This window comes from Alphaproteobacteria bacterium, assembly GCA_019635875.1.
In the GTDB taxonomy this organism is placed as follows: Bacteria; Pseudomonadota; Alphaproteobacteria; order Reyranellales; family Reyranellaceae; genus JAFAZJ01.
The window spans coordinates 421,079-532,050 of sequence record JAHBYP010000004.1; the positions used below are offsets into that span (position 1 = coordinate 421,079).

Here is a 110,972-nt window from a genome sequence, read left to right on the forward strand (position 1 = left end):
GCCCTATACCATTGAGGAAGCATACGAAGTCGCCGATGCCATCACCCGGCGGGATATGGCCGATCTGCGCGAAGAACTGGGCGATCTGCTGCTGCAGGTGGTCTACCACGCCCGCATGGCCGAGGAGGCAGGCGCCTTCGCCTTCGCCGACGTCGCCGACGCCATCAGCCGCAAGATGATCGACCGTCATCCCCATGTTTTCGGCTCACAATCCGTGGCCGATGCCGCCGCCCAGACGCTCGCCTGGGAAGCCGTCAAGGCGGCCGAGCGCGCCGGCAGGGCCACGCCCGAAGATAGCGTGCTGGACGGCGTGGCGCTCGCCCTGCCCGCGCTGCTGCGGGCCGAGAAGCTGCAGAAGCGCGCGGCGCGGGTCGGCTTCGACTGGGGAGCGCCGGAACCGGTGATCGACAAGATCGAGGAGGAGATCGGCGAGCTGCGCGTCGAGATCGCGGCTGGTGCCGCGGCGGAGCGCCTGAGCGACGAGATCGGCGACGTGCTGTTCGCCGTCGCCAACCTGGCGCGTCATCTGGCGATCGATCCCGAGGCGGCGCTGCGCGCCACCAACGACAAGTTCACCCGCCGCTTCCATCACGTCGAGCGGGCGCTTAGGGCGCAGGGCCGCTCGCCCGAAGGCGCCAGCCTCGAGGAAATGGAAGCCCTGTGGGTGGAGGCGAAACGCGCCGAACGGCGCTAATCGGCCGCCGCTACCGGCGGCGTCGGCCCCAACGTCAGCCTGAGACGGCGGGCATAGGCGGGATCGGCCAGCTTCTTGGAGCTGAAGCGCTCGTCGCCGCGCTCGACCAGGAACTCGATGTAGGGTGCAAGTATCGCCGGCGGCGGCGGCGGGTCCTCCCTGCCCTCCGGCATCTCGACCTCCGCGAGGGCGAAATAGGTCCGCCCGTCATCCTTGAAGAAGTCGATGTCCCAGAGGCAGTCGCCGGCGGGAATGCTGTAGCGAAGCTTCTCCAGTGTCTCCTGTCGCAGCTTCCAGAGCCGCTCGAAGTCGATCGGATCGATCTCGCGCTCGATCTCGACCATCACGCCGTCGACCGGCCGCTTGTAGGAGAAGATGTGGCTGACTGCATCCTCTCGCTCGAAGCGCCGGATGCGCAGGCCTGCGGTATCGAGATAGGCCTGCCGGATCGCCGTGCGCCGGATTGGTGGCTGCGCGGCCGAGAGCGTGTTCTCGAGCGTGCCAATGGGGTCTTGCAGGACGAATTTGCGTTCGTTCTCAACGGGCATGGACCGATCCTAGCCATCCGGTTGATTGACAGGCGAAGCACTTGTTGTCGCAGGATCAGTGGCTAGTTGGCGCGCATCCTGCGCTTGATAACGCGCACCAGGGCCCCCAGAAACGGCGCCCGCTCGTATACCAGCGTGCCGCTGTCCCAGTCGTCCAGATGCTTGGTGACAAGTCCCTGGGGATTGAATCGGACCTCGCTCAGTCCGACGAAGTCGAATGCCCGACGGGCCCACCACGCCAGTGAAGCATCATTTCAGGTAGTCAACATCGCCCGACAGCGCGCGGTCCCATGATGGCGAAGCGCGGCCGATCGACGATCTCGTACATGTGCTCGAAGACACGCCGAGCGCGCGACTGCCGCGTCGAGACCCATCGGCGTCTCCTGTTGCGCAAGCTACGGCCGGCATGGCCTGATGGATCGTCCCCCCACAGCACGGCCCAGCCATGAGCGAGACGCTGGATACCCTTCCGACCCCGGCCCTGATCCTCGATCGCGCGATCCTGCTGCGCAACACCAGGCGCATGAGCCAGCGGCTGGCGGAAGCCGGCGTCGCCCTGCGCCCGCACGTGAAGACGGCCAAGTCGCTGGAGGTCGCGCGGCTCGCCACCGAGGGCCATGACGGACGCATCACCGTCTCGACACTGGCCGAGGCGCGCTACTTCGCCTCGGGTGGCTTCAAGGACATCTTCTACGCCGTAGGCATCGTGCCCTCCAAGCTGCCGGCGATCACCGCCCTGCGCCGCCAAGGCGTGAACCTGCGCGTGGTGACCGACAACCTGACGGTCGCCCAGGCGATCGCCGAAGCTGGCCGTGCCGGCGATTCGTTCTCGGTCTTCATCGAGATCGACAGCGGCGCCGGCCGCGCCGGCCTGCCCTATCCGGACCTGTCGGCGCTGCTCGACATTGCCCGTACGCTGCACGCGGCACCCAATGTCGAGCTCGCCGGCGTCATGACGCATGGCGGCCACTCCTATCATCAGAACACCGTCGACGGCGTTCGCCGCGCCGCCGAGCAGGAGCGGACAGCCGTGACGGCGGCGGCGAAGATGCTGCGTGACGCTGGCCTGCCCTGTCCGATCGTCAGCGCCGGCTCGACGCCCACAGCAATGCACGCCCAGGGCTTCGACGGCATCACCGAGATGCGCCCCGGCGTCTATGTCTTCAACGATCTCGACCAGGTCGGCATCGGCTCCTGCGGCTCGGGCGACATGGCGCTCTCGGTGGTGGCCTCGGTGATTGGCCACTACCCGCATCGCAACCAGCTGCTGATCGACGCCGGCGCGCTGGCGCTGTCGAAGGACATCAGCGCCCAGGAGTTCATGCCCAAGGCGGGCTACGGCACGATCAAGGATTCGCCGGTGCCCGAGCTGGCCGTGGTCGCCTGCTCGCAAGAGCACGGCTTCGTCGGCGCCGAGACCAAGCTGCCCTACGACAAGCTGCCGATCGGCTCGCGCCTGCGCATCATGCCCAATCACGCCTGCATCACGGCGGCGGCCTATGACCGCTACTACGTCGTCGACAGCGAGCAGGGCGATGGCCGTACCGTCGTGGCGACTTACGACCGGGTCAATGGCTGGTAGCCTTGCGCGCCGGCTGCTCACCGGCGTCCTGCTTGCGTTGCTGGCCGGGCCCGCCCTGGCGCAGGCGCGCTACGATGTGGGCACGAAGGTCATGACCGTGCCGCATCCGGGACTCGCCTCGATCCCGGTCACGGTGTGGTTTCCGGCGCCCAGGAGCGGCGCCGTCGCCAAGCAGGACCGCAAGCCAGCACCCGGCAAGCGCCGTCTGGTCGTTCTGTCGCACGGCTCCGGTGGCGGTCTCGACAACCACGGCGACACCATCCACGCCCTGGTCTCGGCGGGGCTTCTGGTCGCCACACCGCTGCACCCCTACGACAATCGCCGCGATATGAGCGGCGCCGGCAGCGACCTGCAGCTGCTGGGCCGGCCGCAGCATGTCGTGCTGGTGCTGGACGCCATCCTCTCCGATAGCCTGCTGGCACGGGCGGTCGATCCGGCCCGCATCGGCTTCATCGGCTACTCCGCCGGAGGCTATACCGGCCTTGTGCTCGCCGGGGCGCGGCCCGATTTCAGGCTCGGGCTGGTCCACTGTGCCCAGGGCGACAGGGATTCCGCGTTCTGCGGCTGGATGGGCCGCGGCGGCGTGCGTCGCGCGCGCAGCGACCTGAAGGTGACGCACGATGCGCGCATCCGCGCCGCCGTGCTGATGGCGCCGGCCTGGAGCATCTTCTTCGACCGTCATGGTCTTGCCGACGTGGGCATCCCGCTGCGCATCTATCGCGCCGCCAACGACACCACCGTGCGCGCCGCCACGGGCGAGGAGCATCTGCTGAAGCTGCTGCCGAAGCCGCCGGAGTACGTTGTGATCCCCGGCGGCGACCACAACGTGTTCGTGGCACCCTGCGGGCCCGGCATGCGCGGCCCCGCCTGCGCCGATCCCAAGGGCGTCGATCGCGTGGCGATCCATCGCGTCATGAACGGCGAGATCCTCGATTTCTTCGACCGCACGCTGGGCAAGGACCCATGAAGCAGGCGCTCTTGATCATCGACATGCAGCAGGGTTCGTTCACGCCGCAGACGCCACGCCACGACGCCGTCGCGCTGGTGGTCCGGCTCAACCGGCTGGCGGAGTCGGTGCGCCGCCGCGGCGGCATCGTCGTCTTCATCCAGCACGACGGGCCGCAGGGCGATCCGCATCACCCTTCCCTGCCCGGCTGGCGCCTGCTGCGCGAGCTCGACGCGCAGATGACGGATACGGTGATCCGCAAGCGATCCTGCGACTCGTTCCTCGAGACCGGCCTCGACGAGTTCCTGCGGCAGCAGGGCGTCGAGCAGCTGATCGTCACCGGCTGCGCGACGGACTATTGCGTCGACACGACGGTGCGCAGCGCCCTGGCGCGACGCTGGTCGACGATCGTGCCGCCGGACGGACACACGACCTCCGATCGCCCGCATCTGCCGGCGGTGAAGATCATCGAGCACCACAACTCGATCTGGGCGGATTTCATCGCCCCGGCCGGACCGGCAGTGATCCGCCGCTGCGCCGAGCTATAGCGAGTTCACCGTGTGGCCGCCGTCGACGGTGATGTCGGCGCCGGTCATGAAGGCGCCGGCGTCCGAGGCCAGCAGCAGCAGCGCGCCGTCGAGGTCCGACGGCTTTCCCAGCCGGCGCTGCGGCACGCGTGCGATCAGCCGCTGCCCCGGCTCGGTGCGCCAGAATGCGGCGTTCATCTCGGTCTCGATGTAGCCCGGCGAGATGGCGTTGACCTGGATCGAATGGCGCGCCCACTCCATCGCCAGCACGCGCGTCAGATGCAGCAAGCCTGCCTTGGCGGCGTTGTAGGGCGCGACCTGGCCGATGGTGCGCAGGCCGAGGATTGAGGCGATATTTATCAGCCGGCCGGGCCGCTTCGCCTTCACCCAGCGCTGTGCTGCGGTCTGCGCCACCAGCCAGGCGCCGCGCAGATTGGTGTTGGTGACCTCGTCCCAATCCTTCTCCGGCATCTCCAGCGCCGGCTTGACGATGCTGATGCCGGCGTTGTTGACGACGATGTCGCATACGCCCAGCGCCGCTTCGGCGTCGTCGAAGGCGGCGCGGATCGATCCGCCCGACAGCACGTCCATCGCCACGGCGTGCGCGCGCTGGCCCTTGCTGCCCAGCTCGGCGACCAGATCGGCGAGGCGACCGGCACGCCGCGCAGTGATCGCCACCGACGCGCCATGCGCAGCGAGCGTGCGCGCGAAATGCAGGCCCAATCCCGACGAGGCGCCGGTGACCATCGCCACCTTGCCGGTGAGGTCGAAAGTCTTGGACATGCCCTCGTCTCCCGCGTTCAGATGCGCGCCGTTATAGGCGAGCGTTACCGAAGGGGAAACTATGGACCTGGCTCTCAAGGGCAAGCGCGTGCTGGTCACCGGCGGAACCAAAAGCATCGGCCGCGCCATCGTCGACACCTTCGTCGCCGAAGGTGCGATCGTCGGCTTCTGCGCCCGCGACGCTGCGCTGGTGACGCAGCGCGAGGGCGAGTGGCGAAACAGCGGCTTCAAGGTGACCGGCAGTGCGCTCGATGTGACGGACTCCCCCAAGCTCAAGGCCTGGATCGATGGCTTCGCCCGCGAGCACGCGGGCATCGACCATTTCGTCGCCAATGTCAGCGCACTGGGCAGCCCCAACACGGCCGAGGGCTGGCGTCACGCCGTCGAGGTCGACCTGCTGGCCACGGTCGACGCGCTCGCCATCGTGCAACCCCATCTGGAAAAGAGCGCGCCGGGCTCGACCGCCTGCATCATCGGCACGGTGGCGCTGGTCGAGGTCTCGAACCCGACCTCACCCTACCGCTCGGTGAAGGCGGCGCTGACGCCGCTGGTGAAGTCGCTCGCGATCGACCTCGCACCCAAGGGCGTGCGCGTCAACATGGTCTCGCCAGGCACCATCATCGAGGACGGAAATACCTGGGGCCGTCAGCGCGACGCCAACACGCCGCGCTACCAGGACTCGATGAAGCGCAACCCGACCGGCCGCATGGGCACGCCGCAGGAGATCGCCAACACGGTCGTGTTCCTCGCCAGCGAACGCTCGAGCTTCACGACCGGCATCAACATGATCGTCGACGGTGGCATCACCCGGCGCATCCAATACTGATCAGCGACGGGCGAAGATGATCTCGCCGCGCCGGTTCTTGAGATCGAGCGAATAACCGGTCAACCTGTTTCCGTCCGCCGACAGCGTCAGGAAGAAGCGGTCCGGGCTCCAGACCGGATCGCTCGGGTTGGAGCATTCGATCGTCACCTGGTTGCCGGCGATCGTGATCCTCGCGTCCTGCGTTACGGTGATGCCCCGCTCGGCGTTGACGGTCACGCGCCCTTCGATCAGGCCAGGGCGCACGACGCGCCGCGCCTCGAGCGTGCCGCCGTGGCTGCCGAACTGGTCGCGCCAGGCCAGGCTCCAGGTGCCGGCGATGCGCGTCGTCTCCGCCAGGACCGCCGCCTCGCGCGCCAACCGCTCGCGCTCCACCGCCGCCGCGTAGGCGCGCGCCTCGGCTTCCGCCTGTCGTCGGGCCACGTCGGCCAGGCGCTGCCGCTCGGCCTCGATGCGCGCGCGTTCCTGGGCAAGCCGGCGCGCCTCGGCCTCGGCCTTGATGCGTTCCTCCTCGATGCGGCGGTTGTCCTGCTCGATGCGCTGGCGCTCGACTTCTGCCCGATTGCGCTCGCGGATCGCCATGACAGCGACGCCGATCGCGATCAGCAACGCCGCGGACAGGGCGACCGTGCGCCATATCGGCGGGCGCGGCGCGGGCGATGGCGGTTGGTGAGCCGGCGCGGTCCTGGTCGAGGGAGTGGTGCCAGCGAACCGCAGGCGCCACTCGGCGATCGATTGCGGCCGATCGACCGGGCGCAGCGCGAGGCCGGCGTCGATCGCCGCCAATAGTGTCGGGGCATAGTGGTCGCGCGCGGCCCGCGACGCGGGCACCAGCTCATCGCTTGTCATGCGCCGCGAGGAGCTGGGCGGCGGGGCGCCGGTCACGCAATGGTACAGCGTCGCCGCGAGGGCATAGATGTCGCTATAGGCACCCTGCCTGTCGGCCGCGACCTGCTCGAACGGCGCGTAGCCCGGCGTGTAGACCGCCGTCATCGAGCGTGTGCGGTCCTGCAACTCGCCGCGCGAGGCGCCGAAGTCGATCAGGGTCGGGCGCCGGTCCCTGTCGAGCAGGATGTTCCCCGGCTTGATGTCGCGATGCAGGAAGCCGGCCTGATGCACGCGCTCCAGACCGGCGAGCAACGGCGGCAGCATCTGCTGGATGGCCGATTGCGGCAGGCGGCCCTCGCGTCGCAGCAGGTTCTCGAGCGTCTCGCCGCGCGCCAGCGCCATCACCGTGTAGGCGGTGCCGTTTGCCTCGATGAAGTCGAAGACATCGACGATGCCCGGCGTGCCGGTGAGCTTCGCCAGGGTGCGTGCCTCCTCGAGGAAGCGGCTACGGCCCCAGCGAAAATCCTCGGCGACATGCGTCGAGCGCGGCAGGACCTGGCTGCCGCTCTGTCGCGTCGCGATATAGACCGGCAGGAACTCCTTGATGGCGACGTCGCGATTGAGGGTCGCGTCGCGGCCGCGATAGGTGATGCCGAATCCGCCCTGGCCCAGCACGCCCAAGATCTCGTACTTGCCGACGCGCGCGCCGGCGTGCAGCGCATCGACGTGGTCGCCCCTGTCCTCGACGACCGTCGGGTCAGGATCGCGCACGTCTCCATTGTGTCCGACCACGCCGTGCTCCCCGGGCAGCGACTGGTCCGGGGAGCCTCGTGCAGAGGCGCGTCGGTGGCAATAGGCTTCAGTGCCCGGGCCGATGGAAATGATCAGCGATGACCTGGGCCATCGCCATGGTGACGCGCTTGCCGGTCGGGATGTGCAGGAACTCGTTGGGGCCGTGCGCATTGGAATGCGGACCCAGCACGCCGGTGATGACGAACTGCACCCCGGGGAACTTCTCGCCCAGCATGGCCATGAAGGGAATCGAGCCACCCTCGCCCATGTAGGCCGGGGGTTTGCCGAAGGCGTCGGTCGAGGCCTTGGCCAGCGACGCCTCGAGCCACGGCGCCAGCTCTGGCGCGTTCCAGCCGGTCGAGCCGTCGCCGAACTTCACCTCGACCTCGGCGTCGTTGGGCGCGGCGTCCTGCAGCGCCTTGGTCACCGCAGCGACCGCCTGCCCGCCGTCGAGCGTCGGCGGCAGGCGCAGACTGAGCTTCAGCGTGGTGTAGGGCAGCAGCACATTGCCCGCCTCCTCCACCGGCGTCAGCCCCTCGCCGCCGATCACCGCGAGCTGCGGCCTCCAGGTGCGATTCAGCACCAGGTCGGCGCGATCACTGCTCATCGGCTTGGTGCTGCCGGCGAACGGGTACATCGCCGAGACCTGCTCGCCGAGGATTTCCGCCGCCTGACGTGCCTGGACGATGCGCGCCGGCGGCACCTGGACGTAGAGGTCGTCGAGCAGGATGCGGCCGGTGTTCTCGTCCTCGATGCGCGACAGCAACTGACGCGCGATACGGAAGCTCGAGGGCACGATGCCTGAGGCGGCGCCGGAATGGACGCCCTCGGTCAACACGCGCACGCTCAGCGTGCCCGCCGCCATTCCGCGCAGCGAGGTCGTGAGCCAGAGCTGGTCGTAGTTGCCGGCGCCGGAATCGAGGCAGATCACCAGCGATGGCTTGCCGATCCGGGGGGCCAGATGGTCGATGTAGAACGGCAGGTCGTAGCTGCCCGATTCCTCGCAGGCCTCGATCAGCACGACGCAGCGCGCAAAGGGCACATTCTGCTCCTTCAGCGCCATCAGGGCGGTGAGCGAGGCGAACATGGCGTAGCCGTCATCGGCGCCGCCGCGGCCATAGAGCTTGTCGTCCTTGATCAGGGGGATCCATGGGCCGAAGCCCTCGAACCAGCCCTTCATCTCCGGCTGCTTGTCGAGATGGCCGTAGAGCATCACGCAATCGCTGCCGGTGCCGGGAATGTCGATGAAGATCAGCGGCGTGCGGCCGGGCAGGCGCTCGACCGTCAGCGTCGCGCCGGGAAACGTCGCGAGGTGACGCCGGGCCCAGGCCTCGAACATCGTCACGGCCTCGTCCATGTAGCCGTGCTTCTCCCAGTCCTTGTCGAAGCTGGGCGACTTGTTGGGAATCTTGATGTAGTCGAAGAGCGTCGGCACGATCTCGTCGTCCCACATGGCGTCGACGAACTTCTTCAGCGATTCGGTATCGGGCATCTCGGCAACCTTGCGACATCAGGCCGGCGCGAGACTCGCGCATGGACGCAGCGGTGGCAATAGGGCCATGGTGCCGGCGTGAATTCGCCCCCGCGCCTCTCCACCGACTGGAAGCTCGCCACCTTGCTGATGATCGCCGGCATCGCCGCGGCGACGCAGATCGGCAAGGTGCCGCCTGCCCTGCCGGCGATCCGCGCCGAGCTCGGCATCGACCTGCGCGCCGCCGGCTGGTTCGTCTCGCTGGTGAATCTCACGACGGCGCTGATCGGCATCCTGATGGCGCTGGCCGCCGATCGCATCGGCCATCGCCGGCTGGTGATCTTCGGCCTGCTGCTGGGCAGCGCCGCCAGCGCGGCCGGCGCGGTGACGCACTCCGCCGCCGCGCTCTTTGCGCTGCGCATCCTCGAGGGCCTGGGCTTTCTCTCGGTCGCCGTGCCGGTGCCCGCGCTGATCCTTCGGATCACGGCGCCAGCCGATACCCGGCGCATGATGGGTTATTGGGGCGCCTACCTGCCGGCCGGCGCAGGGGCGATGGCCTTTGCCTCGGCCGGCCTGCTGCCCTGGATGGGCTGGCACGGCGTGTGGTGGGCGAGCGCGCTGTTGCTCTTGGTTGTCGCGCTGGCCGTGCTGGCCTCGAAGGCCGGCCTCGGCGACAACGCCATTCCCCTGGCGCGCGGACGGTCGCTCTGGCGCGACGTAGCGGCGACCGCCGGCTCGGCCGGCCCGCTCGCCATCGGCATCTGCTTCGGCCTGTACTCGGGCGCCTGGTTCGCGCTGATCGGCTTCCTGCCCACCCTGCAGGTCGAGAGGCTGGGTTTCTCGATCCCGCTGGCCGCCGCGATCGGTGCCGGCGTCATCGCCGTCAATGTCTGCGGCAGCCTGGTCGCGGGGCAGCTGCTGCATCGCGGCGTGCCGCGCCTCGCCGTCTTGAGCGGCACGGCGCTGATCATGGCGGCGACGGCGGTGTTGGTGTTCTTCGACTGGCTGCCGCCGCTGGTGCGCCTGGTCATGGCCTTCGCCTTCTCCGCCTCGGCCAGCGCCATACCAGGCGCGCTGTTCGGCGCCATTCCGGTGCATGCGCCACGCCCCGACCTGATCGGCGCCACCAACGGGGTGCTGATGCAATGCTCCAACATCGGCGCCTTGATCGGCCCGCCCGTGGTCGCGGCACTGGTGACGGCCGGCGGCTGGTCCTGGGCCGCGCTCTACACCACCCCCGCCCTGCTGGCTTCGATCGCCGCCGCCTGGGTGCTGCACCGGCGCGAGGCCGTGACAGCACGACCCTAGGGGCGTAGCCTTGCTTACCCCCTGCGGCGTGGAGTTGCCGTCATGTTGATCGATATCGTCTCCGACACGATCTGCCCGTGGTGCTACATCGGCAAGAAGCGCTTCGAGCGCGCCGTGGCAGAATCGGGCCGCACCGACATCATGGTCGCGTGGCGCCCGTTCCAGCTCAATCCTGACATGCCGGCCGACGGTATGGCGCGTGATGCGTACCTGAAGCTGAAATTCGGCGGCGGCGACCGCTCGCGCCAAATCTACCGGGCGATTGCCGAGAACGGCGCCGAGGAAGGCATCGCCTTCCAGTTCGACCGCATCCAGCGCACGCCCAACACGGTGAACTCGCATCGCCTGATCCACTGGTCCGGCCCCAGGGGTTTCCAGGACGAGGTCGTCGATTCGCTGTTCCAGGCCTATTTCGAGGAGGGCCGCGACATCGGCTCGATCGGCACCCTGATCGAATGCGCCGTGCGCGGCGGTGTCGACGAGAAGGAGGCGCGCGATTTCCTCGAAAGCGACGAGATCCGCCAGGAAGTCGTCGCCGCCGACGTCTATGCCCGCCGCATGGGTGTCAGCGGCGTGCCCTGCTTCATCGTCAACCGCAAATATGCGGTGTCCGGCGCGCAGCCACCCGCGGCGTTTGCCGAGGTGTTCAACCTCGTGGCGCAGGAAGAGCGCACGGCGGCCGAGGGACAGGCGCAGTCGGTCTGACGAGCGCTCTGTCGTCCTGAGCGCTGCGAAGGACCTCGCGCTGGTGCGAACGCCACATTGTTCGTGCGTGGCCGCTATACCGCGAGGTCCTTCGCAGCGCTCAGGACGACGGTGGATCAGGCCGCCATCTTGGCCAGCGCGCCGACGACGCGACTGACGCCGCTCAGCCGCGCGGCGTCCTCCTCCCAGGCGCGGCTCAGCACGACCTTCTGGTCGGGCCGCACCTTCAGCAGGGGCGCATTGCGCTGGATGTAGGCGATCAGCTTCTCCGGTCGCGCGAAGACGTTGTCGCGGAAGGCGAACAGCACGCCCTTGGGGCCGGCGTCGATCTTCTCGACGCCGGCTGCACGGCACAGCGTCTTGAGCGCGATGGTGCGCAGCAGATTGTCGACCTCCGCCGGCATCCTGCCGAAGCGGTCGACCAGCTCGGCGGCAAAGGAGTCGATCTCCTGCTGATCGCGCAGGTCGGCGGCGCGGCGGTACAGCGCCATGCGCACGCCGAGATCGGCGACATAGGTCTCGGGGATCATCACAGGCAGGCCGAGATTGATCTGCGGCGACCAGTCGGTGGCGCGGCGCTGCGCCTCCTGCGCCTGACCGCGCGCCGCCTCGACTGCCTCCTCGAGCAGCTGCTGATACAGCTCGATGCCGACCTCGCGGATGTGGCCGGACTGCTCCTCGCCCAGCAGGTTGCCGGCGCCCCTGATGTCGAGGTCGTGGCTGGCGAGCTGGAAGCCGGCGCCCAACGTGTCGAGCGTCTGCATGACCTCCAGCCGCTTCGACGCCGCCTCGTTGAGCGCGCGGCCCGGCGGCACGGTGAGATAGCAATAGGCGCGGGTCTTGGCGCGCCCGACGCGCCCGCGCAGCTGGTAGAGCTGCGACAGGCCGAACATGTCGGCGCGGTGGATCACCAGGGTGTTGGCGTTGCGGATGTCCAGCCCGCTTTCGACGATGTTGGTCGACAGCAGCAGGTCGAACTTGCCGTCGACGAAATTCTGCATGGTGTCCTCCAGCGCCGTCGGCGCCAGCCGGCCGTGCGCCATGGCAAAGCGGATCTCCGGTACCAGCTCGCGCAGCGAGGCGGCGACGCCATCGAGATCCTCGATGCGCGGGCAGACGTAGAAGCTCTGCCCGCCGCGATACTGCTCACGCAGCAGTGCCTCGCGGATCGCCACCGGATCGACCGGCGTGACGAAGGTGCGCACCGCCAGCCGGTCGACCGGCGGCGTGGCGATCAGGCTCATGTCGCGCACGCCGGTCAGGGCCAGCTGCAGGGTGCGCGGGATCGGCGTCGCGGTCAGCGTCAGCACGTGGACATCGGCCTTGAGCTCCTTCAAGCGCTCCTTGTGGGCGACGCCGAAATGCTGCTCCTCGTCGACGATCAGCAGGCCGAGATTGGGAATCTCGATGCTCTTGCCCAGCAGCGCATGCGTGCCGATGACGATGTCGACCGTGCCCTCCTTCAGCCCCTTGCGCGTCTCGGTCGCTTCCTTGGCCGGCACCAGCCGCGACAGCCGGCCGATGCGCACGGGGAAGCCGGCGAAGCGCTCGAGGAAGACACGATGATGCTGGCGGGCCAGCAGGGTGGTGGGCGCCACGACGGCCACCTGCCTGCCCGACATCGCGGCGACGAAGGCGGCACGCAGCGCGACCTCGGTCTTGCCGAAGCCGACATCGCCGCAGACCAGGCGGTCCATCGGCCTGCCGCCGCCCAGATCCTCGATCGCGTCGGAGATCGCGTTGAGCTGGTCGTCGGTCTCGGCATAGGGAAAGCGGGCACAGAACTCGTCGTAGAGTCCGTCGGGCGGGGCCATCGCGTCGCCGCTCTTCAGCGCGCGCTCGGCGGCGATCTTGATCAGGCGATCGGCCATGTCGGCGATGCGCTGCTTGAGCCGCGCCGAGCGCGACTGCCAGCCGGCGCCGCCCAGCCGATCCAGCGCCACCGGTCCCTCCGAGGCGCCGTAGCGACTCAGCACGTCGATGTTCTCGACCGGCACGAAGAGCTTGTCGCCGCCGTCATAGACCAGCTTCAGGCAGTCGTGCCGCGCGCCTCCGACCTCGACCGCGACAAGGCCCTCGTAGCGGCCAATGCCGTGCTCGCGATGCACGATCAGGTCGCCCTCGGCCAGGGCCGCGGCCTCGGCGATGAAGCGCTCGGACGGCCTGCGCCTGGGCTTGGGCCGCGACAGGCGATCGCCGAGGATGTCCTCCTCGCCGATCACTTCCAGCGCGCCCAGCGTGAAGCCGTTCTCGATCGGCAGCACCGCCATGCCAACGGCGCCGGCCGGCAGGTTGACGGCGGTGGCGTAGTCGGCGACGGGCGTCGGCGCGGCGACGCCGTGATCGCGCAGCAGCGTTCGCAGGCGCTCGACCGAGCCCTCGCTGTAGCCGGCGATCAGCAGGCGCCGGCTGGCCTGATGCGCGCGATCGATATGCTCGGCGACAGCCTCGAACAGGTTGACGTTCTGTGCCTTGCGCGCCTCGGCGAAACCGGCATGGCGCCGGCCGCCGAGATCGATCGTCGTTGCCGCGCCATCGGTGTCCGACGCATCGAAGCTCGACATGGCGACGACGGTGCGATCGGCCAGCTTGTCGCCCCATTCCTTTTCATGCAGGTACAGCCGTTCGGGCGGCACCGGCCGATAGGGCGCCGCGCCGGCGAAGCCGCCCTTCTTGCCGCCACCGCCCAGCGCCGCCTTGCGCGCCTGGTAGTAGTCGCGGATCAGCTCCAGGCGCGAGGCACGCGCCTCCTCCGCCTGCTGGTCGAGCACGACCACCGCGCCGGGCAGGTAGTCGAACAGCGTGTCGAGTCCGTCGTGAAACAGCGCCAGCCAATGTTCCATGCCGGGATAGCGCTGGCCCGCCGACACCGCCTCGTAGAGCGGATCGTCGTCACCGGCGCCCATGGCACCGAACAGCTCGCGGTACCCGGCGCGGAAGCGCTGGATCGAGTCCGGCGTGAGCACGATCTCGCTCACCGGCCGCAGCGTGATCGCCGACACGGTGCCCGTCGTGCGCTGGCTCATCGGGTCGAAGCTGCGGATGCTCTCGAGCGCGTCGCCGAACAAGTCGAGCCGCAGCGGTTCGGCGGTGCCGGGCGGAAAAAGATCGATCAGGCCGCCGCGCACGGCGAACTCGCCCGGCTCCATCACCGTCTCGCCGCGCGTATAGCCGTTGTCGCCGAGGAAACGCTGGAGGGCGGCGACGTCGAGCGGCTTGCCGGCCACGATGTCGAAGCCCAGACCGGCGTACAGCTCCCGCCGGGGCACGCGCTGCAGCATGGCGCTGATCGAGGCCAGCACGATGCGCGCCGGCGTGCCGGGCTTCTTGTCCGAGGCCAGCCGGGTCAGCGTGTCGAGGCGCTCGCCGACGATGTCGGGATGCGGCGACTGGCGGTCATAGGGCAGGCAGTCCCAGGCCGGGAAGCTCAGCACCGCGCGGCCGGGAGCGAAGAAGCGCAGTGCCTCCTCCAGCCGCTCCAGCCGGTTGCCGTCGCGCACGACGTAGAGAATGTCGGTGCCGCCCGAGGCGCGCGCCAGCTCCGACAGCAGCAGCGCATCGGCGCCCTCCGGCGCGCCGAAGAGCCGCCAGTGCGCGGCGCGCGCATGGATGCGGGCGAAGATGTCGGCGATGGCGACCATCAGAAGGTCACCTGGAATGCCAGCAGCAGGCGCAGCACGTCGGAATCCTTCTCCGGCGGGACCTCGGCGCGGCCGGCGACCCAGTCGAAGATGTCGTTGTCGCTCTCCTCGAGAAGTGCCTCGTAGCGGTCGAGTTCCGCGGAACTGAACTTCATGACGTGGGCCTGCGCGAACTGGCCAAGCAGGATGTCGTTCTCCTTGTTGCCGCGATGATCGCTGCGAAAGATCAGCCGCCGGCGGCGTCGCTGCAGCGCCTCATCTTCGGTGATATCCCCGGCCATGCCCCTGTGCTCCGCAGAATCGACAACCTCCCACCGGGCCTCGAGGGTGCCCTCGAAGCCCGGCCGGGATCGGTCGGAGCGCTATATAGGGCGCAATCGCGGCCGAGTCAGCGGCCATCCACATGCGGCGGATGCTAGGCTGGCGCGAGAACCATGCGTCCCGCCCTCCTCAACCCCCTCTTCGCCGGCCCGACCTCGCTGCCCGGCATCGGCGACAAGCTCGGCAGGCTGGTCGAGAAGCTGGTCGGCCCGCGCGTCGCCGACCTGCTGTGGCATCTGCCGCAGGGGCTGATCGACCGTCGGCATTCGCCGACCATCGCCCAGGCGCGGGCAGGCGAGATGGTGACGCTCACCGTCACGGTCTCGGATCATCAAGCGCCGCGCAGCCGGCGACAGCCCTATCGCGTGTGGTGCCACGACGAGGGCGGCACGCTGTCGCTGATCTTCTTCCACGGCCACAGCGAGTACATCCAGAAACTGCTGCCGCCGGGCGAGCAGCGCATCGTCAGCGGCCGCATTGAGATGTACCAGGGCCTGCCGCAGATCACCCATCCCGACCACGTCGTCACCTTGGCCGAGCGCGAGAAGGTGATGCGGGTCGAGCCGGTCTACGGACTGACCGCCGGGCTCACAGCGAAGCCGCTGCAGAAGGCGATCGAGGCGGCGCTGGAGAAGGCCCCCGACATGCCCGAATGGCTCGACCCGGCGTGGAAGCAGCGCAACGGTTGGGCCGACTGGAAGGTCGCGCTGCTGCAGGCGCATCACCCGGAAAGCGAGGAGGATCTGGACCCGACGACGCCGGAAAGGCGACGACTGGCCTATGACGAGCTGCTGGCCAGCCAGCTGGCGATTTCGCTGGTGCGCGAGCAGCAGCGCGAAGTGCCGGGCCGCTCGATCCGCGGCGACGGCAGGCTGCGCGACAAGGTGCTGGCCGCTCTGCCCTACCGCCTGACACCGAGCCAGGTGATGGCCGGCGCCGAGATCGCCGGCGACATGGCCGCGACCTCGCGCATGGTGCGCATGCTCCAGGGCGACGTCGGCAGTGGCAAGACGGTGGTCGCCTTCCTGGCGATGCTCACAGCGGTAGAGACCGGCTGCCAGGCGGCGCTGATGGCGCCGACCGAGATCCTCGCCCGGCAGCACTACGCCACCATGGCGCCGCTGGCCGAGCTGGCCGGCGTCGAGCTCACCTTGCTGACCGGCCGCGACACACCCAAACGCAAGGCGCAGATCTACGAAAGCCTCGCCAACGGCGCGATCCAGCTGATCGTCGGCACCCACGCGCTGGTCCAGGAGGACGTCGCCTTCAACGACCTCGCGCTGGCGGTGGTCGATGAGCAGCACCGCTTCGGCGTGCATCAGCGGCTGACGCTCTCGGCCAAGGGGCAGGCGGTCGACATGCTGGTGATGAGCGCCACGCCGATCCCGCGCACGCTGATGCTGGCGGTCTACGGCGACCTCGACGTGTCGCGGCTGACCGAGAAGCCGGCCGGGCGCAAGCCGATCGACACCCGCACCGTGCCGCTCGATCGCCTCGACGAGGTGGTCGGTGCCGTCGGCCGGCGTCTGGCGACCGGCGGCCGCGTCTACTGGGTTTGTCCGCTGGTCGAGGAATCCGAGGTCGTCGACCTCGCCGCCGCCGAGGATCGCTTCGCCACATTGGTGGCACGCTTCGGCGACAAGGTGGCGATGGTGCACGGGCAGATGAAGGCGGCGGAGCGTGACAAGGCGATGGCGGCATTCGCGTCGGGTGCGGCGCAGTTGCTGGTGGCGACGACGGTGATCGAGGTCGGCGTCGACGTGCCGGCGGCCACGGTCATGGTGATCGAGCACGCCGAGCGCTTCGGCCTGGCGCAGCTGCACCAGCTGCGCGGACGCGTCGGGCGTGGCGAGGAGGCTTCGTCCTGCCTGTTGCTGTACGGCTCGCCGCTGTCGGAGAACGCCCGCGCCCGCCTCGCGATTATGCGCGAGACCGAGGACGGCTTTCGCATCGCCGAAGAAGACCTTCGGCTGCGCGGCGGTGGCGAAATTCTGGGCACCCGCCAGAGCGGCCTGCCGGAGATGCGCCTGGCCAACCTGACACTGCACGGCGACCTGCTGCAGGTGGCGCGCGACGACGCGCGGCTGATCATCGAGCGCGATGCCCAGCTCGCCACGCCGCGCGGCGAGGCGCTGCGTACCCTGCTCTATCTCTTCGAGCGTGACGCCGCCGTGCGCACGCTCAGGTCGGGCTGATGACCGTTGCGCCGCGTCTGGGCGTGCTGCTCAACCGTTTCGGCGGCCGCGACCGGCGTGCGCTGCGTCGCCTGCAGGCGGCGCTGACCGAGGCTGGTGGTCGTGTCGTGGTGCGGCAATCGGAAAGCGCACGACGCTGCGGCGATGCCCTGGAATCGCTGCTCGCGGAAGACGTCGCCGCCCTCGCGGTGGCCGGCGGCGACGGCACCGTTCATCACGCGATCACATATCTGCTGAATCGCCCGCGAGGAGCGCCACTGCCGCCGTTGGCGATCCTGCCTACCGGAACGACCAACGTCGCGGCGCACGACATCGGCGCGTCCATGTCGGCGACGCGCGAGCTGCGCGCCCTGCTCGACCGCATCCTGCATCGTCGCGAGTCCGCCGGCCTCATGAGCCGCCATACCATGGCGGTGCGCATTGGCGACGAGGCTGCGCCGCGCCACAGCCTGATGGGCGGCGCGGCCGGCGTCTACCAAGGCACGGTTCTGATCCGCCGTCGCCTGCGCCGCTTGGGCGCGAGAGGCGCACTTGGCCCTATTGCGGGCATGGCGCGGATGATCGGACCGCTCGTACTGGGTCGCAATCCGATCCAGCCCGTGGCGGTCGCGATCGCCGCCGACGGGTCGAGCCTGCCGGCTGTTCCCTATATCGCCGTCCTGCTATCGACGCTGCACAGCCTTTCGCCTGGCGTCTCGCCCTTCTGGGGGCGCGGCGCCGGCGTCTTGCGCCTGACCCTGGTGCGCGAGTCACCCCGCTGCTTCGCGCGCGCGGTCTGGCCGGCTCTGCAGGGGCGGCAGGGCGCGGCGACGACGCCCGAGAACGGCTATGTCAGCCTCAACGCCGACGCGCTGCAGATCCGCATGAACGGTGGCTTCGTGCTCGACGGCGAAATCCTGGAGCTCAGCGAGGATCGGCCGATGACGATTGCAGCCGGGCCGCAGCTGATGTTCCTGCGCGGCTGAAACCTAGCCGCTGAAGAAGGCGCGCATCGCCTCGAAGGTTTCACGCGGTGCCTCCTCCGCGACGTAGTGGCCGCAGGGCAGCGCCATGCCGACGACGTCGTCGGCCCATTCCTTCCAGACCTTTATCGGATCGTGGGCGCGGCCGACGCTCCTTTCGCCCCAGATCGCCAGCAGCGGACAGGTGATCTTGCGGCCATTGTCCGCCTTGTGATGCTCGAGATCGATATGGGCCGCGGCCCGATAGTCCTCGCAACTGGCGTGGATGCGCTCCTTCTGGACGAAGCAGCGCGTGTACTGCGCGCGCGCTTCCGGCGTAAGCGCGTCGCCGGCCGCGTCGAGCAGCCGGTTCAGGTAGTATTCGGGGTCGCCGCCGATCAGCCGCTCGGGCAGGTCGAAGGGCTGGGCCAGGAAGTACCAGTGCCAGCCGCCCAGCGCCGAGGCCCGGTTGACCGTGGCGAACATGTGCGGCGTCGGCACGATGTCGAGCACGGCGGCCCGCGTGACCTTCTCGGCATGATCGAGACACAGGCGATGCGTCACGCGCCCACCGCGGTCGTGGCCCGCGATCATGAAAGTTCGATGGCCCAGCTTCTCCATGACCTTCACGAGGTCGGCGGCCACGGCGCGCTTGGCGTAGCTGGAATGGTCCGCGGTCGTGGCCGGCACCGAGCTGTCGCCATAGCCGCGCATGTCGCAACACACGACGCTGAACTGCTCGGCGAGGCGTGGCGCGATCTTGTGCCACATCACGTGGGTCTGCGGATAGCCGTGCACCAGCAGCAGCGGCGCGCCCCTGCCCGCGGTCAGCGTGTTGATGCGCGCCTCGCCGACATCGATCATCTGACGCTTGAAGCTCTCGAACATCCCCGCCCCTATCTCACGACCAGATCGAGCGGGTGGCGCGACAGCAGCTCGTTGCCGCTCTCCCCGACCAGCACCGTCGTGCCCGGACACATCGCCGTGGTGCTGCCGCCGTCGATCAGGATCATGTGCAGGAAGAAGACCATACCGGGCTCGGCCGGCACTCGATTGCCGGCATAGAACATCGGCCAGTCCATCCAGTTCGGCGCGAACGTCGTGCCCAGGCTGTAGCCGCAGGCGTTGAGCCGGAACGCGCCCATCCCGCGCCGCGCGCAGGTCGCGGCATAGGCGTCGAACACCGCGCCGATCGGCTCGCCGGGACGCAGCGCATCGAGGCAGGCGTGCAGCGCCTCGATCGCCACCTTGTGGAATTCGACATGAAGCGGACGCGCTCGCCCGACAGGGATCGTGCGCATCAGGCAGGAATGGTAGTGGCGGTCGACCCCGGCGAACTCCAGCGTGATCTGGTCCTCTGCATCGAGATGGCGCCGGCCGCTGAAGTACCGACAGAGTAGCCCGTCGCGGCCGGAGCCGACGATAAACTCATTGCCGGGATAGTCGCCGCCGCCCCTGAATACCGCGCCCTGCATGGCGGCGAGGATGTCGCCCTCGAAGGCCTGCGGCCGGACCGTCTCGTGCGCCGCATCCAGCGCCTCGTCGGCCAGCTCGGCGGCGCGACGGACATAGGCGATCTCGGCCGGGCTCTTGCGCACCCGCAGCCTGGTCACGAGGTCGGAGGCGTCGACCAACTTGACGAAACCGTCCAGCGCCGCGTCGAGCCTGCGGCCGTTGGCGGCGGTCAGGCCATAGGCGTCGTACTCGACGCCGAGCTTGCGACCGCGCACGCCGAACGCACGCAGGATCTCGTGCAGCTCGTTGGCCGGCGCCGCCTCGGGCCCGTCGACCCAGATACGAATATCCTCGATGGTCGAGGTATGCATCGCCTGCAGCCGGTCGGGCGCGCGCGTCAGCAGCATCAGCCGGCCGTCGGCGCCTAGATAGAGGCACTGGAAGAAGACGTAGCCGAAGGTGTCGTAGCCCGTCAGGTAGTACATGCTCTCCTGGCGGAACATCAGCAGGCCGTCGAGCCCGCGGCGCCCCAGCTCGATCAAAGTCGCGGCCTGGCGCTGGCTGAACTCTTCGAGGCTGAAATGCAGCGCCATGATCAGCTCCCCATGGTCAGCTACCCGTGATCTCTTTCAGATAGCCGAAGAAGGCGCGCTTGCGCAGCGAGTTGATGCCCCAGTCGACCGGCAGCGATTGATAGCCGTCGGTGAAGCGCTCGGAAATGCGCCGATAGTCGAAGAAGCCCCAGCTGGCATAGGCGCCGAGCGCGGCTCGGAAATTATTGTCCTTGCCCTCGAAATCGTAGTGGTCGTCCTCGTTGAAGGCGATCGGCTGGCCGCGATAGGCCTTGCTCGCGCGGGTGTCGCCGACGACGCGGCGGATGCCCTCCGGCGACTCGACGTGGTTGCCGTGCACCAGCAGGTAGTCGGCGGCGGCGATCACGTTACTGGAAGGCACGGCGCCGCCGCTGAAGCTGGTGCTGACCTTGAGGCGACCGCCGGAGCGCGCCTTGACCAGTTCAATCAGCTCATGCCCGCGCGGTGCCTGGATGATGTCATGCTCGAACCATGGCAGGTCGACCTCGTTGCCGATCTCGATCAGCGCATTTGTCACGCCGCGTGCCGCCAGCAGGTCGACGACCTCACCGACCGCGCGCTTCACCGCCGCCTCGTCCCTCAGGTGCGGCGTCTGGCGGCCGTAGAAGCAGCCCAGGATCACCGCCATGCCGACGCGGTCGGCCGCCTCCAGCACGCTCGTCAGGCGATTGGCGTAAGCCGGCTTCAGCGCGCCGTCGGCGGCGAATCCCGACATGATCCATGGCTGGTTCCAGCTGTAGCCCTGCGGGCTGCCACCCTGCAGGTTGACGCTGATCGCGAGCAGCCCGTGCGCCCGGTAGGTAGGCAGCTCGGCGATGAACTCGCGCGTGCTGCGTTCGGCGTCCCACGGCCCGTCGGCATAGGCCCAGACGCCGACGGTTGAAGGATTCTCGTCGTCGATGATGGCGTTGGCCATGCGCGAATTCAGCAGCAGGCCCTCGATCTTGTGCGCGCGCCAGCGCTTGCCGGCATAGGTCGGCTGGCCGTTGATGGTGAAGCCGTCGCCCTTGATGCCGATCTCCGTCGCGCCCGCCATCGTCCCCTCGCCTAGATCATCGACGGATCAGTCGGCAGTCCGAGCACGACACGCCCGGCCAGCTCGTAGCTCGGCGGCGCCACCATCATGTGCTGGGTGATCACGTGCGCGTCGCGGAAGCGCCGCTGCAGCGGGCTCTTGCGATAGACCGAGGTGCCGCCGCCCAGGGTGTAGCAGATGTCCACGACCTTGGCCGATTCGTTGGCCGCGTGGGTCGCGGCCAGGCGCACGGCGGCGCGCTTCTCGACGCTGATCGCGCCGCCTTGCGCCTCCTCCCAGGCCTCGAGGATCGCCTCGACCATGAAGGCGCGGGCGGAGCGCAGCATCGCCTCGGCGCGCGCTACGTCGCCCTGCGTCGCGCCACGCTCGGCCAGCGCGCGGTTGGAAAGGGTCGGCTTCTTGGCGCCGGCCAGCTCGACGATGTCGGCGATGGCGCCGCGCGCGATGCCCAGCGAGGTCATGGCGCAGATCATGCCCAACAGACCGAACATCGGGAACACGTAGAGCGGCGTGCCGATGCGTGGCCTGTCGCGCGTCAGCGAGATGGTGTGCGCGGCCGGCACGAAGACGTCGTTGACCTTGATGTCGCACGAGGCCGTGCCACAGAGGCCGGAGGTGTACCAGTTGTCGACGAACTCGATCTTCTCGCGTGGGAAGTAGACCGTGAGCACCTCGGGCACACCGTCGCGGATCATGCGCGGCTTGCCATCCTCCCAGGCGACGCAGCCGCCCTTGATCCAGGCGCAATGCGGGCTGCCGCTGGCCCATTGCCAGTGGCCGGAGACGCGATAGCCGCCGCCCTCGCGCACCGCCTTGCCGCGCGGCGCGAAGATGCCGCCGGTCACCGCGTCGGGCGAGCCGTGGATCAGCTGTGCCACGTCAGGCGCGAGATAGGCCGCGGTGCTGCCCGAGCTGGCGCCGATGGCGACGTTCCAGCCGGCCGAGCCGTCGGCGGCCGCCGTCTCCTCGATCGCCTGCATCAGCACGAGGGGATGCGCCTCCTCGCCGCCCACCGCCTTGGGCACGCAGAGCTTGAAGACCTTGGTGCCGATCAGGGTGCGCGCGAGGTCGGGTGGCAGCTGTCGCGCCTGCTCGATCTCGTCGGCGCGCTGGGCGATTTGCGGCAGCAGCGGCCGTAGGCGATCGAGCACGGGATGCGAAGGCCAGGAGGTCATGCGAGTCGTGCCAAAGGTCGGCCGAAGACCTCGCCGCGCAACTGGGCGCAGAACAGCGCCGGCAGCGCGTCGAGTCCTTCGACGATGTGTTCGCGGAATTTCAGCCGGCCGTCACGGATCCAGCCGACCATCGCATCGGTCGCCTCGTCGTACCGTTGGGCGTAGTCGAACACGACCAGGCCTTCCATGCGCAGGCGCTTGCCGATGAATTCATAAACGCGGCGGGTGCCGTAGCGTGCCGAGGGCTCGGTGTTGTAATCAGCGATCTGGCCGGAGATGACGATGCGTCCCTTCGGCTTCATGCAGGCGATGGCCGCGTCGAGCGTGATGCCGCCGACATTGTCGAAGTACACATCGACACCATCTGGTGCGACCTTGCTGATACGCTCGGCCACGGCGCCGACTGTGTCGGCGCCGGCGCGATCGATCACCGCGTCGAATCTCGCGACCTCGCGCAGCCATTTCAGCTTCTCGGTGCCACTGGCGATGCCGATGGCGCGGCAGCCCATGATGCGCGCGATCTGGCCGGCCGTGGCGCCGACCGGCCCGGCGGCCGACGACACCAGCACCGTCTCGCCCGCTTTCGCCAGGCCCACGTCGCGCAGGCCGAAATAGCCGGTGAGCCCGGGGATGCTGAGGATGCCGGCCCAGGCGCTGATCGAGGGCGTGTCGGCGGGAATGCGCCGCATGCCGCGGCCGCTGATCTGGACATACTCGGCCCAACCGAACGGCCCGCTCAACAGCTCGCCGCTCTTGAACGCGGGATTGCGCGATTCGATCACGCGGCCCACCGCCGGGCCTTCCATGGTTTCGCCCAGCTCCATGCCGCGCGCGTAGCTCGCGCCGCCGCCGCCCAGCCGGTTGCGGCTGCCGGGATTGGCGGTGGCGTAGAGCACCTGCACCAGCACGCGGCCTTCGGCCAGCGGCGGCAACTCGCGCGTTGCGACGCGGAAGTCATCGGGCGCCGGCGCGCCGTTGGGTCGGCGCGCCAGCACGACGTGGCGGCTTCTCACCTATTCGCCGCCGGTGCCGACCACGCCACCATCGGCGACGATCATCTGCGCGGTGACGAAGGCGCCGGCCTTCGAGGCCAGGAACACCGCGACGCCGCCGATGTCGTCGGGATCGCCGATGCGCTTGAGCGCCGCCTTGTTCTCGGCCGAGGCGCGGATCGTCGGATTGTCCCACAGCGCCTTGGCGAAATCGGTCTTGATCAGGCCGGGCGCGATGGCGTTGACGCGAATATTGTGCTTGCCCCACTCCGCCGCCAGCGACTTCACCAGCGACAGATCGGCGGCCTTGGAGATGTTGTAGGCGGCGATGTGCAGCGAGGCGGTCAGTGCGCCGATCGACGAGACGATGATGAAGGCGCCGTCCTTGCGCTCGGCCATCTCGGGACAGACCATATTGGCCAGCCACAGATTGCTGAGCACGTTGTTCTGCATGATCTTGGTGAACACCTCGTCCTTCAGCCCGGTGAGCGGGCCGAAATACGGATTGCTGGCGGCGTTGCAGACCATGATGTCGATCCTGCCGTAGGTCTTGCGCGCCTGCACCACCAGGTTCTCGAGCTGCGCCTTGTCGGAGATGCTGGCGGCGATTGCCGTCGCCTCACCGCCCCTCGCCTTGATGCCGGCGACGACCTCCTCGCAGGCCGGCAGCTTACGGCTCGACACCACGACCTTGGCGCCCTGCTCGGCCATGCGCTCGCAGATCGAGCGGCCGATGCCGCGGCTGCCGCCGGTCACGACAGCGACCTTGCCCGTGAGATCGAACATCGACATCAGCGCTTCTCCCGTATCCGTCCTGGCGCACCCTAGCCGCTTGCGATTCGCCGGAACAGGGCGATGAGCTCAACATGTGTCGACCAGAGAAACTGGTCCACGGGCAACAGCCGCTCGAGCCGGTAGCCGCCATCGACCAGCACGCGCGCATCGGCGGCAAAGCTGCGCGGATCGCACGACGCGTAGATCACCGTCGGGACCGCGCTTTGCGCCAGCTCGCGCGCCTGAGGCGCAGCGCCTGCCGCCGGCGGATCGAGCATCGCAAGGTCAAAGCCATCGAGTTCTTCGGGCGCCAACGGCTCGCGTTTCAGGTCGCGTACCTCCGCCCTCGCCACGCCTGCCAGCGTCGCCTTGCGCAGCGCCGCGTTGACCGCCGCGACCGCGCTCCGGCTGCCTTCGACGATCGTCAGCCTTGCCTCGGGCAGCAGCGGCAACGACAGGGTGCCGAGCCCGCCGTAGAGATCGACGACGCGCTTCGCGCCGCCCGACCACGCCTTCACCGCGGCGCGCAATGTCGCCTCGCCAGCGAAGCTCGCCTGCAGGAACGCGCCAGGTGGCGGCTCGACCTCGACATTGCCGAAACGCAGCTTCGGTGGCCGTCGCGTCAGCACGATGTCCGGCTTGCCGCGCGCGCCCCAGGCGATGCGTGCGACATCGGCCGTTTCGGCGAATGCGGCGATGGCCTCGCGACGCGGGAGGTCGAGTTCCAGTCGCGTCACCAGGAGCAGGTCGGCGCCGCTGTCAGTCCAGTTGATCACCGCTTCGGCCTCGCCGTTCGCCGGCAGGATTGTCTCGGCCAGGCGGCGCAGCGGTGGGACCATTGCAACGAGCGCCGGCAGCAGCACCGGGCATTCGGCAAGATCGACGAGATCGTGCGAGCGCCGTTTGGCGAAGCCCACGATCATCCCCTCGCGCGTGTGGCGCAGCGTCAGGTCGGCGCGCCGCCGGCCGCCCGCCGGCGTGCGCGCCATGGGCATGAGCATCGCCGACGCAACACCCGCCGCGTCGAGCGTCGCGCGCAGCTGGTCGAGCATCCATGCGACGTAGAGATCATCGGGGTAGTGCTGCAGCGCGCAGCCGCCGCAGACTCCGAAATGCCGGCAGGCCGGTTCGCGGATCCGGGGTGGCGCCTCGATGCTCGCTAGGCCGCGGCGCCGAGCCATGACGCGGCCGCGCGGATGTCACCGACGCGCGCGCCGACGACGTTGAGGATCGGCGGGTTGATCGCGTCGCTGTAGCGCGCCGCATCGAGCACGCCGAGATGACGCAGGATGCTCGCCATCGCCACCTCGGCGGCGCGGCCGGTGCCATCCCAGATCTTCAGCGCGACGCCCACGCCAAGGGCCGGCAGCATGGCGCAATAGACGCCCTCGGCGCCGGTCTTGATCTGCGCGACGCCCGGCAGGGCTGCGTTGATGCGCGTGCAGAAGCGGCCCGTGCCGGCCATGAAGAACGGCTCTGCATTCATCGCCGCGCGGATGCGCACGATCGCGGCCACGCGCGATTGCTTGAGCCGCGACGGATCGGCCATCGCCGCCATCGCCGTCGCCATGGCGCGCAGCGGCACGCCCAACGTGGGAATGCCGCAGCCGTCGCTGCCAGCCGGTGCACGTGCGGGATCGAAGCGGCCGAGCTCGCCATAGATCGCGGCGAGGCGCTTCTGAACCGGATGGCCGGCGCCGATATAGCCTTTGGTCGGCTCGCCGAGATGAACCGCCGTTGTGAGGAATCCGGTGTGCTTGCCCGAGCAGTTGTTGAAGGCCGGCGTGAGCGGCACCCCGTCCCTGATGTAGCGCTCGAAGATCGGCAGGCGGCCTGGGGCGTGCGCGCCGCATTCGAGGTCGGCTTCCGACAGCCCGACCCTGGTCAGCCAGTCGCGCACCGCCGTCACGTGCCGCGCCTCGCCGTTGTGCGAGGCGCAGGCGAGCGACAGCTGCATGTCGGTGAGCCCGAAGCGGTCGGCCGCGCCGCTTTCGACCAGCGGGATGGCCTGGATCGGCTTGATCGCCGAGCGGGCCATCACCGGCGCATCGATGTCACCCCAGGACTCCACGACCTTGCCGTCGGAACGCATGATCGCGGCGGCGCCGAGGTGACGGCTTTCCACCATCTGGCCCCGCGTCACCTCGATGACGACGGGCTTCTCATTGGACATGAACGCTACTCTTCGATCAGTGCCAGGTGGCCGGCAGGTTCGTCAGGCCGCGCAGGGTGAAGCTGCGCCGCCACGACGGGTTGGTGAGCTCGGCAATCTGCAGCCTGGGCAGGCGCCGCGCCAGCCCGGCGAAGGCCTCGTGCGCCTCGATGCGCGCCAGCTGCGCTCCCAGGCAATGATGGATGCCGCCGCCGAAGGACAGCGGGCGGATGTTCTGACGCCTCACATCGAGCCTGTCGGGCTCGGCATAGACTGCCGGATCGCGATTGGCAGCGCCGAGGAAGCAGACGATCGAGGCGCCCTTGTCGAGCTTCATGCCACCGACCTCGACCGCCTCCAGCGCGACGCGGCCGGTCATCTGCACCGATGAGTCGAAGCGCAGCAGCTCGTCCATGGCATTGGGGATCAGCGACGGGTCGACCTTCAGCGCCTCCCATTGCTCGGGATTGCGCTGCAGCGCCAGCAGGCCGTTGCCGATCAGGTTGGCCGTGGTCTCGTGGCCGGCGGCGAAGAGCAGTCCGACATTGGCGCGCAGCTCCTCCGTCGTGAGGCGATCGCCCGCCTCCTCCGCCTGCACCAGCTGGGTCGTGAGGTCGTCCTTCGGCTCCTTGCGGCGGCGCTCGAAGAGCGAGTCGAAATACGCGCCGACGACCTTGCCGTTCTCATTGACCGCGTCCATCTCCTCGCGCGTGAGCGGCACCGGATCGATCAGCCGGCCATTGACCTTGTACTGGTCGAAGAACTGGCCACGATCCTCCTCGGGGATGCCCAGCATGTCGCAGATCACGATCACCGGCAGGCGGTGCGCGAAGTCCGCGATCACGTCCATCGTGCCTTTCTCAGAGACGCGGTCGATGAGCTGATCGACGACCGAGGCGATGCGCGGGCGCATCTCCTCGACGCGCCGCGCGGTGAAGGCCTTGGTGACCAGGCCGCGCAGCCGGGTGTGATCCGGGGGATCGAGCACCAGCATGGTACGCGCCAGGCTCGCCACCGCTGGTTCCTCGAGCGCCTTCTCGCCATAGCGGCGCTTCATGTTCTCGGCGTAGTTCTTGCCGAATCGCCTGTCGCGCAGTACCAGGGCGACGTCCTCGTAGCGGGTCATCACCCACTGGCCGAGCGGCGACAGCCAGATCGGCGCCGCTTCGCGCAGCTGATGGTAGACGGGATACGGATCGGCGATGAAGGCAGGATCCAGCGGATTGAAGATCGGCACCTGCGGCGCCAGCGAGTCGGGCATGGGCGTTTCCTAATGTTGATGGTGTCACCATAGAGGAAAGACGCACGCCGCACTACCCGCCGCGCGCCGACTGTCCTACCGTCCGGAAGGGAGTAAACGCACATTGAGGACGCCATGTATCTGACGCAGGGCCTGCGCCGCGCCGTGCAGATCAAGCCGAACGGTGTTTCGACCGTGTTCCGCGACCGCCGCCGCACCTGGCGCGAGACGGCCGAGCGCGTGGCGCGCGTTGCCGGCGGCATGCGCAGCCTCGGTGTGGCGAAGGGCGATCGCGTCGCCATCCTGGCGCTCAACAGCGACCGATATCTCGAGCTGATGTATGCCATTCCCTGGCTGGGAGCGGCGATGGTACCGCTCAACACGCGGCTGGCGACGCCGGAGATCGAGTACATCCTCGAGGACTCGGGCTCGACGACCCTGTTCATCGATGGCGGCATGAAGCATCATGCCGAGGCGCTGGCCGGCAAGCTGCCGGCGCTGAAGCACGTCGTCTATCTCGACGACGATGCGATGCCTGCGGGCATGAGCGGCTACGAGGCGCTCGCCGGGGCCGCACCGATCGACGACGCCGGCGCCGGCGGCGATACGCTGGCCGGCCTGTTCTACACCGGCGGCACGACCGGCCGGTCCAAGGGCGTGATGCTGAGCCACAACAACCTGGTGTGGAACGCGATGAACGCCATCGGCGGCATCGGCTTCGACGGCGACACGACCTACATCCACTCCGGCCCGATGTTCCACCTCGCCGACGGCGCCTCGAGCTTCGGCGTCACCATGGTCGCGGGCATCCACGCCTTCGTGCCGCGCTTCGATGCGCTCGACTGCCTGCAGACCATCGAGCGCGAGAAAGTCACGCACGCGCAGTACGTGCCGACCATGATCAACATGATTTGCAACCACCCGCGCCTGGCCGAGTTCGACATTTCGAGCCTGCAGATGATCCTCTACGGCGCCTCGCCGATGCCCGAGGGCGTGCTGCGCAAGGCGCTGGAGGTGATGCCGCGCTGCAAGTTCATGCACGCCTACGGCATGACCGAGGCGGCGCCGATCCTCACCCTGCTGCCGACACGATACACGACGCTGGATGGTCCGTATGCCGGCCGGATCAAGTCGTGCGGGCTGGCGGCGCACACCGCCGAGCTGAAGATCGTCGGCCCCGACCGCAAGGAGGTGCCGCGCGGCATCTCGGGCGAGATCGCCGCCAAGGGGCCGATGATCATGCTGGGCTACTGGAACAAGCCGAAGGAGACGGCCGCCGTGCTGGAGGACGGCTGGTACTACTCCGGCGACGCCGGCTACATGGACGACGAGGGCTTCGTCTTCATCGTCGATCGGCTGAAGGACATGATCATCAGCGGCGGCGAGAACGTCTATTCGGCCGAGGTCGAGAACGCGATCTCCCTGCTGCCCGGTGTCGCCGAGGTGGCGGTGATCGGCATCCCCGATGCCAAATGGGGCGAAACCATCCACGCCATCATCGTGCCGCGCGCCGGCGCCAACCTCACCGCCGAGGCGGTGATCGAGCACTGCCGCCAGCAGATCGCCGGCTACAAGCTGCCGCGCAGCGTGCAGTTCCGCGACCAGCCCCTGCCGCTTTCGGGCGCCGGCAAGGTGCTCAAGCGCGACCTGCGCGAGCCGTTCTGGAAGGGCTTCGAGAAGCGGGTGAATTGACAGCGCAGCGGTCGTCGCGGCACCACTGTCATTCCAAGCGTAGCGAGGAATCTCTGGACCCCTCGCATTGCTCGGGATGACAGGGCGGGTCAAGCCCGCTTGCGCGCCAGGTAGATGCAGCCGAGACCGGCGATCACAGCGACGACGCCGGCGATGGCGGGGATCGGGATCACGCGCTGCTCCTTGGCGTCGACCTTCAGCGGTCCGAGGTCGACGACGCGGCGCGTCTCGGTGAACGAGATGTAGGGAACCACCAGCGCCAGGATGCCGGCGACGATCAGGACGGCGCCAAGGATGGCGATCGGACGCATGACGCTCCTTGCAAATGGTCGCGTGCGCCCGCAACGCCTGAACTGGCCGAAAGTTCCGGCTGCGTTCCCAATCCTGCCAGGCACCGCGGTCGGGCGCCGACGCGGTGGCCGATCGCATTACCGCGGGGTCCTTCGCTGCGCTCAGGACAACAGCGGGGCACTACCCCCACACCTCCTCTGCCAGCTCGACGATCATGCGCAGCTTGGCCCATTGCTCGTCCTCGGCCAGCGTGTTGCCCTCCTCCGTGCTGGCGAAGCCGCATTGCGGGCTGAGGCAGATCTGCTCCAGCGGCACGAACTTGCTGGCTTCGTCGAGGCGGCGCTTGAGCTCGTCCTTCGATTCCAGCTTGCCGGACTTGCTGGTGACCAGGCCGAGCACGACCTGCTTCTCGGGCGGCACGTAGCGCAGCGGCTCGAAACCGCCGGCGCGCTCGCTGTCGTACTCCATGAAGTAGGCGTTGACGCCGATCTGGTTGAACAGCACGTCGGCGACGCGGTCGTAGCCGCCGCTGGCGATCCAGGTCGAGCGGAAATTGCCCCGGCACAGATGCATGGTGACCACCATGTCGGCGGGACGGCCGGCCACCGCGGTGTCGATCAGCTTGGCGTAGACGCCCAGCAGCTTCTCGGGATCGTCGCCCCTGTTGCGCAGGTAGCCGCGCTGCTCCTCGTCGCACAGATAGGCGATGTAGACCTCGTCCATCTGCAGGTAGCGGCAGCCGATATCGGCGAAGCCGCGCACCGCGCCGCGATAGGCCTGCGCCAGGTCGGCGAAGAAGACGTCCATGTCGGGGTAGAGATCCATGTCGATCATCGGCCGGCCGCCGCGATAGTGCAGCGCGCTGGGCGCGGGGATGGTCATCTTGGCCGAGGCCGAGGTGATCGAGCGCAGGTAGCGATAATGGTCGAGCATCGGATGGTCGCTGAAGCCGAGCTTGCCGGTAACCTTGATGCCCTTGGGCTTCAGCGCCGCGCCCTTGAACTGCACGGCGCTCTCGACGTCGGTCCATTCGACGCCGTCGAGCCCGGCGAGGAAATCGTAGTGCCAGAAGGCGCGGCGGTACTCGCCGTCGGTCACCGATTTCAGCCCGACCGCTTCCTGCTTTGCCACGATCTTCTGGATTTCGATGTCCTCGACCGAGCGCAGGGTCTCGTCGTCGATCTCGTCGCGCTCGTGCTGCGCGCGGGCCTCCTTCAGCGGCACGCTGCGCAACAGGGAGCCGACATGATCGGCGCGGAAGGGCGGGATCGGGCGCTGCATGGGTTCCTCTCGAGGTGAGTCGAGGTTGTCGCTCTTCTCCTACCTTCCCCCGCTCCGCGGGGGAAGGTGCCCGAAGGGCGGATGGGGGTGCCGTCATAGCGGCCAGACGAGGCGCTGCAGTTGTCGCACGAGCCACCCCCATCCGGCGCTTCGCGCCACCTTCCCCCGCCAGCGGGGGAAGGTAAGCTTGTGCCATGGCCGATATCCCCTATTTCGACTGGGTCGCCCACCACGCCGGCCGGCGGCCGGCGAGCCTGGCGATCCACGACCTGCACACTGGGCGCAGGCTGAGCTACGCCCAGCTCGACGAGAGGGCGCGGCGGCTGGCCGCGCACCTGCAGGTCAACGGCGTCGGCCGGGGCGACAGGGTGGCGATCCTCTCGCCCAATTGTCCGGAGTTCTTCGAGCTGCAGTTCGCCGCCGGCAGGGTCGGCGCGATCATGCTGCCGCTGAACTGGCGGCTTACCGTCGCCGAGCTCGAGTACATCCTCAAGGACGCCGGGCCGCGGATGCTGGTGCACGATGCTGGCTTCGCGCCGCAGGCGCGCGAGCTGAAGGGATCGTGCGGCATCGCGCACCTGCTGGAGATCGACGTCGACCGCGCCGACAGCGCCTATGAGCGCGCGCTGATGGCCGCCTCACCCGCGCCGCGCACCGTGGCGCTGACGCACGACGACCATGCGATGGTGATGTACACCTCGGGCACGACCGGTCATCCCAAGGGGGCGATCATCACCCACGGGATGAACTTCTGGAACTGTGTCAACCTCGGCATCCCGGCGCTTATCTCGCCGCGCACCGTGCAGCTCGTGGTGCTGCCGCTGTTCCACACCGGCGGGCTGAACTGCTACGCCAATCCCGTGCTGCACGCCGGTGGCACCATCCTGATCATGCGCACCTTCGATCCCGGTCAGGCGCTCGACCATATCGGCGACCCCGACCTGGGCATTACCCATTTCTTCGCCGTGCCGGCGCCCTACCAGTTCATGATGCAGCACCCGAAGTTCCAGGGATGCGACCTGTCGCGGCTGCAGATCGCCGGCGTCGGCGGCGCGCCCTGTGCGTTGTCCATCCTCGAGGGCTGGGCGGCGCGCGGCATCGCCCTGGTGCAGGGCTGGGGCATGACCGAGACCAGCCCGGCCGGCACCATGCTCGACGCCGCCGATGCGCTCGGCAAGCTGGGCTCGGCCGGCAAGGCGCTGATGCACACGGCGGTGCGCATCGTCGACGATACCGGCAAGGACGTCCCCCGCGGCACCATCGGCGAGCTGTGGACCAAGGGGCCGCACATCACGCCGGGCTATTGGAACAATCCGGAGGCCACCGCCAGAGCCTTCACCGACGGCTGGCTGCACACCGGCGACGCCGCGCGCGAGGACGAGGACGGCTTCATCTTCATCGTCGACCGCTGGAAGGACATGTACATATCCGGCGGCGAGAACGTCTATCCGGCCGAGGTCGAGAACGTGCTTTTCCAGTTGCCGCAGGTCACCGACGCCGCGGTCATCGGCGTGCCCAGCGAGCGCTGGGGCGAGGTCGGCAAGGCGGTGCTGGTGCTGAAACCCGATCAGGCCTTGACGGAGGACGATGTCATCCGTCATTGCCTGCCGCGGCTGGCGAAATTCAAGGTGCCGCAGTCGGTCGAGTTCGTCGAGGCGCTGCCGCGCAACGCCACCGGCAAGGTGTTGAAGCGCGAGCTGCGCACGATGTATGTCGGCGCCGCAACCCCGGCGATCACCTGATCGGCCGACAGGAGAACGAGACAATGGCCGTCCGCAAGATCAAGAGCAGCGCCGACAAGATCAAGGCGCTCGACGAGCGCATCGCCGCCGCCAAGGCCGGCGACACCCCGGCCAAGCAGCGCCAGGCCAAGAAGCTCGCCCGCTCGCGCGCCACGCTGGCTCACAAGACCGGCAAGGCCAAGCCCAAGGCGGCGAAGAAGTAATCGGGACCGCCGGCGGGGAGTTCACACCGCCCGGTGCTGCGTGCCGGCACCGGGGGTGATGAAGACCAGCCGACCGGGCTCGCGCGCCAGCCCGCGATGCCACGGCCCCTTGGGCACCACGCAGGTCGAGCCGGCGCGCATCTCGATGGTGTCGACCGCGCCGTCCGCGCGTTCGATCTGCAGCGCGAAGGCGCCCGACATCAGGATCAGGACCTCGTCGCCGGCCGGGTGCATCTCCCAGTGCGGCCAGTCCCCGATCTGCGCCGTGGCGCCCAGCAGGCGCCCGCCATGCAGTTCGGGCCGGCTGTCCAGCGCCGACCAGAAGGCGTCGCCGCCTTCGGTCACCAGGGCCGAGCCGTCGTCGCGCAATTGCGCGTAGGTGCGCATCAGGTCGAACGCGTCAGCCATGGTGAACCTCCTCACCCGCTGGTCCGTTGCTTGCGGAAGACGTCGACGGTCAGCCAGGGCGTCATCCGCTGGATCGTACGCGGCCCGTCGGGCTGTTCGTCGACCCAGCGCGCCGTGTCGTCGAGGATCTGGCTGAAGGTACTGCTCGGCAGGTACCAGAACTCGGCGAACAACCCCTCCTCGATCTGCGCCAACGCTTCACCATAGGTCACCGGCCCGCTCCAGGTCAGGTCGGACACGTCGATCGCCATCGGCTGGCATCCCCGCTCCTCCAGGTAGGCGCCCAACGCCGACTTCTCGTTCACGCCGGGAAATCGCGATCCGAAGCCCAGCGCATCGGCGCGCGCCGCGAAGTGCTTGCGCACGGCGTTGCCGAAGGCACCACGATCGTTGACCTGGATCAGGCAGCATCCCGGCCGCAGCACACGCAGCAACTCCCGGCAGCCCGTCTGCCAGTCTCCGACGTGCTGGAACAGCTTGGAGACGACGACGGCGTCGACACTCTCGTCGGCGACCGGCAGCGCGCGGACGTCCGCAACGTCATACGAGGCACGCATGTCCGGACGGAGCTTGCGGCGGGCGATGTCAACCATCTCGCGCGAGATGTCGAATCCCCGGACGACGTAGCCCATCGCTGCAAGCACCAGCGAGATCTGGCCGGTACCGCAGCCGGCATCGAGCACGAGACCCTTCCGAGGCAGGGCGCCGCCGTCGACCAGGCGCCCGTAGCAGGCACGCAAGCGATCCTCCGGCACGTCGCGCGTCGCATCGTAGCGCGCGGCGATGGCAGAGAAGTCCGAGGTGGGCGCCAGCGCCGCCATGTCCGCCTCTCAGACCGACATGATCATGCGCTGGGTCGAGGGCGAGAAGCCGAAAGACTCGTAGAAGCGGATCGCCTCGGCGTTGAAGCTGTGCGCCACCAGTTCGACATGAGTCGCCCGGCGCTGGCGCGCCCACTCGATGCAGGCGGCCAGCAGGCGCCGGCCGACCCGGCGGCGGCGATGGCGCTCGCGCACCACGAAGGTGTCGATCTCGACCACGAGTCGCGGCGCGGCGCCGGCGAACTCCGAGGGTGGACGGATCAACAGCACGGCGAGTCCGGCCAGCCCATCGGCCGCTACCGCGACCAGCATGTTCGACGCCGGGCCGCACAGCACCCGCTCGATATGGGCGGGCGTGCGCGCCGGGCCGTCGAATTCCTGGAAGATGTCGGGCCGCGCCTGGCGGTGCAGCGCATCGATCTCGGCGAACAGCGCGTTCATGCCGTCGTAGTCGCGCGGCGAGCCGGCGCGGATGTTGATCGGCAGCGGCGGCAGCGCAGCCGTGTCGGCCTCGTCGATTTTCGCTGCAAGCATTGTGCTCTCCTCCGGTAGCAGGGTCCTGCCGCTGCGGGCCCGGAGGTGAGGTGTCGAAACAACAAAGCCGCCGGACCGCGGCGGCTTTGTCTGGTCGTGACCGAACGCGCCGCCCTATGGGAGCGACGTAAAATACCAGCGCGAGGCGATGGAGCGTCCGTTCATGGGGCGCTTCTATACAGGCCGGCCGGATTGCGGTCAACGTATGAAGACGCAACGACTGGCCAATGATGACGTTCAGCGGGGTGGAACGTGGAGGTAACCCCATGAGCGACATCGTCTATCTGGTCGGCCTGATCGTCATCGTGATGGCCATCCTGTCCTTCGTCGGCCTGCGCTAGGAGGCCGCCATGGCAGCTTCATCGATCGACGTCGTGGTGCCCGTCGCAGCCGACGCCCGCCCGCGCAATGTCGAATGGGCGCCGGTGGTCGGCGGCGCCGTCGCCGCGGCGGCGATCTCCTTCGTCCTGCTGACCTTCGGCGCCGCCATTGGGTTGTCGGCGACGTCGGCCTGGCCGGAACGCGGCATTTCTCTGCCGGTTACCTTCATCCTCTTTGCAATCTGGATGGCGCTGGTGCAGGCCGGCAGCTTCGCCGCCGGCGGCTATGTTGCCGGCCGCATGCGCAGCGCCTGGGAGGGTCCGCCGGTCGAGCGCCAGTTCCGTGACGGCGCGCATGGCTTCCTGGTGTGGGGGCTGGGCGTGCTGATCAGCGCCGTTCTCGCCGCCGGCGCCATCATCGGCACGGCGCGCACGGCGGTCGAAAGCGGCGCAACCGTCGCCGCCGGTGCGGCCTCGCGCCCCGCCGGCCAGCCCGGCGAGGCCGTGGCGATGACGCCGGCCGACTACGCGGCCGACTACCTGTTCCGGCCGGGCGCCGGCCCGGCGCCAGGCGGCGCCGCGCTGGGGCCACCGCCGCGCGCCGAGGCGATCCGCATCATGGCGGCCGCGATCCGCGACAACACCATGAACCCGCGCGATCGCACCTATCTCGCGCAGATCATCAGCCTGCGCACCGGCATGCCGGCGGCCGATGCCGAGCGGCGTGTCGACGAGGCCTATGCCGAGGCCAAGGCGGCTGAGGCCAAGGTGCGCGAGGCCGCCGATCGCGCGCGCAAGGCGGCGGCCATCGCCGGCTTCCTCACCGCTGCCGCGCTGGCGGTCGGCTGCGTCGCGGCCTGCGTCGGAGCGGCGATCGGCGCGCGCCATCGCGAGGAAGGCAAGGCGCCGAAATTGCTCTTCGGCAACCGCTTCTGGTAGCCGTGGCTGAGGACCAGGCCGCGCGCATCCACAGCGTCGTCTCGCAACTCGAGACGACGCTTTCGGCGATCGACCGTCAGTTGCAACTGGGCTTCGACGACGAGGTCGTGACGGACGCCATGCGGACGCTGCGCGAGGTGCTCTGCACCGCCATCCGCGAGGGCGTGTCGGGCCTGCTGATCTCGCACGACCAGGCGAGCGGCGGTCGCATCCCCGTCGCGCTGCCCGTGCTGGTCGGCGAAGCGGTGCGTAGCGGTTGAGGTGGCGAGCGGCTAGAACGGCCGCATGCGCATCGGCATCGACCTCGGCGGCACCAAGATCGAAGGCATCGTGCTCGACGCCTCCGGCGAGGAGATGGCCCGCCGGCGCATCGACACGCCGCAGGGTCCTTACGAGGAGACGATCGAGGCGATCCGCGTGCTGGTCGAGCGGCTCGACCGGGCCGTCGGCCATCGCTGCAGCGTCGGGGTGGCGACGCCCGGTGCGATCTCCCCCGCCACCGGCCTGATCAAGAACGCCAACTCGGTGCGGCTCAACGGCCGGCCGCTCGACGCCGATCTTGCCCGCGTGCTCGATCGGCCGGTGCGTCTGGCCAACGACGCCAATTGCTTCGCCATGTCGGAGGCCTCGGACGGCGCGGCCGCCGGCGCGGCCGTCGTGTTCGGCGTGATCCTCGGCACCGGCGTCGGCGGCGGCGTGGTGATCGGCGGCCGGCCGCTGACCGGCCTGCACGCCATCGCCGGCGAGTGGGGCCACAACCCGCTGCCCGTGCCGCAGGACGACGAGCGTCCCGGCCCCGCCTGCTATTGCGGCCGGAAGGGCTGCATCGAAACCTGGCTCAGCGGCCCTGCCCTGTCGCGCCAGTTCGAGGCGGCGAGCGGCAGGCGCCTGCGCGCCACCGAGATCGCCGAGGCGGCGCAGCGTGGCGACGAGCCAGCCGCCGCCATGATGGAGCGCTACTGCGATCGCCTGGCACGCGCACTGGGTGGCGTGATCAACCTCATCGACCCCGACTCCATCGTCCTGGGCGGCGGGTTGTCGCGCATCGCCCTGCTCTACCGCCGGGTTCCCGAAATATGGCAGCGCAGCATCTTCAGTGAGCCCCACCACATCCGTACCCGCCTGCTTCCGCCACGCCACGGCGATTCGAGTGGTGTGCGCGGTGCAGCATGGCTGTGGCCGCCAAGTTGACACATCAGGATTCGTTGCGGGCGGACACGATACTGCCCTAGGCTCCGGGCCTCCATCCGCGACACCTCGAGGATTCCAGAGTCATGTCCGCCGCGCGTTTGCCTGCCGATCCCGCCACGCTCGATGCCCTGAAGTGGCGCTGCATCGGCCCGCCGCGCGGCGGCCGCGTCGTGGCCGTCGCCGGCGACTACAACAACCGCATGACGTTCTACTTCGGCGCCTGCGCCGGCGGCATCTGGAAGACCACCGATGGCGGCATCTACTGGCGCAACGTCTCCGATGGCTTCCTGGGCAGCGCCGCAGTCGGCGCCATCGCCGTGGCGCGTTCCGATTCCAACGTCGTCTATGCCGGCATGGGCGAGACCACGATCCGTCTCGACGTCTCCTATGGCGACGGCGTCTACAAGTCGACCGATGCCGGGCGCAGCTGGAGCCATGTCGGCCTGCGCAACTCCAAGCATATCGGCCGCGTCTGCATCCACCCCAACAACCCCGACCTCGTCTATGTCGCGGTGCTCGGCGACATCTTCGGGCCGCACGAGGAGCGCGGCGTCTATCGCAGCAAGGATGGCGGCAAGAGCTGGGAGCGGGTTCTCTTCCGCAACGCCGACAGCGGCGCCATCGACCTGTCGATGGATCCGAGCAATCCGCGCATCCTTTTCGCCAGCATCTGGGAGACGCGGCGCAACTTCTGGAACATCTCCAGCGGCGGTCCGGGCAGCGGCCTGTTCCGCTCGATGGATGGCGGCGACACCTGGGAGGAGATCTCGCGCAACCCCGGCCTGCCCGACGGCATGCTGGGCAAGATCGGCGTCGCCGTCTCGCCGGCCCGTTCGGGCCGCGTCTGGGCGCTGATCGAGACCACGGGCGAGAAGACCGGCCTGTACCGCTCCGAGGATTTCGGCGCGAGCTGGAAGGTGGTCTCGACGCATCGCGACCTGATGCACCGGCCCTGGTACTACACCCATGTCTTCGCCGACCCGCGCCACGCCGACACGGTCTATGTGACCAACCTGCAGATGTGGAAGTCGACGGACGGCGGCGTGAGCTACAGCGAGATCACCACGCCGCACGGCGACAACCACGATCTGTGGATCGACCCGGTCGATCCCGAGCGCATGATCGAAGGCAACGACGGCGGCGCCAACGTCTCGTTCAATGGCGGCGCGACCTGGTCGTCGATCTACAACCAGCTCACCGGCCAGTTCTATCGCATCGACGTCGACAACCAATACCCCTACCGCGTCTACGGCACGCAGCAGGACAACACCTCGATCTCCGCCCCCAGCGCCACCGAATGGGGCGCCATCACGATCGGCGACTGCATCTATCCCGGCACCGGCGAGAGCGGCTTCATCGCCGTGAAGCCCGACGATCCCAACATCGTCTATTGCGGCGCCGTGGGCTCCAGCCCGGGCGGCGCCGGCGCGCTGCAGCGCTACGATCTGCGCACGCGCCAGATGCAGCTGGTCAATGTCTGGCCCGAGGAATCGACCGGCATCGCGCCCAAGGACCTCAAGTACCGCTTCGCCTGGACCTTCCCGATCGTCTTCTCGCCGCACGATTCGGGCGTGCTCTATGCTGGCGGCAACTGCGTGTTCCGGACGCGCGACGAGGGCATGAGCTGGCAGACGATCTCGCCCGATCTCAGCCTCAACGACGTCTCGCGCCAGGGCGCCTCGGGCGGCCCGATCACGCGCGAGAGCGCCGGCGCGGAGATCCACGCCACCTGCGCCAGCGTCGTCGAGTCGCCGCACCGCAAGGGCGAGATCTGGGCCTCGACCGACGACGGCCTGGTGCATGTCACGCGCGACGACGGCAAGAGCTGGACCGACGTCACGCCCAAGGACATGCCGGTGCTGGCCTATGTCGGCTGCGTCGAGATCTCGCGGCACGACGCCGATACGATCTATGTGTCGGCGACGCGCTACAAGCTGGCCGACTACCGCCCCTACCTGTTCCGCAGCAAGGATGGCGGCAGGAGCTGGGCCTCGATCACCGGCGATTTCCCGCAGGGCGAGATCACCCGCGTCGTGCGCGCCGATCCGGTGCGGCCCGGCCTGCTGTTCGTCGGCACCGAGACCGGCGTGTTCTACAGCCTCGACGACGGCCAGCACTGGTCGCGCCTGCCCGGCGGTCTGCCGGTGGTTCCGGTCTACGACCTCAAGATCAAGGACTCCGACCTGGTGGCCGGCACCCATGGCCGCTCGTTCTGGATCCTCGACGATCTCACGCCGCTGCGCGAGATCAGCGCCGAGCAGAGCGCAACGCGCGTCTTCACGCCGCGCGCGACGGTGCGCCAGAAGCTGACCTTCAGCGCGCTCGCCGGCCTGCGCACTGGCACGGGCTACCAGCTCTCCTTCGGCGTCGGCGGCGCGATCCTGAGCACCGACAGGCCCGACGGCACCAAGGCGCGCGAGTACCTCGATGTCGGCGAGAATCCGCCCAACGGCGCGATCATCTACTACTGGCTGGCGAACGAATCCGACGCGCCCGTCACGCTGACGATCCGCGACGCGTCGGGCGCCACGGTGGCCGCGTTCCGCAGCGACGATCAGGCCTTGCCCGCGGCGCGCCGCCCGTCGGTCAGGCGCGGTCTCAATCGCTACATCTGGGACCTCAAGCACAGCGGCCCGACCAAGCTCGATCCGACGCTGGCGCCGGCGCGCAGCAAGCCGCTGGCGATCGAGCCGGACAGCGTTGCCGGCCCCGCGGTCGTTCCCGGCAGCTACCTGGTCGAGCTGGTTGCGGGCGAGCAGAACCGCACAGCGCTGTTCACCGTGGTGAAGGACCCGCGTGTTTCCACCACCGACGAGGCCTTCGCCCGGCAGTATGCATTGCATCGCGAGCTGGTCGACTGCCTCGGCCGGCTGCACGAGGGTGTCAACCGCATCCGCCGCATCCGGCGACAGATCGGCGATCTGACCGGCCGCAAGACCGACCTGCCCGACGGATTCGGTCTCAGCGCCAAGTCGCTCTCCGACGGCCTGTCGGCGATCGAGGGCGTGCTGGTCGACGTCAATCGCCAGTCGGTGCGCGATGTGCTGCGCAACCCCGCGGGGCTCAACGACACGCTGGCCGACATGATCAACATGGTGCTCATCGCCGACGCTGCACCGACGTCGCAGACCGAGGCGGTGTCGAACGAGACCATGGCGCGCGTCGATGGCGAGCTGGCGAAGCTCGAGGCGCTGATCGGCAACGAGCTGGCGGCGCTCAACGGGACGATCGGCCAGTCGGCGGCTTACGCCATCGGCTAGGACGGCGCGCATGTGGCGTCAGCCCACAGGCTTTTGGCCCCTGTTCGTCACCGACCTGATCGTCAGGGTGGGCTATCAGATGGCGAAGAGCCCGGTGCTGCCGCTGCTGGCGGCGGCGCTGGGCGCCAACAAGGTCGCCATCGGCGTCATCGTCGGCGTCTCGACGCTGACGGGCACGGTCTTCAAGCCGTTCGTCGGCGCGCTGTCGGATCGCTGGGGGCGCAAGATCTGGTTCTTCACCGCGCTCTTTCTGTTCGCCGCGTTCCCTTTCCTGTATCGCTTCGTGCAGACGCCCGACCAGCTGATGCTGCTGCGCATCCTGCATGGCTCGGCGACGGCGATCTTCGGGCCGGTGACGCTGGCGATCGTCGCCGAGTTCGATCGGCACAACCGCGCCACGCGCCTGGGCATCTTTGAGATGGCCCGCGGCGCGGGCCATCTTATCGCGCCGGCGGTGACGGGGATCCTGCTCGCCGCCACCGATGCGTCGACCGTCTTCACCGTGGTCGGGCTGCTGAGCTGCGCGGCGATGGTGCCGGCGGTGTTCGTGCCCTTCGACTCCGGCCGTATCGAACCGATCAGGCGTCGCGGCGTCCTGCGCCAGCTTGCCGAGGGCTTCCGCCACGCCGGCGGCCGCACCGAGATCTGGGGTGTCGGCGCGCTGGAGTTCGCGGTCTACGGCTCGCTCTATTCGCTAAAGGCCTTCCTGCCGATCTTCGCCCTTCAGGCCGGCTACGGCGTGTGGGCCGCCGGGCTGTTCTTCACCCTGCAGGAAAGCGCGCATCTGCTGGTGCGTCCGTTCGGCGGGCGCACGGCCGATCGCCATGGCGCCTCGCCGACCATTGCCCTCGGCATGATGGCGATCGGCACGGCCCTGATCCTGCTGCCCTACGCGCCCGGCGCCACCGCGCTGCTTGTTCTTGCGGTGCTGGTCGGCGTCGGCCAGGGCTTCACCTTTCCGGCCACCGTGTCGGTCATCAGCAACGCAATCTCCGCCGACCACATTGGCCTGGGGCTGGGCGTCTATGGCGCGCTGCGCAACCTCGGCAAGGTGGCCGGGCCGGTGGTCATCGGCACGCTGCTCGAGTACTTGCCGGCCAACGCGGTGTTCCCCGGCCTTGGCGCGATCGCCCTGGTGATCTGCGTCGCGCTCGCCGTGAGCTACGTCCAGCGCCGCCGCCTGCGGCTGGGGTCCTGAGCGGACCTCAGCATTTCGGCGGCGCCACCTTCTCGATGCGCTCGATGACGTACTCGAAGCGCAGCGATCCGGCCGTCTGGACACCCAGGATCTCGACGCCGTTCTCGAGCATCGCCGCGCCCCAGGTGTGCGACGGCTCCATCGCGTCCTGCTCCTTGCCGTCGAAGAACGACATGTGCATGTAGAACGGCTCCCTGCCGGCGACCAGGTCACCGTCTCCCTGCGGCGGCGGCTGCTCGCGCGCGCGGCGCGGCGCGAGGCCGAGGATGCCGGTCATGCGGTATGGCGGCTCGGGCTTCTCGCCGATGAACACCTTGTAGTCGAAGCCGTCCCGCCCGGCGCGGCGGTCCGCCAGGCCCTTGGCCAGTGCCGCCATCGGAAAAAGGGTATCTGCCGGAAGTGCGACCGTGCGCGTCAGCGGCGAGGTGAACTTGGCCTCGCCCGTGCCGTCGACCCCGATCTCGGCGCTGCCGCGGATCACGGGTCGCGAGGCGCCGTCCGTTTTGCTGCGGGTCTCGAAGCGGTAGCGCTTGCCGTCGAGCGACTCGGAGCCGGTCCAGGTCTGCTCGAGGCGGATGTCCTGGCCGCCGCCCGATGTCGTCAGCGCCAGATGCTGGCGCCACTCCACCCCGTCGCAGGTGCGTATCAGCTCGTAGGCCATCGTGCCCGAGGCGCTGACCGGCAGCGTTCCCGCGGCGGCCGGCGCCGGCCGGATCTTGTACAGCGCGCGGTGCGGCACGAGATCCTGGATCTGCGCCACGGCCGGCAACGACAGCGCGCAGGCAGCGACGAGCGCGCCGAGAAAGCGGCCGATCAACATCGCGGACCCGGCAACGCCTCGATGCGCTGCAGCCTCGCGTTGATGGCGAGGTCGCCGTAGTCCAGGACCATCGAGCGCGCCACGCCGTTGGCTTGCAGATCCATTGCCACCTCGTACTCTGGTTGCCCTTCCTGGTCGTTGGCGGCGTAGAACGCCAGCCTTACCGACCAGGCCTGCTGGTTGCGGAGCAGCGCCAAGTCGCCGCGCGGAGCGGGCGACAGCTGGCGGCGCGGCGACGGAGCGATGACAGCGTTGACCTTGAAGGCGCCGTCGAGCCGCGCGCCATCGAACAGGCTGTAGGATTTCACCGTCTCGCCCGCTCGTGCATCGTCGATGAGCTGCGACAGATGGCGGACGGGAAAGATCGTGCCCTGCGGCAGCGGGAACTCGCGCTCCTCCGGCTGGGTAAACCGCGCCTTGCCGGTGCCGTCCGCCAGCAGATCGGCGACGCCGCGCAGCTCGTCCTCGAGTTCCCCGTTCTGTGCGTTGCGCACACTGAACTGCAGGGTCGAGCCGTCCTTGCTCTCGAGGCTCGCGAAGGTCGAGTCGGTGGTGAACTCGTCACTGTCGGTGCGCAGGAAAGTCAGCTGGATGCGCTGCTTGGTTTCCCACCACTCGCAGGCATCGACCGTCTCCAGGATCATCGTGCCGCGCACGTCGACCACGCCGCTGGAGCGCTTGGACGTGCTAAGCCGCATTTCGTAGACCGCGCGATGCGCCACCAGATCGGCGGCTGCCGCCGGGCCGATCAGGACAAGAACCCCCGCGCCGGCGATCAGGCTACCGCCGAGCGTTCGACAAATTGTGGTAAGGAACGACACTCCGAACGCCGGATGTTGGGGGCTGCGCCGAAATGGCAGCCTAGACCACCACCGCCAAAAGTCGAGTCGCAACACGACGCAGGGGAAAGACGAGGCACTATGATCCACAGGAAACCACGCGTGCTGGCGACCCGCCTGTTCCCACCCGCCGTAGAGGCGCGGCTCGCGGGCGGCTTCGATGCCATCCTCAACCCGGCTGATCAGGTCCATGACGGGCCCACCGTTGTCAGGTTGGCGGAGGATTGCGACGGCGTGATGTGCGCCGCCGGTGATGCCTTCAACGCGGCAACCATCGAGTCGCTGCCGGCATCGGTGAAGATCATCGCCACTTTCTCGGTAGGCTACGAGCATGTCGATGTCGCCGCGGCCTCGCGCCGTGGCATTGTCGTGACCAACACCCCCGACGTGCTCACCGACGCCACCGCCGACATCGCGCTGCTGTGCCTGCTGGGCGCGGCGCGCCGGGCGCAGGAGGCCGAGGCGGTGCTGCGCCGGCGGCAATGGACGGGCTGGGCGCCGACCCAGTTCATGGGCACCCACCTGGGCGGCAAGCGGCTGGGCATCTTCGGCATGGGCCGCATCGGCCAGGCCACCGCCCAGCGGGCCCGCGCTTTCGGCATGGAGATCCACTACAGCAACCGCTCGCGCCTGCCACCCGCGCAGGAATTGGGCGCGACCTTCCACGCCGATGCCGAGGCCATGTTGCCGCTCTGCCATTTCCTGTCGATCAACGCGCCGATGACGCCGCAGACCCGCAAATGGCTCGATGACAGGCGCATCGCGCTGCTGCCCGACGGCGCCATCGTGGTCAACACCGCACGCGGCGGGGTGGTCGACGACGAGGCGCTGATCGCGGCGCTGAACAGCGGCAAGCTGGCGGCGGCCGGGCTCGACGTCTTCGACGGCGAACCGCGCATTCATGAAGGGTACTACGCGGCGCCCAACACCTTCCTGCTGCCGCATCTCGGCTCGGGCACGATCGAGACGCGCAACGCCATGGGCTTCAAGGCGCTCGACAATCTGGAGGCGCTGCTGCTGCGTGGCGAACGCCCGCCCAACCAGGTGAGCGTCTAGCGCCTGCCTCGGACGGGAGAACCCGCCGCCGCGACATCAGCCCCCTCAGGTGTTGGCGCGGCGGCGGGTTGACCGGCCGAACCGAAACGTGCCTCGCCAGGCACGGAAGCGGCGGCGGTCGTCGGAATGGGCGGGGCGTTGAAGTCCGGCCTGTGGTCGGCCAGGGATCGTCTCGCCTCATCGCCAGTCAGCAGCTTGCCGTCATCGCGCCCGGACCGAACGACCTCCAGGCCGCTGTCGGTCTGGGTGCGAAATGGTGCGGCGTAGTCGATGTTGTACGGGTTGGGATCGCCATCCGAGCGGTCTCGGCAGAGCGGCCCCCCCTTGGTCAGCGAGCGCCAGGCGCCGCAATCCCTATTGGTGTTCATTGACACCAGGTGATCGGTGCTCGACTTGCCGGTGGTCACGATCAGGCCGCCATCGGCTGCGTAGCTGCCGATGGCTGCAGCCAGCGGGACGGCGCCGCAACCGGACAGCACACCGCAGGTGCCGATCATGAACGCTACAACGAGAGGGGATTTCACTTTAGATTAAGACTCTGTACTATTTCATTGAAAAATATCTGACTTCTCTCTCATCTTCAATCAAAAAATCAGGATGGCGACGTATCGAACCAGCTGCAGCGGTCCATCGATTGCTGCGGGTGCCACCGTGCCGGGCGCCGCAGGCGAGCGTCGGGGCATCGCTTGCCAGGCTCCGAGGGGGTACGACCATCGGGAACTCCGCGCGACGAGGCGCGGCGCATCGCCGGGCGAGAGTGCACCCGAGCCCTCACCGACATTGCTCATCAGGCATTGAACCGGGCCCGGAGGCCGTGCACAGCTCGACTTGACCGTCCAGCGGCCAAGTCAGGGTGCCTTCCGCAACGTGTGGGCTGCGGGCCGCACCGCAAGGCGGGCGCTTCCGGGCATGGCGTAGAGGCACACCATGACCGGAAGGAGGTGCACCCTACTCCGCCTTCTTGGGAGGCAGCGCCACGCGCAGGCTGAGCTCGCGCAGCCGCTCGGCAGGAACCTCGGCGGGCGCTTCCATCATCAGGTCCATGGCCTGCTGGTTCATCGGGAAGGCGATGACCTCGCGCAGGTTGGGCTCGTCGGCCAGCAGCATGACGATGCGATCAACGCCCGGCGCCGAACCGCCATGCGGTGGCGCGCCGTACCTGAAGGCGTTGAGCATGCCGCCGAAGCGCTGCTCGACCTCCTCGCGGCTGTAGCCGGCGATGCCAAAGGCCTTGTACATGATCTCCGGCCGGTGGTTGCGGATCGCCCCCGAGGACAGCTCCACGCCGTTGCAGACGATGTCGTACTGGTAGGCCTTGATGGTCAGCGGATCCTTTGATTCCAGCGCGTCCAGCCCGCCCTGCGGCATCGAGAACGGGTTGTGGCTGAAATCGATCTTCCTGGCCTTCTCGTCGTACTCGAACATCGGGAAGTCGACGATCCAGCAGAAGCGGAACGCGCCCTTCTCCACGATGTCCATGTCGGCGCCGATGCGCGTGCGTGCCTGGCCGGCGAACTTCCACGCCGCGTCGGGCTTGTCGGCCACGAAGAACACTGCATCGCCGTCGACCGCGCCGGTCAGCTCCTTGAGCTTCGCCAGCCGTTGCTCGTCGACGAACTTGGCGATCGGCCCCTTCCCCGCACCGGCCTCGAGCACGATGTAGCCGAGGCCCGGCTTGCCCTCGCCCTGCGCCCACGAGTTCAGCTTGTCGAAGAAGCTGCGCGGCTGCGAACCGGCACCCGGCGCGCGGATCGCGCGCACCACGCCGCCCGAGGCGACGATCGAGGCGAAGACCTTGAAGGTCGAGCCGGCGAAGACCTCGCCGATATCGCTGATCACCAGCGGGTTGCGCAGGTCGGGCTTGTCCGAGCCGTACTTCAGCAGCGCCTCGTCATAGGCGATGCGCGGGAAGGCTCCGGACGTGACGCTCCACGGCGTGTCCCTGCCGTAGCCCGCGAACTCCTCGAACACGCCGCCCAGCACCGGCTCGATGGCGGCGAAGACGTCTTCCTGGGTGACGTAGCTCATCTCTAAATCGAGCTGGTAGAACTCGCCCGGTGCGCGGTCGGCGCGCGCGTCCTCGTCGCGAAAGCAGGGCGCGATCTGGAAGTAGCGGTCGAAGCCCGAAACCATCAGCAGCTGCTTGAACATCTGCGGCGCCTGCGGCAGGGCGTAGAACTTGCCGGGATGCAGGCGGCTGGGCACCAGGTAGGAGCGTGCGCCCTCGGGGCTGTCGGCGGTGAGGATCGGCGTCTGGAACTCGGTGAAGCCCTGCTCGATCATGCGCCGGCGCAGGGACGCGATGACCTGGCTGCGCAGCATGATGTTGCGATGCAGCTTTTCCTTGCGCAGGTCGAGGAAGCGGTACTTCAGCCGCAGCTCCTCGGGCGTGGTGTCGCTCTCGGCATAGACGGGGATCGGCAAGCCCTCGGCCATCGACTGGACCGCCATCTCGGCGGCCCGCACCTCGACGGCGCCGGTCGGCAGCCGGGAGTTGACCGTCGAAGCCTCGCGCGCCACGACCGGGCCGGTCACCGTGATCACGCTCTCGGTGCGCACCGCCTCGGCGCCGGCGAATGCCTGGGCGGCCGAGGTGTCGAACACCACCTGGGTGATGCCGTAGTGGTCGCGCAGGTCGATGAACAGCAGGCCGCCATGGTCGCGCTTGCGCTGCACCCAGCCGGACAGGCGGACCGTCTGGCCGACATGCTCCGGGCGGAGCTGGCCGCAGGTGTGGGTGCGATAGGCGTGCATGGGGCGAGATCCTGAAAACGCGTTCAGCGGCGCGGGAAAAGGCACCGTTTGACGGCCAAAGTCAACCGAATGACCGGATTTGGACCATCGGTGCTTGGCCCCGGGCCGGCCCCGGGTCTATACAGCCTCCCGAACATGCAAATGATAACGACAACGGCCGAACTGGCCGCGTTCTGTGAGCGTCTGTCGACTGCCGAATTCGTCACCGTCGACACGGAGTTCATGCGGGAGCGTACCTACTGGCCGCAGCTCTGCCTGGTGCAGATCGGCGGGCCGGAGGAAGCAGCCGCGATCGATTCGCTGGCCGAAGGCATCGACCTGTCGCCGCTCTTCGTCCTGTTCGACAACCCGACCGTCCTGAAGGTCTTCCACGCCGCGCGTCAGGACCTGGAAATCTTCCTCAAGCTGATGGGCCACCTGCCCCAGCCGTTGTTCGACACCCAGGTCGCCGCCATGGTCTGCGGCTTCGGCGAGCAGGTCGCCTACGACACGCTTGCCGCGCGCATGGCCAAGGCCAAGATCGACAAGTCCAGCCGCTTCACCGACTGGAGCCGGCGGCCGCTGTCGGAGAAGCAGCTGCACTACGCGCTGGCCGACGTCACCCACCTGCGCGTCGTCTACGAAAAGCTGCGCGACCGCCTGGCGCGGACCGGCCGCGAATCGTGGATCGCCGAGGAGATGGCGATCCTGCGCGATCCGGCGATCTACGTCGTCGAGCCGGAGGACGCCTGGCGCCGCCTGAAGCCGCGCAATCCCAGCCCGCGACAGATCGCGATCCTGCGCGAGCTGGCGGCGTGGCGCGAGCGCGAGGCGCAGCGCGTGAACGTGCCGCGCCAGCGCATCCTGCGCGACGAGCAGGTGCTGGAGATCGCCGCCCACGCGCCCGCCGGTGTCGCCGATCTCGGTACGACGCGCGGCCTGGGCAAGGGTTTCGTCGAGGGCAAGCAGGGCCAGGCGGTGCTCGCCGCCGTCGCCCGTGCGCTGGCGATCCCCGACGGCGAGCTGCCGAGGCGCGAGCGCGGCCCCGAGCCGCTGCAGGTGCCGGGCGCCGTGGTCGACCTGCTGCGCGTGCTGCTGCGCCTGCGCTGCGATGCCACCGGCGTGGCGCATCGCCTGGTCGCGTCGACCGATGAGCTCGATCGCCTCGCCGCCGGCAAGCGCGACGTACCCTGCCTGCATGGCTGGCGCGCCGAGATCTTCGGCAACGACGCGCTGCGGCTGATCGCCGGCGAGCTGGCCCTGGTGCTGAAGAACGAGCAGATCCGCGTCATCGACGTGGTAGCGCCGCAGCCGGCGTAACAGAACTTTGTCATTCCGAGCGAAGCGAGGAATCCAGGCCGACCCTGGATCCCTCACTTCGCTCGGGATGCCAGGCGCGTTCGCGCGACTCAAACGATCCGGATCTCGTGCTTGAGGTCGAAGGCCGAGGCAACGCCGGCCAGGCGGCGCTCCGTGACGTCGCCGAGCTGATTGCGCAGCGCCTCCGGCACCAGCAGCTCGAGCTGCTTCTCGGTGCGCCGCAGGCCGACGCGCGGCAGCAGTCCCGGCGCGCCGCCCGACAGGTTGTAGGACAGGCGCAGCGCGGTGCCGAGCTTGCGCGCGAAGCCCTGGGCCGCGCCGTCGGCCAAGGTCGTGGCCATCTCCGTCCACGGCACGCGCGGAATGCTGTCGTAGCGCCAGGCCATCGCCAGCGCCAAGGTCGCGCGCTCGCGATGGTCCATGCCCGGCGCCGGCATGTGCAGCACGCGCGAATGCGCCTGCTCGGCGCGATAGTCGGGATGATCATCCCAGGCGATGTCGCTGATGTGGCAGGCCGCCAGTCGCAGCGTGCGTTCACCCGGGGTCTCGCCGGCGAAGATCGGCGTGAGCCAGTCGAAGACCTCGACCGGCGACAGGTCGAAGCGGCGCCAGGCGACGCCCTCGTCCTCGGCGAAGGCGACCAGCGGATGACGCGCCCGCTCCGATTCGGGCAGCTGCGTGAAGTAGAAGCCCTCGCGCAGGCCGAAGGCCGAGAAGATGACGCGGCGCGGCCGCAGCGCCGCGAGCACGCGCTCGAAGGCGACGCAGGCGAGCGGCAGCGACTCGGTGCGCCGGCGCGACACGCCGGCCATCTTCTCCAGCGATTTCGGGCTTTGCACCGCGATGAAGCGCGCCCACTCGCGCGCCTCGTCGCCGGCCACCGTGTAGTGGTGGATGATGTGCAGCGGGTACTTCTTGTACTCCATGTGCAGGCGCGCGAAGGCGCGCCAGGCACCGCCCACCGGGTAGAAGGTGCGTCCCGAATACCTCGAGAGCCAGTCGACACCGGCGATCGCGCTTTCGACCGCCTGGCGCGGATCGCGCTTGGCCGTCAGCAGCCGCAGCGGTCCGATCGGCAGGGTCACCCACGGGCCCAGCCCGGATTCCGACAGCGCCACCAGCTCGAGGCTGCCGCCGCCGAGATCGCCCATCACGCCGTCGACGCCGGGCATGCCGCACATCACGCCCAGGCCCGACAGCCGCGCCTCCTCCTCGCCGCTGATCAGCAGCGGCTTCTGGCCGGCGATGCGGCCGATACGGTCGATGAACTGCGCGCCGTCGGCGGCGTCGCGCACCGCGGCGGTGGCCAGCAGGTCGAGCCGCGCCACCTTCATGTTGCGCGCCAGGTTGACGAAGCGCTCGATATTGCCGACCGCCATCTCGACGCCCGGCGGGTAGAGATGGCCGGTGATGTCCAGCTCGCGGGCCAGGCCGCACAGCACCTTCTCGTTGAACACCGGCAGCGGCGAGCGCGTGGCGCGCTCGTACACCACGAGGCGGATCGAGTTCGATCCGATGTCGATGATGGCGACACGGCCGCTGCTTGGCATGCGCGCCCCGTGTAGCCGAAGCGCGCCCGCGATGCAGCCGAAAAAGCGCGCACGTGCCCTGAGCGAAGCGAAGCGTCACGCCGCCGCTTTGGGCGTCGGCCCGATATAGCGCGACAGCGGCCGCACCAGGCGTCCGTGGCGTCCCTGCTCCATGACATGCGCCGACCAGCCGACGGCGCGGCCGACGGCGAAGAGCGGCGTGAAGGCCTGGCGCGGGATGCCCACCGCCTCGAGCATCAGCGCGGTGTAGAACTCGACGTTGGTGTCGAGCCGGCGGCCGGGCTTCAGCCGGCGCAGGGCGGCGATCACCTGGCACTCGACCTCGGCGGCGAAGGCCAGCCTGCCGGCGTGCGAGCCCAGATCGCGCACCACGTTCTTCAGCACGTCGGCGCGCGGGTCGCGCACCTTGTAGACGCGATGGCCGAAGCCCATCAGCCGGTCGCCGGCGAGGATCGCCGCCTCGACCCACGACGCGATACGCGCCTCGCTGCCGATCTCGTCGAGCATGTCGAGCACCGGGCCCGGCGCGCCGCCGTGCAGCGGGCCCTTCAGCGCGCAGAGCCCGGCGATCAGCGAGGAGATCATGCCCGCCTGGGTCGAGGCGACGACGCGCGCGGCGAAGGTCGAGGCGTTGAAGCCGTGATCGGCGATGGTCGTCAGGTAGGTGTCCAGCGCCCGCACATGCTCGGGCGACGCCGGCTGGCCGCGCAGGCAGCGCAGCAGGTCGGCGGCGGTGCCGAGCGACGGATCGGGCGCCACCGCCGCCTTGCCCTCGCCTCGGCGCAGCAGTGCCGGCAGGAAGACCTGGAGCGCACCACAGGCTCTGACATGCGCCGGCAATGCCGCCTCGTCCGGCAGCATGCCCAGCCCGACGCGCAGCGCCTCGATCGGCGTCAGGCCCTGCGTCACCTGCAGCAGGCCGGGCACGAGACCAAAGGCGGCCACCCGCGCCTGACCCAGCAGCCGACGCACCGACTCGGCGTCGCCGCCGCCCTCGCCGAGATCGTCCCACAGCAGCGCCGCGATGCCCTCGAAACCGATGCGGCCGGCGACCTCCTCCAGCAGGTGGCCGCGCAGGATCAGCAGGCCGGCCTCGCCGTCGACATGGCTGAGCACGGTCGCGCCGGCGACGACGCCGTCGAGGCCGCTGCTGGCAATGGTGATGTCTTGCACGAATTCCTCCTTCGCAGATGCGAAGAGGAATCGGCATGATAATCAATCTTGTCAATTTTGATAATGTTGATCAATATAACATCATGATTGATCAACAATTGATTACAGCTCTCGAGGCCTCGGAACGGCTCGGCGTCAGCCGCGAGACGCTGTACGCCTATGTCAGCCGCGGCATGATCCGCTCCGACCCCGAGCCGGGCCCGGGCCGCCGCCGGCGCTACAACGCCGAGGACGTCCAGGCCCTGCTCGACCGCAAGGCGCGTGGCCGCGGCGCCGAGGCGGTCGCCTCGCAGGCGATGAATTTCGGCGCCCCTGTGCTCGAATCGGGCCTGACCCTGATCGACGACGACCGGCTGCTCTACCGCGGCAAGGACGCCTGCGCGCTGGCCGCCGAGGCGAGCCTGGAGGACGTCGCGCAGCTTCTGTGGGCGGTCGACGCCGATCCCTTCGCCGAGGCCGCCCTGCCGGAGATCGACGTCACGCTCAGGCGCGGCTGGATCGCCAGCGCGCGGCTGGCGCCGATGGACCGCTGCCTTGCCATGCTGCCGCTGGCCGCGGCGCAGGACACCCGCGCCTGGAGCCGCGACTCCCGTGCGCTGGCCGTCACCGGCACCCGCGTCGCGCGCCTGCTGGCGGCGATCGTCGCGGCGCGCCCGCCCGCCGCCGCGCCATTGCATCGCCAGATCGCCACCGCGTGGAAGCTCGACGAGCACGGCGCCGATCTTGTGCGCGCCGCCCTGGTGCTGTCGGCCGACCACGAGCTCAACGCCTCGACCTTCGCCGTGCGCATCGCCGCCTCGACCGGCGCCACGCCGTGGGGCGCGACGGTCGCCGGGCTGGCGGTGCTGCAGGGCCCCTATCACGGCGGCATGACGCGCCGCGTCGCCTCGATGATGGAGGCGCTGCGCGATGCGGCGGATCTCGACCGGGCCGTCGCCGAGCGCATCGAAAGCGGCGCGCGCATCCCCGGCTTCGGCCACCGCCTCTATCCCGACGGCGACATCCGCGCGCATTTCCTGCTCGAGCGTCTCAACCACCGCCTCGGCGATCGCGAGGAGGTGCGCTTTGCGCGCCGCCTGATCGCCGCCGCCAGCAAGGTGACCGGGCTGAAGCCGACCATCGACGTCGCCACGGTGGCGATCGAGCGCGCCTGCTTCATGCCCAAAGGCGCCGCCCTCGGGCTATTCCTGCTCGGCCGCTCGATCGGCTGGATCGCCCACTTCATCGAGCAGACCGAGAGCGGCACCCTGATCCGCCCGCGCGCACGCTACGTCGGACCGGAGGCGCCGGCGTTCGGCTGAAGTCTTAGCTTCCCCCAGAGGGGGAAGGTGGCGCGCAGCGACGGATGGGGGATGTCGAAGACGAACGCAGGAGTCCGTCTTCGACATCCCCCTTCCGCCCTTCGGGCACCTTCCCCCTCCGGGGGAAGGTAATGGAAGCTACGCCGAACCAGTGCCCGCCTTCTGCCGCCTGCCCTCGCGGCCCGGCACCAGCTTGGGCATCGCGCCGGGCCGGCGCAGGGCGCTGCCGCGGCCTGACAGCGACGGATTGGTCATGAACCAGGTGTGGGCGCTGAAGGCCTCCGGCCCGGCCCTGCGCCGGGTGTAGACGCCGTCGCCGGCGAGATCCCAGGACTGCGCCTCGTCCTTCAGGTTGGCGACCATGATCTGGTCGAGGATCTGGCGATGCACGGTCGGGTTCTCGATCGGCACCAGGAGCTCGACGCGGCGGTCGAGATTGCGCGGCATCCAGTCGGCCGAGGAGATGAACACCTTGGCCTCGGGCGACGGCAGCGGATGGCCGTTGGCGAAGCACACGATGCGGCAATGCTCGAGGAAGCGGCCGATGATGCTCTTGACGCGAATCGTCTCGCTCAGGCCCTTCACGCCCGGGCGCAGGCAGCAGATGCCGCGCACCACCAGCTCGATCGGCACGCCGGCCTGCGAGGCCTCGTAGAGCTTGTCGATGATGCGCGCGTCGACCAGCGAGTTCATCTTGGCCCAGATGCCGGCCGGCTTGCCGGCGGCGGCGTTGGCGATCTCGCGATCGATGTTGGCGACCAGCGTGGCGCGCAGGGTCGCCGGCGCCACCGACAGCTTCTCCATCGTGTCGGGCTGGGCGTAGCCGGTCATGTAGTTGAACACCCGCGCCGCGTCGCGGCCCATCGCCGGATCGCAGGTGAAGAACGAGGTGTCGGTGTAGATGCGCGCCGTGATCGGGTGGTAGTTGCCGGTGCCGAAATGCACGTAGGTGCGGATCGCCCCGCTCTCGCGCCGCACCACCATCGAGACCTTGGCGTGCGTCTTCAGGTCTAGGAAGCCGTAGACCACCTGCACGCCCGCGCGCTCCATGTCGAGCGCCCAGCGGATGTTGGCTTCTTCGTCAAAACGCGCCTTGAGCTCGACCAGCGCGGTGACCGTCTTGCCGGCCTCGGCCGCCTCGATCAGCGCCTTGACGATCGGCGAGTCCTTGCTGGTGCGATAGAGCGTCTGCTTGATGGCGATCACCGCCGGATCGCGTGCCGCCTGGCGCAGGAACTGCACCACCACGTCGAAGCTCTCGTACGGGTGATGCACGACGATGTCCTTGGCGCGGATCGCCGCGAAGCAGTCGCCGCCATAGTCGCGGATGCGCTCGGGGAAGCGCGGCTCGTAGGGCGGGAATTTCAGGTCGGGCCGCTCGTTGACGATCAGCGCGCTGACGTCGCCGATGCTGAGGATGCGCTCGAGCTCGAAGATGTCGACGTCGCCGGCGACGACCTCGAGCTGGTCGAACAGGAAGGCGCGCAGCTCCTGGTTCATGTCCGAATCGATCGCGATCGACACCAGCTCGCCGCGGCGGCGCCGCTTGAGCGCGCTCTGGAACACCTGCACGAGGTCCTCGGCCTCTTCGGCGATCTCGACGTCGCTGTCGCGGATGACGCGGAACTGGCCGCGCGAATCGACGGCGTAGCCCGGGAACAGCCGGTCGAGGAACAGGCCGATCAGGTTCTCCAGCGGCAGGAAGCGCACCGAGGTCCCGGGCAGGCGCACGAAGCGGTCGATCTGCGGCGGCAGCGGCAGCAGCGCCATCATGGTGCGGTTGCCCGAGACGCTGCGCAGCTTGAGGATCTCGGAGAAGCCGAGGTTCTGCAGGAACGGGAACGGATGCGACGGGTCGATCGCCAAGGGCGTCAGCACCGGGAAGACCTGGCCGATGAAGTACTGCTCCAGCCAGGCGCGCTCGGCCTCGCTCAGCTCGGTATCGCCCAGCACGGCGATGTCGTGCTTGCGCAGTTCCTCGCAGAGCTGCGACCAGACCGTCTGCTGCGTGGTCATCAGCGTGCTGGCCGCCTCGCGGATCGCCGCGAGCTGCTCGGCCGGCGTCAGCCCGTCGTCGCTGAGCTGGCTGGCGCGGGTCGGCAGCATGTCGCGCAGGCCGGCGACGCGCACCATGTAGAACTCGTCGAGATTGTTGGCGCTGATCGACAGGAAGCGCACGCGCTCGAGCACCGGATGGTTCGGATTGCTCGCCTCCTCCAGCACCCGCGTGTTGAAGGCGAGCCAGGAGAGCTCGCGGTTGATCAGGCGGCTGTGGCCCGTGCGCATGTCGGAGGTCCCGGTTGGGGCAGACGGCACGGGCTGCACGCTGGCGTTCATGGTCAAAACGGGCGCCGGCCCGTCCTCCCTGTCTCTCGCGAGGGTAGCCAGAATCGTGCCGGGTCGCCCATTAAATTCTGGTTACGCACTCTCAACATGTTGAAACTACAATCGAATACGGCGAGTGTGAGGCATGCAGCGCGACCTTGTCCTGTATCGTCATGCCAAGGCTGGTCTTGGCCGCCTCGGCAGTTCGGATCACGACCGGGCGCTGACGGGGCGCGGCCGGCGTGCCGCCGTGGCCATTGCGGCCGCCCTCGTCGCCCGCAGCGCGCCGCCCGACCTGATCCTGTGCTCGACCTCCCGGCGCACGCGCGAGACGCTCGAGCCCCTGCTCGCGCGTTTCAAGCCGACGCCGCCGGTGTCGCTCGAGCCCGGCCTCTACCTCGCCGGTGCCGAGGCCCTGCTGGCCCGCCTGCGACAGCTGCCCGACGAGGTGACGCGCGTGATCCTCATCGGCCACAATGACGGCATGGCCGAGCTGGCGCGCGAGCTGGCGACCGATGGCGATCCCGCCGGGCTGGTGGCGATGACCAACAAGTACCCGACCGGCGCCGCCGCCTGCCTGCGCCTCGATCTCGAGGACTGGTCCAACCTCGCGCGCGGGGCGTATCTGGAAGCCTTCCTGCGTCCCCGCGATCTGATGGCCGGCGCGGAACCGGAATGAAGACCTTCCGCTCCATCGTCATCACCGGCGCGTCCTCCGGCATCGGCGAGGGGCTGGCGCTCGACTATGCCAGGGCCGGCGTCCGCCTGGCGCTGGGCGGGCGCGACGAGGCGCGGCTGCGCGCCGTCGCCGATGCCTGCCGGGCACGCGGCGCCGACGTCGCGGCGCAGGCCATCGACGTCGCCGATCGCGAGCGCATGGCGGCCTGGCTGCGCGAGCAGGACGCCGCGAAGCCCGTCGACCTCGTGCTCGCCAATGCCGGCATCTCGATCGAGAAGGGCAAGGGCCAGGGCATCGACGAGGAGCGCACGCGGCGCACCTTCGCCGTCAATGTCGAGGGCACCTTCAACACCGTCTTCCCGCTGCTCGACGCCATGCGCGCGCGCCGCTTCGGCCAGATCGGCATCGTCGCCTCGCTCGCCGGCTTCATCGGCCTGCCGCGCGCCGCGGCCTACAACGCCAGCAAGTCGGCGGTGCGCGTCTGGGGCGAGTCGATCCGCCACCAGCTGCGTCGCGACAATGTCGGCGTCAGCGTGATCTGCCCGGGCTTCGTCGAATCGCGCATCACCGTGGGCAACGACTTCCCGATGCCCTTCATGATGAGCGCCGCGCGCGCCTCGGCGATCATCCGCCACGGCCTCGCCCACGACCGCGCCCGCATCGCGTTTCCCCTGGGCACCAAAGCCGCGATCTGGCTCGGCGCCACCCTGCCCGGCAACGCGACGGATCGGTTGCTGCGGAGGTTCTCGCGTTAATCCTTCTCCCCGCGAAGGCGGGGAGAAGGTGCCGAGCGCCAGCGAGGCGGATGAGGGGCTTCCTCGCGCGACAACACCGGCTGGGCCTCTTCGTTCAATGCCGCCCAGATCGCCTCGTGCGCACTTTCGGGGTCACGCAGGAAATCCGCGTTCCAGATTCGTACGACACGATAGCCGGCGCTCTCGAACCAGGCCGATCGGCGGGTGTCGTATGCCTCCTGCTCGGCATGCTGGCTGCCGTCCAGCTCGACGATCACGGCACGCTCGATGCAGGCGAAATCGGCGACGTAGTCGCCAATCGCATACTGCCGGCGGAACTTGAAGCCGCCGAATCGACGCCCGCGAAGCGCGGACCACAGTCGGCCTTCAGCCTCGGTCGCCGTGCTGCGAAGAGCGCGCGCGTTGGCAGTGTGAACGTCGCGGTAGGGACGTGGCATCGGCAGAGGCTCGCCAGCGAATGCGGCGTCGCTGAGGCGTTTTGAAGCCCCTCATCCGCCCTTCGGGCACCTTCTCCCCGCCTGCGCGGGGAGAAGGAAGATGTTCACACCGCGCCGAAGATGACGCTGGCGTTGGTGCCGCCGAAGCCGAAGGAGTTCGACAGGGCGTAGCGTACGGAGCGCTGCCTGGGCTGCTTGGGCACCAGGTCGATGTCGCAGCCCTCGGACGGGTCGTCGAGGTTGAGCGTCGGCGGCACGACCTGGTCGGTGATCGACTTCACGGCGAAGATCGCCTCGATCGCGCCGGCGGCGCCCAGCAGGTGGCCGGTGGCCGACTTGGTCGAGGACATCGACAGCTTGTAGGCGTCGGCGCCGAACAGGCGCTTGACCGCGCCGAGCTCGATCTCGTCGCCCAGCGGCGTGCTGGTGCCGTGCGCGTTGACGTAGTCGATGCTGTCGGTGCCCAGCCCGGCGCGCTTGAGCGCCGCCTTCATCGAGCGGAAGCCGCCGTCACCATCCTCGGCCGGCGCCGTGATGTGATAGGCGTCGCCCGACAGGCCGTAGCCCAGCACCTCGGCATAGATCTTCGCGCCGCGCTTGCGGGCGTGCTCGTATTCCTCGAGCACGACCGCGCCGGCGCCCTCGCCCATGACGAAGCCGTCGCGGCCCTTGTCCCAGGGACGCGAGGCCTTCTCGGGCGTGTCGTTGTAGCCGGTCGACAGCGCCTTGCAGGCGTTGAAGCCGGCGATGCCGATGCGGCAGACCGCGGCCTCGGCGCCGCCGGCGACCATGACGTCGGCATCATCGAGCGCGATCAGGCGGGCGGCATCGCCGATGGCGTGCGCGCCGGTCGAGCAGGCCGTAACGACGGCGTGGTTGGGACCCTTGAAGCCGAACTTGATCGAGACCTGGCCGGAGACCAGGTTGATCAGCGCCGAGGGGATGAAGAACGGGCTCAGCCGTCGCGGGCCGCGCTCCTTGAGCGTCACCGAGCCCTCGTAGATCGTGTTCAGGCCACCGATGCCCGAGCCGATCATCACGCCGGTGCGCTGCTTCTCTTCCTCGCCGGGATTGTCCCAGCCGGCGTCGGCGACCGCCTGCGCGGCGGCGGCGACGCCGTAGATGATGAACTGGTCGACCTTCCGCTGGTCCTTGGGCAGCATGTAGAGGTCGGCGTTGAAATGGCCGTTGGCCTTGTCGCCCAGCGGCACATTGCCGGCGATCTTGGTCGGCAGGTCCGTCACGTCGAAGCTCTGGATCGGCCGGATGCCCGACTTCGACTCAAGCAGCCCGCGCCACGTCGTGTCGACGCCGTCGCCCAGCGGCGTCACCATGCCCATGCCCGTCACGACCACGCGTCGCATCGGCTCTCCTCAGTCCCTCGATGAATTCCGGCAGACATGCGAACGCCGGCCATCGCCGATGGCCGGCGCCGGCACGAGCCCGCTCAGGAATTGGTCTCGATGAACTTGATGGCGTCGCCGACGGTCTGGATCTTCTCCGCGGCGTCGTCGGGGATCTCCACGCCAAACTCTTCCTCAAAGGCCATGACCAGCTCGACGGTGTCGAGGCTGTCGGCGCCCAAATCGTCGATGAACTTCGCCTCCGGCTTCACCTGGCCGTCCTCTACGCCGAGATGCTCGATGACGATCTTCTTCACGCGGTCGGCGACGTCGCTCATTGTTCTTCCCTCACTCGAGATCTCTCGTCGCCGTTGCGTCGGCGCCGTTCACAAGATGCGGCCGCCGAATGCGACCACGCGTTCCGCCGACGGGGAGCCGGCAGCAATCGTGGCGCTTCGTAACACGTTTCCTTGGGCAAGGCCAGCGGCCAAGACCGGAGCGAAATCAAGGAGATGCGGGGATTCGCCCGGTTCGCGAGAGCGCGATCCGATCGAATGGAATTGCTGAACCACTAGCTTCCCCCGGAGGGGGAAGGTGGCGCGAAGCGCCGGATGGGGGATGTCGAAGACGAACGCATGAGTCCGTCTTCGACATCCCCCTTCCGCCCTGCGGGCACCTTCCCCCTCCGGGGGAAGGTAGTTTGACCTAGCCGAGACCGGCGACGTATTTCGACACCGCGTCGCGCGCGGCCTGGACGGCGGTCTCGGCCTCGCCGCGGCGCTTGGCCAGCGCCTCGAGCTCGGTCTCCTGGCGGTCGAGCGTGGCGAGGTAGCGCCGGTGCAGGTCGGTGCCCGAGGGCACGCGGCCGAGGTTGTCGCGGATGCGCGCCTGCTCCTGCACGATGCGCTGGCGCTGGCCGTCGAGTTCGCCCAGCACCTTCGACGCCGCGACCACCGCGCCCTGCAGCTGGATCAGCCGGCCAAGCGCGTCGCGCGTCTTCTGGTCGAACTCGCGGGCGCGCGCGAAGTAGCGCACCTGCTCGACGTCGGCGCTGACCAGCGCCAGCTGCTGCGACACCGTCTGCTCCTGGACGATCTCGAAGCTGTAGACCTCGCCGCCCTTCAGGTCGAACGGCACGCGATACTTGCCCTCGATCTGGCCGATGTCGGGATTGACCGGCTTGGTCAGCTTCCAGCCGGACAGCTTCGGGTTCTCGATCAGCAGCTGGCGGCCCTCGCGCGCCGGCGCGCGCACGCGATAGGTCGCGGTCTGGCGCTGCAGGGTCTCGTACTTCAGCACGCCGCCTGAGATGCTGCCGCGCACCAGCGTGTCGGTGCGCGCGCTCTCGCGCTCGACGCTGATCTTCTGGTCGAGCGCGTAGGACAGCAGGCGGTTCTCGCCCGGCGGCAGCGCCGCCAGCCGCGCGTCGCCGACATAGGTGATGTCGCCCGAGCCCGGCGCGCCGTGGCGCTCGTAGATCGTGATCACGCCCGGCGGCAGGCCGCTGCCGCCGTCGTTCATCAGCCGCACCGAGGCGAGCGGATTGCGCGGGCTGGTTTCCGGCTGGTAGAGCGCCTGGCGCTTGATCGGCACATCGCCGTTGATGATCGGCACCGACAGGGTGCGGCCGTTGCCGACCGTGACCGGCGTCGGGAAGCGGAACAGCACCTGGGTCAGCGCCTCCTGCGCCGCGACCGACTCGGCGGGCACCGCCAGATTGGTCGGCAGCGTGCGCTCGACGCGGTCGGCAGCGCCGCCCATGCCGACGGCGCGGCCATCGGCGCGCGACTGTGCCGGCGCCCCCGGCGCCATGCGCGGCGCGGGTGCCGACGCCGGCGCCGGCGGTGGCGGTGGATATGGCGTCTGCCCCTGATCGACATTGGGCAGCAGGCGGCCGACGACCTCGACCGGCGCCTCCGGCCGATCGACGTAGTAGGCGCGATACAGCGCCTGGCGGAACATCACCGGCTGGCCCGAGACCAGGGTGAGCTCGACGTTCTTCCAGTCCTGGCCGCTGAGATTCTCGACCACCGCCCAGCCCTGCAGCTGCGCCTTGGTCGCGGCGTCGTCGGACGGCATGGTCAGGCGGTACGACGCCTTCCACAGCGGCGCGCTGACGATATAGGCGACGCGCACCGTGCGCCGGTCCTTGCCCTTCGAGGTCAGCTCGATGGTGCGCGCGTCCTTGGCGCGGTTGTTGGCGACGGCGGCCAGCGCGCGCTGCACCTGCTCGCGCAGCGCCGGGTCGGCGAACTGCAGGTTCTCCGCCTCCTCCAGCACGAATTGCTGCAGGCCCTTGTCGGTCATCATGGTGACGCGGTTGCGCGTCTGCAGCGCGCGGCGATCGGGCGTCATGACGGTCTCGGGCGTCACCGCCACGACGCGGCCGGTCATGGCGCGCGCGCCGCCGACGCTGATCTCCGCGCCGCGCAGCGCGTTGAGCAGCGCCGCCGGCGAGCCCAGCGCGCCCTGGTCGAACGGCAGGTCCTTGAAGGTCTGCGACAGCGGCTCGCGGCCGGCGAGGTTCAGGCCGCCCACCCCGCCCTTGTCGTCGTAGACGACGAGGCTCTTGAGCACGTCGTCGACCTGGTCGAGGCCGACGGTGAGCTTCAGCGAGGCGTCGCCCTCGACCGAGACCTCGTACTCGAAATAGCCGACGCCGCCGGAGGACAGCATCACCCGCTTGAGCGCCAGCTCCTGGGCCAAGGTCGAGGCCGACATCAAAAGGGCGGCTCCCAGGGCCGCCAGTCCAAGCACGCGAGGGACGCGGATGATGGATGCGGCAACCATGGGATCTCCCCGATCAGTCAATGGCAGCGGATGATGGCGCGGCGATATTGTCACCTTTGCGGCGTCGCGGCGATAAGGCCGTGCAGCGCTTGACCCTGTCGCGGGGCGCACCTATACCGCGTGGCGCCAGCGATGCCGGCCCGATGGCAGAATGGCTATGCAGAGGACTGCAAATCCTTTTATGTCGGTTCGATTCCGGCTCGGGCCTCCAGCGCGCGGCCACCAGCGCGCGGACAGGGGAGAATCCGCTTGCAAGCGCCTGCGGCGTCTGCAAGAAACCGCCCCGCGCCGGGCGGACGCTGACGTCGTCCGCGCTGCCGTGATCCGGAGTAGCTCAGTGGTAGAGCAGGCGGCTGTTAACCGCCGGGTCGGGGGTTCGAATCCCTCCTCCGGAGCCAACCTTGGGTTTTGGCACGACCTTCAATCGGACAGCTCCAACACTTGGCAGCCTTGCTAGTGAGCCTCAGCCTTGAGGGTTTCGTCGATTGCCGACAGGACGGACTGGACTTCACTCGGTGTCGGCTCTGCACCCAGGTCGCCATGCACGATCCGGTTCCTAAGGTCCACGAGACCTCGCAGCCGACGCTCGGTCTCGGGTTCGATTAGCCCGTTCATCGCAAGCGATTGGATCACCGTACCTGCTGCCCTGGGTCGACCAGCTTCCTCCTTGCTTTGGGAGTTCAGCACCGCTTCCAAAAGCGACCATGCCAGCACGAACGCGGCTTGGCGGTCCGCAAGCGCCTTCAGTTCGTTCATTCGCCTCCGGATCTCGGCCGGCTGCATTGGAGGGATGGCGCCAGAAAGCAGCGCCTCGTTTCCCATGAACATCACATTGAATCGCCAATCGTCGTGTCCGTCGAACAGGCGCCGAATCTTTCGCAGTGACATATCGGCCGCCGGCGTCTGATTGCGCTTCACTTCGATAGCGATGCTGATGCCGCCCTTGCGCGCGATGGCATCCGGTACGTAAGTGCCAAGGAAGTCTGGCAGATCTGACCGCTGGGGTGAGATCGTGAACGTGAATCCGTCAGCCTCATACCGAGGTCGCACACTCTCCAGGAACGCGACTTCGGCTTCTTGTGGCGACTTTTGAGTGGATGAACTCATTAGAGCCTCCTCCAGCTCAGATCGTCATCAACTCGAATATAGACAATAGGTGCCACCGCATCCAATGCCGCGGCAAGTTGGTCGCTGGGGTCGGAAAAGTCCCAATCGACGTTCGGTTCGAACTTCTGAACAACCACCCGCTCGATGACATTGTCGTTGAGGTAGGCCACACCAATCAGGCCATCCATGATGGGCTTCACAATGTTGTCGACGTCACCATCCATGGGAGCGCTTGGGAAGTAGTAAATCGTGAGGGAAAGCGCGCGATAGTCCAGGAAGCCCACATCATAGATCGCCTGCCGCCGCTCCAGACCCACGCGATAAACCTCCCCCTTCCAGCGGGCCCGCGAGCCCGGACTGGCTTGGAGGGATATCGGCACGCCTTCCAATACTAGCTCGAAAGGATAGGGAAACTCGTCGTCCGGCATCTTGCTCTTTTTCTAGACCGCGCCTCCGAAAGTCCATCAGAACTCGGGCAATTTCAATACGGCGGCATAAGCGGTCCACTAGCACGGTTGGGTCGATGACCTTGCGACGGTGATGGCTGGGTTCGAACCCCTCCTCCGGAGCTATTTCGGCTCAGACCTACGCGCACCGATTCAAGAGCCTTTGCCCCCGAGCACTTCCGCCTGTCGACGTGCTCAGAGTAAATCGGCAAGGCGCACGGCTTCTCAGAGCGTCGGCGGTCCTTTTGAGGCATTGCTCTGCCGCTGAAGGAGGACATACCCTGCTGCGTTCGCAGTTCATATGGCCTGGGACGCAGCAAACTAATGATCCCCACCCAATCCCTTCCCGCAGGCTGGCCGAACGACAAGCCGCTGGCGATTTCGGTGAGCGTCATGCTCGAAGGTTGGACCGACGATTCCGCGCCGGGCATCGGACCGATGGGCAATCCGCTGCGGGCGGGCGTGCTCGACCGGCAAGGCCGCTCGTGGGCGGAGTACGGTCCGAAGGTCGGCGCATGGCGGCTGCTCGACGTTCTCGCGAGCCAGAAGCAGCGCGCCGTCTTCTATGTGAGCGGCATTGTCGCCGAGCGCTATCCCGAGCTGATGCGCGCCATCGTCGGCGCCGGCCATGTCGTGGCCGCCCATGGCTGGGGCCAGAACATCATCCCCTCCTATCAGACGGCGGAGGAGGAAGCGCACGACCTCAAGCGCTGCGTCGAGGCCATCGCGCAATCCACCGGCAGCCCGCCGCCGGGCTGGCTCAGTCCGCGCTGCACGCCGAGCGAGCGCACGTCGGCGTTGCTGGCGAAGGCAGGCTTCCTCTGGCATGCCGACTTCTTCGACACCGACCTGCCGCGCCGCCACACGACGGCGTCAGGCGCGATTGCGGCCGTGCCGTTCACCATGGAAGTGAACGACATGCCGCTCTACATCCGCTACGGCGCCGAACCCGAGGCGTTCACGCGCATCCTCGAACGCATCGTCGCCAATTGGCCGCTTCTCGGCCGGCCAGCGGGCTGCCTCGACATTACGGTGCATGCGCATGTGTTCGGCCGGCCGATGGGCGCGATCGAGTTCCTGAATTCGCTGGAACTGGTGAAACGCTACAGCGAGTGGGCGTGGCTCACCGACCATCGCGCGCTCGCCGAGCTCGTCGCGATATCGTAACGTCGCCATAAAGGGAGATACCTCATGGCCATTTCACTCTACGACCTCAGCGTCACGTCGTTCCTGCAGGTTCTCGGCGGCGTCGAGGGCTTTCTCGCCAAGGGACTCGCGCATTGCCAGGAGAAGGGACTCGATCCCGACGAGATCGTGGAGACGAGGCTGTTTCCCGACATGGCGCCGTTCCGCTTCCAGGTCGTCTCGGCTGCGCACCACTCCGCCGGCGGCGTCAGGGGCGCGATAGAAGGCGCCTTCTCGCCGCCCAAGCCCGTAGGCGAGGACTATGCCGATCTTCAGAAGCTGGTGAGCGACGCTCGCGCCTCGCTCGAGGCGATCAAGCCCGACGAGGTGAACGGCATCGAGGGCAAGGACGTGATCTTCACGGTCGGCGACCGCAAGATCCCGTTCAAGGCAGAGGGCTTCCTGATGTCGTTCTCGCTGCCGAACTTCTATTTCCATGCCACGACGGCGTACGACATCCTGCGCCAGAAGGGCGTGCCGCTCGGCAAGCGCGACTTCCTCGGCAAGCTGCGGATCGCGGGCGCCTAGCTGCCGGTCAGTGCCTGGCAGGCGAGGTCGCGCATCAGGTAGCGGTACGGCAGTCGCGCGGCCTGCGGCTGCATGGCGATCGGCGAATCGTTCCTGGCGCGCGCGACGCGGCACCGCACCAACCAGGTTGTGTGCCGGTGAATCGGGCCCGCTTGGATCGATGGCGCCGAGCTCTGCATTGCCCCACATGGCTGCGTAAGAGCGGACAGCGCTGGACGCCCGAGTCTGGCGAGGAACAGACATCCGATTATTTGCCTAGGCGCATCAATCCAAGCAGCTAAGATGTCCTTGCGGCGCTCTCGACCGGGGGGAGCCAATGAAGCGGCGCGAAATCATTTCGCTGCTCGGCGGCGCAGGTATGTGGCCGCTGAGCGCGGGCGCACAGCAGAAGGACTTGCCGCTGATCGGCATCCTCATGCTGGCCACGCCCCAGGACAACGGGGCCCAGGAAGCCCTGGTGGCCTTTTTCAAGGGCCTCGATGTCCTTGGGTGGAAAACTGGCAGGACAATTCGCATCGAGGTTCGCTGGGGAGCTGGCCAGGTGGCGAACCTGGAGCGTTATGCCGCCGAGCTCGTGGCTCTCAGGCCCGACGTGATACTTGCCAACGGAACACCGGCTGTTGTCGCGTTCAAGAAGGCAACCGAATCCATCCCGATCGTCTTCGCGATGTCGCGAAATCCGGTCGAGCTGGGCCACGTCAGGAGTCTGGCGCGACCTGGCGGCAACATCACCGGCTTCACCTACGTCACCACTGAGTTGATCGGCAAATGGTGGAGCCTCCTCACGTTGGCCGCACCCTCGACCAAAAAAGCCGGGCTATTCTACCATCCAACGATCAACCCACAGTACCTTCAGGACTTGCGAAATCTGCGCTCCATATTGCCGAGCGCGATCGACATTGTGGCGTCTCCGGTAGAGAGCATCGATGCGCTTCATGCCGCAATGGCCGACCTCGGCCGCACGAAAGGCGGAGCCGGCATTGTGGCGGCAGATGCCTTCATGTTTGCTCATGGCAAGGAGACCGCGGCCCTGGCGTTGCAGTACCGCCTGCCGACGATCTCGGTCTTCCTGACATATGTCGGCGAGGGCGGTCTCATGGCCTATGGGCCCGATACCAATGAGATCTTTCGGCGCTCGGCGTCTTACGTCGATCGCATACTCAAAGGCGAGAAGGCCGCCGACCTGCCGGTACAGCAGCCAGAGAAGTTCGGTTTCGGTATCAACTTGAGAGCTGCCAAGGCGCTTGGCCTTACTGTTTCGCCGTCTCTGTTCGCCCTTGCCGACGAAGTAGTCGAGTAAAGCGGCGAACGCCGCGGTCGCGAATCCGAGTTGTGTCGATCGCGGGCGCCGTCGAACGATCAATCAGCGTACAATCTGGAGCGCTTGGGTGACGAAGGCGCGACGAGAGCAATTGAAGGGCAATTTGACCGTTGGCATCGCCGATTTGCCGATCGTCGAGCCAACAATGCGCTAAAGGCGCAGTGCATTCCCTCCTCCGGAGCCAACCTCCCCGTCGCGCATCGAACTCAACCGATACTGCCGGCAAAGCGTTCGGCCAGGCGCTGACGTCGGAACGCTTCGACGATGAAGTCGACGAAGGCGCGCGTCTTGGCTGGCATCAATGTACGGGTCGCGTAGTAGAGCGAGATCGCGCCGGCATCCGCGTACCAGCGCGGCATGAGCCGGATCAGCGTGCCATTCTCCAGATCGTGCAGCACATCGGGCACGGCGATCATCGCCACGCCGAGTCCCAGCTGCGCGGCCTCGCGCATCGCCGCCGGATCGTTCACCACGATGGATTCGTCGAGCCGCTCCACCATCTCGACACCGGAGGCGTCGCGCATGGTCCAGTGGCGGACGCGTCCCGTGCGCTGCGAGCGCATCACGATGCCGTCCAACGCAGCAAGCAGCGATGGATCGGTCGGTGATACGCGACCCGCCATGTACCCGGGCGACGCGACGGCCACGATGTGCGCCGGCGCAATCGCCCGCGCCACAACACCCGACGCCAGTTCGAAGCCACCGCCGATCGCGGCGTCATAGGATTCGCCGATCAGGTCGACAGTGCGATTCTCGAAGTGCCAATCCGGCCGGATCCGGGGATAGCGCGATCGAAACGCCGGCAACAGCGGCAGGACGTGCGCGATACCGAAGGTCGGTGCCATGCTGACCTTCAGGACACCGGCGGGTTCCGCCGAGTCGGTCGCGACGTTGGCGATCGCCGTCTGCAACGCTTCAAGGCTGCCGCCGATAGACAGCAGGAACCGTTCGCCGGCCTCGGTCAGGGTCAGCCGTCGCGTCGAGCGCTGGAAGAGGCGCACGCCGAGATTACGCTCCAGCATCGCGACGTTGCGGCTGACCGCCGCCGGCGTCAGCGAGAGGCGCCGCGAGGCCTCGGAGAAGCTGCCGCCTTCAGCGCTGCGGACGAAGGATTCGAGATTGGCGAGCGTTTCCATGGACTCATTTTCAATGATTCATTGAAATATTTGCAAGAGATTACCGCCTAATCTAATTGCAATGAACCATGCAGGTTGGGCCCAGCACAATCGGAGGTCCCGACCATGATCGACATCGCTGCTTCACCTCAGGCGTCCCTCGCCACCCTCGCCGGCAAGGTCGCCCTTGTCACCGGCGGCTCGCGATCCATTGGTGCCGCCATCGCACGGCGCCTGGCGGCCGACGGCGCGGCCGTTGCCCTGACCTACAGCGCCTCACCAGACAAAGCGGCCGCCGTCGTCGCCGAGATCGAGGCGACCGGCGGTCGGGCGTTCGCCATCCGCGCCGACGCCGGCGATCCCGCCGCCGTGCGCGCGGCGGTCGCCAGGACGGTCGAGGCTTTCGGCGGCATCGACATCCTGGTCAACAACGCCGGGCTGGCTCTGGGCGGACCGATCGATCAGATCGCGATGGCCGACTACGATCGCATGATCGCGGTCAACGTCACCGGAGTCTTCGTCGCCACCCAGGAGGCCGCGCGCCACATGCGGCCCGGCGGACGCATCATCCATATCGGCTCGTCGACCGTCCGCTACGTCGCCTTCGGCGGCGCGTCGCTTTACACCCTGACCAAGGGTGCGATCACCGGCTTCAACCGCAGCCTGGTGCGCGATCTCGGTCCGCGCGGCATCACCGTCAACACGGTGCATCCCGGTCCGACCGACACCGACATGAACCCGGCCGACGGCCCGGTGTCGCAGATCGTCGGCCCGGGCATCGCGCTGGGCCGCTACGGCAAGCCGGCCGAGATCGCCGGCGTCGTCGCCTACCTCGCCAGCCCGCAGGCGAGCTTCGTCACCGGCGCCGACATCGTCGCCGATGGCGGCCTGACCGCCTGATCCCATCGCATCCACTCCAAGGAGACACAGCCATGAGCAGCATCGGCATCATCGGCGCCGGCAATATCGGCCGGGCCTTCGCCAGCGCGCTGGCGCGCCACGGCATCCCCGCGACCCTGTCCAACAGCCGCGGCCCGGATTCGCTGCGCGACGTCGTGCGTACCATCGGCTCGACGATCACCGCCGGCACGCGCGAGGACGCCGCGGCGAAGGACATCGTCCTCGTCGCGGTGAACTGGTCCAGACTGCCCGCGGCCCTGGGCGGCCTGCCGGACTTCGCCGGCCGCGTCGTGATCGACGCCAACAATCCGATCGAGGCGCCCCTCTTCAAGCCGGCGGACCTTGACGGCCGCACATCGACGGCGGTGTTCGCCGAGCTCGTACCCGGCGCGCGCGTGGTCAAGGCGTTCAATCACCTGCCGCCGGATCTCCTCTCCGACGATCCGGCGGCTGAAGGCGGACGCCGCGTGCTGTTCTATTCGGGCGACGATGCGCGCGCGCGGGCCGAGGTCGGCAGCCTGATCGAACGGCTCGGCTTCTTCGGCCTCGATCTCGGGCCACTCTCGATCGGCGCGCCGCTGGCGCAGTTCCCCGGCGGCCCGCTGCCCGCGCTCAATCTCGTGAAGTTCGATCGCCCCGCGCCCGTGCCGCTTCCCTGACCGGAACAGCGCTTCGAGACCAGCCGGGGGTGAAGGATGGTGAACCTTTGTCGGGTTATCGGCGTCACGTGCGCGGACGGTCGATAACGGAAAATCCTTCACCATCCTTCACCCCTCGCCGGATCAGCCGCCGTAACGGGGATCGTCGGTGTAGCCCGGGCGGATCAGGTGGACGCCGTCGAAGCCGGTCTTTCCGGTCCGCGCTTGCCGTCTGCCTTCAAACCCCCGATCGCTCATCGTCTGGCTGAAGCGCTTGAGGCTGCCGGGATGTTCGCCGGCGCGTTCGGCCCAGGCCTTCCACGAGGCGAAGAGGTCGGCGGTGGTCTCGTAGGCGGTCTCGCGGCGCTGCACGCATTCGCCGAGCCACTGGCCGAAGGCGTCCTCGGCCTCGATGTACTGCGCCGTGGCGGCGCGCACGGCGTGCGGGACCATCAGCCCGTGGCGCTGCCACTCGATGCAGCCCTCGATCATCCAGGCGAGGATGGCGGGCCACTCCGCCCGCAGCCTGGCGGCAAGCGACGGGTCGCGTTCGGCGGGCGGAATGGTGACGGCGAACGGGATCAGATGCAGGCGCCGGCGGATCGCCTCGTCGACGCTGCGCAGGCTGGGCTTGTGGTTGCCGGCGATCAGCAGCTTGAACTGCGGCACGTACTCGAAGAAATCCTGGCGCATGAAGCGCGCCGCTATCCTGTCGCCGCCGGTCAGCGCCTTGATGCGCGACTCGGCCCAGCGGCGGCCCTGCTCGGTCTCGACGGCGCTCACCAGGCGCGCGCCGCGCAGCATGGCGAGCTCGGTCGGGTGGCGCTCGAGCGCGCTGTCGGTGAAGGTCTCGATCGGCGCCGTCCGCGCGTAGTCGCCGAGGATGCCGGCGATGGTGTTGATGAACACGCTCTTGCCGTTGGCGCCGGTGCCGTGGGCGAAGGCGAGGATCTGCTCGTCGGTGCGGCCGGTGAGTATGTAGCCGCTGAGCCGCTTGAGGTAGCCGATCAGCTCTGCGTCGTCGCCGGTGACGCGCCGCAGGAAGGCGGCCCAGTTCGGCGCGCTCGCCGTCCGGTCGGGCGCGACCGCCGTGATCCGGGTCAGGCAGTCGGCGGGATCGTGCGGCCGGCAGAAGCCGGTCTTCAGATGGACCACGCCGGCCGGCGTGTTGAGCAGCATCGGGTCGACGTCCCACTGCTCGACGGTGGCCGCCATGCGGCGATCGGCCTGCGCCATGCGCTCGACCGCGGCCACGGTCCTGGCCGAGGTCAGCCCGATGGCGACGCGGCTGTCGGTCGCCGAGGCGGCGCGCCAGCGGCAGACGCGGCGCGCCTGGTTGAAGGCGAACAGCGTACTTTCCTGCCGCCAGCGCCCGTCGGCGTAATGCATCCAGGCGCCCCAGCCGGCGACGTAGCGCAGCAGGTCGGCGTGGATCGTCGCGAAGTCCAGGGCCAGCGCGTCGTCGGAGAACACCGGCGCGTCGCTCTCCAGGTCGAGCTCCGCCCGCTCGGCGGTCTCGGCGCTCATCTTGCGGCCGCCTGCACCCGCTCGACGATGGCCTCGAGCCAGACGCGCTGCTTGTCGGTGAGCGCGAAGCGCGCGCGGGCGATGTCGTGGAGGAACTTGCGCTCGCGCGACTTGAGGATCGCGGCGCCGACGCGCAGGCACCAGGCGGCCCTGCCCTGCGGCGATGTCGCGTCCCTGGGCGGATCGGGCGGCGCATCGGCGGCGGCCGCGCGCCGGACGATCTCCGCCAGGGCATGCAGGTCGAGCCCGGCGGCCCCCAGGGTGCGCGTGATCGCGCCACAGGCGGCGACCTTCTCGCCGTCGTGCGGCGAGCTCAGCAGCAGGATCAGCTGGCCGAGCCGCTCGAGGATCTGCGGCGTCAGCGGGGCGGTGCCAGGCATCGGCTCAGCCCGGGCACGAGGCCCCGCTCCTTCGGATCGGCGTAGTTCAGGATTGTCGTCATCTCATCACCTTCGGCACCTGTCATCCCGAGCGCAGCGAGGGATCCAGGCAACCCGCGTAGATCCCTCGCTGCGCTCGGGATGACAGTCCGCTGTCATGTCGAGCGCAGCGAGACATCCAGGACCCGCCTGGATTCCTCGCAGCGCTCGGGATGACAAACCGTTGTCATGTCGAGCGCAGCGAGACATCCAGGGCAGGCCTGGAGTCCGCGCTTGACCCGAGGTGATTAAGCTTGGTCGGGCTTGCCCGAGGAAGGGACCGCGGCGTTACCGAAAGCCCCCCGCAGCAAACGGTACGTCGATTCCGGCAGGTAGAGGTCGAGCTCGCCGCCCACCGCCTTGCGCGCCGCCGACACCTTCTGGCGCAGCGCGTCCGGCTTCTTGATCGACTGGAAGCGCCGGGGCAGCTCGCGCCGCGCCACCTCCGGCCGGGTCAGCGTCTTGGTCGGCAGCCTGCCCTTGTAGCGATCGACGGCGCGCAGCAGCCAAGCCTGCGCGATCTTGTCGGGCCACAGCAGGACGGGCAGCAGGCCGGCGCCGCTCTGCAGCCCGGCGCGGAACACCTCGGTCATCTCCGCATCGGTCAGCCATTGCTCGCGCCTGCGGCCGCCGCGGCGGAACTCGGGCGCGTATTCGTGCAGCAGCATGATCGCCAGGTCGCTCCACGCGGCCAGCTTGCGCTCGGTCGATCCGTGCCGGCCGTGCGCCTCGGCGAACCGGTCCGCCAGGTCGAAGCGCGCAAGCACCGCCAGCAATCGCGGATCCGGCCTGCTCACGGTGCCCTCAGCATCGCTGTCATCTCCACTACTTCAGTCCTGTTGCAGTCAGCACAATCCCGCGATCACCGCTTCCCGCCATCCAAGCAGAGTGATAGCTTTCGCACCATCTCACGGTTGTACTGGGAATGGGCGACTCAGGCGGGGAGAACGTCATGGTGATCGTGTTCGAGAACTCGCACGGGCAGTACGACTTCGTGATCCAGACCAGCGTGGCCTTTGCCTTGTCCAAGCTGAATTACAGCCAGAGCGTGCCCGACACCCGGGTAGTGCCGTTTTCATCCACGCTCAACCTGTCGGCAGTGACCGGGCTGGCGCTGGTCGGGCATGGCAAGCCCGGCGCCATCGAGCGCTGGTCCGCCGACGAGATCGGGAACGCGCTGGCCCACCCGACGCTGGGCGTGACCGGCGCGCTGAAGAAGCTGGTCGTGACCTCCTGCTATGCCGGCGCGCAGGTGGGAGGCAAGGCCGGCACCTCCACGGTGGAGGTGCTGGCCAGCAAGCTGCGCGGTCGCGGCGTGGGCGGGCTGGAGATCGTCGGCTACAACGGTCCGAGCATCAAGAATGGCGAACTGGGCTTCTTTGCCAAGGTGGTGAACGACCCGACACCGGGCGCCGTCACCGCTTCCGCCGAGTTGGTCAATGCCCGCAGCCTGCAGGCTACCGCCAAGTCAAGTTCGGGCGTCACGTTTCCCTCGACGGTCGGCACCACCACCAACCTCGGCATCCTGGGCCCGATCGCCGCCACGGCGACCAAGGACTTCTACACGCAATTCATCGGCGCGCTCGACAATGCCACCCTGTTGCTGAAGGGCGACGACGTGGCGCGTGTGTGCGTGGTGATCGACTAGCCGACGTCGTCGGAGCCCGGCGCCCGCCCGTCTGGGGTCGTTGCGCCGCGCGGCCCGTCACAACGCGAGCCACTTTGTGTATCATGGCCTCAAAGGGGAGGCCGTCATGAGGTGGTGGTCTGTCGTCCTGATCGGCCTCGCACTGGCGTGGTCGACGACCGCGTGGTCCCAGGGTGAATCGCGCGTCGCCCTGGTCGTCGGCAACGGCGCCTATCAGAACGCCGAGGCGCTGAGGAATCCGGTGAATGACGCACGTGCGATGGCCGAGGTGCTGCGCGACGCCGGCTTCGATGTGATCCTGCGCGAGAATGCCACAAGGCGCGGCCTGCTCGAGGGGTTGCGCGAGTTCTCCGCCAAGTTGACGCCCGGCGGCGTCGGGCTGTTCTACTACGCCGGCCACGGCATGCAGGTGCGCGGCCTCAACTACCTGATCCCGGTCGACGCCGCGCTCAGCAACGAGGACGAGGTCAAGTATGAGACGCTTGACGTCAACGACGTGCTCAGCCGGCTCGACGAGGCGCGCGCCCGGCTCAGCCTGGTGATCCTCGACGCCTGCCGCGACAATCCCTTCGCGCGCCGCTTCCGCTCGACGAGCCGCGGCCTGGCGCAGACCGATGCGCCGCGCGGCACCGTCATCGCCTACGCCACGGCGCCGGGCGAGACCGCGGCCGATGGCGACGGCGCCAACGGGCTGTACACGACCGAGCTGCTCAAGGCGATCGTGATGCCCGGGCTGAAGCTCGAGGAAGTATTCAAGCGCACCATCGATGGCGTGGCCCGCGCATCGGGCAACAAGCAGACACCATGGGTCAGCTCGTCCTTCCGCGGCGAGTTCTATTTCCACGCCGCCGCAGCGGCGCAGCCGCCGGGATCCCCGGCCGCCACCCCGGCACCGCCGGGCGCCCCCGCCTTCGACGATCGCCAGCTCGAGCTCGCGATGTGGCAGTCAGCCGACAAGAGCGGCCAGGCCGGCGACTACAACGAGTATCTCAAGAAGTATCCCAACGGCCAGTTCGCCGGCATGGCGCGCAACCGGCTCGCCGCGCTGAAGAACAAGCCGGCACCCGGTGGTCAGGGTACGCCGGTCGCAACCCCCGTCGCCCCTGGTCCATCGACAGCGTTGCGCCGGGATGTGCCCGTTGCCACGCGCTGGGTCGACAACTGGGGCGCCGTGTACTCGATGACCCAGTCCGGCGATCGCTATCACTTCACCGCTTCGGGGCAGGGATGTCGCGGCTCCTATACGTCGCAGGGTACCAGCGTGGTAACCGGCCAACGGGTGGAGGTCAGCTACCGCACCGCCTACGCGGTCGGAATCTCCACGGTCGGAACCTGCACCGGGACGATCTCTGCCGACGGCAATCGCATCACGTCGAATTGTAGGGACTCGGTCTGCGGCTCCTTCCGGACGGTCATCGACCGGCGCTAGGCGCAAGCACGGCCAGCGATCACGGATCCGGCCTGCTCACGACGCCCGCGCCTTCCTCCTCGGTGTGCGGCGTCAGGATAGCGAACGAGTCGGGTTCATCAGCGTAGGTCGGGTCTTCCTTCTCCCCGCGAAGGCGGGGAGAAGGTGCCCGAAGGGCGGATGAGGGGCTTCGCGGAGTCTCGACAACGACGGTGATCGTCGTTGCGCGAGGAAGCCCCTCATCCGCCTCGCTGACGCTCGGCACCTTCTCCCCGCCTGCGCGGGGAGAAGGAAAGAGGATACCGCACTTCCCTTCCCCCTCCGGGGGAAGGCAAGACCATGCACCGGCATGATCTGGGTCAATGCGCGCCGCGCGCCGCCGTGCCTATTGGGCCGGCTGGCAGGGGAGCGCGGGCGCATGGCACAGGGCACACGCAGGATCGTCATCGTCGGCGGCGGCATCGCCGGCCTGTGCGCCGCTGTCTACGCCCGCAAGTGCGGCTACGACGTCGAGCTGGTCGAGCAGCACAACAGCGTCGGCGGCCTGGCGGCGAGCTGGCGGCGCGGCGACTACACCTTCGAGACCTGCATGCACTGGCTGGTGGGCTCCAATCCCAACGGCACGCTGCACGCGCAGTGGCGCGAGGTCTGCGATTTCGAGCGGCTGCGCTTCGTCGATCACGAGGAGTTCGTGCGGCTCGAGGACGAGCACGGCGCCAGCCTGCGCATCTACACCGACGTCGATCGCCTGGAAGCCGAGCTGCTGCGGGTCGCGCCGCAGGACGAAGGCGAGATCCGCCGCTTCGTCGACGCCGTGCGTCACCTCGTCAACGTGCCGATGCCGCCGATCGGCGAGCCGTGGCCGGCGATGCTGGTGGGCTTCATGAAGGTGCTGCCCGAGCTGCCCCTGCTGTGGCGCCTGGCGCATCTCAGCACCGAGACCTATGCCCGGCGCTACAAGCACTCCCTGCTGCGGCGCTTCTTTGAGGGCGGCGCGACCGGCCGGCTGTCGCTGCTCGCCTTGGTCATCTCGCTGGCCTGGATGAGCGCGCGCAACGCCGGCTACGCCATCGGCGGCTCGCAGGCGCTGATCCGCGAGATCCTCGACGAGCTGCTCGTGCTCGGCGGGCGGGTGCGCTGCGGCACCCGGGTCGCCAAGGTGCTGGTCGAGAACGACCGCGCCATCGGCGTGCAGCTCGAGGACGGCGAGATGATCCCGGCCGACTGGGTGATCTCCGCCGCCGACGCGCACGCCACGCTGCACCAGCTGCTCGGCGGCAGGTACAACGATCCCGCCTTCGAGAAGGCCTTCGCCGGCTACGAGACCTTCCCGTCCTATGTCCAGGTCTCGCTCGGCGTGGCGCGCGAGCTGTCGCGCGAGCCGGGCTACCTCACCCTGGTGCTCGACCAGGCGCTGGAGGTCGATCCCCAGACCCGGCTGCAGAGCCTGTCGTTCCGCCTGTTCCACTTCGACCCGACCTTCGCGCCGCCGGGCAAGACCGCCGTCACCTGCTTCCTGCCGACGCGCAATCACGCCTGGTGGGCCGAGCTGCGCCGCGACCAGCCGCGGCGCTACGAGGCGCAAAAGCAGCGCGTCGCCGACGCCGTCATCGCCGTCCTGGCCCGCCGCCTGCCCGGCGTCGCCCGGGACATCGAGGTGCTCGACGTCGCCACGCCGGCGACGGTCATGGCCTATACCGGCAACTGGCAGGGCAGCATGGAGGGCTGGCTGATGACGCCGCGGACCGGCTTCGGCGGCCTGCCGCAGACGCTGCGCGGCCTGTACCACTTCGCCATGGTCGGGCACTGGGTGCAGCCCGGCGGCGGCCTGCCCAGCGGCCTGCTGACCGCGCGCTCGGCGATCAGGGCGATCTGCCGCCACGACGGCGTGCCGTTCTCGGTGCAGGAGTATCCGACGACCGGCGCGGTGCGCCCGGCGGCCGGGGAGGATGGCCGCACCGGCGCCACGCTTTCTTGACTTCGCCGGCGCTAGGCGTATATTTAACCCATTAGTTAATTTGAGGGATCTGCCCGCACCGCCATGGCCTCCGACCATCTCAGCGCCACCTTCGCCGCCCTTGCCGACCCGACGCGGCGCGCCATCCTCGCCCGCCTGGTGAAGGGCGAAGCGTCGGTCACCGAGCTGGCCGAGCCCTTCGACATGAGCCTGCCGGCGGTCTCCAAGCACCTGAAGGTGCTGGAGGGCGCCGGGCTGATCACGCGCGGCCGCGAGGCGCAGTGGCGCCCGTGCAAGCTGGAGGCCGCCCCCTTGAAAGACGCCACCGACTGGCTTGACCAGTACCGTCGCTTCTGGGAACAGAGCTTCGATCGTCTCGAAGCGCATCTGCGCGCCCTGCAAGCGAAAGGGAAGAAGGGTGGCCGCCGAAAATAGGATTCCTGCCCAGCCGGGCGAGCGCGAGCTTGTCCTCACCCGCACCTTCGATGCCCCGCGTCCCATGGTCTATCGCGCCTGGGTCGAGATCGGCCATGTCCAGGAATGGTGGGGCCCGCAGGGCTTCACCATGGTGTCGTGCCAGATGGACGTGCGGCCCGGCGGCAAGTGGCGCAAGGAGATCCGCTCGCCCGAGGGCAAGGTCTTCCTGCGCTACGGCATCTATCGCGAGGTGGTCGAGCCGGAGCGGCTGGTCTTCACCTACGTCACCGACGATGTCGGCGGCGCGCCCGATCACGAGACGACGGTGACCGTGCTGTTCGCCGAGGCCGGCAAGGACAGGACGCGGCTGACGCTGTGGCAGACCGGCTTCGACACCGTCGCCTCGGCCCAATCGCACAAGGGCGGCTGGACCAGCACGATGGAGCGCTTCATGGATTATCTGAAGACGCTCTGACGTCGTCGAGCCCATCTGTCATCCATCGCTGCGATTGGGATGACAGGCAGGGCGATCGCATATGGTGTTTCCACTCCTACCTTCCCCCGCCAGCGGGGGAAGGCATTCCACCAGCGGGATGGACTCATGCGCCCTCCTCTTGGTCGGCTGTGCGATGTCTGCTACCGCTGGCGCCGACGTGAACGCCGGAGTCCAGCGATGAAAGAGGAACGGGTCGTCTCGGTCGAGAGGCGCACCGCCTTCAAGGGCTATTTCGAGATCGGCGAGTACCGCTTCCGCCACACGCTGTTCGCCGGCGGCGTCGGCCCCGAGGTCAGGCGCGAGATTTTCGAGCGCGGCCATGCCGCCACCGTGCTGCCCTACGATCCGGTACGCGACGCGGTGGTGCTGATCCGCCAGTTCAGGCCCGGCGCGCATGTCGCGGGTCGCCAGGCCTGGATCTGGGAGATCGTCGCCGGCATCATCGATGCAGGCGAGACGACCGAGGATGTCGCGCGGCGCGAGGCACGCGAGGAGGCCGACCTCGACATCCTCGAGCTGCTGCCGATGCAGACCTATCTCTCGAGCCCCGGCGGCACGTCGGAGACGGTGACCCAGTTCCTGGGGCGCGTCGATGCCAGCAAGGCCGGCGGCATCCACGGCCTCGCGACCGAGGGCGAGGACATCCTGGTGCGCGTCTTTGCGCTGGCCGAGGCGCGCGCCATGCTCGAGCGCGGCGAGATCGCCAGCGCCAGCGGCCTGGCCTCGATGCTGTGGCTGCTGCTGCACCGCGAGACGGTGCGCGAGAGGTGGCGGTGAGCGGCCGGGTCATCGTCGCCGGCAGCCTCAACATGGATCTCGTCGCCGAGGCGCCATCCCTGCCGCTGCCCGGCGAGACCGTCATGGGCTCGGCCTTCCACACCCTGCCCGGCGGCAAGGGCCTGAACCAGGCGGTGGCGGCGGCGCGGCTGGGTGCCAGCGTTGCGATGATCGGATGCGTCGGGCATGACGCGTTCGGCGCTCGACTGCTCGAGGTGATCGAGGCGGACGGCGTCGATGCATCCGGCGTGCGCCGGACCGGCGAGGCGCCCACCGGTATCGCGCAGATCGTCGTCAGCCGCGGCGAGAACAGCATCGTCGTCGTGCCCGGCGCCAACATGAGCATGACCGACGCCGACATCTCGTCGGTCGACATCGCCGATGGCGACGTCGTGGTCGCCCAGCTCGAAACCCCGGTCGCGGTGAGCGAACGGCTGTTCGCCCGCGCCCGCAATGCCACGACCATTCTCAACGCCGCGCCGGCCGCGACCGTCCCCAACTCTCTGCTGGCGCTCACCGACGTGCTGGTGGTCAACGAGACCGAGCTCGCGACCTTGTCGAACGCGCGGCTGAGCGAGGACAGCGCCGTGGCCGAGATCGTGGCCGCCGCGCAATCGCTGCGGCGCGCCAACATGGCGGTGATCGTTACGCTGGGCCGCCGCGGCGCGCTGCTGTTGCGAGGCGACGCGCCGCCGCAGACCGTCGGCGGTCGCGCGGTCAATGCCGTCGACAGCACCGGCGCCGGCGATTGCTTCGTCGGCGCCTATGCCGCGGCGCTGGCGACCGCGCGGCCCGGCTCGGCGCTCGCCTTCGCCAATGCCGCCGCCGCGCTGGCGGTGACCAGGCGCGGCGCGGCGCCGGCGATGCCGCGTCTCGCCGAGGTCGTGGCGCTCATGCGCGCATGAGGCGGTTCGGGTTGCCCGGCCGTGGCGCATGGCGCTAGGTTCCGGCCACCTTCCCCTCCTCTTGGGCACAACGACCATGGACGTCCGTTCCGGCTTCCTCGACAGCATCGGCAACACGCCGCTGATCCGCCTCAAGGCCGCCTCCGAGGCGACCGGCTGCGAGATCTACGGCAAGGCCGAGTTCCTCAACCCCGGCGGCTCGGTGAAGGACCGCGCCGCACTGGCGATCGTCGAGGACGCGGAGAAGCGCGGCCAGCTGCGGCCCGGCGGCGTGATCGTCGAGGGCACCGCGGGCAACACCGGCATCGGCCTGGCGCTGGTCGGCAACGCCAAGGGCTATCGCACCGTGATCGTGATGCCCGAGACGCAGAGCCAGGAGAAGAAGGACATGCTCAGGCTCTGCGGCGCCGACCTGCGCCTCGTGCCCGCCCTGCCCTACGCCAATCCCGGCAACTACGTGCGCTACTCCGGCACGCTGGCAGCGGAGATGGCCAAGAGCGAACCCAATGGCGCGATCTGGGCCAACCAGTTCGACAACGTCGCCAACCGCGACGGCCACTACAGGACGACCGGCCCGGAGATCTGGGCGCAGACCGACGGCAAGGTCGACGGCTTCACCTGCGCCGTGGGCAGCGGCGGCACCTTGGGCGGCGTGTCGCTGGCGCTGAAGGAGCGCAATCCCAACGTCAAGATCGCGCTCGCCGATCCGATGGGCGCGGCGCTCTACGCCTGGTATACGCGCGGCGAGCTGAAGGCCGAAGGCAACTCGATCACCGAAGGCATCGGCCAGGGCCGCGTCACCGCCAACCTCGAGGGCGTCGCCGTCGACATGGCTTTCCAGATCAAGGACGAGGACGCGCTGCCGCTGATCTTCGACTTGTTGCAGCACGAAGGCCTGTGCCTGGGCAGCTCCTCGGCGATCAACATCGCCGGCGCGATCCAGCTGGCCAAGGCGATGGGCCCAGGCAAGACCATCGTCACCATCCTCGCCGATGGCGGCCAGCGCTATCAGAGCAAGCTGTTCAATCCCACGTGGCTGCGCGAAAAGAACCTGCCCGTGCCGAGTTGGCTGGCCTGATTTCTTTCCTTCTCCCCGCGAAGGCGGGGAGAAGGAGGACTGAACTGCGACATCAGCATGACAATGAAGCCATTTCGCATCCCCTGAGGGTGCGCTATGCGTTGGCCATGACAGAAGAACTCTTCCGCCAGGATTCGTATCTCAAGAGCTGCGAGGCGACCGTCGTCGGCGTCGACGACAAGGGCGTGCGCCTGGATCGCACCGTGTTCTATCCCACCGGCGGCGGCCAGCCGGGCGACAGCGGCACGCTGGCCTTCGCCGATGGTCGCGTCGCGAAAGTCGTCGACTCGATCAAGGGCGACGGCGTCGTGCATGTGCTGGCGCCGGATGCGCTGCGTCCGGCCGTGGGCGACAAGGTCACGGCCACGGTCGATTGGGATAGGCGCTACCGCCACATGCGCATGCACACGGCACTGCACGTGATGTCGGCGGTGATCAAGGGCAACGTCACCGGCGGCCAGGTCAACGCCGACAGGAGCCGGCTCGACTTCAACCTCGAGGGCGAGGTGCCGACCAAGGAATTCGTCACCGACGAGATGGCCAGGCTGATCGGGCTGGACCGCCCGGTCGCGGCGCAATGGATCACCGACGAGGAGCTCGAGGCGCGGCCCGAGCTGGTCAAGACCATGAGCGTGCGGCCGCCCTCGGGCGCCGGCAAGGTGCGCCTGCTGTCGATCGAAGGCGTCGACCTGCAGGCCTGCGGCGGCACGCACGTGGCGCGCACGTCGGAGATCGGCCGGGTCGAGTGCGTGAAGGTCGAGAACAAGGGCAAGATGAACCGCCGCTTCATCGTCCAGCTCGTCGATTAGTCCCCTCTCCCCGCATGCGGGGAGAGGGTTAGGGTGAGGGGTTGCCGCAAGTGGCGCACCGCCGTCCGTGCGCAACTTGATACAGCCCCTCACCCCGACCCTCTCCCCGCATGCGGGGAGAGGGAGAAAAACCGCAAGAGGAAACGTTCATGCCCTATTCGCGACCCGACGCCCTCGTCAGCACCGAGTGGCTGGCCGCCCATCTCGACGCGCCCGACGTGCGGGTGGTCGACGGCTCGTTCTACCTGCCGGCGCAGAAGCGCGATGCGAAGGCCGAGTACGCGGCGCGCCACATCGCCGGCGCGGTGTTCTTCGACATCGACGAGATCTGCGACAGCGACAACCCGCTGCCGCACATGATGCCCGCGCCGGAGAAGTTCAGCGCGCGCGTGCGCAAGCTGGGGCTGGGCGACGGCAACCGCATCGTCGTCTACGACGGCAGCCCGATGATGGGCGCCACGCGCGTGTGGTGGATGTTCCGCGCCTTCGGTCACAAGGACATCGCCGTGCTCGACGGCGGCCTGCCCAAATGGATCGCCGAGGGCCGGCCGGTCACCGACGAGCCGCCGCAGCCGCGCGAGCGGCACTTCACCGCCCGCCTCGACTCGACCCTGATCCGCGATGTCGGCCAGGTGACGCGGCTGATCGACAGCAGGGCCGAGCAGATCGTCGATGCGCGCGCCGCGCCGCGCTTCCGCGGCGAGGCGCCGGAGCCGCGGCCCAACCTGCGGCTGGGCCACATGCCGGGCGCGCTCAACATGCCCTACACCGAGCTGATCGACGCCAAGACCGGCACGATGCTGCCCGACACGCAGCTCAAGGCGAAGCTCGCCGCCGCCGGCATCGATCCGGCGAAGAAGGTCACGGCGAGCTGTGGCTCCGGCGTCAGCGCCTGTGTCGTCGCGCTGGCGCTGTACCTCACCGGCGCCAAGGAAGCGGCGATCTATGACGGCTCCTGGGCCGAATGGGGCTCGCGGCAGGACACGCCGATCGTCACCGGCGCGTGAGATGGGCCACCATCCGCCGCCGCGCGCCGACGGCAAACTGCCGACGACGCTGACCTTCCTCGAGATGCTGGCGCCGCCGCCGCGGGCCGCCGTCGCCGAGCGCCCGGCAGCGAATGTCGAGCTGCGCCTGGTGCAGCCGCCCAACCTCGCACTCAATCGCTATCTCTACGACGCCGTCGGCCGGACCTGGTTGTGGTACGAGCGCAAGCTGAAGTCCGACGAGGAGGTCCTCGCCTATCTCAGCGATCCCGGCGTCGAGATGTACGTGCTGTACGAGGGCGAGACGCCCGCCGGCTATGCCGAGCTCGATTCGCGGCAATGGCCCGACGTCGAGCTGGCGTATTTCGGGGTGCTGCCGGTGAGCATCGGCAAGGGCTATGGCCCGTGGATGCTCGATCGCCTGGCCGACATGGTGTGGGCGCGCGGTCCCAGTCGGTATTGGGTCTACACCAACGTGCTGGATCACCCCAAGGCGCTGGACCGCTACGTGCGCTCGGGCTTCACGATCTACAAGCGCATGGACACGACCTACGACGACCCGCGCGTGCTGTGGCCGGACGAGTATCCGCCCGACGCGCAGCCGCGCATCGAATAGCTCTTACCTTCCCCCGGAGGGGGAAGGTGCCCGAAGGGCGGAAGGGGGATGTCGAAGACGGACACCGAGTTCGTTGCAACATCCCCCATCCGGCGCTGCGCGCCACCTTCCCCCTCCGGGGGAAGGTAGGGGTCTCAGCCGTTGTAGAACGCGCGTCCCTCGTTGCGCAGCCACAGGCGCACCAGCAGGCGCTTGCGCTCGGCCTCGGGCCAGTCCTCGAAGCCGGTGCGGCGGTGGCCGATGCGGCGGTTGTCGATGAACTGCATCTCGCCGGGGCTGAAGTGGAAATCCACGCCCATGCCCGGCGCGTTCATCACCTCCTCCAGCGCGGCAATCGCGGCGGCGCCGTCGGAGTCGAGCTCGGCGCCGGCCAGCCGGTAGCCGTTGACCACCTGGAAGCGCGACAGGCGCGCGCGCAAGCGGCCGGCGTGATCCTCGAACATCGCATGCCACGTCGTCATGACGTCGTCGGGTGCATGCTCGCGCTGGCGGTCGAAATGGAACGGCTGGTAGAGGCGCGGCAGCAGGTTGCCGTGGCGCCGGCGCAGCTCGTTGTGCGCGGCGGCGAAGCTGACGATGTGGCTGACGCCGCCCGACTTCGCGGTACGCACGCACAGCAGGCCGACATAGGCCGGCGAGCAGTGGTTATAGCTGTTGTCGGTATGGAAGTTCTGCTCGGCGTTGGTCTTGTCCGGACGCACGCCGTTGCCCGGCGGCCGGCCGGCATCGGCCACGTCGTAGATCATCGTGCCGTCCCACTTCTGGGCGACCGGCCGGGCGATCATCGAGCCCAGCAGCCAGTAGATCCTGCGCGCGGTCTCGCCCGACAGGCGCTCGATCGGCAGGCGGTCGACGATGACGAATCCATGGCCGTCCTCCAGCTCGCGGGAAACCCGCGCCATCACTGCGGAAAGCCGCGGCAGGTCGAAATCGCCCGGACGCAGCGCCTCCAGCGGCAGCGGATTGGCCTCCAGCTCGGCGGCCAGCCGGTCGATCTCGTCCAGCGCGTCGGCCCCCAAGAGCAATCGCCCCGGGTCGGGGCCCAATTCGGCGCCGCGCCAGGCGATCGGGCCGGTGATGTCGCGGTCAATCATGGCCAACATGTTGGGATACAAGATCGGCGCCGACAACATGGCTCGCGGACTGGCCGCCATGCGATAGTCGCGCCGCGTTCAACGGAGAGTAGCGGGAGCCATGAGCAAGAAGGGCAAGTACAGCAAGCCGGACACGATCCTGACCGTCGCGGGGCGCGATCCGGAAGGCAATTTCGGCATCGTCAATCCGCCGGTCTATCACGCCTCGACCATCCTCTTTCCCACGGTCGAGAAGCTCAATCACCGGGTGCCCTTCGAAGGCGTCACCTACGGCCGCAACGGCACGCCGACGCAGTTCGCGCTGGAGGACGCCTTCGCCGAGCTCGAGGGCGCGCATCGCTGCGTCGCCGTGCAGTCCGGCCTGGCGGCGGTCACCGGCGGCGTCAGCGGCTTCCTCAAGGCCGGCGACCACATGCTGATCACCGACAGCGCCTATGGCCCGACGCGCAAGTACGCCAACACCTTCCTGCAGCGCTTCGGCGTCGAGACCACCTACTACGATCCGCTGATCGGCGCCGGTATCGCCTCGCTGATGCGGCCCAACACCAAGGTGGTGTTCGTCGAGTCGCCCGGTTCGCAGACCTTCGAGGTGCAGGACATTCCGGCGATCGCCGAGGTCGCGCACAAGGCCGGCGCCACGGTGGTGATGGACAACACCTGGGCGACGCCGCTGTTCTTCCGCCCGTTCGACAAGGGCGTCGACGTCGTCGTGCACGCCGCCACCAAGTACGTCGTCGGCCACTCCGACGCCATGCTCGGCCTGATCAACTGCCGGGACCGCGCCACCTTCGAGACGGTGAAGAACACCTGCATGACGCTCGGCTTCCACGCCGCGCCCGACGACGTCTATCTCGGCCTGCGGGGCTTACGCTCAATGGGCGTGCGCCTGCGCCAGCACGAGAAGAGCGGGCTGGACATCGCGCGCTGGCTCAAGAGCCGGCCCGAAATCGACAAGGTGCTGCATCCCGCCCTGCCCGACTGCCCCGGCCACGCCCATTTCAAGCGCGACTTCAAGGGTTCGTCCGGCCTGTTCGCCTTCACGCTCAAGGGCGAGTGGAGCGACGAGGCCGAGGCGCGCATGCTCGACGGGCTGGGCATCTTCGGCATGGGCTACAGCTGGGGCGGCTACGAGAGCCTGATGATCCCAGCCCATCCCGGCCAGTTCCGCACCGCCGTGCCGTGGAACGACCGCACCCGCATCTACCGCGTCCATATCGGCCTGGAGGATGTCGAGGATCTGCGCCAGGACCTCGCCGACGGCCTCGACCGGCTGAAGGCCAACGCATGATGGCGCTGGCGCTCCGTATCGTCCGCGAGAACCCCGACCAGCCCGACGTGCGCGCCGAGCTGGCGGAGGCCGACAAATGGTATCTCGCGACCTATCCGGCGGAGAGCATCAACACCATCGACCTCGCCGAGCTGATGGCGCCCAACGTCACGTTCTTCGCCGCGCGCGACCAGGAGGGCCGGCTGCTGGGCTTCGGCGCGGTCGTCGAATGCGACGGCTACGCCGAGATCAAGCGCATGTATGTCAGCCAGGCGGCACGTGGCATGAAGGTCAGCCGGCGCATCCTCGAGCGGCTGGAGGCACACGCGATCTCGCGCGGCTTCACCGTGATGCGGCTGGAGACCGGCCCGCTGCAGCCCGAGGCGCTGGGCCTCTACCAGACGCACGGCTACCAGCCGATCCCGCACTACGCCGACTATGATGCCGACGATCCCAACAGCCTGTGCTTCGAGAAGCGGTTGGGCTCGTAACCCTCGTCATCCTGAGCGCAGCGAAGGATCCCGCGGTATCGCGGCCACCCGCTTGCGGAATCGATAAGGCGCCACCGCGAGGTCCTTCGCTGCGCTCAGGACGACTGGGGGATTCAGCTCACCCGGCAGCTGGCGCAGGTGCCGGCGACTTCCAGCGTGGTGTGGCGCGCGGTGAAGCCGCGCGCATCGGCGGCGCGGGCGATCGAGGTGTTGAGGCGCTCGTCGTCGAGCTCCTCGGCGTTGCCGCACTGCGTGCAGATCAGGAAGAAGCCGCGATGGCGCTCGCCCGGATGGGCGCAGCCGACGAAGGCGTTGAGCGATTCGATGCGATGCACCAGCTCGTGCTCGAGCAGGAAGTCGAGCGCGCGATAGACCGTGGGCGGCGCCGAGCCGAGACCTTCGCTGCGCAGCGTCTCGAGGACGGCGTAGGCGCCGACCGGCTTGTGGCTCGCCCACACCAGCTCGAAGACGCGCCGTCGCAGATCGGTGAAGCGGGTACCTCGCTCGGCGCACACCCGATCGGCGACCGAGAGCGCGTCGGCGACGCACAGGCGATGGTCATGCGCGGGGTCGGCCGGCGCCAGGTGGCTCCGCTGCGATCGGGCTTGCACCATGCGGTGCGCTAGCGCGCGGCGTCCTTCGGCGGCGCGAGTCGCAGGCGGCAGCCGCAGACCGGGCAGCCGATGTCCCGGTCGGGCGTGCGATCGAGCTGGCCCGTGCTCAGGAGCTTGCGCTGCAGGTCCTCGAGCAGCTGCTGATGATAGGCGACCGGTCCGCAGGCCTGGTGAAAGGCGGCCTGGGTTTCGGCGTCGGCCTCGACCAGGGTGATGGCGCCCGCCCGGCGCACGGCGACGGCGGCACCGGCTGCGGCCAGCAGGGCGCCACCGGCCCAGATCAGCGCCTGCCGGCGGCCTGAATCGATCGGCCGCGTCCGCGCCGCCGCGCCTTTGGTCTTCCGCATCGCCGGCTCCCGCATTGAGTTCCGCCCGCATCGCGACTATACGCGCCGCTTGCCGGGCCAGCCAAGCCCCGCACGGAGGCATTATCATGGCGCTCACGCCGGCCATCTTCCCGCCAGCCGCCATCGCCGAGGCGCTGGCGGCGATCAGCTTCGACGCCCAGGGCCTGGTCGCCTGCATCGCCCAGCAGCACGACAGCGGCGAGGTGCTGATGATGGCGTGGATGAACCGCGAATCCGTGACCGAGACCCTGAGCACCGGCCGCCTCTGCTACTGGTCGCGCTCGCGCGGCAGGCTGTGGCGCAAGGGCGAGGAATCCGGCCACGTCCAGACGCTGGTCGATCTGCGCATCGACTGCGACGGCGACACGCTGCTGGCGCTGGTCGAGCAGCAGGGCGTGGCCTGCCACACCGGCCGGCACAATTGCTTCTTCCGCGCGCTGCGCGAGGAGAAGCTGTCGGAGATCGCTCCGGTGCTGGTGCCGCCGCAGGAGATGTACGGCCCGGGCTGACGATTCCCGCCGCCTCGGCTATGATGCGCGGCAATGAACGACACCCCCTCGATGCCGCAGCGGCGTCTCGTGCTGGCCATCATGCTGAGCGGCACCCTCGGCGCCTGCACTCCGCCGGAATGGATGTCCTTCGGCCAGTCAGGTCGGCCGGTGCCCAGTCGCGCCGAGCGGCTGATCCGCATGGTCGACCGCGAGGGCGTCGACAAGATGTTCGCGCCCGAGGCGCTCAGGGTGATGGGCCTCAACAACGGCATGCGCGACGTTCCGGTGAAGCAGTTGGCGCGGGACGACGCCAGCGGCCGTCACGTCGTCAGCGTCACCACCATTCGCGGCCGCGCCGAGGTGATATTCCATCGCCGCCAGGGCAACCTGCTGGTCTTCCATCTCGCCAACTCGGCCCTGGTGCGCACCGGCAGCGCCACCTACCCGCGCCACGGCCGCCCGGCGCGCATGGCCGACGGCGCCGGCGACATCGACTACCGCAACCAGCTTGCCTTCTGGATGGAGCGCATTCCCGGGCGATGAAGATCCTGGTCGTCGGCGCGGGCATCATCGGCGCCGCCATCGCCTGGCACGCCGCCCGCGCCGGCGCCCGGGTCACGGTGATCGACGCCGGCGAGCCGGGCGGCGCAGCGACGCGCCACTCGCTGGCCTGGATCAACGCCAGCTGGGGCAACCGACTGGAATACTTCCGGCTGCGAATGGCGGCGATGGAGGATTGGCGCCGGCTCGAACGCGACCTGCCGGCGATCCGGGTCGGCTGGGTCGGCGGCCTGCTGTGGAACCTGCCGCGCGACAGGCTCGAAGCCTTCGCCGCCGAGCATCGTTCCTGGGGCTACGACATCCGCCTCGTCGATGGCGCCGATGCGCGGCGAATCGAGCCGCAGCTGGCCTCACCGCCCGATCTCGCCGTGCATGTCGCGGCCGAGGGCGCCATCGAGCCGCTCGACACCGCGCTGGCGTTGCTCGAAGCGGCCAAGGTTCTCGGTGTGAACGTCATCGGCCACACGCCGGTGCGAGCGATCGACATGCGCGATCGCCGCGTCGTGGGCGTCCGCACGGATGGGACTCGCCTCGATGCCGATGCCGTCATCGTCGCCGCCGGCATCGGCGCAAGCAGGCTGATGGCGGGCATCGGCGTGTCCTTGCCGCTTGCGGCACGCCCCAGCCTGTTCATCGCTACGACGCCGCGGGAGCCCCTGCTCAACGGCATCGTCCTGGCGCCGACGATGGATGCCAGGCAGACGCGCGACGGTCGCATCGTCGCCGCCGCCGGCATCGATGCACGCGATCCCGCCGAGGCGGCGCAGGCATTGCTCGGCGACCTGCAAGCCATGCTGGGACCGGGTGCCGGGCTGTCGCTGGCCTCGCATGCCCGCGCGTTGCGGCCGATCCCCGACGATGGCCATCCCATCGTCGGCATGGTCGACGGCGTCGAAGGTCTGTATGTCGCCGTCACTCATTCGGGCGTGACGCTGGCGCCGGCGATCGGTCGCCTGGTCGCGCAGGAACTCGTCGGCGGTGCACGCGCGGCGTCGCTCGCGCCCTACTCGCCGGCGCGTTTCCGCCGCGCCGGCTGAGCCGACGGCCACAGCACGGCGAAGACGTCCGGCGCCAGATCCTCGACGAAGGCCCCGGCGCCCATCGCGCCGGCCTCGGTGTCGAACTTGCCCTCGAGCGCCAGCTGCGCGAAGCCGTGTGCCGCCGACCAGGCCGCGAGCGTCGTCGCCAGCGTGGTGCGCTCGGATGGCCGCCTGCCCGCCTGCCTGAAATAGTCGCCGATGGCGCTCTTCAGCTCGCCCATCGCGGCACGACCGGCGAGATGCAGGCGCTCGTCCTGCGCCTTCAGCCTGGTGGCGCGGAACATCAGCTGGAACAGGCCGGGGTGGCTGAGCGCGAAACGCACATAGGCGACACCCTGCTCGCGCAGGCGCGCCGCCACATCCTTGCCGCCGCGCGCATTGGCCTCCTTGAGATCGCGCGTCAGCTCCTCGAAGCCGAGCAGCGCCACCTCGGTCAGCAGGCCGGTGGCGCTGCCGAAATGATGCGCCGGCGCCGCCGCCGAGACGCCGGCGCGCCGCGCCGCCTCGCGCAGCGTGAAGCCCTCGATGCCGTGCTCGGCGAGGATGTCCTCGGTGGCGTCGATCAGCGCCTGGTGCAGGCTGCCGTGATGGTAGCGGCCGCGCGCCAGCGACTGGCGCTGCGCCGGCGCCGCCTCCCCCTCTGCCACAGTCGTGCGGGCCTTGCCCATTTTTGCTTGCCCCGATCTTTACATTGTTAGGATCAGACATTATAGTCAATCTTGACGCTGTTTAGATAGCCGCGGGAGCCAGCATGATCACGCTGAAGGTCAATGGTGCGGTCCATCGCGTCGACGCCGAACCCGACGCCCCGCTCCTGTGGGTGCTGCGCGAGGAGCTGGGCTTCACCGGGGTGAAGTTCGGCTGCGGCGCGGCCGCCTGCGGCGCCTGCACCGTGCATCTCGACGGCGAGCCCGCGCGGTCGTGCTCGGTGCCGCTGGAAGCGGCCGAGGGCGCCGACATCGTCACCATCGAGGGCCTGCCCGCCTCGGCCGGCCTGCCGCCGGGCAGCCTGCATCCGGTGCAGCGCGCCTGGATAGAGCAGCAGGTGCCGCAATGCGGCTACTGCCAGTCCGGCATGATCATGGCCGCGGTCGCGTTGCTCAAGCGCACGCCGCGGCCGAGCGACGTCGAGATCGAAGCGGCGATGACCAATCTCTGCCGTTGCGGCACGTATCCGCGCGTGCGCCGCGCGATCCGCAAGGTCGCGGACCGGGCCTAGAGGGAGGCGACGATGAAGCGCAGGACCTTCCTCATTGGATCCGCGGTCGCTGCCGGCGGCCTCGCCGTGGGATATCGAATGTGGAGCGGCAGCTTCGAGGCGCGCGCCGCCGCCCTCGTCGCCGGCAAGGGCGAGAGCCTTTTGGCGGGCTGGATCAAGATCGCGGCCGACGACACCGTCACGGTCTACATCCCGCATGTCGACATGGGCCAGGGTAGCCACACCGCGCTGGCTATGATGGCGGCCGACGAGCTCGACGCGGCCTGGCCCAGGGTGCGCACCGCGCGCGCGCCGGGCGACAAGGCCTTCGCCAACCGCTTCCTGGCGCGCGGCTGGATCATGCAGGGCCTGTCGGTGCCCTCCTTCCTCAGCGGCACCGTCGACATGGGTTTCGCCGAGGCGGCGCGCTTCATCAACCTGCAGATCACCGGCGGCTCGACCGCCGTGCGCTTCACCGGTCAGGCCGGCCTGCGCATCGTCGGCGCCGCGGCGCGCGTCATGCTGCTGCGCGCGGCGGCGCGGCGCTGGGACGTGCCGGTGGCCGAGCTCCGGACCGCCGACAGCGTGGTCAGCCACGACAGGAGCAGCCGGCGCGCCCGCTACGGCGAGCTTGCCGCCGAGGCGGCCGGACTGTCGGTGCCGTCGACGCCGACGCTGAAATCGGCGAAGGACTTCAGGATCATCGGCCGTTCGGTGCCGCGCCTGGACATCCCCGGCAAGGTCACCGGCGAGACGGTCTACGGCATCGATCTGCGCCTGCCCGACATGCGCTATGCCGCGGTCATGGCGGCGCCGGTGCATGGCGGCACCCTCACCTCGGTCGATCCGGCGCCGGCGCTGCGCATCAAGGGCGTCGAGCGCGTGCTGCCGTTCAAGGACTACGTCGCCGTCGTGGCACGCGGCTACTGGTCGGCGCGCAAGGGTCTGGCGGCCTTGAAGCCGGTCTTTTCCGATGGCGGCAATGGCGCCGCATCGAGCGCCACGCTCCAGGCGCAGCACGAGCGCGTGTTCGATGCCGGCGACGCCAGGAGCCTGCACGAGCGCGGCGATGCTGCCCAGGCGCTCAGCGGCAGGCACGTCGAGGCGACCTACCACGTGCCGTTCCTGCACCAGGCGCCGCTCGAGCCGATCGCCGGCACTGCGCGGTTCAGGGACGGCAAGCTCACGGTTTGGGCCGGCGAGCAGGACGCGCTGGGCTCGACCGCGCTGCTCGCCAGGCTCACCGGCCTCGATGCCGCCGACATCGACCTGGTCACCATGCCGGTGGGCGGCGCCTTCGGCCGGCGCAGCGCGACGAGCGGCCACTATCTCGGTCAGTTCGCCGAGATCGCGCGTGCCATGGCGCCGTTTCCGGTGAAGACGATCTGGAGCCGCGAGGAGGAGTTCGCGCAGGGCGCCTATCGCCCGCAGGTCGCCAGCCGCATCCGCGCGGCGCTGGGCGCCGACGGCAGGCCGACCGCCTGGTCGCAGGTCTTCATCCACACCGACGGGATCAACGAGGCCTTCAGCCTGCCCTACGCCATCGCCAGCCAGTCGCTGCGCTCGGTGGTCAGCCGGACGCATGTGCGCACCGGCAGCTGGCGCAGCGTGGCGCATACCCAGCACGGCTTCTACACGGAGTGCTTCATCGACGAGCTGGCGCATGCCGCCGGACGCGATCCCTTCGAGTACCGTCGCGACCTGCTGCCTCAGGGCTCGCGCGAACGGCGCGTGCTGGAGCTGGCGGCGCGGAAGTCCGGCTGGGGCCAGGCGCTGCCAAAGGGCCATGGCCGCGGCATCGCCCTGGTCGCCAGCTTCGGCTCGGTGGTCGCCCAGGTGGTCGAGGCTTCGCTCGATGCCGAAGGACTGCCGCGCGTGCATCGCGTCGTGGCGGCGGTCGATTGCGGCGGCGTCTGCCACCCCGACACGGCGCAGCAGCAGATCGAGGGCGGCATCCTGATGGGCCTGGGCGCGGCGATCGGCGAGCGGATCACCATCGAGCGCGGCATGGTGCAGCAGGTCAACTTCCCCGACTACCCGATCATGAGCATGGCGCGCACCCCGCCGGCGATCGAGGTGCACTTCGTCGCCAGCGACGCGCCATGGGGCGGGCTGGGCGAGCCCGGCGTGCCGCCCGTCGCGCCGGCCCTGGCCAATGCCCTGTTCGCCGCCACTGGCAAGCGCGTACGCAGGCTGCCGGTGCTGAAGCAGGCGGCATGAGCTAGACTGTCCCGCTACGCGTCGGGCGTGTTCGACGCGTGTTGCGGGAGCGGTCCATGCGAGGATGGCTGGTCGCGGCAGTGCTGCCGCCGCTGCTCGCCGGTTGCCAGGCACCGGCGCCACCCAGTCGCGAGCTCGCCTATTGCGAGGAGATGTTCGCGATCCACGAGCGCTATCTCCTGCCGCGCGACTTCCACGGCAACGAACGGCGCGATCCGATGGCCGATCTCGCCGTCGATCTGTGCCGTCGCAACCGCGCCAACGAAGGCATCCCGATCCTCGAGCACAAGCTGCGGCAATGGCGCTGGCCGTTGCCGGCGCGCTAGGGAGTCGGGATACTCCGCCCGCGCAAAGCGACGGAGCGGGCATGACGTGGCGTAGTAAGGCGGGCAGTACCTTCACCTGCGAGAAGACGGCGGTCTCGGCTAGCCGCGGCATGGTGGTGACCAACCACCCGCTCGCCTCTGCGGCGGCGATCGAGATGCTGGCGGCGGGCGGCAACGCCATAGACGCCACCGTGTCGGCCCTGTTCACGCTCACCGTCGTCGAGCCGATGATGGTCGGCATCTTCGGCGGCGGCACCGCGGTGATCCGCCTCGCCGATGGCCGCGAGATCGTGCTCGACGGGCTGTCGACCGCACCGGCCATGACGCGGCCCGACAGCTACCGGCCGATCTCCGACACCTGGCCCGACTACATGGAAGCCGAGGGTCGCGCCAACCGCGTCGGGCCCAAGGCCATCGCCGTGCCCGGCAACCTCAAAGCCTGGTGCGAGGTCGCCGAGCGTTTCGGCAGGCTGGGGCTCGCCGCCCTGATGGCCCCGGCGATCCGGCACGCCGAGACCGGCTTTCGCCTGTCGCCCTACCTCGCCACCTGCATCCAGGAGATCGAGCTCGACCTGGCGCTCGACAGCGAGATCGCCGCGGTCTTCCTGCCCGGCGGCACGCCGCTCAAGGCCGGCGACCTGCTGGCCCAGCGCGACTACGCCGGCACCCTGCGCCAGATCGCCGAGGGCGGCCCCGAGATGCTGCACGGCGGCGAGCTGGGCCGACGCGTCGCGCGCTATCTCGAATCGGTCGGCTCGTTCATCCGCATCGAAGACCTGGTCGACTACAGGACGATCGAGCGCCAGCCCGTCCGCGGCACCTATCGCGGCTTCGAGATCGTCGGCCCCGCCCCGCCCTGCTCCGGCGGCGTGCAGGCCGTGCAGATCCTCAACATCCTCGAGGCCTACGACGTCGGCGCGTCGGGCTTCGGCACGCCCCAGACGCTGCATCTGATGCTCGAGGCGCTGAAGATCGCGGCCGCCGACCGCCGCGCGGTGACCGCCGATCCGGCCTTCGTCGACGTGCCGGTCGCGCGCCTGACCTCGAAGGCCTATGCCGACCAGCGGCGCCGCGAGATCGATCCGAAGCGCGCCGCCGCCTTCGAGTCCCGCGCGCTATCCACCGAATCGGCCAACACGACCCATGTCACGATCGCCGACGGCGAGGGCAACATCATCACCTCGACGCAGACCCTCAACAGCCTGTTCGGCGCGCGCATCATGATCCCGGGCACCGGCATCATTCCCAACAACTACATGTATCTGTTCGATCCGCATCCCGGCAACGCGCTGTCGCTGCAGCCCGGCAAGCGCATCACGTCGGGCATCACCGCGCTGATCGTCAAGCGCGACGGCCGACCGGTCTTCGCGCTGGGCCTGCCCGGCGCGCATCGCATCCCGGCGACGGCGACGCAGGCGGTGATCAACATGATCGATCACGGCATGAGCATCCAGGAAGCGGTCGAGGCGCCGCGCGTCTTCACCTGGGGCCAGGAGGCCGAGCTCGAAAAAGGCTTCACGCCCGACGTGCGCGACACCGTCGCCGCGCTGGGCCATCGCGTGGCGCCGGTCGACCATGTCGCCGGCGGCATGTGCGCCATCGCCTTCGCCCCCGACGGCACGATGACCGGCGCCGCCTGCTGGCGGGCCGACGGCGTGCCGGTGGGCATCGGCGGCGGCGAGGCGCGTCACGGCACCTCGTTCTGGCCCGATCCGCGCCGCGGCAGGGTCTACTGAGATCTCCGTCATTCCGAGCGGAGCGAGGAATGACCGCTAAGCGAGCGCCGACTTGTAGTCGAAATCGTAGCCGAAGCCTCGCGGGCCGACCCGGCCCAGCGCCTTGGGCGTCAGGAAGAAGCCCGGCGACGGCAGGGCGATCACGGTGATGCGCTGGCCGTAGCGCACCATCTCGGTGCCGACCGCCTCGCCCGACTCGCTGTCCATGGTGCAGATGATGTCGGGCGTGGTGGAGACGATCTCGCCATCGCGCCAGGCGACGGCGTACTCGTTCTGGAACTCCAGCTCGAAGTTCGAGCCGCGATCGCCGTCGAGCCCGAGCAGGCGCGCGCGGCCACGCAGGAAGCCCGCCGTGGCGCGCCGCTCGACGTCCTGGACCTTGCCCCTGAACAACACGGTGCCCCGCTCCGCCTCGACAAGCGCCGCCACGGCGTCCTCGCGCCGACGCCGCGCATCCTCGACGACTCGGCCGATGCGGATCGCCTTGGTCGTGGTGTGCAGGATGCCATGCTCCTTGACCTCGCGGCCGCTGCGCGGTGCCGTGCAGGCATTGGCGACCGAGCCCAGCTCGGCGACGATGCCGCGCGCGATGCGCTCGCGCCGTCTGGCATTCTCGGCATGCGGCACGACGATCTCGTTGTCGCGGATGTCGGCCAGGATCAGCGGCACCAATGGCAGCTCGGCGATCGCGAAGCTGGTCATCTGGCCCTCGGGAAAGGCGCGGCCCATGGCGTCGGCGTCGACCACCGGCAGGCCGGTCACCGCCGCCACCATCAGCGGATGCAGCCCGTTGGCGCCGCCGATCTCGATCGACATCACGGCGCGCATCTCGCGCTCCAGGTATTTCTGCATCGCCAGCAGCGGCTTGGCGGCGAAGCGCGGGTCCGACAGGCGCTCGCGTCCCACCAGCGGCGCGCCGATGCTGGCGACGGTGGCGACGAGGTCGTCGTCGGCCAGCTCCATCGGGTCGAGCAGCCAGACGCGCGCGCCCCCGTCGTACAGCCGGCGCAGGTTCAGGTGCGCGAGGTAGGGGTTTCCGCCGCCGCCGGCGCCCAGGATCCAGGCCCCGATCGCCAGGGGCTCGAGCTCGTCTGCCTGGATTTCACGCATCGTCTGGACTCTCGATCGTCGTGCCGGATTCATGGACATCCATGCGAACCGGCGCTGGCACATACTCGGTCCAGTCGGTGGTCGAAGCCAAGTGATTCACATAGAGTCGGCCATATTCGAGCCTGAGGGGGTTCCATGCGCCGTCTTCTTGTCGCGTCCTGCGCGATGCTTGCGGCACTTGCCGCCACACCGTTCGCCAACGCTCAAACCACGCTGCGCGTCGCCATGCACGCCGATCTCAAGGTGTTCGATCCGATCTGGAGCGGCGCCTATATCGTGCGCAACCACGGCTACATGGTCTACGACACGCTGTTCGCCATGGACGACAACTACGTCGTCAAGCCGCAGATGGTCGACACCTGGAACGTCAGCGACGACGGGCTGACCTGGACCTTCAAGCTGCGCGACGGCCTGGAGTTCCACGACGGAACGCCGGTGACGCCCGACGACGTCATCGCCTCGCTCAAGCGCTGGGCGGTGCGCGACTCGATGGGGCTGAAGCTCACCCAGGCGCTCAAGGAGTACAAGGTCGTCGATCCGCTCACCTTCCAGATCGTGCTGAAGGAGCAGTTCGGCGCCGTCGTCGAGTCACTGGGCAAGCCGTCGGTGGTCGTGCCGTTCATCATGCCCAAGCGCATCGCCGAGACCGATCCCTTCAAGCAGATCGACGATTACACCGGCTCCGGGCCCTTCATCCTGAAGAAGGACGAGTGGAAGCCCGGCGCGATCACCGTCTACGTCAAGAACCCGAAATACAAGCCGCGCGGCGAGCCGGCCTCGGGCCTGGGCGGCGGCAAGGTCGTCGGCGTCGATCGCGTCGAATGGGTCTGGATGCCCGACACCGAGACGCAGGTGAACGCGCTCGCCAAGGGCGAGATCGACATGATCGAGTCGGTCAATCACGACGTGCTGCCGATCCTGGAAAAGGACAAGGGCGTGCGCCTGATCCGCGGCCGCGCCTCGAACCAGGTCACCTTCCGCATGAACTGGCTGATCCCGCCGTTCAACGACGCGCGCGTGCGCCGCGCCGCCATGGTGGCGCTGGGGCAGGAGGAGTTCCTGCAGGCCAGCATCGGCGACTCCCGTTTCTACCGCCAGTGCAAGGCGCTGTTCACCTGCGAGACGCCGCTGGCCAGCGACGCCGGCATGGCCGATGTCCTCAACGGCAACGCCCAGAAGGCGCGCGCGATGCTCAAGGAGGCCGGCCAGGAGGGCGCCCTCGTCGTCATGCCGCAGCCAACGGATCTGCAGGTGCTGCGCCCGTGGCCGCTGGTCGCCAAGGCCCAGCTCGAGCGCGCCGGCTTCAAGGTCGACGTGCAGGCGACCGACTGGACCAGCATGGTCAACCGCCTGGTGACCAAGAAGGGCCCGGTCGCCGAGGGCGGCTGGAATGCCTTCGTCACCAGCTGGGCGCAGGTCGACATCCTGGACCCGCTGATGCACCCCTCGCTCGCCTCGACCTGCGAGAAGGCCCGCGCCGGCTGGCCGTGCGACGAGCAGATGGAGAAGCTGCGCGACAAGTACGTGCGCTCCAAGTCGCTGGCCGAGCGCAAGGCCGCGGTCGACGAGATCCAGCGCCACCAGGCGAGCATCGTCACCCACGTGCATCTCGGCGAATGGTTCGGCGTCTCCGCCGTGCGCGCCAACATCCAGACCCGCGCCGTGCCGTCGCCGGTGACGGTGTTCTGGAGCGTGACCAAGAAGTAGCGGCGCAATCTCTTACCTTCCCCCGGAGGGCGAAGGTGGCGCGCAGCGACGGAAGGGAGATGTCGAAGACGAACGCAGGAGTTCGGCTTCGACATCCCCCTTCCGCCCTTCGGGCACCTTCCCCCTCCGGGGGAAGGCAATCACTCCCGCACCGGTCCCAGCGGCCGCAGCTTCATGCCCTTGCGCAGGTGCTTGTACGGGAACTCGACCGGATCGGTGATGTGCGCGCCGGGCGACTGCACGACGAGGATGGTCTCGGCGATGGGCTGGAAGTCGGCGCGGAAATGCACCGTCGACTTCAGGCCGAGGATCGGCGTGCGCGACGGCTCGACGCCAACATGGCGGAACATCTCCTGGTCGGCCGCCTGGATGCGCTTGCTGGCGAGCACGACCGAGACGCCGCTTTCCTCGTGGGTCAGCAGCGCCATCGGCCCGATCTGGAACTTCGCGCCGCCGTAGAACGGGCCGGTGCCGGTGAAGACGCCACTGCCCAGCTTGACCACGCGCCAGTCGGCCTCGACCGGGCTCTCGCCGGCATAGCCGACGACCGCCCCGATGCCGCGGCGCAGGACGTTGCCCTCGCCGGTCTCGACCGCGGCGGCGGCCGACGGCGGATCGACCAGCATGCCGATCACCGCGCCCCTGGCCCTGGCCTTCATCAGCGCGCGCAGCAGGCCCACCGTGTCCGACGTGCCGCCGGCGCCGGGATTGTCCTGCACGTCGGCGAGCACGATCGGCTTCTTCGCACCCTGCGACAGCCTGATCGCCTCGACCGCCGCCTCGTCGGGCGACCACAGCTTGCCGGCGAAGGCGGCTTCCTTGGCGCGGATGGCTTCGGCAAGCCGGTCGGCCGCCGCTTCGGCTGCCGCCTTGTCGTGGCCATAGACCACCAGCGCCGGCCCGCATTGCGCGATATCCGCCGGCGGAAAGCCCGGCGTATGCGTGACGCTGACGATGCCCTGGTTGTGCGAGCCGCCCGGCGCGCCCTTGCCGCCGGTCTCGATCTCGTCGAGCAGGTCGAACAGGCCCCGGGCCGGCTCGAGATAGGTGCACTGCCAGACCAGCGGAATGAGAAAGTCGACCTGACGATAGGCCTTGTAGAGCGGCCGCCCGTCCTTGAGCAGGCGATCGAGCAGCTCCGCCGCGCGCCGCCCGGTGGCGGCCATGTCGACATGCGGATAGGTGCGGTAGCCGATCATCGCCGTCGAATGGCGCACCATCTCGGCGGTCATGTTGGTGTGGTAGTCGAGGCTGGCGACCAGCGGGATCGAGCCGCCCACCACCGCGCGAACGCGGCGCATCAGCTCGCCCTCGCCGTCCTCGTGGTGCTCGGCGACCATGGCGCCGTGCAGGTCGAGATAGACCGCGTCGAACGGCCCGAGCGTCGCGAGGTCCTCGACCATCCAGCCGGCGACCTTCTCGTAGGCGTCCTTCGTGACGTAGGAGCTGGGCGGCGCCGAGCACCAGCTGAGCGGCACGATCTCGTGCCCGCGCTCCTTGAGCGCTGCGACGGCACCGGCGATCGGGATGTTGAAGCCGTCGACGGCGGAGATCAGTTGCGGCCCGCGCACGAAGGGCGGCCAGGCATCGGCCCGCTCGAACTCTTCCCAGGTCGCCTTCTGTGGCGCGAACGTGTTCGTCTCGTGCTGGAAGCCACCGACCGCGATACGCGCCATTTCACTGTCCCCAACCGTCCATTGCCGGCCGGGACGTTAGCAGCCCGTCGCAGGTTATTGATAGCGGACGCTGGCCTGGTCGGGAGCAGAGGTGCCGTGCTTGCCGCTGATGGCGTTGAAGGTCGAGAGGCTGGCGAAGCAGAGGATGGCGACGACCAGGCCGTACTCGATGCCGTGGCGTCGGCGGCGCGGGGCAGGCTGGTCGGTCGACGGAACCGTCGCCTCCCATGGCCATGTCGGTCGCGCGATCTTCATCAAAGGCTCCACGATCTGCGGGCGTCCTGAAGATACTCCCGAGGTTGCCTCAGCCCCACTGACATAAGGTCCAGAATGGAGCAGTTGGGCAGCACAATGGCCCGGGACGCCAAATCATCTTCTGAGAATAAAATTTAAGAACGATCAATATCATATTGAAATAGTGTAATATAGTCAATGCACTTAACATGAAGAAGTCAATCGCCCTTCACAGCGCCCTCCGCGCGGCCGATACTGACTGTGACGGACGATGAAGCGCCCGCGATCTCCCGTGACGGAGGGCAGACATGCGCGCGATGTCAGGGTTCCTGGCGCTGGCAACCGCCGGGTTTCTGGCCAGCGGCTGCGGGCCGGCGATGCGCTGGGACAGACCCGGCACGAGCGCCGAGATGCTGCAGGCCGACCAGCTCGAGTGCCGCAAGGCCGCGGCCGACGAGGCCTTCCGCAGCTACGCCTTCCACACCGGCTTCGGCATGATGGGCGCGCCCTTCTGGGGCTACCGCCACCGGCCGGACTATTTCATGTGGCGCCAGCGACTGCAGACCGAGCGTGCCTTCTACGAGACGCGTCTGGCCAGCTTCTGCATGCGCAACAAGGGCTACACCCAGGTCCCGGTCAACGAGCAGGCGCCGGCTCGATAGGACAATCCACCGCTTGTCATGAGGCCGTCACCCTGCGCCTTTACCCGGCGCTTGGAGGTATGGTGATGGCGGTGTCCCTGAAGCTTGTCGGTGTGCGGGCGCTGATCGATGGCGCGCTGAGCGCGCCGACGACGATCGACATCGAGGATGGCGCGATCGTCGCGATCGGCCGTGACGGCGCCGCGCGCCGCGAGATCCGCGCCGAGGGCCTGCTCGCCCTGCCCGGCATCGTCGACCTGCACGGCGATGCCTTCGAGCGCCAGATGATGCCCAGGCCCGGCGTCTTTTTCCGCGAGGACCTGGCGCTGCTCGACACCGACCGCCAGCTCGTCGCCAACGGCGTCACCACCGCCTATCACGGCCTGACCTGGTCGTGGGAGCCCGGCCTGCGCGGCACCGATCGCGCGCACGCGATCGCCGATACGCTCGATCGCCTGCGCCCGCGCCTGGCCTGCGACACGCGCCTGCACCTGCGCTGGGAGACCTACAATCTCGACGTCGTGCCGACGGTGCTGGAATGGCTGGCGCGCGGGCGCATCCATCTGCTGGCGTTCAACGACCATACCCCGGCGATGCTCAAGCGCGGCGAGGATCCCGTCGCCGTGCTGAAATACGTCGAGCGCGCGGGCGTGCCGGTCGCCGATTTCAAGGCGTTGCTGCGCACCGTCGGCGAGCGTGCCGACGACGTGCCCGGTGCCATCGCCACCTTGGCCGCGGCGGCGCGCCGGCGCGGCGTGAAGCTGGCGAGCCATGACGACAGATCGCCGGAAATGACGCGCGGTTTCCAGGCGCTGGGCTGCACGCTGTGCGAGTTCCCGCTGACCGAGGACACCGCGCGTGTCGGCCGCGAGCGCGATGGCCATGTCCTGATGGGCGCGCCCAACGTCGTGCGCGGCGGCAGCCATCTCAACCTGATCTCGGCCGCCAGCATGGTGCGCGCCGGGCTGTGCGACGTGCTGACCTCGGACTACTACTACGCCGCCCTGCCCTGCGCGCCGTTCCGGCTGGCGCGCGAGGACGGGCGCGAGGTAGGCGCCTATTGGCCGCTGGTCTCGACCAACCCGGCGCGCGCCGCCGGCCTGCACGATCGCGGCGAGATCGCGCCCGGGCGGCGCGCCGATATCGTGCTGGTCGACGCCCGCGACGGCGACAGCCCGTTCGTGGTGGCGACCATCGTCGCCGGACGTCCTGTGCACCACGACCGACGCCACGAGGCAGTCAGCCTCGACTGATTGCCACCGCAGCGCCTCCAATCGGATTCGTGGCATTCCGTACGTTACGCTATACTATAACATTCATGTGCAATTGCGAATAACTCGCGATAGCGTTAGGGTCCGGCATGATCGCGTACGCATTGTCCCCCGCCGCCCGCAGGGTCTGCGCCGTCGGCGTCGCCCTCGCGGCAACGCTGCTGCCGACTCTCTCCGTCGCCCAGGACCGCACACAGATCCCGCCCGACCCTGTGCCCGTGCCGCTACCCACGCCGCCGGTATCCCATCTGCCCACCGATCTGTCGCCCTGGGGCATGTTCGTCGGCGCCGACATCGTCGTGAAGGCGGTGATGATCGGGCTGGCCTTCGCCTCCGTCGTGACCTGGACGGTGTGGCTCGCCAAGTCGATCGAGCTGATGCTGGCCAAGCGCGCCGTCGCCGCAGCCTTGCGCCGGCTGGGCGCCGCGCCGTCGCTGCCCGAGGCGCAGCTCGGGCTGGGCATGGACCGCAGTCCCATCGCCGCCCTGCTGCGGGCCGCCACCGACGAGGCCCGCCTGTCCGGCGACCTTCCGGCGTCGGGCATCAAGCAGCGCATCGCGGGTCGCCTGGAGCGCATCGAAGCCGCCGCCGGCCGGCGCATGGCGCGCGGCACCGGCCTGCTCGCCACCATCGGCTCCACCGCGCCCTTCGTCGGCCTGTTCGGCACGGTCTGGGGCATCATGAACAGCTTCGTCGGCATCTCGAAGGCGCAGACCACCAGCCTCGCCGTCGTCGCCCCGGGAATCGCCGAGGCGCTGCTCGCCACCGCCCTCGGCCTGGTCGCGGCCATTCCCGCCGTCGTGATCTACAACGTCTTCGCGCGCGCCATCGGCGGCTATCGCGCGCTTCTGGGCGACGGCTCGGCCGAGGTGCTGCGCCTGGCCGGCCGCGATCTCGATCGCCATCACCCGAGATTGGCCGAGGCGGCGGAGTAGACGATGGCGGCGAAGCTCGACGATGGCGACGATCTCGCCGAAACCCACGAGATCAACGTCACGCCCTTCATCGACGTGATGCTGGTGCTGCTGATCATCTTCATGGTCGCCGCCCCGCTCGCCACCGTCGACGTACCGGTCGATCTGCCGGTGTCGACGGCCACCCGCACGCCGCGACCCGACAAGCCGCTGTTCCTGACCCTGAAGGAAGATCTCTCGGTAATCGTCGGCGAGAAGGCGGTGCCGCGTGCCGATCTCGCCGGCGCGCTCGACGCCGCCACCGAGCGCGATCGCGAGCAGCGCGTCTTCATCCGCGCCGCGCGCAAGATCGACTACGGCCAGCTCACCGACCTGATGAACGATCTGCGCAAGGCGGGCTATCTGAAGATCGCCCTGGTCGGCCTTGAAGGCGAGGCGAAGTCAAAATGACCGGCGCGCCCTCGCTCGACCTGCGCGAGAGCCTCTGGCGCGCGATCATGCGCTGGGGCGCCTGCCTGGTCGCGGTGCTGCTGGCGCATGGCGCGATCGCCGCCGGCCTGCTCGCCTGGCCCGAGCCCGAGGACCAGGGTGCGCCGCCCGCCTCGCCGATCATGATCGACCTGACGCCGGCGGCCACGCCGATGGCCTCGATCGAGGACGTCTCCAGGCTGATCCCCGAGCCTGACGCACCCGAGCCGCTGCCGCCGGCGCGCAACCCGGTCCTCGACATGCTGCCGACGCCGGAGCCGCCGCCCGAGGTGAAGATCGAGATCGAAATCGAGATTCCGCCGCCCGAACCACCGCCGCCGGTCGACCTCACGCCGCCGCCGCCGAAGGTCGTGCAGAAGCCACCGCCGAAGCCGCCCGAGAAGGTCGTGACCAAACGCGCCCAGCCCGCGCGCGCGCCGCCCAGCCCGGCGCCGGCCGCCGCGACCGCATCGGGTGCGCCCTCGCCCACGCCGCCGGCCGCGGTGCCGCAGGCCAACCCGCACGCCGCGGCATCGTGGAAGGGCGCGCTGCTGGCGCATCTCGCGCGCCACAAGCGCTATCCCCGCGCGGCGCAGAATCGCGGCGACGAAGGCATCGTCTATCTGCGCTTCACCATGACACGCCACGGCGGGGTGATCGCCCAGCGAATCGAGAAGCCGTCGGGCCACCAGTTGCTCGACCTCGAGGCGTCCGACCTCGTGCGCCGCGCCCAGCCGCTGCCGACGCCGCCCGCCGACGTGCCGGGCGAAAGCTTCGAGTTCGTCGTGCCGATCCAGTTCCGGCTGCGTTGAATCTTCTGTCATCCCGGGCGAAGCGAGGGATCTACGATCGTCCAGGATCCCTCGCCGCGCTTGGAATGACAGGGCCGAACGTCCGCGCGATCACCGGCCAGTAGGACGCGCCGTCGCCACGCGCGATCGCGCGCTTCATCAGCTCGGCGGCGTTGGCCGCGCCCGCGGCCTCGACCTTGCCCGAGGCGGCGAGGTCGAGCGCGTAGCCGAGATCCTTCAGCATGTACTCGGCCGAGAAGGCGCGCTCCGGGAATACGCCCGGCAGCATCGCCTTCATGCCGTGGTTGCGCAGCGCGAAGCTGTCGGCCGAGCCCCTGGTCAGGGTCTCGAACAGCCGCGTGCCATCCATGCCGTTGTTGCGCGCGATGGCGAGCGCCTCGGCCAGCGCCACCACGGTCTGCGCCAGCACCATGTTGTTCATGATCTTGGCGATCTGCCCGGCGCCGACTTCGCCGCAATGGCTGACCTCGCTGGCCATGGCGCGCAGCAGCTTCTCGATGCGCGCGAACACGGCATCGCCACCGCCGACCATGATGCTGAGCGTGCCGTCGATCGCCGCCTGGCGCGTGCGCGCCACCGGTGAGTCGGCATAGTCGACGCCAAGGGCGGCGAAGCGTCGCGCGAGATCGCGCGACAGCGGCACCGGCGAGGTGCCGAGATCGACGATCGTCTGGCCGCTGCGCGCCAGCGCCAGCAGGCCGCCCTCGCCTTGGCAGACCTGCGCCAGCTCCCGGCCGCCGGGCAGCGACAGGAAGACGATGTCGGCGGCGCGCATCAGCACGGCGAGCGACTCGGCGCGCCCCACGCCATGCGCGGCCAGGCGCGCCAGCGGATCGGTCGACAGATCGAAGGCGATGACCTGATGGCCGCTCTTGCGCGCGAGATTGGCGCACATCGGCTCGCCCATGGTGCCCAGCCCGATGAAACCCAGCACGATCGCCTCCTCCCATTGTCAACGACGATGCGCCGCCGCATCCTGGCCGCCGGGCAGCGAGGACAGCATGCGCACGAGACATCTACCGGCGGCGATCATCGTCGCTACGTTCTTCGGCGGCAACGCGATCGCCCAGGGCGTGCCCGGCGGATGCATGGACGCGGCGGAGAAGGATGTCCGGGCGCGCCGCGAGCAGCCGACGGCGGCGCGCGTGCTGCCCTGCACCGCCCAGGCCAATGGCGGCAAGGCCTGCACGCAGCAGGATCGCGTCATCGAGATCGACGCCGCGCGCGACTCCGGCAGGGCGACGCACGTCTATATCTGCAACTTCCCCGCCGTGCGGCTGCTGTCGACGCGCTGAGGCGACATCCGGGCGGGCCGGAACGCCGTTGTCATCCCGCGCGAAGCGAGGGATCCACGTCGGCCGTGGATCCCTTGCTGCGCTCGGGACAGTCGCGTGCGATTGGCGCCGAGGTCAGGCGGCGGCGAGCGCGATGGCCCACTTGTGTCGGGTGCGCGGCGCGCTGCGCGATGTCGCGCCGGTTCGGGCGCGCTTGGGATCCGGGCGCCGCTGACCGCGCCAGTCGCCGCGCAGTCCCGGTGGCGGCTCCCTGGCATCGAGCTGGCGATAGACATACTGAACCTTGCGCACGCTCGGCGATCCGTCATGCGTGGTGAAAATTTCCACGCAATCGCCCGGCTCAACGACCAATAGAATGCCGGGCTCGTACCAAAGACCGTCACAGCGTGCGAGCAGGCCCGGCTCGAGGAAAAATGCCTTGGGCAAATGCCTTACTCCCTACAGTACATCTTCAATAATCCGCCCTAAATCGGCATCTGTAAATGGCATTTATCGATTTTCTGATGAATCTTTGATGGTACGATCTTAGTCCTTTGATTTTACGAAGAAATATGCGTTTGAAGTGCAATCCATTGTCCTGGCGGCAGACCGTAGGCCCGGTGGAAAAGACGCGTCATATGGCTTTGATCGGCAAAGCCGCTGGCCGCTGCGGCTAGCGCCAGCGAGGCCCCCGAGCGCATCAGGCTGCGGGCGCGGTCGAGACGGCGCATCACCAGGTAGCGGTACGGGCTGGTGCCAAGACAGGCGCGGAAGTGACGGGTCAATGCGTAGCGCGACTGCCCCGTCGCCCCCTCCAGCTCGGCTGAGGTCACGCCGCGCGTGAGATTGGCCTCGAGCATCTCGCGCGCCCGGCCGACGGCGCGCCAGTCGCGCGCCGACAGCCGCCGGGGCCGCAGCGACGAATCGGCGGCGGCCAGGGCTTCCGCCAGGTCGAGGATCACCTGGTCGCGCCGCAACTCCTCGAGCGGCCGGTCGAGGCCTTCGAGCGCCGGTGCGATGGCCCCCGCGATCCGCCGGTTGCTCGACACCGTGTCGCGCACGAAGGGCAAAGTTCGGCATTCCCCGCCCAGCGCGTCGCGGATGACGCCGGGCTCGACATAGAGAATGCGGTAGCGGAAGCCATCCTCGGTGCCGGCGTGCCCGTCATGGGTCTCGTCGGGATGCAGCACGAAGACCTGCCCGGCCACGCTGCTCTCGCTGCTGCCGCGATAGCGGAAGGATTGCACGCCACCCAGCGTGCAGCCGATGGCGTAGGTGTCGTGACGGTGCGGGTCGTAGGCATGGCCGGCGAAGCGCGCCTCGACGCGCTCCAGCCCCGGCTCGGGCGGCGCGACGCGGATCCAGTCGCCGCACGAACGTTCAAGACCACCGGGCGCAGGAACACCGATATGCGAGGCCATGTGCATCCATATCAGAGTCCCCTGAGATGGAGGAATTGCCCGGCTTCCTGCTGGCCGGCCTGGCCCTGGCCGGCAGCCCGGGCCCGGCAGTGCTGAGCCTGGCCGCCTGCGCCGCCGCCTTCGGCCCACGCCGCAGCCTGGCCTATCTCGCGGGCATCGTGCTGGGCATGGTGGGCGTGATGGCGATCACGTCGAGCGGCGTGGTCGGCCTGCTGCTGGCGATCCCCGGGGCGACGCCCGTGCTGGCGATCCTCGCCGCCGTCTATTTCGTCCACCTCGCCTGGCAGATTGCCACCGCGCCGCCGCTCGGCGCGGCTTCGACCGAACGGCCGCGACCTTCGTTCGTCACCGGCCTGGTGCTGTCGCTGGTCAATCCCAAGGGCTACGCCGCGATGGCGGCGCTGTTCTCCGGCTTCACCCTGCTGCGCGGCGCGCCGGCCCTGGACGTCGCGGCCAAGATCGCGGTGCTCCTGCCGCTCGTCGCCGCATCGGGCGCCACCTGGCTGCTGGCCGGCGTGGCGCTCACCGGCCTGTTCCGCCGGCCGCGCAGCAACCGCATCGTCAACGTGATATTCGCCGTGCTGTTGCTGGTCTCCGTCGCGGCGGCGCTGCCGCTCTGAGATGCCGGAATAAGGCAGTCAGAATGAACCAAATGTGGTGCAACGCCGCAGAGCCGCTGTTGCGGCTCTCTGCTAAAAGACAGCCTCATCCCTTCCGGAGAGTAGCGGCGAGATGAAAGTCTTCGTTGGTGTGTTGGCGCTGAGCCTGTGCGCCGGTTCGCAGGCTGGTCTGGCTCTTGAGGATTGTGTGAACGTCGAGCCGTGGCGCAAGCGCCCGGTCAATTGCCAAGGCAGCGGCTTCGACGATCTCAGCCGCGATCTCGAGGCGATGCAGGCGAACATGAAGGGCAGCGGCAACGATCTGCGGCTGCGCACCCCGCCTTCCAACGCCCGCTGCATCTTCATGAACGGCCGCAAGGCGCGCGTGGCTCCCTGCGGCGAGCCGCTCTCGCCGAGCGAGGCGAAGATCCTCCTCGACTATTAGGCGGAATGCGCCCGCCACCCACAATCGGGGGAGTGAAAGGCGGCGGGCGCAACCATTGAGGAAGAACGCCGATTCCCCCACGATGGCAGGGGGACAACGACTCGGCCTCGTTCCGGTTCCCTGCTCAAGGCAGCTGCGCCATTTCGACCAGTTTGGCGATCGTGTTCATGTTGCGCGCCGTGCCCGGGCGCGCCGCGGGGATGTCGAGCTTCGAACGGCCCATGTCCTCGCCGTAGCGCACGTAGATCTCGCGCACGCCCAGGCGCATCTCCTCGCTGCCCCGCCCGCGCGCGCGGCTGAGCGCATCCGCAGGCGGCGCCTCGTCGAGGAAGATGGCGACGACGCGCCTGGCCGGCGCGTCGGGAAACGGATTGGCCTTCAGCACCGCATCCATCTCATCCGCCGTCCGGACGGCGACGCGCACCGGCTTGCCGGCGCGCGCCTGCAGACGCTCTTCCAGCAGGGCCTTGACCTTGGCCGCCGATGGCCGCGCGCTGAAGACCACATTGCCGCTGGCGATGTAGGTCCTGACTTGCGCGAAGCCCGACGCCTCGCAGATCGCGCGCAACTCGGCCATCGGCAGCAGGCCGGTACCGCCGACATTCACCGCGCGCAGGAGAGCGATGTAGACCGTCATGCGGCGACAATAACGGGCTTTGCACTACGCCGCGCCCCGATCCTCAAGAACCATGCGGCTTTAAATGCGCGCCGCTATGATGTCTCCCTTGCACACGCACCGGTCGTAGCGAGCATGTGGACCATCGTCTTGAGCATCGTCGCCGGCGGACTGGCCGGCGGCCTCGTCTGTTACGTCGTGCTGCGTCTGCCCGAGGTGCGCGCGCAGACGGCGGCGGCAGAGGCCACAACTACGGCCGGCGAGTCGGCGGAGCCGCTGGCCACCGCCCTGACCGGGATCGGCCAGGATCTGCAGGCGCCGGCCGATGCGACCAGCCATCCGTCGCAGGTAGCCGATCTGCCGGGTTACAAGGCGGCGCTGGCAGCGATGCGACGCCCCGAGGCCACGACCGAGCTGATCGGCCAGTATGCGCTGGGCGACAACTGGCCGCTGGCGTGCGCCGCCTTCACCGTCCTCGCCGAGCGCCCCGACCGCCAGAGCCTGTGCGACGCCGCGCTGCGCCGCCTGACGGAGATCTACCCCTACCCGGTGTACTTCGCCGTGCGCTACTTCACGAGCCTGCCTCAGCGGCCGCCTGTCGGCGCGGTGTTCGCCGCCGTGCAGGATTGGTGGCAGAGCAACAGCGCCATCCGCAGCGCGCTGCAGGATTACCTCGTCAAGAGCGCCGAGCTCGGCGACCGACCGGTCTTCGGCGACTCGCTCGATCGGCAGAAGCCGCTCGAAGCCGAGGCCATCGCGCGGATGCTCCAGGCCCTGCAGCACCCTTTCGCAACGGAGTTGCTGGCGGCGCTGCGCAACTGGCAGGAGACGCGCGTCGATCGTGAATACCTGCGCTCCGTCGGCACGCTGTGGGAACCGGCGGAACAAGACAAGCTGCTCGTGCTGCCGCAGAGCTGGAACGTCCAGCTGGCGAGCGCGCTGCAGGCGTTGCGCCAGCGGCGGCCGCGCTCGTTGCTCGTATGCGGCGATCCGCATGTCGGCAAGACCGCCTTCATCAGCCTGCTCTCGGCCGAGCTGCGCAATGATGGCTGGACCGTCTTCGCCGCCAGCGGCACGACGATCATGGCCGACCAGTCGTACATCGGCGAACTCGAGGGTCGGGTGCGCAAGATGATCGAAGCGCTGCACGCGCGGCGGCGCATCGTCTGGGTCGTCGGCGACATGGCGCAGATGGCGAGCGCAGGCATGCATCGCTATCAGACCGCCAGCGTCCTCGACCAGATTCTGCCGGCGATCATCGCGGGGGAGCTGATCGTCATCGGCGAGAGCGCCCAGACTGCCGCCACGCACCTGTTCCAGGTCCGGCCCTCGCTGCGCCCACTGATCGAGCTGGTGCCGCTGCAGGCGATGGATGACGACGCCACGGCGACGTTGGCCCATCAGGTCGCCGCCCGCATCGCGGCCATCGGCAAAGTCTCGGTGCCGGCGCCGGCTGTGGACGCCGCGATGGATCTCGCGCTGCACTATCTCGGCGCCGGCCGGCTGCCCGGCGTCGCGCTCGAATTGCTCAAGCGCGCCGCCGACCGCTCGATCGCCGCCGGTGAATCTGCGCTGAGTCCCGACAGCGTGGTCGCCACGCTGTCACAGATCTCGGGCCTGCCCGAGGTCATTCTCAATGCCGGCCAACGTGTCGATCTCGATGCTGTCCGCGCGTTCTTCGCCCACCGCGTGATGGGTCAGGACGAGGCAGTGCGCGCCATCGTCGACCGCATCGCCATGCTGAAGGCCGGCCTGACCGATCCCGGCAAGCCGATCGGCGTTTTCCTGTTCGCCGGCCCCACGGGCACGGGCAAGACCGAGCTGGCCAAGACCACGGCCGAGTTCCTGTTCGGCTCGCCCGATCGGCTGGTGCGGCTCGACATGAGCGAGTTTCAGAACGTCGAATCGATGGCCAAGATCATCGGCCGCGACGATCGCGGCGGCGACTCGCTGATCGACCGTATCCGCAAGCAGCCGTTCTCGGTGGTGCTGCTCGACGAGTTCGAGAAGGCCCATCCGAATTGCTGGGATCTCTTTCTGCAGATGTTCGACGACGGCAGGCTGAGCGACGCCAGCGGCAACGAGGCGGACTTCCGGCACTGCATCATCATCCTTACCTCGAACCTCGGTGCCACCCTGCACCGCGGCAGCGGGCTGGGCTTCCTGCCCGATCCCGGCATCTTCACGTCCGAGCAGGTGATGAAGACCATCGAGGGCACCTTCCGGCCGGAGTTCGTCAACCGCATCGACAAGGTGATCGTCTTCCGCCAGCTCTCGCGCGAGCTGATGCGCATCATCGTGCACAAGGAACTCGCCGCCATCGAGGCGCGCCGCGGTCTACGCGAGCGCGCCTGGGCGGTGGAGTGGGAAGCTTCGGCCATCGAGTTCCTGCTCGATCGCGGCTTTTCGCTGGAGATGGGCGCGCGCCCGCTGAAGCGGGCGATCGATCAGCATCTGCTGGCACCGCTGGCCGCGACCCTGGTCGAGCACCGCTTCCCCGAGGGCGACCAGTTCCTGTTCGTGCGCTCCAACGGCCAGGCTATAGAGGTCGAGTTCGTCGACCCCGATGCAGGGGCGGCCGAGCCCGCGCCGCCGGAGGACGGCGAGGAGGCCGAGCGCTCGCTGCCGGCGATCATCCTGCGTCCGCTGGGTACCGCGGAAGAGCGCGCCTCGCTCGCCGCCCATTGGCGGCAGATCGAAGCCGAGATCGCCGGCGAGGCCTGGCACGCGCAGGTCGACGAACTGCGCCAGGCACTGGCCGATCCGGACATCTGGCAGCGCACCGACCGGCATTGCACGTTCTCGCGCATGGAGCTGGCCGATCGCATCGCCGAGGCGGCGCGCACGGCGGAGGGCCTGTTGCGGCGCTACGAGGCGACCAGGGGACGCGAAGCGCGCGCCGCCCGCGAGCTCGGCGGGCGGCTGGCGCTGCAGCTGTGGAACGTCGCCCAGGGCTTGGCCGACTTCCGCACGGACGCGCCGGTCGACGCGCTGCTGCGCATCGAGCCGATCCTCGATGCCGGCGACGACGGCCGGCAGGCGACGGCCTGGTGCCAGCGACTGAATGTCATGTATCGACAGTGGGCCGAGAAGCGCCGCCTGAAGCTGCGGGAGCTGCTGCCGTCGGGCGGGACCGGCCTGCCGATCCTGCACATCAGCGGGTTCGGCGCCTTCCACGTGCTGGCGACGGAGTGCGGCTTGCACGTCTTCGAGGACGAGCACGGTCAGGGCGGTACGACGCGCGTCGTGGCACGCGTCGGCGCCGTCGGCGGTCCATCGCAGGCGGACTTTTCCGCGTCGGACGCATACGCGGTCGCGCACCGCCTGCTCGCCGCCTCACCGGCATCGACCACGATCGTGCGACGCTATCGCGAACGGCCGGCCCCCATCGTGCGCGACGTGGCCAATTGGCGCTCGGGCCGGCTGAGCGCCGTGCTCGGTGGCGACTTCGACCTCGTCGGCGCCACCAAACGTCAGGCGGCGCGCGTTTGAGTCACGCCAAGGCGTTCGCGCAGGAACGCCTCGATGTCGGCCGCGACCCGGTGCGGGTCCTCCCAGTGCGGGCTGTGGCCGACGCCGCGGTAGACCTTCAGCCTGACGTCGGCGATCCCCGAAGCGAGCAGCTGCTGCTGGGGACGCAGGGCGACGCCGTCCTGGTCGCCCCACAGCACCAGGGTCGGTGCGCCGATCGCCGGGAGATAGTCCGCACTGTCCTCCGCCATCTGCGCGGCGAGCGCCGAGCGCCAGACATGCGCCGGCACCTTCAGGCTCTCGCCGACGATGGTCTCGAAGAACCATGACGGCACCGGCCGGGCGAGCGTGCCTTGCTGGAAGTCGCGCACGAAGGCCGGATCGACGGGATCGTCCAGCGCCTCGACGCCCTGACGCAGGGCCTCGATCTCGGTGTGGCCCTTCAGGGTCGTGAAGGCGCCCATCAGGATCAGCGCCTGGGTGCGCCCGGGATGATGGGCGGCCAAACGCTGGGCGACCTGGCTGCTCATCGAATGCCCGAACAGCACCGCCCGGGCGATGCCCAGCGCATCCATGAAGCGCGCGACGTCGTCGGCCAGCTCGGCCGCGTCGTAGCGCGAGGCCGGCTTGTCGGAATCGCCATGGCCGCGATGGGAGAGCGCGATCAGGCGCAAGCCGGCCGGCGGCATGGCGAGCAGCGGCCGGTAGGAGTGAAGCGAGTCGGTATAGCCATGCAGCAGCAGCACCGGCTGGCCGGACGGATCGCCCCCCTCGAGCCAATCCAGCGTGACTTCCGGGGCGATCGTGACCTTGCGACTGTTCATGGCGGGCTCCGTCCTGAGGATGGCCCGCACGCTAGGGGGACAGCCCGGGCCTGGCTGTTACCGGCGACACAATTCCCGCCGACGTGAAGGGAAATTCGCCCACGGATATCCAAAGACGGTCTGCAGACATTTGATTTAACGCTACTTTCGCGCCCCCGACCCTCCCATTTAACAGCTGTTCACTCGCCCCTGTAGTTCCATGCCACCGGTATCGACTGGGCAATGGCATGTCCGAGGGGTATGCGATGGACGGCAAGTTGCGGGAGATCGCGTTGACGCTGGCGGACTCGGGCCGCTGCGAGGATTTCTGGGACATCGAGATGGAATTGCTGGCCCGCGGCCACTCGCCGGCGGAAGCCCGTCGCCTCACGGCCGACGACGCGATGCGCGCCAATCTCAATCAGCGCTGCTTTAACGCACAGCGCCAAAGGGCTTGAATCACACGATTTTCTGGTGACGGACGGCGCGGTACTACGCGCCTGCTGCGGTGCACCCTCGACGATCCTGAAGCCATGCTGTCAGCAGGCTGTTGCTATACGGCGGGCGACGCATGGACAGGAGCCCGCAATGTACGTCCTCTATCACAACCCCTACTCCCAGCATGCCCGGCGCATCGTGGCGCTTCTGGAGCAGGCCGGCATTCCCTACGAAGCGCGCCACGTCGCCCTGGAGAAGGGCGAGCACATGTCGCCGACCTACCTGGCGATCAACCCCAACCACCAGGTGCCGACCTTCCTCGACGGCGCGCTGAAGCTCTTCGAATCCAACGCGGTGCTGCGCTACCTCTGTGACAGGCACGGCCTCGGCGACTGGTACCCGAAGGACCCGGCGCGCCGCGCCCTCGTCGAGCAATGGCTCGACTGGAACCAGAGCCGCCTGGCGCCGGGCGTCGTCGACATCGTCTTCAACAAGGTGTTCATGGGGCCGAAGGGCGACCAGCAGGCGATCGCCCGCGGCGAGGCGCGCATCGCCGAACTCGCGCCGATCCTGTCGGCGGCGTTGGAGGCCAACGCCTTCCTGGTCGGCGACGCGCCGACCATCGCCGACCTGTCGGTGGGCTCCAACCTCACCCAGCTCGCCATGGCGAAGGCGGTGCCTGACCAGCCTGCCATCAGGGCGTGGCTCGCGCGCGTCGATGCCATCGACGGCGTGCAGGCGGCGTGCCGGCCATTGGCCGCCGCGCAGGCGGCCTGAGTCCCTGCGCGGCGCGGACGCGCCGGGCCGCGGCTTCATGCTAGCGTCCTGTTCCGGAGGAACAGGACCTTGCGACGCGCCGACCGGCTCTTTCAGATCATCCA

109 protein-coding genes and 2 tRNA genes (2 of these 111 running past the window's edge) are annotated in these 110,972 nt (G+C 68.8%); 62 read left to right on the plus strand and 49 right to left on the minus strand.

What is annotated here, in order from left to right; translation table 11 throughout:
- On the plus strand, window positions 1-694 hold the 3' portion of the coding sequence (gene mazG / locus KF889_16820) for a nucleoside triphosphate pyrophosphohydrolase (GenBank protein ID MBX3501105.1). Its footprint begins 131 nt before the window's first position; only the last 694 of its 825 coding nucleotides appear in the window; the start codon falls outside the window, past its left edge; its stop codon occupies window positions 692-694.
- On the opposite strand, the gene KF889_16825 is transcribed toward mazG, so the two are convergent.
- Window positions 691-1,242, minus strand: coding sequence for a hypothetical protein (locus tag KF889_16825; protein MBX3501106.1), 552 nt, complete (start codon window positions 1,240-1,242; stop codon window positions 691-693). The genes mazG and KF889_16825 overlap by 4 nt on opposite strands.
- A gap of 445 nt (window positions 1,243-1,687) precedes the next feature.
- On the opposite strand from KF889_16825, the gene KF889_16830 reads away from it, so the two are divergent.
- The 3 genes from KF889_16830 to KF889_16840 are packed head-to-tail and all read left to right on the plus strand — an operon-like array spanning window position 1,688 to window position 4,318.
- Complete coding sequence (locus KF889_16830; protein ID MBX3501107.1) at window positions 1,688-2,824, plus strand: alanine racemase; 1,137 nt, start codon at window positions 1,688-1,690, stop codon at window positions 2,822-2,824.
- The gene (locus KF889_16835) at window positions 2,814-3,791 is read left to right on the plus strand and encodes a hypothetical protein (GenBank protein MBX3501108.1); all 978 of its coding nucleotides are present in this window, start codon (window positions 2,814-2,816) and stop codon (window positions 3,789-3,791) included. The genes KF889_16830 and KF889_16835 overlap by 11 nt, the downstream gene beginning before the upstream one ends.
- Window positions 3,788-4,318, plus strand: coding sequence for a cysteine hydrolase (locus tag KF889_16840; GenBank protein MBX3501109.1), 531 nt, complete (start codon window positions 3,788-3,790; stop codon window positions 4,316-4,318). Before KF889_16835 ends, KF889_16840 begins: the two co-directional genes overlap by 4 nt.
- Here the strand turns inward: KF889_16840 and KF889_16845 are convergent.
- Window positions 4,313-5,080: a glucose 1-dehydrogenase gene (locus KF889_16845; GenBank protein MBX3501110.1), complete on the minus strand. Its 768-nt coding sequence runs from the start codon at window positions 5,078-5,080 to the stop codon at window positions 4,313-4,315. The genes KF889_16840 and KF889_16845 overlap by 6 nt on opposite strands.
- Before the next feature lie 61 nt (window positions 5,081-5,141).
- Between KF889_16845 and KF889_16850 the strand changes: the two genes are divergently transcribed.
- On the plus strand, window positions 5,142-5,906 hold the full coding sequence (locus tag KF889_16850; protein MBX3501111.1) for an SDR family oxidoreductase: 765 nt from the start codon (window positions 5,142-5,144) through the stop codon (window positions 5,904-5,906).
- Here KF889_16850 and KF889_16855 read toward each other — a convergent pair whose 3' ends face one another.
- Together KF889_16855 and KF889_16860 are read right to left on the minus strand one after the other, a co-directional pair.
- Entirely contained in the window at window positions 5,907-7,523 is a 1,617-nt protein-coding gene (locus KF889_16855; protein ID MBX3501112.1) for a protein kinase, read from the minus strand. It lies immediately after the preceding gene.
- A gap of 67 nt (window positions 7,524-7,590) precedes the next feature.
- Window positions 7,591-9,015, minus strand: a complete 1,425-nt coding sequence (locus tag KF889_16860; GenBank protein MBX3501113.1) for a M20 family metallopeptidase — start codon at window positions 9,013-9,015, stop codon at window positions 7,591-7,593.
- Between the two features lie 78 nt (window positions 9,016-9,093).
- Here KF889_16860 and KF889_16865 point away from each other — a divergent pair, with 78 nt between their 5' ends.
- Window positions 9,094-10,302, plus strand: a complete 1,209-nt coding sequence (locus KF889_16865; protein MBX3501114.1) for an MFS transporter — start codon at window positions 9,094-9,096, stop codon at window positions 10,300-10,302.
- A 42-nt stretch (window positions 10,303-10,344) separates the two neighbouring features.
- Window positions 10,345-11,007 (plus strand): DsbA family oxidoreductase, encoded by a 663-nt coding sequence (locus tag KF889_16870; GenBank protein ID MBX3501115.1) that lies wholly within the window; start codon window positions 10,345-10,347, stop codon window positions 11,005-11,007.
- A gap of 116 nt (window positions 11,008-11,123) precedes the next feature.
- Here the strand turns inward: KF889_16870 and mfd are convergent, their stop codons facing one another.
- A complete protein-coding gene (mfd, locus tag KF889_16875) occupies window positions 11,124-14,648 on the minus strand; it encodes a transcription-repair coupling factor (GenBank protein ID MBX3501116.1) in 3,525 nt (1,174 codons plus the stop codon).
- On the minus strand, window positions 14,648-14,929 hold the full coding sequence (locus KF889_16880; GenBank protein MBX3501117.1) for a succinate dehydrogenase assembly factor 2: 282 nt from the start codon (window positions 14,927-14,929) through the stop codon (window positions 14,648-14,650). Before KF889_16880 ends, mfd begins: the two co-directional genes overlap by 1 nt.
- A 153-nt stretch (window positions 14,930-15,082) precedes the next feature.
- Between KF889_16880 and recG the strand changes: the two genes are divergently transcribed.
- Both recG and KF889_16890 read left to right on the plus strand, forming a co-directional pair.
- On the plus strand, window positions 15,083-17,164 hold the full coding sequence (gene recG / locus KF889_16885; GenBank protein ID MBX3501118.1) for an ATP-dependent DNA helicase RecG: 2,082 nt from the start codon (window positions 15,083-15,085) through the stop codon (window positions 17,162-17,164).
- Window positions 17,164-18,129 (plus strand): hypothetical protein, encoded by a 966-nt coding sequence (locus KF889_16890; protein MBX3501119.1) that lies wholly within the window; start codon window positions 17,164-17,166, stop codon window positions 18,127-18,129. The genes recG and KF889_16890 overlap by 1 nt, the downstream gene beginning before the upstream one ends.
- Before the next feature lie 3 nt (window positions 18,130-18,132).
- Here the strand turns inward: KF889_16890 and KF889_16895 are convergent, their stop codons facing one another.
- From KF889_16895 to KF889_16935, 9 genes are all read right to left on the minus strand, one after another.
- Window positions 18,133-18,993, minus strand: coding sequence for an alpha/beta hydrolase (locus KF889_16895; protein MBX3501120.1), 861 nt, complete (start codon window positions 18,991-18,993; stop codon window positions 18,133-18,135).
- Window positions 18,994-19,001: 8 nt separating this feature from the next.
- The gene (locus KF889_16900) at window positions 19,002-20,153 is read right to left on the minus strand and encodes an aminopeptidase P family protein (protein MBX3501121.1); all 1,152 of its coding nucleotides are present in this window, start codon (window positions 20,151-20,153) and stop codon (window positions 19,002-19,004) included.
- A 16-nt stretch (window positions 20,154-20,169) separates the two neighbouring features.
- Window positions 20,170-21,189, minus strand: coding sequence for a hypothetical protein (locus KF889_16905; protein ID MBX3501122.1), 1,020 nt, complete (start codon window positions 21,187-21,189; stop codon window positions 20,170-20,172).
- An 11-nt stretch (window positions 21,190-21,200) separates the two neighbouring features.
- On the minus strand, window positions 21,201-22,364 hold the full coding sequence (locus tag KF889_16910) for an acyl-CoA dehydrogenase family protein (GenBank protein MBX3501123.1): 1,164 nt from the start codon (window positions 22,362-22,364) through the stop codon (window positions 21,201-21,203).
- Window positions 22,361-23,377, minus strand: coding sequence for an NADP-dependent oxidoreductase (locus KF889_16915; GenBank protein ID MBX3501124.1), 1,017 nt, complete (start codon window positions 23,375-23,377; stop codon window positions 22,361-22,363). Before KF889_16915 ends, KF889_16910 begins: the two co-directional genes overlap by 4 nt.
- Window positions 23,378-24,148, minus strand: coding sequence for an SDR family oxidoreductase (locus KF889_16920; protein ID MBX3501125.1), 771 nt, complete (start codon window positions 24,146-24,148; stop codon window positions 23,378-23,380).
- 32 nt (window positions 24,149-24,180) lie between these two features.
- Complete coding sequence (locus tag KF889_16925) at window positions 24,181-25,182, minus strand: class I SAM-dependent RNA methyltransferase (protein MBX3501126.1); 1,002 nt, start codon at window positions 25,180-25,182, stop codon at window positions 24,181-24,183.
- A 107-nt stretch (window positions 25,183-25,289) separates the two neighbouring features.
- Window positions 25,290-26,303, minus strand: coding sequence for an asparaginase (locus KF889_16930; GenBank protein ID MBX3501127.1), 1,014 nt, complete (start codon window positions 26,301-26,303; stop codon window positions 25,290-25,292).
- 16 nt (window positions 26,304-26,319) lie between these two features.
- Window positions 26,320-27,543: a cytochrome P450 gene (locus tag KF889_16935; protein MBX3501128.1), complete on the minus strand. Its 1,224-nt coding sequence runs from the start codon at window positions 27,541-27,543 to the stop codon at window positions 26,320-26,322.
- A gap of 114 nt (window positions 27,544-27,657) precedes the next feature.
- Here KF889_16935 and KF889_16940 point away from each other — a divergent pair, with 114 nt between their 5' ends.
- Window positions 27,658-29,214, plus strand: a complete 1,557-nt coding sequence (locus tag KF889_16940; protein ID MBX3501129.1) for a long-chain fatty acid--CoA ligase — start codon at window positions 27,658-27,660, stop codon at window positions 29,212-29,214.
- An 89-nt stretch (window positions 29,215-29,303) separates the two neighbouring features.
- On the opposite strand, the gene KF889_16945 is transcribed toward KF889_16940, so the two are convergent.
- The gene (locus KF889_16945) at window positions 29,304-29,525 is read right to left on the minus strand and encodes a DUF3185 domain-containing protein (GenBank protein MBX3501130.1); all 222 of its coding nucleotides are present in this window, start codon (window positions 29,523-29,525) and stop codon (window positions 29,304-29,306) included.
- A 160-nt stretch (window positions 29,526-29,685) separates the two neighbouring features.
- A complete protein-coding gene (locus tag KF889_16950) occupies window positions 29,686-30,786 on the minus strand; it encodes a 5-methyltetrahydropteroyltriglutamate--homocysteine S-methyltransferase (GenBank protein MBX3501131.1) in 1,101 nt (366 codons plus the stop codon).
- Between the two features lie 194 nt (window positions 30,787-30,980).
- Between KF889_16950 and KF889_16955 the strand changes: the two genes are divergently transcribed.
- A complete protein-coding gene (locus tag KF889_16955; protein ID MBX3501132.1) occupies window positions 30,981-32,528 on the plus strand; it encodes a long-chain fatty acid--CoA ligase in 1,548 nt (515 codons plus the stop codon).
- A 23-nt stretch (window positions 32,529-32,551) separates the two neighbouring features.
- Window positions 32,552-32,731, plus strand: a complete 180-nt coding sequence (locus tag KF889_16960; protein ID MBX3501133.1) for a hypothetical protein — start codon at window positions 32,552-32,554, stop codon at window positions 32,729-32,731.
- 21 nt (window positions 32,732-32,752) lie between these two features.
- Here the strand turns inward: KF889_16960 and KF889_16965 are convergent, their stop codons facing one another.
- From KF889_16965 to KF889_16975, 3 genes are read right to left on the minus strand one after another with little or no spacing between them, the layout of a single operon-like run.
- Window positions 32,753-33,139 (minus strand): cupin, encoded by a 387-nt coding sequence (locus KF889_16965; GenBank protein ID MBX3501134.1) that lies wholly within the window; start codon window positions 33,137-33,139, stop codon window positions 32,753-32,755.
- A gap of 11 nt (window positions 33,140-33,150) precedes the next feature.
- Window positions 33,151-33,960: a class I SAM-dependent methyltransferase gene (locus tag KF889_16970; protein ID MBX3501135.1), complete on the minus strand. Its 810-nt coding sequence runs from the start codon at window positions 33,958-33,960 to the stop codon at window positions 33,151-33,153.
- Between the two features lie 9 nt (window positions 33,961-33,969).
- A complete protein-coding gene (locus tag KF889_16975) occupies window positions 33,970-34,494 on the minus strand; it encodes a GNAT family N-acetyltransferase (protein ID MBX3501136.1) in 525 nt (174 codons plus the stop codon).
- A 350-nt stretch (window positions 34,495-34,844) separates the two neighbouring features.
- Between KF889_16975 and KF889_16980 the strand changes: the two genes are divergently transcribed.
- The 5 genes from KF889_16980 (at window position 34,845) to KF889_17000 (ending at window position 41,402) form a co-directional block, all read left to right on the plus strand.
- The gene (locus KF889_16980) at window positions 34,845-35,753 is read left to right on the plus strand and encodes a hypothetical protein (protein ID MBX3501137.1); all 909 of its coding nucleotides are present in this window, start codon (window positions 34,845-34,847) and stop codon (window positions 35,751-35,753) included.
- Between the two features lie 2 nt (window positions 35,754-35,755).
- A complete protein-coding gene (locus KF889_16985) occupies window positions 35,756-36,013 on the plus strand; it encodes a hypothetical protein (protein ID MBX3501138.1) in 258 nt (85 codons plus the stop codon).
- 25 nt (window positions 36,014-36,038) lie between these two features.
- Entirely contained in the window at window positions 36,039-36,944 is a 906-nt protein-coding gene (locus tag KF889_16990) for an ROK family protein (protein ID MBX3501139.1), read from the plus strand.
- Window positions 36,945-37,027: 83 nt separating this feature from the next.
- A complete protein-coding gene (locus tag KF889_16995; GenBank protein ID MBX3501140.1) occupies window positions 37,028-40,204 on the plus strand; it encodes a glycosyl hydrolase in 3,177 nt (1,058 codons plus the stop codon).
- Window positions 40,205-40,214: 10 nt separating this feature from the next.
- On the plus strand, window positions 40,215-41,402 hold the full coding sequence (locus tag KF889_17000; GenBank protein ID MBX3501141.1) for an MFS transporter: 1,188 nt from the start codon (window positions 40,215-40,217) through the stop codon (window positions 41,400-41,402).
- 7 nt (window positions 41,403-41,409) lie between these two features.
- Here KF889_17000 and KF889_17005 read toward each other — a convergent pair whose 3' ends face one another.
- Both KF889_17005 and KF889_17010 read right to left on the minus strand, forming a co-directional pair.
- A complete protein-coding gene (locus KF889_17005) occupies window positions 41,410-42,222 on the minus strand; it encodes a DUF1849 family protein (GenBank protein ID MBX3501142.1) in 813 nt (270 codons plus the stop codon).
- Entirely contained in the window at window positions 42,216-43,043 is an 828-nt protein-coding gene (locus KF889_17010) for a cell envelope integrity EipB family protein (protein ID MBX3501143.1), read from the minus strand. Before KF889_17010 ends, KF889_17005 begins: the two co-directional genes overlap by 7 nt.
- A 99-nt stretch (window positions 43,044-43,142) precedes the next feature.
- Between KF889_17010 and KF889_17015 the strand changes: the two genes are divergently transcribed.
- Window positions 43,143-44,117 (plus strand): D-glycerate dehydrogenase, encoded by a 975-nt coding sequence (locus KF889_17015; GenBank protein MBX3501144.1) that lies wholly within the window; start codon window positions 43,143-43,145, stop codon window positions 44,115-44,117.
- On the opposite strand, the gene KF889_17020 is transcribed toward KF889_17015, so the two are convergent.
- Together KF889_17020 and aspS are read right to left on the minus strand one after the other, a co-directional pair.
- Window positions 44,114-44,614 (minus strand): hypothetical protein, encoded by a 501-nt coding sequence (locus tag KF889_17020; protein ID MBX3501145.1) that lies wholly within the window; start codon window positions 44,612-44,614, stop codon window positions 44,114-44,116. The genes KF889_17015 and KF889_17020 overlap by 4 nt on opposite strands.
- A gap of 451 nt (window positions 44,615-45,065) precedes the next feature.
- Entirely contained in the window at window positions 45,066-46,871 is a 1,806-nt protein-coding gene (gene aspS, locus KF889_17025) for an aspartate--tRNA ligase (protein MBX3501146.1), read from the minus strand.
- A 135-nt stretch (window positions 46,872-47,006) separates the two neighbouring features.
- Between aspS and rnd the strand changes: the two genes are divergently transcribed.
- Window positions 47,007-48,170, plus strand: coding sequence for a ribonuclease D (gene rnd / locus KF889_17030; GenBank protein ID MBX3501147.1), 1,164 nt, complete (start codon window positions 47,007-47,009; stop codon window positions 48,168-48,170).
- A gap of 89 nt (window positions 48,171-48,259) precedes the next feature.
- Here the strand turns inward: rnd and KF889_17035 are convergent, their stop codons facing one another.
- Both KF889_17035 and KF889_17040 read right to left on the minus strand, forming a co-directional pair.
- On the minus strand, window positions 48,260-49,720 hold the full coding sequence (locus tag KF889_17035; GenBank protein MBX3501148.1) for a Ppx/GppA family phosphatase: 1,461 nt from the start codon (window positions 49,718-49,720) through the stop codon (window positions 48,260-48,262).
- 75 nt (window positions 49,721-49,795) lie between these two features.
- On the minus strand, window positions 49,796-50,893 hold the full coding sequence (locus KF889_17040) for a citrate synthase/methylcitrate synthase (GenBank protein MBX3501149.1): 1,098 nt from the start codon (window positions 50,891-50,893) through the stop codon (window positions 49,796-49,798).
- 83 nt (window positions 50,894-50,976) lie between these two features.
- Between KF889_17040 and KF889_17045 the strand changes: the two genes are divergently transcribed.
- The gene (locus tag KF889_17045) at window positions 50,977-52,194 is read left to right on the plus strand and encodes a citrate synthase family protein (protein MBX3501150.1); all 1,218 of its coding nucleotides are present in this window, start codon (window positions 50,977-50,979) and stop codon (window positions 52,192-52,194) included.
- A gap of 138 nt (window positions 52,195-52,332) precedes the next feature.
- Here KF889_17045 and KF889_17050 read toward each other — a convergent pair whose 3' ends face one another.
- Window positions 52,333-54,531, minus strand: a complete 2,199-nt coding sequence (locus KF889_17050) for an RNA degradosome polyphosphate kinase (protein ID MBX3501151.1) — start codon at window positions 54,529-54,531, stop codon at window positions 52,333-52,335.
- A gap of 133 nt (window positions 54,532-54,664) precedes the next feature.
- On the opposite strand from KF889_17050, the gene KF889_17055 reads away from it, so the two are divergent.
- Window positions 54,665-55,198 carry a histidine phosphatase family protein gene (locus tag KF889_17055; protein ID MBX3501152.1) on the plus strand — a complete coding sequence of 178 codons (534 nt, stop codon included), beginning with the start codon at window positions 54,665-54,667 and terminating at the stop codon, window positions 55,196-55,198.
- Window positions 55,195-55,953: an SDR family NAD(P)-dependent oxidoreductase gene (locus KF889_17060; protein MBX3501153.1), complete on the plus strand. Its 759-nt coding sequence runs from the start codon at window positions 55,195-55,197 to the stop codon at window positions 55,951-55,953. The genes KF889_17055 and KF889_17060 overlap by 4 nt, the downstream gene beginning before the upstream one ends.
- On the opposite strand, the gene KF889_17065 is transcribed toward KF889_17060, so the two are convergent.
- The 4 genes from KF889_17065 to KF889_17080 all read right to left on the minus strand — a co-directional run bounded on the left by KF889_17065 (window position 55,950) and on the right by KF889_17080 (window position 60,454).
- Window positions 55,950-56,390: a DUF559 domain-containing protein gene (locus KF889_17065; GenBank protein ID MBX3501154.1), complete on the minus strand. Its 441-nt coding sequence runs from the start codon at window positions 56,388-56,390 to the stop codon at window positions 55,950-55,952. The two genes, KF889_17060 and KF889_17065, sit on opposite strands and share 4 nt — an antisense overlap.
- A 104-nt stretch (window positions 56,391-56,494) precedes the next feature.
- Window positions 56,495-57,754: a beta-ketoacyl-ACP synthase II gene (gene fabF / locus KF889_17070; protein ID MBX3501155.1), complete on the minus strand. Its 1,260-nt coding sequence runs from the start codon at window positions 57,752-57,754 to the stop codon at window positions 56,495-56,497.
- A gap of 83 nt (window positions 57,755-57,837) precedes the next feature.
- On the minus strand, window positions 57,838-58,071 hold the full coding sequence (locus tag KF889_17075; GenBank protein MBX3501156.1) for an acyl carrier protein: 234 nt from the start codon (window positions 58,069-58,071) through the stop codon (window positions 57,838-57,840).
- Between the two features lie 367 nt (window positions 58,072-58,438).
- Entirely contained in the window at window positions 58,439-60,454 is a 2,016-nt protein-coding gene (locus KF889_17080) for a DUF4139 domain-containing protein (GenBank protein ID MBX3501157.1), read from the minus strand.
- Between the two features lie 206 nt (window positions 60,455-60,660).
- On the opposite strand from KF889_17080, the gene KF889_17085 reads away from it, so the two are divergent.
- A tRNA-Cys gene (locus KF889_17085) sits at window positions 60,661-60,734 on the plus strand.
- Between the two features lie 112 nt (window positions 60,735-60,846).
- A tRNA-Asn gene (locus KF889_17090) sits at window positions 60,847-60,921 on the plus strand.
- A 55-nt stretch (window positions 60,922-60,976) separates the two neighbouring features.
- Here the strand turns inward: KF889_17090 and KF889_17095 are convergent.
- Window positions 60,977-61,630, minus strand: coding sequence for a DUF86 domain-containing protein (locus KF889_17095; protein ID MBX3501158.1), 654 nt, complete (start codon window positions 61,628-61,630; stop codon window positions 60,977-60,979).
- Window positions 61,630-62,058, minus strand: a complete 429-nt coding sequence (locus tag KF889_17100) for a RusA family crossover junction endodeoxyribonuclease (GenBank protein MBX3501159.1) — start codon at window positions 62,056-62,058, stop codon at window positions 61,630-61,632. The genes KF889_17095 and KF889_17100 overlap by 1 nt, the downstream gene beginning before the upstream one ends.
- A gap of 342 nt (window positions 62,059-62,400) precedes the next feature.
- On the opposite strand from KF889_17100, the gene KF889_17105 reads away from it, so the two are divergent.
- The 3 genes from KF889_17105 (at window position 62,401) to KF889_17115 (ending at window position 65,089) form a co-directional block, all read left to right on the plus strand.
- Window positions 62,401-63,243 carry a polysaccharide deacetylase family protein gene (locus KF889_17105; protein ID MBX3501160.1) on the plus strand — a complete coding sequence of 281 codons (843 nt, stop codon included), beginning with the start codon at window positions 62,401-62,403 and terminating at the stop codon, window positions 63,241-63,243.
- Between the two features lie 24 nt (window positions 63,244-63,267).
- Window positions 63,268-63,789 (plus strand): DUF1993 domain-containing protein, encoded by a 522-nt coding sequence (locus tag KF889_17110; protein MBX3501161.1) that lies wholly within the window; start codon window positions 63,268-63,270, stop codon window positions 63,787-63,789.
- Window positions 63,790-64,105: 316 nt separating this feature from the next.
- Entirely contained in the window at window positions 64,106-65,089 is a 984-nt protein-coding gene (locus tag KF889_17115) for an ABC transporter substrate-binding protein (GenBank protein ID MBX3501162.1), read from the plus strand.
- 227 nt (window positions 65,090-65,316) lie between these two features.
- On the opposite strand, the gene KF889_17120 is transcribed toward KF889_17115, so the two are convergent.
- Window positions 65,317-66,246 (minus strand): LysR family transcriptional regulator, encoded by a 930-nt coding sequence (locus KF889_17120; protein MBX3501163.1) that lies wholly within the window; start codon window positions 66,244-66,246, stop codon window positions 65,317-65,319.
- Window positions 66,247-66,351: 105 nt separating this feature from the next.
- Here KF889_17120 and KF889_17125 point away from each other — a divergent pair, with 105 nt between their 5' ends.
- The gene (locus tag KF889_17125; protein ID MBX3501164.1) at window positions 66,352-67,125 is read left to right on the plus strand and encodes a 3-oxoacyl-ACP reductase FabG; all 774 of its coding nucleotides are present in this window, start codon (window positions 66,352-66,354) and stop codon (window positions 67,123-67,125) included.
- A 32-nt stretch (window positions 67,126-67,157) separates the two neighbouring features.
- Window positions 67,158-67,784, plus strand: a complete 627-nt coding sequence (locus KF889_17130; protein ID MBX3501165.1) for an NAD(P)-binding domain-containing protein — start codon at window positions 67,158-67,160, stop codon at window positions 67,782-67,784.
- 123 nt (window positions 67,785-67,907) lie between these two features.
- Here the strand turns inward: KF889_17130 and KF889_17135 are convergent, their stop codons facing one another.
- The 3 genes from KF889_17135 to KF889_17145 all read right to left on the minus strand — a co-directional run bounded on the left by KF889_17135 (window position 67,908) and on the right by KF889_17145 (window position 70,506).
- Window positions 67,908-69,290, minus strand: coding sequence for a hypothetical protein (locus KF889_17135; GenBank protein ID MBX3501166.1), 1,383 nt, complete (start codon window positions 69,288-69,290; stop codon window positions 67,908-67,910).
- On the minus strand, window positions 69,287-69,670 hold the full coding sequence (locus KF889_17140; GenBank protein ID MBX3501167.1) for a hypothetical protein: 384 nt from the start codon (window positions 69,668-69,670) through the stop codon (window positions 69,287-69,289). The genes KF889_17135 and KF889_17140 overlap by 4 nt, the downstream gene beginning before the upstream one ends.
- 287 nt (window positions 69,671-69,957) lie before the next feature.
- A complete protein-coding gene (locus tag KF889_17145) occupies window positions 69,958-70,506 on the minus strand; it encodes a hypothetical protein (GenBank protein ID MBX3501168.1) in 549 nt (182 codons plus the stop codon).
- Window positions 70,507-70,661: 155 nt separating this feature from the next.
- On the opposite strand from KF889_17145, the gene KF889_17150 reads away from it, so the two are divergent.
- The 11 genes from KF889_17150 (at window position 70,662) to KF889_17200 (ending at window position 80,806) form a co-directional block, all read left to right on the plus strand.
- Window positions 70,662-71,357, plus strand: coding sequence for a hypothetical protein (locus tag KF889_17150; protein ID MBX3501169.1), 696 nt, complete (start codon window positions 70,662-70,664; stop codon window positions 71,355-71,357).
- 106 nt (window positions 71,358-71,463) lie between these two features.
- Window positions 71,464-72,786 carry a caspase family protein gene (locus KF889_17155; protein ID MBX3501170.1) on the plus strand — a complete coding sequence of 441 codons (1,323 nt, stop codon included), beginning with the start codon at window positions 71,464-71,466 and terminating at the stop codon, window positions 72,784-72,786.
- 397 nt (window positions 72,787-73,183) lie between these two features.
- Window positions 73,184-74,743, plus strand: a complete 1,560-nt coding sequence (locus KF889_17160) for an NAD(P)/FAD-dependent oxidoreductase (GenBank protein MBX3501171.1) — start codon at window positions 73,184-73,186, stop codon at window positions 74,741-74,743.
- Window positions 74,744-74,806: 63 nt separating this feature from the next.
- A complete protein-coding gene (locus KF889_17165) occupies window positions 74,807-75,157 on the plus strand; it encodes a winged helix-turn-helix transcriptional regulator (GenBank protein ID MBX3501172.1) in 351 nt (116 codons plus the stop codon).
- A gap of 64 nt (window positions 75,158-75,221) precedes the next feature.
- Entirely contained in the window at window positions 75,222-75,614 is a 393-nt protein-coding gene (locus tag KF889_17170) for an SRPBCC domain-containing protein (GenBank protein ID MBX3501173.1), read from the plus strand.
- A gap of 198 nt (window positions 75,615-75,812) precedes the next feature.
- Complete coding sequence (locus KF889_17175) at window positions 75,813-76,412, plus strand: NUDIX domain-containing protein (GenBank protein MBX3501174.1); 600 nt, start codon at window positions 75,813-75,815, stop codon at window positions 76,410-76,412.
- A gap of 32 nt (window positions 76,413-76,444) precedes the next feature.
- A complete protein-coding gene (locus KF889_17180) occupies window positions 76,445-77,317 on the plus strand; it encodes a ribokinase (GenBank protein MBX3501175.1) in 873 nt (290 codons plus the stop codon).
- A gap of 76 nt (window positions 77,318-77,393) precedes the next feature.
- Window positions 77,394-78,395 carry a cysteine synthase A gene (locus KF889_17185; protein MBX3501176.1) on the plus strand — a complete coding sequence of 334 codons (1,002 nt, stop codon included), beginning with the start codon at window positions 77,394-77,396 and terminating at the stop codon, window positions 78,393-78,395.
- 107 nt (window positions 78,396-78,502) lie between these two features.
- Window positions 78,503-79,204, plus strand: a complete 702-nt coding sequence (locus KF889_17190) for an alanyl-tRNA editing protein (protein MBX3501177.1) — start codon at window positions 78,503-78,505, stop codon at window positions 79,202-79,204.
- A 149-nt stretch (window positions 79,205-79,353) separates the two neighbouring features.
- Entirely contained in the window at window positions 79,354-80,211 is an 858-nt protein-coding gene (gene sseA / locus KF889_17195) for a 3-mercaptopyruvate sulfurtransferase (GenBank protein MBX3501178.1), read from the plus strand.
- Between the two features lies 1 nt (window position 80,212).
- Window positions 80,213-80,806 carry a GNAT family N-acetyltransferase gene (locus KF889_17200; protein ID MBX3501179.1) on the plus strand — a complete coding sequence of 198 codons (594 nt, stop codon included), beginning with the start codon at window positions 80,213-80,215 and terminating at the stop codon, window positions 80,804-80,806.
- Between the two features lie 134 nt (window positions 80,807-80,940).
- Here the strand turns inward: KF889_17200 and KF889_17205 are convergent, their stop codons facing one another.
- Window positions 80,941-81,909, minus strand: a complete 969-nt coding sequence (locus tag KF889_17205; GenBank protein MBX3501180.1) for a TauD/TfdA family dioxygenase — start codon at window positions 81,907-81,909, stop codon at window positions 80,941-80,943.
- Between the two features lie 91 nt (window positions 81,910-82,000).
- Here KF889_17205 and metC point away from each other — a divergent pair, with 91 nt between their 5' ends.
- Together metC and KF889_17215 are read left to right on the plus strand one after the other, a co-directional pair.
- Complete coding sequence (gene metC, locus KF889_17210) at window positions 82,001-83,188, plus strand: cystathionine beta-lyase (GenBank protein ID MBX3501181.1); 1,188 nt, start codon at window positions 82,001-82,003, stop codon at window positions 83,186-83,188.
- The gene (locus KF889_17215) at window positions 83,188-83,658 is read left to right on the plus strand and encodes a GNAT family N-acetyltransferase (GenBank protein ID MBX3501182.1); all 471 of its coding nucleotides are present in this window, start codon (window positions 83,188-83,190) and stop codon (window positions 83,656-83,658) included. The genes metC and KF889_17215 overlap by 1 nt, the downstream gene beginning before the upstream one ends.
- A gap of 113 nt (window positions 83,659-83,771) precedes the next feature.
- Here the strand turns inward: KF889_17215 and KF889_17220 are convergent, their stop codons facing one another.
- Both KF889_17220 and KF889_17225 read right to left on the minus strand, forming a co-directional pair.
- Window positions 83,772-84,272, minus strand: a complete 501-nt coding sequence (locus tag KF889_17220) for a transcriptional repressor (protein MBX3501183.1) — start codon at window positions 84,270-84,272, stop codon at window positions 83,772-83,774.
- A gap of 8 nt (window positions 84,273-84,280) precedes the next feature.
- Window positions 84,281-84,619, minus strand: a complete 339-nt coding sequence (locus KF889_17225) for a hypothetical protein (protein ID MBX3501184.1) — start codon at window positions 84,617-84,619, stop codon at window positions 84,281-84,283.
- An 86-nt stretch (window positions 84,620-84,705) separates the two neighbouring features.
- Here KF889_17225 and hisI point away from each other — a divergent pair, with 86 nt between their 5' ends.
- Genes hisI through KF889_17240 form a run of 3 tightly spaced genes read left to right on the plus strand, consistent with a single transcriptional unit; the run spans window position 84,706 to window position 86,708 of the window.
- Entirely contained in the window at window positions 84,706-85,128 is a 423-nt protein-coding gene (hisI, locus tag KF889_17230; GenBank protein MBX3501185.1) for a phosphoribosyl-AMP cyclohydrolase, read from the plus strand.
- Between the two features lie 33 nt (window positions 85,129-85,161).
- The gene (locus KF889_17235; GenBank protein MBX3501186.1) at window positions 85,162-85,653 is read left to right on the plus strand and encodes a hypothetical protein; all 492 of its coding nucleotides are present in this window, start codon (window positions 85,162-85,164) and stop codon (window positions 85,651-85,653) included.
- On the plus strand, window positions 85,650-86,708 hold the full coding sequence (locus tag KF889_17240; protein ID MBX3501187.1) for an FAD-binding oxidoreductase: 1,059 nt from the start codon (window positions 85,650-85,652) through the stop codon (window positions 86,706-86,708). Before KF889_17235 ends, KF889_17240 begins: the two co-directional genes overlap by 4 nt.
- Here KF889_17240 and KF889_17245 read toward each other — a convergent pair.
- Window positions 86,675-87,379 (minus strand): TetR/AcrR family transcriptional regulator, encoded by a 705-nt coding sequence (locus KF889_17245; GenBank protein ID MBX3501188.1) that lies wholly within the window; start codon window positions 87,377-87,379, stop codon window positions 86,675-86,677. The two genes, KF889_17240 and KF889_17245, sit on opposite strands and share 34 nt — an antisense overlap.
- Before the next feature lie 83 nt (window positions 87,380-87,462).
- Here KF889_17245 and KF889_17250 point away from each other — a divergent pair, with 83 nt between their 5' ends.
- Genes KF889_17250 through ggt form a run of 4 tightly spaced genes read left to right on the plus strand, consistent with a single transcriptional unit; the run spans window position 87,463 to window position 92,191 of the window.
- Window positions 87,463-87,930, plus strand: coding sequence for a (2Fe-2S)-binding protein (locus KF889_17250; GenBank protein MBX3501189.1), 468 nt, complete (start codon window positions 87,463-87,465; stop codon window positions 87,928-87,930).
- Between the two features lie 12 nt (window positions 87,931-87,942).
- Window positions 87,943-90,129, plus strand: coding sequence for a xanthine dehydrogenase family protein molybdopterin-binding subunit (locus KF889_17255; protein MBX3501190.1), 2,187 nt, complete (start codon window positions 87,943-87,945; stop codon window positions 90,127-90,129).
- 56 nt (window positions 90,130-90,185) lie between these two features.
- A complete protein-coding gene (locus tag KF889_17260; GenBank protein ID MBX3501191.1) occupies window positions 90,186-90,455 on the plus strand; it encodes a hypothetical protein in 270 nt (89 codons plus the stop codon).
- A 41-nt stretch (window positions 90,456-90,496) separates the two neighbouring features.
- Complete coding sequence (gene ggt, locus KF889_17265; GenBank protein ID MBX3501192.1) at window positions 90,497-92,191, plus strand: gamma-glutamyltransferase; 1,695 nt, start codon at window positions 90,497-90,499, stop codon at window positions 92,189-92,191.
- 36 nt (window positions 92,192-92,227) lie between these two features.
- Here the strand turns inward: ggt and KF889_17270 are convergent, their stop codons facing one another.
- Window positions 92,228-93,301 (minus strand): DUF917 domain-containing protein, encoded by a 1,074-nt coding sequence (locus KF889_17270; protein MBX3501193.1) that lies wholly within the window; start codon window positions 93,299-93,301, stop codon window positions 92,228-92,230.
- 135 nt (window positions 93,302-93,436) lie between these two features.
- Between KF889_17270 and KF889_17275 the strand changes: the two genes are divergently transcribed.
- Window positions 93,437-95,008, plus strand: a complete 1,572-nt coding sequence (locus tag KF889_17275; GenBank protein ID MBX3501194.1) for an ABC transporter substrate-binding protein — start codon at window positions 93,437-93,439, stop codon at window positions 95,006-95,008.
- A 140-nt stretch (window positions 95,009-95,148) separates the two neighbouring features.
- On the opposite strand, the gene KF889_17280 is transcribed toward KF889_17275, so the two are convergent.
- Window positions 95,149-96,684: a M81 family metallopeptidase gene (locus KF889_17280; GenBank protein ID MBX3501195.1), complete on the minus strand. Its 1,536-nt coding sequence runs from the start codon at window positions 96,682-96,684 to the stop codon at window positions 95,149-95,151.
- 54 nt (window positions 96,685-96,738) lie between these two features.
- Window positions 96,739-96,939, minus strand: coding sequence for a hypothetical protein (locus KF889_17285; GenBank protein MBX3501196.1), 201 nt, complete (start codon window positions 96,937-96,939; stop codon window positions 96,739-96,741).
- Window positions 96,940-97,226: 287 nt separating this feature from the next.
- On the opposite strand from KF889_17285, the gene KF889_17290 reads away from it, so the two are divergent.
- From KF889_17290 to KF889_17310, 5 genes are all read left to right on the plus strand, one after another.
- Complete coding sequence (locus tag KF889_17290) at window positions 97,227-97,580, plus strand: hypothetical protein (GenBank protein MBX3501197.1); 354 nt, start codon at window positions 97,227-97,229, stop codon at window positions 97,578-97,580.
- Between the two features lie 65 nt (window positions 97,581-97,645).
- On the plus strand, window positions 97,646-98,812 hold the full coding sequence (locus KF889_17295; GenBank protein MBX3501198.1) for an alpha-D-ribose 1-methylphosphonate 5-triphosphate diphosphatase: 1,167 nt from the start codon (window positions 97,646-97,648) through the stop codon (window positions 98,810-98,812).
- Between the two features lie 107 nt (window positions 98,813-98,919).
- Window positions 98,920-99,765 (plus strand): tonB-system energizer ExbB, encoded by an 846-nt coding sequence (gene exbB / locus KF889_17300; protein MBX3501199.1) that lies wholly within the window; start codon window positions 98,920-98,922, stop codon window positions 99,763-99,765.
- Between the two features lie 3 nt (window positions 99,766-99,768).
- Complete coding sequence (gene exbD / locus KF889_17305) at window positions 99,769-100,194, plus strand: TonB system transport protein ExbD (GenBank protein ID MBX3501200.1); 426 nt, start codon at window positions 99,769-99,771, stop codon at window positions 100,192-100,194.
- Window positions 100,191-101,024, plus strand: a complete 834-nt coding sequence (locus KF889_17310; GenBank protein ID MBX3501201.1) for an energy transducer TonB — start codon at window positions 100,191-100,193, stop codon at window positions 101,022-101,024. The genes exbD and KF889_17310 overlap by 4 nt, the downstream gene beginning before the upstream one ends.
- Before the next feature lie 31 nt (window positions 101,025-101,055).
- Here KF889_17310 and KF889_17315 read toward each other — a convergent pair whose 3' ends face one another.
- Window positions 101,056-101,931: an NAD(P)-dependent oxidoreductase gene (locus KF889_17315; protein ID MBX3501202.1), complete on the minus strand. Its 876-nt coding sequence runs from the start codon at window positions 101,929-101,931 to the stop codon at window positions 101,056-101,058.
- Between the two features lie 94 nt (window positions 101,932-102,025).
- Here KF889_17315 and KF889_17320 point away from each other — a divergent pair, with 94 nt between their 5' ends.
- Window positions 102,026-102,319 (plus strand): hypothetical protein, encoded by a 294-nt coding sequence (locus tag KF889_17320; GenBank protein MBX3501203.1) that lies wholly within the window; start codon window positions 102,026-102,028, stop codon window positions 102,317-102,319.
- Window positions 102,320-102,433: 114 nt separating this feature from the next.
- Here KF889_17320 and KF889_17325 read toward each other — a convergent pair whose 3' ends face one another.
- A complete protein-coding gene (locus tag KF889_17325) occupies window positions 102,434-102,745 on the minus strand; it encodes a hypothetical protein (GenBank protein MBX3501204.1) in 312 nt (103 codons plus the stop codon).
- Between the two features lie 113 nt (window positions 102,746-102,858).
- Window positions 102,859-103,719 carry an AraC family transcriptional regulator gene (locus KF889_17330; protein ID MBX3501205.1) on the minus strand — a complete coding sequence of 287 codons (861 nt, stop codon included), beginning with the start codon at window positions 103,717-103,719 and terminating at the stop codon, window positions 102,859-102,861.
- A 26-nt stretch (window positions 103,720-103,745) separates the two neighbouring features.
- Here KF889_17330 and KF889_17335 point away from each other — a divergent pair, with 26 nt between their 5' ends.
- A complete protein-coding gene (locus tag KF889_17335) occupies window positions 103,746-104,339 on the plus strand; it encodes a LysE family translocator (protein ID MBX3501206.1) in 594 nt (197 codons plus the stop codon).
- Between the two features lie 112 nt (window positions 104,340-104,451).
- Window positions 104,452-104,763: a hypothetical protein gene (locus KF889_17340; protein ID MBX3501207.1), complete on the plus strand. Its 312-nt coding sequence runs from the start codon at window positions 104,452-104,454 to the stop codon at window positions 104,761-104,763.
- A 124-nt stretch (window positions 104,764-104,887) separates the two neighbouring features.
- Here KF889_17340 and KF889_17345 read toward each other — a convergent pair whose 3' ends face one another.
- Window positions 104,888-105,400 (minus strand): DUF1697 domain-containing protein, encoded by a 513-nt coding sequence (locus KF889_17345; protein MBX3501208.1) that lies wholly within the window; start codon window positions 105,398-105,400, stop codon window positions 104,888-104,890.
- 114 nt (window positions 105,401-105,514) lie between these two features.
- Here KF889_17345 and KF889_17350 point away from each other — a divergent pair, with 114 nt between their 5' ends.
- Window positions 105,515-108,871 (plus strand): AAA family ATPase, encoded by a 3,357-nt coding sequence (locus tag KF889_17350; protein ID MBX3501209.1) that lies wholly within the window; start codon window positions 105,515-105,517, stop codon window positions 108,869-108,871.
- Here KF889_17350 and KF889_17355 read toward each other — a convergent pair.
- Window positions 108,853-109,674 (minus strand): alpha/beta hydrolase, encoded by an 822-nt coding sequence (locus KF889_17355; protein ID MBX3501210.1) that lies wholly within the window; start codon window positions 109,672-109,674, stop codon window positions 108,853-108,855. The genes KF889_17350 and KF889_17355 overlap by 19 nt on opposite strands.
- A 245-nt stretch (window positions 109,675-109,919) precedes the next feature.
- On the opposite strand from KF889_17355, the gene KF889_17360 reads away from it, so the two are divergent.
- The 3 genes from KF889_17360 to KF889_17370 all read left to right on the plus strand — a co-directional run.
- Window positions 109,920-110,111, plus strand: coding sequence for a hypothetical protein (locus KF889_17360; protein MBX3501211.1), 192 nt, complete (start codon window positions 109,920-109,922; stop codon window positions 110,109-110,111).
- A 130-nt stretch (window positions 110,112-110,241) separates the two neighbouring features.
- On the plus strand, window positions 110,242-110,868 hold the full coding sequence (locus KF889_17365) for a glutathione S-transferase family protein (protein MBX3501212.1): 627 nt from the start codon (window positions 110,242-110,244) through the stop codon (window positions 110,866-110,868).
- Between the two features lie 69 nt (window positions 110,869-110,937).
- Window positions 110,938-110,972, plus strand: partial view of a YafY family transcriptional regulator gene (locus KF889_17370; protein MBX3501213.1) — the start only. Its footprint extends 703 nt past the window's final position; the window shows 35 of its 738 coding nt (coding positions 1-35); it begins with the start codon at window positions 110,938-110,940; its stop codon lies beyond the right edge, outside the window.

What these genes read in the sequence shown, in the direction of transcription:
- KF889_17360 (MBX3501211.1), top strand. Translation starts at nt 109,920, where the DNA reads ATGGACGGCAAGTTGCGGGAGATCGCGTTGACGCTGGCGGACTCGGGC.
- KF889_17100 (MBX3501159.1), bottom strand. Translation starts at nt 62,058, where the DNA reads ATGCCGGACGACGAGTTTCCCTATCCTTTCGAGCTAGTATTGGAAGGC.
- KF889_16965 (MBX3501134.1), bottom strand. Translation starts at nt 33,139, where the DNA reads ATGGCTGACGCGTTCGACCTGATGCGCACCTACGCGCAATTGCGCGAC.
- KF889_17055 (MBX3501152.1), top strand. Translation starts at nt 54,665, where the DNA reads ATGCAGCGCGACCTTGTCCTGTATCGTCATGCCAAGGCTGGTCTTGGC.
- exbB (MBX3501199.1), top strand. Translation starts at nt 98,920, where the DNA reads ATGATCGCGTACGCATTGTCCCCCGCCGCCCGCAGGGTCTGCGCCGTC.
- KF889_17225 (MBX3501184.1), bottom strand. Translation starts at nt 84,619, where the DNA reads ATGCGGAAGACCAAAGGCGCGGCGGCGCGGACGCGGCCGATCGATTCA.
- KF889_17190 (MBX3501177.1), top strand. Translation starts at nt 78,503, where the DNA reads ATGACAGAAGAACTCTTCCGCCAGGATTCGTATCTCAAGAGCTGCGAG.
- KF889_16945 (MBX3501130.1), bottom strand. Translation starts at nt 29,525, where the DNA reads ATGCGTCCGATCGCCATCCTTGGCGCCGTCCTGATCGTCGCCGGCATC.
- KF889_17050 (MBX3501151.1), bottom strand. Translation starts at nt 54,531, where the DNA reads ATGAACGCCAGCGTGCAGCCCGTGCCGTCTGCCCCAACCGGGACCTCC.
- KF889_17250 (MBX3501189.1), top strand. Translation starts at nt 87,463, where the DNA reads ATGATCACGCTGAAGGTCAATGGTGCGGTCCATCGCGTCGACGCCGAA.
- KF889_17245 (MBX3501188.1), bottom strand. Translation starts at nt 87,379, where the DNA reads ATGGGCAAGGCCCGCACGACTGTGGCAGAGGGGGAGGCGGCGCCGGCG.
- metC (MBX3501181.1), top strand. Translation starts at nt 82,001, where the DNA reads ATGAGCAAGAAGGGCAAGTACAGCAAGCCGGACACGATCCTGACCGTC.
- KF889_16860 (MBX3501113.1), bottom strand. Translation starts at nt 9,015, where the DNA reads ATGCCCGATACCGAATCGCTGAAGAAGTTCGTCGACGCCATGTGGGAC.
- KF889_17260 (MBX3501191.1), top strand. Translation starts at nt 90,186, where the DNA reads ATGCGAGGATGGCTGGTCGCGGCAGTGCTGCCGCCGCTGCTCGCCGGT.
- KF889_17290 (MBX3501197.1), top strand. Translation starts at nt 97,227, where the DNA reads ATGCGCGCGATGTCAGGGTTCCTGGCGCTGGCAACCGCCGGGTTTCTG.
- KF889_16920 (MBX3501125.1), bottom strand. Translation starts at nt 24,148, where the DNA reads ATGTCGATGTTCGATCTCACGGGCAAGGTCGCTGTCGTGACCGGCGGC.
- KF889_17340 (MBX3501207.1), top strand. Translation starts at nt 104,452, where the DNA reads ATGAAAGTCTTCGTTGGTGTGTTGGCGCTGAGCCTGTGCGCCGGTTCG.
- KF889_17205 (MBX3501180.1), bottom strand. Translation starts at nt 81,909, where the DNA reads ATGTTGGCCATGATTGACCGCGACATCACCGGCCCGATCGCCTGGCGC.
- KF889_17220 (MBX3501183.1), bottom strand. Translation starts at nt 84,272, where the DNA reads ATGGTGCAAGCCCGATCGCAGCGGAGCCACCTGGCGCCGGCCGACCCC.
- KF889_17020 (MBX3501145.1), bottom strand. Translation starts at nt 44,614, where the DNA reads ATGATCGGCACCTGCGGTGTGCTGTCCGGTTGCGGCGCCGTCCCGCTG.
- KF889_16830 (MBX3501107.1), top strand. Translation starts at nt 1,688, where the DNA reads ATGAGCGAGACGCTGGATACCCTTCCGACCCCGGCCCTGATCCTCGAT.
- exbD (MBX3501200.1), top strand. Translation starts at nt 99,769, where the DNA reads ATGGCGGCGAAGCTCGACGATGGCGACGATCTCGCCGAAACCCACGAG.
- KF889_16910 (MBX3501123.1), bottom strand. Translation starts at nt 22,364, where the DNA reads ATGACCTCCTGGCCTTCGCATCCCGTGCTCGATCGCCTACGGCCGCTG.
- KF889_16825 (MBX3501106.1), bottom strand. Translation starts at nt 1,242, where the DNA reads ATGCCCGTTGAGAACGAACGCAAATTCGTCCTGCAAGACCCCATTGGC.
- KF889_17270 (MBX3501193.1), bottom strand. Translation starts at nt 93,301, where the DNA reads ATGCGTGAAATCCAGGCAGACGAGCTCGAGCCCCTGGCGATCGGGGCC.
- KF889_17130 (MBX3501165.1), top strand. Translation starts at nt 67,158, where the DNA reads ATGAGCAGCATCGGCATCATCGGCGCCGGCAATATCGGCCGGGCCTTC.
- KF889_16925 (MBX3501126.1), bottom strand. Translation starts at nt 25,182, where the DNA reads ATGCTCGACCAGCTGCGCGCGACGCTCGACGCGGCGGGTGTTGCGTCG.
- KF889_17110 (MBX3501161.1), top strand. Translation starts at nt 63,268, where the DNA reads ATGGCCATTTCACTCTACGACCTCAGCGTCACGTCGTTCCTGCAGGTT.
- KF889_16870 (MBX3501115.1), top strand. Translation starts at nt 10,345, where the DNA reads ATGTTGATCGATATCGTCTCCGACACGATCTGCCCGTGGTGCTACATC.
- KF889_17000 (MBX3501141.1), top strand. Translation starts at nt 40,215, where the DNA reads ATGTGGCGTCAGCCCACAGGCTTTTGGCCCCTGTTCGTCACCGACCTG.
- KF889_17175 (MBX3501174.1), top strand. Translation starts at nt 75,813, where the DNA reads ATGAAAGAGGAACGGGTCGTCTCGGTCGAGAGGCGCACCGCCTTCAAG.
- KF889_16940 (MBX3501129.1), top strand. Translation starts at nt 27,658, where the DNA reads ATGTATCTGACGCAGGGCCTGCGCCGCGCCGTGCAGATCAAGCCGAAC.
- KF889_17060 (MBX3501153.1), top strand. Translation starts at nt 55,195, where the DNA reads ATGAAGACCTTCCGCTCCATCGTCATCACCGGCGCGTCCTCCGGCATC.
- KF889_17155 (MBX3501170.1), top strand. Translation starts at nt 71,464, where the DNA reads ATGAGGTGGTGGTCTGTCGTCCTGATCGGCCTCGCACTGGCGTGGTCG.
- hisI (MBX3501185.1), top strand. Translation starts at nt 84,706, where the DNA reads ATGGCGCTCACGCCGGCCATCTTCCCGCCAGCCGCCATCGCCGAGGCG.
- KF889_16990 (MBX3501139.1), top strand. Translation starts at nt 36,039, where the DNA reads ATGCGCATCGGCATCGACCTCGGCGGCACCAAGATCGAAGGCATCGTG.
- KF889_16935 (MBX3501128.1), bottom strand. Translation starts at nt 27,543, where the DNA reads ATGCCCGACTCGCTGGCGCCGCAGGTGCCGATCTTCAATCCGCTGGAT.
- recG (MBX3501118.1), top strand. Translation starts at nt 15,083, where the DNA reads ATGCGTCCCGCCCTCCTCAACCCCCTCTTCGCCGGCCCGACCTCGCTG.
- KF889_17125 (MBX3501164.1), top strand. Translation starts at nt 66,352, where the DNA reads ATGATCGACATCGCTGCTTCACCTCAGGCGTCCCTCGCCACCCTCGCC.
- KF889_16905 (MBX3501122.1), bottom strand. Translation starts at nt 21,189, where the DNA reads ATGGCGGGCGCGACGGAGATCGGCATCAAGGGCGACGGCTTCACCATC.
- KF889_17120 (MBX3501163.1), bottom strand. Translation starts at nt 66,246, where the DNA reads ATGGAAACGCTCGCCAATCTCGAATCCTTCGTCCGCAGCGCTGAAGGC.
- KF889_16980 (MBX3501137.1), top strand. Translation starts at nt 34,845, where the DNA reads ATGGCAGCTTCATCGATCGACGTCGTGGTGCCCGTCGCAGCCGACGCC.
- KF889_17365 (MBX3501212.1), top strand. Translation starts at nt 110,242, where the DNA reads ATGTACGTCCTCTATCACAACCCCTACTCCCAGCATGCCCGGCGCATC.
- mfd (MBX3501116.1), bottom strand. Translation starts at nt 14,648, where the DNA reads ATGGTCGCCATCGCCGACATCTTCGCCCGCATCCATGCGCGCGCCGCG.
- KF889_17255 (MBX3501190.1), top strand. Translation starts at nt 87,943, where the DNA reads ATGAAGCGCAGGACCTTCCTCATTGGATCCGCGGTCGCTGCCGGCGGC.
- KF889_17295 (MBX3501198.1), top strand. Translation starts at nt 97,646, where the DNA reads ATGGCGGTGTCCCTGAAGCTTGTCGGTGTGCGGGCGCTGATCGATGGC.
- KF889_17280 (MBX3501195.1), bottom strand. Translation starts at nt 96,684, where the DNA reads ATGGCGCGTATCGCGGTCGGTGGCTTCCAGCACGAGACGAACACGTTC.
- KF889_17115 (MBX3501162.1), top strand. Translation starts at nt 64,106, where the DNA reads ATGAAGCGGCGCGAAATCATTTCGCTGCTCGGCGGCGCAGGTATGTGG.
- KF889_16995 (MBX3501140.1), top strand. Translation starts at nt 37,028, where the DNA reads ATGTCCGCCGCGCGTTTGCCTGCCGATCCCGCCACGCTCGATGCCCTG.
- KF889_16835 (MBX3501108.1), top strand. Translation starts at nt 2,814, where the DNA reads ATGGCTGGTAGCCTTGCGCGCCGGCTGCTCACCGGCGTCCTGCTTGCG.
- KF889_17035 (MBX3501148.1), bottom strand. Translation starts at nt 49,720, where the DNA reads ATGCCAAGCAGCGGCCGTGTCGCCATCATCGACATCGGATCGAACTCG.
- KF889_17355 (MBX3501210.1), bottom strand. Translation starts at nt 109,674, where the DNA reads ATGAACAGTCGCAAGGTCACGATCGCCCCGGAAGTCACGCTGGATTGG.
- KF889_17215 (MBX3501182.1), top strand. Translation starts at nt 83,188, where the DNA reads ATGGCGCTGGCGCTCCGTATCGTCCGCGAGAACCCCGACCAGCCCGAC.
- KF889_17335 (MBX3501206.1), top strand. Translation starts at nt 103,746, where the DNA reads ATGGAGGAATTGCCCGGCTTCCTGCTGGCCGGCCTGGCCCTGGCCGGC.
- KF889_17005 (MBX3501142.1), bottom strand. Translation starts at nt 42,222, where the DNA reads ATGTTGATCGGCCGCTTTCTCGGCGCGCTCGTCGCTGCCTGCGCGCTG.
- KF889_16950 (MBX3501131.1), bottom strand. Translation starts at nt 30,786, where the DNA reads ATGCAGCGCCCGATCCCGCCCTTCCGCGCCGATCATGTCGGCTCCCTG.
- KF889_17310 (MBX3501201.1), top strand. Translation starts at nt 100,191, where the DNA reads ATGACCGGCGCGCCCTCGCTCGACCTGCGCGAGAGCCTCTGGCGCGCG.
- KF889_17320 (MBX3501203.1), top strand. Translation starts at nt 102,026, where the DNA reads ATGCGCACGAGACATCTACCGGCGGCGATCATCGTCGCTACGTTCTTC.
- sseA (MBX3501178.1), top strand. Translation starts at nt 79,354, where the DNA reads ATGCCCTATTCGCGACCCGACGCCCTCGTCAGCACCGAGTGGCTGGCC.
- KF889_16850 (MBX3501111.1), top strand. Translation starts at nt 5,142, where the DNA reads ATGGACCTGGCTCTCAAGGGCAAGCGCGTGCTGGTCACCGGCGGAACC.
- fabF (MBX3501155.1), bottom strand. Translation starts at nt 57,754, where the DNA reads ATGCGACGCGTGGTCGTGACGGGCATGGGCATGGTGACGCCGCTGGGC.
- KF889_17075 (MBX3501156.1), bottom strand. Translation starts at nt 58,071, where the DNA reads ATGAGCGACGTCGCCGACCGCGTGAAGAAGATCGTCATCGAGCATCTC.
- KF889_17285 (MBX3501196.1), bottom strand. Translation starts at nt 96,939, where the DNA reads ATGAAGATCGCGCGACCGACATGGCCATGGGAGGCGACGGTTCCGTCG.
- KF889_17065 (MBX3501154.1), bottom strand. Translation starts at nt 56,390, where the DNA reads ATGCCACGTCCCTACCGCGACGTTCACACTGCCAACGCGCGCGCTCTT.
- KF889_17150 (MBX3501169.1), top strand. Translation starts at nt 70,662, where the DNA reads ATGGTGATCGTGTTCGAGAACTCGCACGGGCAGTACGACTTCGTGATC.
- KF889_17045 (MBX3501150.1), top strand. Translation starts at nt 50,977, where the DNA reads ATGATTGATCAACAATTGATTACAGCTCTCGAGGCCTCGGAACGGCTC.
- KF889_17015 (MBX3501144.1), top strand. Translation starts at nt 43,143, where the DNA reads ATGATCCACAGGAAACCACGCGTGCTGGCGACCCGCCTGTTCCCACCC.
- rnd (MBX3501147.1), top strand. Translation starts at nt 47,007, where the DNA reads ATGCAAATGATAACGACAACGGCCGAACTGGCCGCGTTCTGTGAGCGT.
- KF889_17165 (MBX3501172.1), top strand. Translation starts at nt 74,807, where the DNA reads ATGGCCTCCGACCATCTCAGCGCCACCTTCGCCGCCCTTGCCGACCCG.
- KF889_16895 (MBX3501120.1), bottom strand. Translation starts at nt 18,993, where the DNA reads ATGTTCGAGAGCTTCAAGCGTCAGATGATCGATGTCGGCGAGGCGCGC.
- ggt (MBX3501192.1), top strand. Translation starts at nt 90,497, where the DNA reads ATGACGTGGCGTAGTAAGGCGGGCAGTACCTTCACCTGCGAGAAGACG.
- KF889_17185 (MBX3501176.1), top strand. Translation starts at nt 77,394, where the DNA reads ATGGACGTCCGTTCCGGCTTCCTCGACAGCATCGGCAACACGCCGCTG.
- KF889_17105 (MBX3501160.1), top strand. Translation starts at nt 62,401, where the DNA reads ATGATCCCCACCCAATCCCTTCCCGCAGGCTGGCCGAACGACAAGCCG.
- KF889_16960 (MBX3501133.1), top strand. Translation starts at nt 32,552, where the DNA reads ATGGCCGTCCGCAAGATCAAGAGCAGCGCCGACAAGATCAAGGCGCTC.
- KF889_17135 (MBX3501166.1), bottom strand. Translation starts at nt 69,290, where the DNA reads ATGAGCGCCGAGACCGCCGAGCGGGCGGAGCTCGACCTGGAGAGCGAC.
- KF889_16845 (MBX3501110.1), bottom strand. Translation starts at nt 5,080, where the DNA reads ATGTCCAAGACTTTCGACCTCACCGGCAAGGTGGCGATGGTCACCGGC.
- KF889_16880 (MBX3501117.1), bottom strand. Translation starts at nt 14,929, where the DNA reads ATGGCCGGGGATATCACCGAAGATGAGGCGCTGCAGCGACGCCGCCGG.
- aspS (MBX3501146.1), bottom strand. Translation starts at nt 46,871, where the DNA reads ATGCACGCCTATCGCACCCACACCTGCGGCCAGCTCCGCCCGGAGCAT.
- KF889_17240 (MBX3501187.1), top strand. Translation starts at nt 85,650, where the DNA reads ATGAAGATCCTGGTCGTCGGCGCGGGCATCATCGGCGCCGCCATCGCC.
- KF889_17275 (MBX3501194.1), top strand. Translation starts at nt 93,437, where the DNA reads ATGCGCCGTCTTCTTGTCGCGTCCTGCGCGATGCTTGCGGCACTTGCC.
- KF889_16840 (MBX3501109.1), top strand. Translation starts at nt 3,788, where the DNA reads ATGAAGCAGGCGCTCTTGATCATCGACATGCAGCAGGGTTCGTTCACG.
- KF889_16975 (MBX3501136.1), bottom strand. Translation starts at nt 34,494, where the DNA reads ATGCTTGCAGCGAAAATCGACGAGGCCGACACGGCTGCGCTGCCGCCG.
- KF889_17160 (MBX3501171.1), top strand. Translation starts at nt 73,184, where the DNA reads ATGGCACAGGGCACACGCAGGATCGTCATCGTCGGCGGCGGCATCGCC.
- KF889_16930 (MBX3501127.1), bottom strand. Translation starts at nt 26,303, where the DNA reads ATGTCCAATGAGAAGCCCGTCGTCATCGAGGTGACGCGGGGCCAGATG.
- KF889_17170 (MBX3501173.1), top strand. Translation starts at nt 75,222, where the DNA reads ATGGTCTATCGCGCCTGGGTCGAGATCGGCCATGTCCAGGAATGGTGG.
- KF889_17345 (MBX3501208.1), bottom strand. Translation starts at nt 105,400, where the DNA reads ATGACGGTCTACATCGCTCTCCTGCGCGCGGTGAATGTCGGCGGTACC.
- KF889_17200 (MBX3501179.1), top strand. Translation starts at nt 80,213, where the DNA reads ATGGGCCACCATCCGCCGCCGCGCGCCGACGGCAAACTGCCGACGACG.
- KF889_17350 (MBX3501209.1), top strand. Translation starts at nt 105,515, where the DNA reads ATGTGGACCATCGTCTTGAGCATCGTCGCCGGCGGACTGGCCGGCGGC.
- KF889_17235 (MBX3501186.1), top strand. Translation starts at nt 85,162, where the DNA reads ATGAACGACACCCCCTCGATGCCGCAGCGGCGTCTCGTGCTGGCCATC.
- KF889_17330 (MBX3501205.1), bottom strand. Translation starts at nt 103,719, where the DNA reads ATGGCCTCGCATATCGGTGTTCCTGCGCCCGGTGGTCTTGAACGTTCG.
- KF889_16970 (MBX3501135.1), bottom strand. Translation starts at nt 33,960, where the DNA reads ATGGCGGCGCTGGCGCCCACCTCGGACTTCTCTGCCATCGCCGCGCGC.
- KF889_17315 (MBX3501202.1), bottom strand. Translation starts at nt 101,931, where the DNA reads ATGGGCGAGCCGATGTGCGCCAATCTCGCGCGCAAGAGCGGCCATCAG.
- KF889_17095 (MBX3501158.1), bottom strand. Translation starts at nt 61,630, where the DNA reads ATGAGTTCATCCACTCAAAAGTCGCCACAAGAAGCCGAAGTCGCGTTC.
- KF889_17080 (MBX3501157.1), bottom strand. Translation starts at nt 60,454, where the DNA reads ATGTCGGCCTCGACCTTGGCCCAGGAGCTGGCGCTCAAGCGGGTGATG.
- KF889_16900 (MBX3501121.1), bottom strand. Translation starts at nt 20,153, where the DNA reads ATGGCGCTGCATTTCAGCCTCGAAGAGTTCAGCCAGCGCCAGGCCGCG.
- KF889_17140 (MBX3501167.1), bottom strand. Translation starts at nt 69,670, where the DNA reads ATGCCTGGCACCGCCCCGCTGACGCCGCAGATCCTCGAGCGGCTCGGC.
- KF889_16890 (MBX3501119.1), top strand. Translation starts at nt 17,164, where the DNA reads ATGACCGTTGCGCCGCGTCTGGGCGTGCTGCTCAACCGTTTCGGCGGC.
- KF889_16955 (MBX3501132.1), top strand. Translation starts at nt 30,981, where the DNA reads ATGGCCGATATCCCCTATTTCGACTGGGTCGCCCACCACGCCGGCCGG.
- KF889_17180 (MBX3501175.1), top strand. Translation starts at nt 76,445, where the DNA reads ATGGATCTCGTCGCCGAGGCGCCATCCCTGCCGCTGCCCGGCGAGACC.